The organism is Pseudomonas sp. FP603, assembly GCF_030687415.1.
Lineage (GTDB): Bacteria > Pseudomonadota > Gammaproteobacteria > Pseudomonadales > Pseudomonadaceae > Aquipseudomonas > Aquipseudomonas wuhanensis.
In genome coordinates, this window is sequence record NZ_CP117431.1 from 6,681,660 (window position 1) to 6,797,002 (window position 115,343).

The 115,343-nt window shown below is 59.0% G+C and carries 91 protein-coding genes, 2 tRNA genes, 4 rRNA genes and 6 pseudogenes (2 of these 103 cut by a window edge); 50 read left to right on the forward strand and 53 right to left on the reverse strand.

Annotated elements, in window-relative coordinates; all coding sequences use genetic code 11:
* From PSH65_RS30810 to PSH65_RS30840, 7 genes are all read right to left on the reverse strand, one after another.
* On the reverse strand, nucleotides 1-78 hold the beginning of the coding sequence (locus PSH65_RS30810; protein WP_305424263.1) for an HlyD family secretion protein. The gene continues 810 nt to the left of window position 1, outside the view; the window shows 78 of its 888 coding nt (coding positions 1-78); its start codon is at nucleotides 76-78; its stop codon lies beyond the left edge, outside the window.
* The gene (locus PSH65_RS30815; protein WP_018929385.1) at nucleotides 75-284 is read right to left on the reverse strand and encodes a DUF1656 domain-containing protein; all 210 of its coding nucleotides are present in this window, start codon (nucleotides 282-284) and stop codon (nucleotides 75-77) included. Before PSH65_RS30815 ends, PSH65_RS30810 begins: the two co-directional genes overlap by 4 nt.
* Nucleotides 281-2,353, reverse strand: a complete 2,073-nt coding sequence (locus PSH65_RS30820) for an FUSC family protein (RefSeq protein ID WP_305424264.1) — start codon at nucleotides 2,351-2,353, stop codon at nucleotides 281-283. The genes PSH65_RS30815 and PSH65_RS30820 overlap by 4 nt, the downstream gene beginning before the upstream one ends.
* Nucleotides 2,350-2,778, reverse strand: a complete 429-nt coding sequence (locus PSH65_RS30825) for a MarR family winged helix-turn-helix transcriptional regulator (RefSeq protein ID WP_305427073.1) — start codon at nucleotides 2,776-2,778, stop codon at nucleotides 2,350-2,352. The genes PSH65_RS30820 and PSH65_RS30825 overlap by 4 nt, the downstream gene beginning before the upstream one ends.
* A 127-nt stretch (nucleotides 2,779-2,905) precedes the next feature.
* The gene (locus PSH65_RS30830; RefSeq protein ID WP_305424265.1) at nucleotides 2,906-3,151 is read right to left on the reverse strand and encodes a type II toxin-antitoxin system Phd/YefM family antitoxin; all 246 of its coding nucleotides are present in this window, start codon (nucleotides 3,149-3,151) and stop codon (nucleotides 2,906-2,908) included.
* 90 nt (nucleotides 3,152-3,241) lie between these two features.
* Nucleotides 3,242-3,487: a DUF2789 domain-containing protein gene (locus PSH65_RS30835; protein WP_008068578.1), complete on the reverse strand. Its 246-nt coding sequence runs from the start codon at nucleotides 3,485-3,487 to the stop codon at nucleotides 3,242-3,244.
* A gap of 106 nt (nucleotides 3,488-3,593) precedes the next feature.
* Nucleotides 3,594-4,061: an aminoacyl-tRNA deacylase gene (locus tag PSH65_RS30840; RefSeq protein WP_305424266.1), complete on the reverse strand. Its 468-nt coding sequence runs from the start codon at nucleotides 4,059-4,061 to the stop codon at nucleotides 3,594-3,596.
* 212 nt (nucleotides 4,062-4,273) lie between these two features.
* On the opposite strand from PSH65_RS30840, the gene PSH65_RS30845 reads away from it, so the two are divergent.
* Together PSH65_RS30845 and PSH65_RS30850 are read left to right on the forward strand one after the other, a co-directional pair.
* Nucleotides 4,274-4,801: an NfeD family protein gene (locus PSH65_RS30845; protein ID WP_305424267.1), complete on the forward strand. Its 528-nt coding sequence runs from the start codon at nucleotides 4,274-4,276 to the stop codon at nucleotides 4,799-4,801.
* Between the two features lie 22 nt (nucleotides 4,802-4,823).
* The gene (locus tag PSH65_RS30850; RefSeq protein ID WP_305424268.1) at nucleotides 4,824-5,582 is read left to right on the forward strand and encodes a slipin family protein; all 759 of its coding nucleotides are present in this window, start codon (nucleotides 4,824-4,826) and stop codon (nucleotides 5,580-5,582) included.
* 56 nt (nucleotides 5,583-5,638) lie between these two features.
* Here PSH65_RS30850 and PSH65_RS30855 read toward each other — a convergent pair.
* The 15 genes and pseudogenes from PSH65_RS30855 to PSH65_RS30925 all read right to left on the reverse strand — a co-directional run.
* Nucleotides 5,639-6,151 (reverse strand): annotated as a pseudogene (locus PSH65_RS30855) (sulfotransferase family protein); the annotation flags it as partial.
* 17 nt (nucleotides 6,152-6,168) lie between these two features.
* A pseudogene (locus PSH65_RS30860) lies at nucleotides 6,169-6,669 on the reverse strand (biotin/lipoyl-binding protein); the annotation flags it as partial.
* On the reverse strand, nucleotides 6,618-7,397 hold the full coding sequence (locus tag PSH65_RS30865) for an efflux RND transporter periplasmic adaptor subunit (RefSeq protein WP_305424269.1): 780 nt from the start codon (nucleotides 7,395-7,397) through the stop codon (nucleotides 6,618-6,620). The gene PSH65_RS30865 and the pseudogene PSH65_RS30860, both read right to left, overlap by 52 nt.
* Before the next feature lie 138 nt (nucleotides 7,398-7,535).
* Complete coding sequence (locus PSH65_RS30870; protein WP_305427074.1) at nucleotides 7,536-8,960, reverse strand: efflux transporter outer membrane subunit; 1,425 nt, start codon at nucleotides 8,958-8,960, stop codon at nucleotides 7,536-7,538.
* A 141-nt stretch (nucleotides 8,961-9,101) separates the two neighbouring features.
* Nucleotides 9,102-10,166, reverse strand: a complete 1,065-nt coding sequence (locus tag PSH65_RS30875; RefSeq protein WP_305424270.1) for an HlyD family secretion protein — start codon at nucleotides 10,164-10,166, stop codon at nucleotides 9,102-9,104.
* A gap of 26 nt (nucleotides 10,167-10,192) precedes the next feature.
* Nucleotides 10,193-11,731: an MFS transporter gene (locus tag PSH65_RS30880; protein ID WP_305424271.1), complete on the reverse strand. Its 1,539-nt coding sequence runs from the start codon at nucleotides 11,729-11,731 to the stop codon at nucleotides 10,193-10,195.
* A 236-nt stretch (nucleotides 11,732-11,967) separates the two neighbouring features.
* Nucleotides 11,968-12,888 carry a LysR family transcriptional regulator gene (locus PSH65_RS30885; protein WP_305424272.1) on the reverse strand — a complete coding sequence of 307 codons (921 nt, stop codon included), beginning with the start codon at nucleotides 12,886-12,888 and terminating at the stop codon, nucleotides 11,968-11,970.
* A 199-nt stretch (nucleotides 12,889-13,087) separates the two neighbouring features.
* Entirely contained in the window at nucleotides 13,088-14,389 is a 1,302-nt protein-coding gene (locus tag PSH65_RS30890; protein WP_305424273.1) for a transposase, read from the reverse strand.
* Between the two features lie 89 nt (nucleotides 14,390-14,478).
* Nucleotides 14,479-15,345: an ABC transporter permease gene (locus PSH65_RS30895; protein ID WP_007906397.1), complete on the reverse strand. Its 867-nt coding sequence runs from the start codon at nucleotides 15,343-15,345 to the stop codon at nucleotides 14,479-14,481.
* A gap of 19 nt (nucleotides 15,346-15,364) precedes the next feature.
* Nucleotides 15,365-16,225, reverse strand: a complete 861-nt coding sequence (locus PSH65_RS30900) for an ABC transporter ATP-binding protein (protein ID WP_305424274.1) — start codon at nucleotides 16,223-16,225, stop codon at nucleotides 15,365-15,367.
* 5 nt (nucleotides 16,226-16,230) lie between these two features.
* A complete protein-coding gene (locus PSH65_RS30905) occupies nucleotides 16,231-17,256 on the reverse strand; it encodes an ABC transporter substrate-binding protein (RefSeq protein WP_305424275.1) in 1,026 nt (341 codons plus the stop codon).
* 15 nt (nucleotides 17,257-17,271) lie between these two features.
* Nucleotides 17,272-18,183 (reverse strand): TauD/TfdA family dioxygenase, encoded by a 912-nt coding sequence (locus PSH65_RS30910; RefSeq protein ID WP_305424276.1) that lies wholly within the window; start codon nucleotides 18,181-18,183, stop codon nucleotides 17,272-17,274.
* 311 nt (nucleotides 18,184-18,494) lie between these two features.
* The gene (locus PSH65_RS30915; RefSeq protein WP_305424277.1) at nucleotides 18,495-19,862 is read right to left on the reverse strand and encodes an HlyD family type I secretion periplasmic adaptor subunit; all 1,368 of its coding nucleotides are present in this window, start codon (nucleotides 19,860-19,862) and stop codon (nucleotides 18,495-18,497) included.
* Nucleotides 19,852-22,008 carry a type I secretion system permease/ATPase gene (locus tag PSH65_RS30920; protein ID WP_305424278.1) on the reverse strand — a complete coding sequence of 719 codons (2,157 nt, stop codon included), beginning with the start codon at nucleotides 22,006-22,008 and terminating at the stop codon, nucleotides 19,852-19,854. Before PSH65_RS30920 ends, PSH65_RS30915 begins: the two co-directional genes overlap by 11 nt.
* A 39-nt stretch (nucleotides 22,009-22,047) precedes the next feature.
* Nucleotides 22,048-23,400 carry a TolC family outer membrane protein gene (locus PSH65_RS30925; RefSeq protein WP_305424279.1) on the reverse strand — a complete coding sequence of 451 codons (1,353 nt, stop codon included), beginning with the start codon at nucleotides 23,398-23,400 and terminating at the stop codon, nucleotides 22,048-22,050.
* Between the two features lie 358 nt (nucleotides 23,401-23,758).
* Here PSH65_RS30925 and PSH65_RS30930 point away from each other — a divergent pair.
* Nucleotides 23,759-36,693: pseudogene (locus tag PSH65_RS30930) on the forward strand (retention module-containing protein).
* A 147-nt stretch (nucleotides 36,694-36,840) separates the two neighbouring features.
* Entirely contained in the window at nucleotides 36,841-37,179 is a 339-nt protein-coding gene (locus tag PSH65_RS30935; protein WP_305424280.1) for a tryptophan synthase subunit beta, read from the forward strand.
* A gap of 381 nt (nucleotides 37,180-37,560) precedes the next feature.
* Here PSH65_RS30935 and PSH65_RS30940 read toward each other — a convergent pair whose 3' ends face one another.
* From PSH65_RS30940 to lapG, 3 genes are all read right to left on the reverse strand, one after another.
* Complete coding sequence (locus tag PSH65_RS30940) at nucleotides 37,561-37,836, reverse strand: DUF6124 family protein (RefSeq protein ID WP_305424281.1); 276 nt, start codon at nucleotides 37,834-37,836, stop codon at nucleotides 37,561-37,563.
* A 458-nt stretch (nucleotides 37,837-38,294) separates the two neighbouring features.
* A complete protein-coding gene (gene lapD / locus PSH65_RS30945) occupies nucleotides 38,295-40,241 on the reverse strand; it encodes a cyclic di-GMP receptor LapD (protein WP_305424282.1) in 1,947 nt (648 codons plus the stop codon).
* Nucleotides 40,242-40,255: 14 nt separating this feature from the next.
* Nucleotides 40,256-40,948: a cysteine protease LapG gene (lapG, locus tag PSH65_RS30950; RefSeq protein WP_305424283.1), complete on the reverse strand. Its 693-nt coding sequence runs from the start codon at nucleotides 40,946-40,948 to the stop codon at nucleotides 40,256-40,258.
* Between the two features lie 198 nt (nucleotides 40,949-41,146).
* Between lapG and PSH65_RS30955 the strand changes: the two genes are divergently transcribed.
* The 5 genes from PSH65_RS30955 (at nucleotide 41,147) to PSH65_RS30975 (ending at nucleotide 48,240) form a co-directional block, all read left to right on the forward strand.
* A complete protein-coding gene (locus tag PSH65_RS30955; RefSeq protein ID WP_305424284.1) occupies nucleotides 41,147-41,857 on the forward strand; it encodes a GntR family transcriptional regulator in 711 nt (236 codons plus the stop codon).
* Nucleotides 41,858-42,610: 753 nt separating this feature from the next.
* A complete protein-coding gene (locus PSH65_RS30960) occupies nucleotides 42,611-43,387 on the forward strand; it encodes a DUF3050 domain-containing protein (RefSeq protein ID WP_305424285.1) in 777 nt (258 codons plus the stop codon).
* Entirely contained in the window at nucleotides 43,384-44,313 is a 930-nt protein-coding gene (locus tag PSH65_RS30965) for a diiron oxygenase (protein WP_305424286.1), read from the forward strand. Before PSH65_RS30960 ends, PSH65_RS30965 begins: the two co-directional genes overlap by 4 nt.
* Nucleotides 44,314-44,326: 13 nt before the next feature.
* Nucleotides 44,327-47,743 (forward strand): non-ribosomal peptide synthetase, encoded by a 3,417-nt coding sequence (locus PSH65_RS30970; protein WP_305424287.1) that lies wholly within the window; start codon nucleotides 44,327-44,329, stop codon nucleotides 47,741-47,743.
* A 29-nt stretch (nucleotides 47,744-47,772) separates the two neighbouring features.
* A complete protein-coding gene (locus PSH65_RS30975; protein ID WP_305424288.1) occupies nucleotides 47,773-48,240 on the forward strand; it encodes an SRPBCC family protein in 468 nt (155 codons plus the stop codon).
* Between the two features lie 135 nt (nucleotides 48,241-48,375).
* Here the strand turns inward: PSH65_RS30975 and PSH65_RS30980 are convergent, their stop codons facing one another.
* Nucleotides 48,376-50,256, reverse strand: a complete 1,881-nt coding sequence (locus tag PSH65_RS30980; RefSeq protein ID WP_305424289.1) for a methyl-accepting chemotaxis protein — start codon at nucleotides 50,254-50,256, stop codon at nucleotides 48,376-48,378.
* 292 nt (nucleotides 50,257-50,548) lie between these two features.
* On the opposite strand from PSH65_RS30980, the gene PSH65_RS30985 reads away from it, so the two are divergent.
* The 4 genes from PSH65_RS30985 to PSH65_RS31000 all read left to right on the forward strand — a co-directional run bounded on the left by PSH65_RS30985 (nucleotide 50,549) and on the right by PSH65_RS31000 (nucleotide 55,920).
* Entirely contained in the window at nucleotides 50,549-51,049 is a 501-nt protein-coding gene (locus PSH65_RS30985) for a sigma-70 family RNA polymerase sigma factor (RefSeq protein WP_305424290.1), read from the forward strand.
* A complete protein-coding gene (locus PSH65_RS30990; protein WP_305424291.1) occupies nucleotides 51,049-52,062 on the forward strand; it encodes a FecR domain-containing protein in 1,014 nt (337 codons plus the stop codon). The genes PSH65_RS30985 and PSH65_RS30990 overlap by 1 nt, the downstream gene beginning before the upstream one ends.
* Nucleotides 52,063-52,150: 88 nt before the next feature.
* Nucleotides 52,151-54,652: a TonB-dependent siderophore receptor gene (locus PSH65_RS30995; RefSeq protein WP_305424292.1), complete on the forward strand. Its 2,502-nt coding sequence runs from the start codon at nucleotides 52,151-52,153 to the stop codon at nucleotides 54,650-54,652.
* 71 nt (nucleotides 54,653-54,723) lie between these two features.
* Entirely contained in the window at nucleotides 54,724-55,920 is a 1,197-nt protein-coding gene (locus tag PSH65_RS31000; protein WP_305427075.1) for a PepSY domain-containing protein, read from the forward strand.
* 65 nt (nucleotides 55,921-55,985) lie between these two features.
* On the opposite strand, the gene rrf (PSH65_RS31005) is transcribed toward PSH65_RS31000, so the two are convergent.
* The 9 genes from rrf (PSH65_RS31005) to PSH65_RS31045 form a co-directional block, all read right to left on the reverse strand.
* Nucleotides 55,986-56,101 (reverse strand): 5S ribosomal RNA (gene rrf, locus PSH65_RS31005).
* 107 nt (nucleotides 56,102-56,208) lie between these two features.
* Nucleotides 56,209-56,324 (reverse strand): 5S ribosomal RNA (rrf, locus tag PSH65_RS31010).
* Between the two features lie 156 nt (nucleotides 56,325-56,480).
* Nucleotides 56,481-59,362, reverse strand: a 23S ribosomal RNA gene (locus tag PSH65_RS31015).
* A 235-nt stretch (nucleotides 59,363-59,597) separates the two neighbouring features.
* A tRNA-Ala gene (locus PSH65_RS31020) sits at nucleotides 59,598-59,673 on the reverse strand.
* Nucleotides 59,674-59,703: 30 nt separating this feature from the next.
* Nucleotides 59,704-59,780, reverse strand: a tRNA-Ile gene (locus tag PSH65_RS31025).
* Between the two features lie 82 nt (nucleotides 59,781-59,862).
* Nucleotides 59,863-61,401, reverse strand: a 16S ribosomal RNA gene (locus PSH65_RS31030).
* Together the 16S, 23S and 5S rRNA genes with 2 tRNA genes alongside form the textbook arrangement of a ribosomal RNA operon.
* Before the next feature lie 303 nt (nucleotides 61,402-61,704).
* The gene (locus PSH65_RS31035; RefSeq protein ID WP_305424293.1) at nucleotides 61,705-62,040 is read right to left on the reverse strand and encodes a hypothetical protein; all 336 of its coding nucleotides are present in this window, start codon (nucleotides 62,038-62,040) and stop codon (nucleotides 61,705-61,707) included.
* A 13-nt stretch (nucleotides 62,041-62,053) separates the two neighbouring features.
* Complete coding sequence (locus tag PSH65_RS31040) at nucleotides 62,054-63,274, reverse strand: CaiB/BaiF CoA-transferase family protein (protein WP_305424294.1); 1,221 nt, start codon at nucleotides 63,272-63,274, stop codon at nucleotides 62,054-62,056.
* 13 nt (nucleotides 63,275-63,287) lie between these two features.
* Nucleotides 63,288-64,469, reverse strand: coding sequence for an acyl-CoA dehydrogenase (locus PSH65_RS31045; protein ID WP_007897013.1), 1,182 nt, complete (start codon nucleotides 64,467-64,469; stop codon nucleotides 63,288-63,290).
* A gap of 157 nt (nucleotides 64,470-64,626) precedes the next feature.
* Here PSH65_RS31045 and PSH65_RS31050 point away from each other — a divergent pair.
* The 11 genes and pseudogenes from PSH65_RS31050 (at nucleotide 64,627) to PSH65_RS31100 (ending at nucleotide 74,838) form a co-directional block, all read left to right on the forward strand.
* A pseudogene (locus PSH65_RS31050) lies at nucleotides 64,627-65,528 on the forward strand (LysR family transcriptional regulator).
* A gap of 434 nt (nucleotides 65,529-65,962) precedes the next feature.
* Nucleotides 65,963-67,084: a Re/Si-specific NAD(P)(+) transhydrogenase subunit alpha gene (locus PSH65_RS31055; protein WP_205888896.1), complete on the forward strand. Its 1,122-nt coding sequence runs from the start codon at nucleotides 65,963-65,965 to the stop codon at nucleotides 67,082-67,084.
* A 15-nt stretch (nucleotides 67,085-67,099) separates the two neighbouring features.
* On the forward strand, nucleotides 67,100-67,423 hold the full coding sequence (locus tag PSH65_RS31060; RefSeq protein ID WP_003187010.1) for an NAD(P) transhydrogenase subunit alpha: 324 nt from the start codon (nucleotides 67,100-67,102) through the stop codon (nucleotides 67,421-67,423).
* Nucleotides 67,423-68,859 carry an NAD(P)(+) transhydrogenase (Re/Si-specific) subunit beta gene (locus PSH65_RS31065; RefSeq protein WP_305424295.1) on the forward strand — a complete coding sequence of 479 codons (1,437 nt, stop codon included), beginning with the start codon at nucleotides 67,423-67,425 and terminating at the stop codon, nucleotides 68,857-68,859. The genes PSH65_RS31060 and PSH65_RS31065 overlap by 1 nt, the downstream gene beginning before the upstream one ends.
* 188 nt (nucleotides 68,860-69,047) lie before the next feature.
* Complete coding sequence (locus tag PSH65_RS31070) at nucleotides 69,048-70,541, forward strand: acetyl-CoA hydrolase/transferase family protein (RefSeq protein WP_305424296.1); 1,494 nt, start codon at nucleotides 69,048-69,050, stop codon at nucleotides 70,539-70,541.
* A gap of 382 nt (nucleotides 70,542-70,923) precedes the next feature.
* Nucleotides 70,924-71,076 carry a DUF1127 domain-containing protein gene (locus tag PSH65_RS31075; RefSeq protein WP_370694728.1) on the forward strand — a complete coding sequence of 51 codons (153 nt, stop codon included), beginning with the start codon at nucleotides 70,924-70,926 and terminating at the stop codon, nucleotides 71,074-71,076.
* A 260-nt stretch (nucleotides 71,077-71,336) separates the two neighbouring features.
* Nucleotides 71,337-71,546: a DUF1127 domain-containing protein gene (locus tag PSH65_RS31080; protein WP_305424297.1), complete on the forward strand. Its 210-nt coding sequence runs from the start codon at nucleotides 71,337-71,339 to the stop codon at nucleotides 71,544-71,546.
* 138 nt (nucleotides 71,547-71,684) lie between these two features.
* Nucleotides 71,685-72,002 carry a DUF2388 domain-containing protein gene (locus PSH65_RS31085; protein WP_305424298.1) on the forward strand — a complete coding sequence of 106 codons (318 nt, stop codon included), beginning with the start codon at nucleotides 71,685-71,687 and terminating at the stop codon, nucleotides 72,000-72,002.
* 210 nt (nucleotides 72,003-72,212) lie between these two features.
* The gene (locus tag PSH65_RS31090) at nucleotides 72,213-72,530 is read left to right on the forward strand and encodes a DUF2388 domain-containing protein (protein WP_305424299.1); all 318 of its coding nucleotides are present in this window, start codon (nucleotides 72,213-72,215) and stop codon (nucleotides 72,528-72,530) included.
* Between the two features lie 29 nt (nucleotides 72,531-72,559).
* Complete coding sequence (locus PSH65_RS31095) at nucleotides 72,560-72,880, forward strand: DUF2388 domain-containing protein (RefSeq protein WP_305424300.1); 321 nt, start codon at nucleotides 72,560-72,562, stop codon at nucleotides 72,878-72,880.
* The gene (locus PSH65_RS31100) at nucleotides 72,877-74,838 is read left to right on the forward strand and encodes a DUF4105 domain-containing protein (RefSeq protein WP_305424301.1); all 1,962 of its coding nucleotides are present in this window, start codon (nucleotides 72,877-72,879) and stop codon (nucleotides 74,836-74,838) included. Before PSH65_RS31095 ends, PSH65_RS31100 begins: the two co-directional genes overlap by 4 nt.
* 97 nt (nucleotides 74,839-74,935) lie before the next feature.
* On the opposite strand, the gene trpA is transcribed toward PSH65_RS31100, so the two are convergent.
* The gene (gene trpA / locus PSH65_RS31105; protein WP_305424302.1) at nucleotides 74,936-75,748 is read right to left on the reverse strand and encodes a tryptophan synthase subunit alpha; all 813 of its coding nucleotides are present in this window, start codon (nucleotides 75,746-75,748) and stop codon (nucleotides 74,936-74,938) included.
* Entirely contained in the window at nucleotides 75,748-76,968 is a 1,221-nt protein-coding gene (gene trpB / locus PSH65_RS31110; RefSeq protein ID WP_305424303.1) for a tryptophan synthase subunit beta, read from the reverse strand. Before trpB ends, trpA begins: the two co-directional genes overlap by 1 nt.
* Nucleotides 76,969-77,080: 112 nt before the next feature.
* Here trpB and PSH65_RS31115 point away from each other — a divergent pair, with 112 nt between their 5' ends.
* Nucleotides 77,081-77,974, forward strand: coding sequence for a LysR family transcriptional regulator (locus PSH65_RS31115; protein ID WP_305424304.1), 894 nt, complete (start codon nucleotides 77,081-77,083; stop codon nucleotides 77,972-77,974).
* Here PSH65_RS31115 and PSH65_RS31120 read toward each other — a convergent pair.
* Entirely contained in the window at nucleotides 77,971-78,297 is a 327-nt protein-coding gene (locus PSH65_RS31120) for a YqjD family protein (protein WP_305424305.1), read from the reverse strand. The genes PSH65_RS31115 and PSH65_RS31120 overlap by 4 nt on opposite strands.
* Before the next feature lie 157 nt (nucleotides 78,298-78,454).
* On the opposite strand from PSH65_RS31120, the pseudogene PSH65_RS31125 reads away from it, so the two are divergent.
* Both PSH65_RS31125 and PSH65_RS31130 read left to right on the forward strand, forming a co-directional pair.
* Nucleotides 78,455-78,671, forward strand: a pseudogene (locus PSH65_RS31125) (dodecin).
* A gap of 130 nt (nucleotides 78,672-78,801) precedes the next feature.
* Nucleotides 78,802-79,026, forward strand: coding sequence for a DUF1161 domain-containing protein (locus PSH65_RS31130; protein WP_305424306.1), 225 nt, complete (start codon nucleotides 78,802-78,804; stop codon nucleotides 79,024-79,026).
* 64 nt (nucleotides 79,027-79,090) lie between these two features.
* Here PSH65_RS31130 and PSH65_RS31135 read toward each other — a convergent pair whose 3' ends face one another.
* The gene (locus PSH65_RS31135; protein ID WP_305424307.1) at nucleotides 79,091-80,092 is read right to left on the reverse strand and encodes an LLM class flavin-dependent oxidoreductase; all 1,002 of its coding nucleotides are present in this window, start codon (nucleotides 80,090-80,092) and stop codon (nucleotides 79,091-79,093) included.
* A 238-nt stretch (nucleotides 80,093-80,330) separates the two neighbouring features.
* Between PSH65_RS31135 and PSH65_RS31140 the strand changes: the two genes are divergently transcribed.
* Both PSH65_RS31140 and PSH65_RS31145 read left to right on the forward strand, forming a co-directional pair.
* Complete coding sequence (locus PSH65_RS31140; protein ID WP_007902777.1) at nucleotides 80,331-80,762, forward strand: OsmC family protein; 432 nt, start codon at nucleotides 80,331-80,333, stop codon at nucleotides 80,760-80,762.
* Between the two features lie 172 nt (nucleotides 80,763-80,934).
* On the forward strand, nucleotides 80,935-81,168 hold the full coding sequence (locus PSH65_RS31145; protein ID WP_007902778.1) for a DUF1161 domain-containing protein: 234 nt from the start codon (nucleotides 80,935-80,937) through the stop codon (nucleotides 81,166-81,168).
* A gap of 6 nt (nucleotides 81,169-81,174) precedes the next feature.
* Here PSH65_RS31145 and PSH65_RS31150 read toward each other — a convergent pair whose 3' ends face one another.
* Together PSH65_RS31150 and PSH65_RS31155 are read right to left on the reverse strand one after the other, a co-directional pair.
* Nucleotides 81,175-81,594 (reverse strand): hypothetical protein, encoded by a 420-nt coding sequence (locus PSH65_RS31150; protein WP_123720043.1) that lies wholly within the window; start codon nucleotides 81,592-81,594, stop codon nucleotides 81,175-81,177.
* 40 nt (nucleotides 81,595-81,634) lie between these two features.
* Nucleotides 81,635-82,051: a hypothetical protein gene (locus PSH65_RS31155; protein ID WP_305424308.1), complete on the reverse strand. Its 417-nt coding sequence runs from the start codon at nucleotides 82,049-82,051 to the stop codon at nucleotides 81,635-81,637.
* Nucleotides 82,052-82,109: 58 nt separating this feature from the next.
* On the opposite strand from PSH65_RS31155, the gene PSH65_RS31160 reads away from it, so the two are divergent.
* Nucleotides 82,110-83,201 carry an aminopeptidase gene (locus PSH65_RS31160; RefSeq protein WP_305424309.1) on the forward strand — a complete coding sequence of 364 codons (1,092 nt, stop codon included), beginning with the start codon at nucleotides 82,110-82,112 and terminating at the stop codon, nucleotides 83,199-83,201.
* 110 nt (nucleotides 83,202-83,311) lie between these two features.
* Here the strand turns inward: PSH65_RS31160 and PSH65_RS31165 are convergent, their stop codons facing one another.
* Together PSH65_RS31165 and PSH65_RS31170 are read right to left on the reverse strand one after the other, a co-directional pair.
* Complete coding sequence (locus PSH65_RS31165; RefSeq protein ID WP_305424310.1) at nucleotides 83,312-83,962, reverse strand: HAD family hydrolase; 651 nt, start codon at nucleotides 83,960-83,962, stop codon at nucleotides 83,312-83,314.
* A 47-nt stretch (nucleotides 83,963-84,009) separates the two neighbouring features.
* Nucleotides 84,010-84,555: a gamma carbonic anhydrase family protein gene (locus PSH65_RS31170; protein WP_007940736.1), complete on the reverse strand. Its 546-nt coding sequence runs from the start codon at nucleotides 84,553-84,555 to the stop codon at nucleotides 84,010-84,012.
* Between the two features lie 62 nt (nucleotides 84,556-84,617).
* Between PSH65_RS31170 and prlC the strand changes: the two genes are divergently transcribed.
* From prlC to PSH65_RS31185, 3 genes are all read left to right on the forward strand, one after another.
* Complete coding sequence (prlC, locus tag PSH65_RS31175; RefSeq protein WP_305424311.1) at nucleotides 84,618-86,708, forward strand: oligopeptidase A; 2,091 nt, start codon at nucleotides 84,618-84,620, stop codon at nucleotides 86,706-86,708.
* Nucleotides 86,705-86,992: a YheV family putative zinc ribbon protein gene (locus PSH65_RS31180; RefSeq protein WP_305424312.1), complete on the forward strand. Its 288-nt coding sequence runs from the start codon at nucleotides 86,705-86,707 to the stop codon at nucleotides 86,990-86,992. The genes prlC and PSH65_RS31180 overlap by 4 nt, the downstream gene beginning before the upstream one ends.
* 113 nt (nucleotides 86,993-87,105) lie before the next feature.
* Nucleotides 87,106-89,139, forward strand: coding sequence for a M3 family metallopeptidase (locus PSH65_RS31185; protein WP_305424313.1), 2,034 nt, complete (start codon nucleotides 87,106-87,108; stop codon nucleotides 89,137-89,139).
* Nucleotides 89,140-89,147: 8 nt separating this feature from the next.
* On the opposite strand, the gene PSH65_RS31190 is transcribed toward PSH65_RS31185, so the two are convergent.
* Both PSH65_RS31190 and PSH65_RS31195 read right to left on the reverse strand, forming a co-directional pair.
* Entirely contained in the window at nucleotides 89,148-89,795 is a 648-nt protein-coding gene (locus PSH65_RS31190; RefSeq protein WP_305424314.1) for a tyrosine-protein phosphatase, read from the reverse strand.
* Between the two features lie 248 nt (nucleotides 89,796-90,043).
* A complete protein-coding gene (locus tag PSH65_RS31195) occupies nucleotides 90,044-90,346 on the reverse strand; it encodes a hypothetical protein (RefSeq protein WP_305424315.1) in 303 nt (100 codons plus the stop codon).
* A 248-nt stretch (nucleotides 90,347-90,594) separates the two neighbouring features.
* On the opposite strand from PSH65_RS31195, the gene PSH65_RS31200 reads away from it, so the two are divergent.
* The 3 genes from PSH65_RS31200 (at nucleotide 90,595) to PSH65_RS31210 (ending at nucleotide 94,237) form a co-directional block, all read left to right on the forward strand.
* Nucleotides 90,595-91,653, forward strand: a complete 1,059-nt coding sequence (locus PSH65_RS31200; RefSeq protein WP_305424316.1) for a PA0069 family radical SAM protein — start codon at nucleotides 90,595-90,597, stop codon at nucleotides 91,651-91,653.
* A 244-nt stretch (nucleotides 91,654-91,897) separates the two neighbouring features.
* Entirely contained in the window at nucleotides 91,898-92,629 is a 732-nt protein-coding gene (locus tag PSH65_RS31205) for a carbonic anhydrase (RefSeq protein ID WP_305424317.1), read from the forward strand.
* 81 nt (nucleotides 92,630-92,710) lie between these two features.
* Nucleotides 92,711-94,237, forward strand: a complete 1,527-nt coding sequence (locus PSH65_RS31210) for a SulP family inorganic anion transporter (RefSeq protein WP_305424318.1) — start codon at nucleotides 92,711-92,713, stop codon at nucleotides 94,235-94,237.
* Nucleotides 94,238-94,348: 111 nt separating this feature from the next.
* Here the strand turns inward: PSH65_RS31210 and PSH65_RS31215 are convergent, their stop codons facing one another.
* Nucleotides 94,349-94,999, reverse strand: a complete 651-nt coding sequence (locus tag PSH65_RS31215) for a hypothetical protein (RefSeq protein WP_305424319.1) — start codon at nucleotides 94,997-94,999, stop codon at nucleotides 94,349-94,351.
* Between the two features lie 371 nt (nucleotides 95,000-95,370).
* On the opposite strand from PSH65_RS31215, the gene coxB reads away from it, so the two are divergent.
* The 4 genes from coxB to PSH65_RS31235 all read left to right on the forward strand — a co-directional run bounded on the left by coxB (nucleotide 95,371) and on the right by PSH65_RS31235 (nucleotide 99,817).
* Nucleotides 95,371-96,498 (forward strand): cytochrome c oxidase subunit II, encoded by a 1,128-nt coding sequence (gene coxB, locus PSH65_RS31220; protein ID WP_305424320.1) that lies wholly within the window; start codon nucleotides 95,371-95,373, stop codon nucleotides 96,496-96,498.
* Between the two features lie 82 nt (nucleotides 96,499-96,580).
* A complete protein-coding gene (gene ctaD, locus PSH65_RS31225) occupies nucleotides 96,581-98,173 on the forward strand; it encodes a cytochrome c oxidase subunit I (RefSeq protein WP_074872329.1) in 1,593 nt (530 codons plus the stop codon).
* A 165-nt stretch (nucleotides 98,174-98,338) separates the two neighbouring features.
* A complete protein-coding gene (locus tag PSH65_RS31230) occupies nucleotides 98,339-98,896 on the forward strand; it encodes a cytochrome c oxidase assembly protein (RefSeq protein WP_305424321.1) in 558 nt (185 codons plus the stop codon).
* A 33-nt stretch (nucleotides 98,897-98,929) separates the two neighbouring features.
* Nucleotides 98,930-99,817 carry a cytochrome c oxidase subunit 3 gene (locus PSH65_RS31235; protein ID WP_305424322.1) on the forward strand — a complete coding sequence of 296 codons (888 nt, stop codon included), beginning with the start codon at nucleotides 98,930-98,932 and terminating at the stop codon, nucleotides 99,815-99,817.
* Nucleotides 99,818-99,833: 16 nt separating this feature from the next.
* Here the strand turns inward: PSH65_RS31235 and PSH65_RS31240 are convergent, their stop codons facing one another.
* Nucleotides 99,834-100,037, reverse strand: coding sequence for a twin transmembrane helix small protein (locus PSH65_RS31240; protein ID WP_030129650.1), 204 nt, complete (start codon nucleotides 100,035-100,037; stop codon nucleotides 99,834-99,836).
* 70 nt (nucleotides 100,038-100,107) lie between these two features.
* Here PSH65_RS31240 and PSH65_RS31245 point away from each other — a divergent pair, with 70 nt between their 5' ends.
* Genes PSH65_RS31245 through PSH65_RS31265 form a run of 5 tightly spaced genes read left to right on the forward strand, consistent with a single transcriptional unit; the run spans nucleotide 100,108 to nucleotide 104,016 of the window.
* Nucleotides 100,108-100,848: an SURF1 family protein gene (locus tag PSH65_RS31245; RefSeq protein ID WP_305424323.1), complete on the forward strand. Its 741-nt coding sequence runs from the start codon at nucleotides 100,108-100,110 to the stop codon at nucleotides 100,846-100,848.
* The gene (locus tag PSH65_RS31250; RefSeq protein WP_305424324.1) at nucleotides 100,814-101,407 is read left to right on the forward strand and encodes a hypothetical protein; all 594 of its coding nucleotides are present in this window, start codon (nucleotides 100,814-100,816) and stop codon (nucleotides 101,405-101,407) included. Before PSH65_RS31245 ends, PSH65_RS31250 begins: the two co-directional genes overlap by 35 nt.
* Before the next feature lie 10 nt (nucleotides 101,408-101,417).
* The gene (locus PSH65_RS31255) at nucleotides 101,418-102,497 is read left to right on the forward strand and encodes a heme A synthase (protein WP_305424325.1); all 1,080 of its coding nucleotides are present in this window, start codon (nucleotides 101,418-101,420) and stop codon (nucleotides 102,495-102,497) included.
* Nucleotides 102,485-103,384, forward strand: coding sequence for a heme o synthase (gene cyoE, locus PSH65_RS31260; protein ID WP_305424326.1), 900 nt, complete (start codon nucleotides 102,485-102,487; stop codon nucleotides 103,382-103,384). The genes PSH65_RS31255 and cyoE overlap by 13 nt, the downstream gene beginning before the upstream one ends.
* Entirely contained in the window at nucleotides 103,381-104,016 is a 636-nt protein-coding gene (locus tag PSH65_RS31265) for an SCO family protein (RefSeq protein WP_305424327.1), read from the forward strand. Before cyoE ends, PSH65_RS31265 begins: the two co-directional genes overlap by 4 nt.
* A 134-nt stretch (nucleotides 104,017-104,150) precedes the next feature.
* On the opposite strand, the gene PSH65_RS31270 is transcribed toward PSH65_RS31265, so the two are convergent.
* The 5 genes from PSH65_RS31270 to PSH65_RS31290 all read right to left on the reverse strand — a co-directional run bounded on the left by PSH65_RS31270 (nucleotide 104,151) and on the right by PSH65_RS31290 (nucleotide 107,972).
* Nucleotides 104,151-104,687, reverse strand: coding sequence for a DUF3299 domain-containing protein (locus tag PSH65_RS31270; protein WP_038983567.1), 537 nt, complete (start codon nucleotides 104,685-104,687; stop codon nucleotides 104,151-104,153).
* A 96-nt stretch (nucleotides 104,688-104,783) separates the two neighbouring features.
* Nucleotides 104,784-105,032, reverse strand: coding sequence for a GlsB/YeaQ/YmgE family stress response membrane protein (locus tag PSH65_RS31275; protein ID WP_007896499.1), 249 nt, complete (start codon nucleotides 105,030-105,032; stop codon nucleotides 104,784-104,786).
* A gap of 107 nt (nucleotides 105,033-105,139) precedes the next feature.
* Entirely contained in the window at nucleotides 105,140-106,222 is a 1,083-nt protein-coding gene (locus PSH65_RS31280; RefSeq protein ID WP_305424328.1) for a 5-(carboxyamino)imidazole ribonucleotide synthase, read from the reverse strand.
* 11 nt (nucleotides 106,223-106,233) lie between these two features.
* Entirely contained in the window at nucleotides 106,234-106,725 is a 492-nt protein-coding gene (purE, locus tag PSH65_RS31285) for a 5-(carboxyamino)imidazole ribonucleotide mutase (RefSeq protein ID WP_305424329.1), read from the reverse strand.
* A gap of 329 nt (nucleotides 106,726-107,054) precedes the next feature.
* Nucleotides 107,055-107,972 (reverse strand): LysR substrate-binding domain-containing protein, encoded by a 918-nt coding sequence (locus PSH65_RS31290; RefSeq protein WP_305424330.1) that lies wholly within the window; start codon nucleotides 107,970-107,972, stop codon nucleotides 107,055-107,057.
* 180 nt (nucleotides 107,973-108,152) lie between these two features.
* Between PSH65_RS31290 and aspA the strand changes: the two genes are divergently transcribed.
* The 3 genes and pseudogenes from aspA (at nucleotide 108,153) to PSH65_RS31305 (ending at nucleotide 112,717) form a co-directional block, all read left to right on the forward strand.
* Complete coding sequence (gene aspA / locus PSH65_RS31295) at nucleotides 108,153-109,577, forward strand: aspartate ammonia-lyase (protein ID WP_007896503.1); 1,425 nt, start codon at nucleotides 108,153-108,155, stop codon at nucleotides 109,575-109,577.
* A gap of 488 nt (nucleotides 109,578-110,065) precedes the next feature.
* Nucleotides 110,066-111,517 carry a sodium:alanine symporter family protein gene (locus PSH65_RS31300; RefSeq protein WP_305424331.1) on the forward strand — a complete coding sequence of 484 codons (1,452 nt, stop codon included), beginning with the start codon at nucleotides 110,066-110,068 and terminating at the stop codon, nucleotides 111,515-111,517.
* Nucleotides 111,518-111,692: 175 nt separating this feature from the next.
* A pseudogene (locus PSH65_RS31305) lies at nucleotides 111,693-112,717 on the forward strand (asparaginase).
* Between the two features lie 84 nt (nucleotides 112,718-112,801).
* Here PSH65_RS31305 and PSH65_RS31310 read toward each other — a convergent pair.
* Complete coding sequence (locus PSH65_RS31310) at nucleotides 112,802-113,209, reverse strand: hypothetical protein (protein ID WP_305424332.1); 408 nt, start codon at nucleotides 113,207-113,209, stop codon at nucleotides 112,802-112,804.
* A gap of 346 nt (nucleotides 113,210-113,555) precedes the next feature.
* Between PSH65_RS31310 and PSH65_RS31315 the strand changes: the two genes are divergently transcribed.
* Entirely contained in the window at nucleotides 113,556-114,548 is a 993-nt protein-coding gene (locus PSH65_RS31315; protein WP_305424333.1) for an AraC family transcriptional regulator, read from the forward strand.
* A 240-nt stretch (nucleotides 114,549-114,788) separates the two neighbouring features.
* Nucleotides 114,789-115,343, forward strand: the 5' portion of a protein-coding gene (locus PSH65_RS31320) for a histone deacetylase family protein (RefSeq protein ID WP_305424334.1). It continues 477 nt past the right edge of the window; the window shows 555 of its 1,032 coding nt (coding positions 1-555); the start codon lies at nucleotides 114,789-114,791; its stop codon lies beyond the right edge, outside the window.

Here is a 115,343-nt window from a genome sequence, read left to right on the forward strand (position 1 = left end):
CCAGACCACGACAACGGCGAAGGTCACGATCAACAGCGTCAGGACCACGCGGCCGAGGGTCAAAAAAGGTTTTTTCATGTCATCAGGTATCGACTGAGTGAGTCCACGGCGCCGAGCAGCACAGCGTAGAGAGCCACGTTGAACAATGCCCGGTGCCAGACCAGACGGTAAAAGTGCAGGCGCGTCAGCACCCCGTGCACCAACAGGAACAACACGTAGGTAATGCCCATCAGCACCAGCAGCGTGGGCAGGAACACCCCGCTGATATCCAGATCACCGATCATAAAGGCGCTCCATCGATGCCATGGGGAAGCGGTTCTTCGAGTTCGCCCGTGCCGACAAACTCGACGCCCGGCAACAGCGCCAGACGCAGGCCGCTCAAGGCGTGCAGCAGGTGCAGACGGGTTTCGTCATCACTTTGGCCGCCGAGGGCGCGACGGGTGCGATCAAGGGTCATCAGCAACGGGCTTGGCGCCGGCAGACGTTCGTCAGCCTTGAGACAGGCCTTGAAGTACTGACCGACTTCGGCCACCACCTGCCGCAGCAACGTTTGCGGCGCACCAGACACTCGCGGCGAATAGGCGAGCAGGTCCAGCAGGTTCAGCGCCACGCGCACTTCCCGCAGCGCGATGCCGGTGTCCTGGCCGGTCATGGCCAGGCGTGGCAAATGCTGCATCAGGCGATCGAGCATCTGCACCCCCATGTGCCGGTGTTCGGCCAGCGTGGCCGGCTCGGTCAGGCCGACGATGTCGCGCCAGCTGAAACGGGTCAGGCGCTTGGCCGCCAGTTCCGCGCCGAATGGCCGGGCGATCAGGGTCCAGACGAACGCGAACAGCAAGCCCATGGGTCCGGCCAGATTGGAGTTGGCGAAGCTGAGGAAGTCCGCGTCGTAGGCACCCTGAATGCTGATGAAAGACGACGTGTTGACGATGGTCAGCAGCATGCCCAGATAGAAACGCGGCTGCACCGTCAGGGTGCCAACGCAAATGAACGGGATGGCGAAGGCCAGCACCAGCATCGGGAAGTCATGCAGGTTCGGCAGGATCAGAAACAGATAAAGGCTGGCGAACAGCACCGACATCGCGGTCCAGAAAAAGAACCGGTAGATCTGCGGCGCCGGGTCGTCCATCGAAGCAAAAAAACTGCACGCCACCGCCGCCAGGATCACCGCGCTACCGCCGTCGGTCCAGCCGAGCAGAATCCACAGCACCGAGGCGACGATGATGGCGGTGACCGTGGATGCGGCCGAATAGAGCATCAAGCCACGGTCGAGAAACGGCGACAGCCGACCAAGGCGCCAGTGCCGATACACCGCGCGCCAACTGTCCTGGCTCTCGCACTGGATGGCGTGTTGCAGGCTGCGGCAGTCTTGCCACACATCGATCCATTCGCCGAGGCGATACAGCGCGTTGGAAAACAGCAACTGCTTGCGATCGTCCAGCGACTCGGCACTCGGTTGCAGCACTTCGAGCTGGTTTTTCAGGGCCTGCCAACGGTCGAGGTCCGCGTCTTTGTGGTCGAGCCATTCGGCGGTCGCGGTCAGCAGTGGCGCGAACTTATCCACAAGCTCCGGCGTGCGCCGCTCGAGGGCATAGAGCGCATCGTCGAGGGCGTCGATCACCGGCAGCAGATGGATCATTCGCCCGCGCAGTTCCTTGGTATTACGCACTGTCTGCGGGCGCGCTCCTTCATGAGGCAGCTGACCGATCATCAATTCCAGACTGTTGAAGTTCGCCACCATCGATGAACGCAGGGCGCTGACTTCGTCCGGCTGCACGTTGCGGCTGAGAAAGCGCAGGCTGTAGGTCGAGGCATCGGCGAACCATTTATTCACCGAATCGTTGAACACCGGCGCCAGTCGCCGTGGCCAGAACATGGCGCCGACCACCGCCGCAACAGCGATGCCGAGGAAGATTTCTTCGGTGCGCGCTTCGGCTACGTCCCATACCGCCAGCGGGTTATCCACCACCGGCAGGGCGATCAGCGGCAAGGTGTAACCGGCAAGCATCAAGGCGTAGCTGTTGGCAGTGCGCAGGTGCAGGGACAGGAACAGTAAAATCCCGGTCCACAGCGCGATGACCACCACCAGCACATAGGGGCTCTGCACAAACATCGGCACGAAAAAAACCGCCGCCGCCGCACCGAGCAAAGTACCAACGGCGCGGTACAACGCCTTGGAGCTGGTAGGGCCGACGAACGGGCTGGAAACGATGTACACCGTGGCCATCGCCCAGTACGGGCGGGGCATTTGCATGAGCATGGCGATGTACAGCGCAATCATCGATGCCGCGAACGTGCGTACACCGTAGAACCAGTCGCGCACCGGGGGCACGCCGGTGAAAAATCCGCTCACGGGTGGGCCACCGCTGGATGGTTGGCCGCTTCGAAAGCTTTCAGTACCCGCAGCGCCGCTTCCAGATCACTCGGGGCGATCCCTTCAAGTACTTCATGACGCAAACGCACCAACTCGATTTCGACTGCCTGCACCAGCTCGCGACCGGTCTCGGTCAGACTCAGGCATTTGGCGCGGCGGTCATGGGCGTCTTCGGTACGGCAAACGTAACCGGCATGGCACAGCTGATCCAGCAAACGCACCAGAGAAGGACTCTCCATCCCCGCCGCCTGCGCGACCGTCACCTGCCGCACACCCTCGCCCAAACGCCCGATCATCAACAACGGCACGGCGCAGGCTTCGGAGATTCCATAGTTGACCAGCGTGGTCTGGCAGATCTTCCGCCAATGCCGGGCGGCCACCACCATGGAGCTGCTGATGTTCATCTGGAGAGCGGCGAGGTTCTTTGGCACGAGGGGATGCACACACTGTTAGTTTGCTAACTATCAATATGGCATTGGAGGGGAAAGCTGGTCAAGTTTTGAAACAATTCTCATGCTGGCAAATGAGTTTTCACAGATCCTCAAGACTGATTGGTTCGCCAGTTTCCTGATTGCGAGCGCGGATGAGAGGTGCAAGGGCGAAATCATCCAGACGGTCCAGCATCGCTTCATAGAGATCTGCCGAAACCAGATACGTCCTGATTCGATTGTTATCCACCACCGCAACTGGCCCGGCTTGTGTATCCCGCAAGACAGCACCGATGTTTTTAGCAAACGCGGAGATGCTGATGATTCTTTCGGCCAAAACATACTGCATGAGTCAGTCTCATCTTGGGATTTGTCGCCATGGAAGCTACTTCAAGCAAGTTAATAAGACCCAGAAGAAACCTGTGACGAGGTTTTTCATTTACACCCCCCGCCCCTTCCTCAGCAGCACATCCAGCTGATCCACCACCTCCGCCCAATCCGCGTCATCCAGAATTTCCTCACGCAGCAGCTCTGCCTGGCTCTCGCTCCAGAAGAACGCGTCCGCCAGGTGCAGTTCGGGTTTGAGCGGTGAATGGGTGGCGATGAATTTATCGATGCTTTCGGCGTCATCAGGCAGGCCGAGTTGTTTGAAGAGAGATGGGAGGCTGTGGGTAGGGGATTCCATGTCGGGCTCCTTTGTTTGATTGGGCAACAGCGGCGCGGCCATTCGCGGGCAAGCCTCGCTCCTACAGGAACGAGGCTTGCCCGCGATGACGGTGGTTATGTCGATGCTATGCCGACTGACTCAACTCGCAGACCTCGGCATGCGGCACCATTTTCAAGTATTCCGGTACGCTCATGTGTACCAGGTTGTTGTGGTTGCCGGCTTCGAGGTAGATGTCTTGCTGCCGGGTCAGCAGTGGGTCGATGACCATGTCCATTCCATAGGACTCGCCCAGTGCAGGCACGGCGCCGCGTTCGCAATCGTCGAACAGGCGCGGCAGATTGCTTTCACGAGTGACTTGCCATTCGCTGCTGCCACGTACTTTGCTCAGGTCCAGATGACGACTGGCGGGCAGCACGGCCATCAGGTAATGCCCGTGGCGATCGTCGAGGATCACCGATTTGGCCACCCGTTCAGCGGGAATGCCCGCGAGCCGCGCCGTTTCAAGGCTGCTGGCCGAGTGCGGATGGGAAACGATGTCATATTCGCAGTGCGCCTTTTCCAGGCTGTTCTGCACGGTTCTTGCCATACGCATGATGCACCTCGGTGTCCGCCACAACGCAAGGCGGGCGATGGTTGGAATTTTCTCTCCATTAAAAGTCTAGGCCCGCTGGTGGAATCTGGAGGGAAATCCGCCCGTCGGGCGCGGTCGACAGCTGGTCAAAATTCATACAGCCACAGGCTCAACTAGACTTGTACACAGAGCCATGACCGGCTCGCGGACGGATGACTCTCCCGGAGGGTCAAGTGAACATGCGTTGCTGTGCAATTGCGCTGCTGCTGGCCCTGAGCGGACCGGTTTTCGCGGCGGACACTCTCGTGGTGCTGGTTCCCGACCCCATCGGGCTCTGGCTGATCACATTCGGCATTGCGTTTCTGATCGCCGAGGCGGCCTTGCCCAATTACGGCGTGGTCGGTCTGGGCGGCCTTGTAATGTTCGTGATTGGGGCGGTGATTCTGACCAACACCGAAGTCCCCATTCCCTTGATGATCGGCCTGGGACTGATCAGCGCATTGCTGCTGACTTTCCTGCTGATCCGCGCCTTGAAAACCCGACCGCGCCGCAACGTCACCGGCGACGACGAATTACTCGGCAGCGTGACGCCAATAACGTCGTTGCAGGGCGGTAATGCATACATCGGCTGGGTGCATCTGCAAGGCGAGCAATGGCAGGTTTCAAGTGAAACACCGCTGCAACCGGGTCAACAGGTCCGGGTGGTGGCACGCAAGGGTCTATTGCTGGAAGTGGTCGCGGCTGACGCGGCGCCCGCATGAACAATGATGGCGGAGAATAGTCATGGGTCTGCAACTGGGTTTTGCCGCGCTCCTGTTATTGCTGATTGCACTGGCGGGGTCGACCTTCCGCATCCTGCGCGAATATGAGCGCGGCGTGGTGTTCCAGCTCGGACGCTTCTGGCAGGTCAAGGGGCCTGGGCTGATCTTGCTGATCCCGGCGGTTCAACAAATGGTTCGTGTCGACCTGCGGACCGTGGTGCTCGACATACCGCCACAAGACGTGATCACCCGCGACAACGTCTCGGTCAAGGTCAACGCGGTGCTGTATTTCCGCGTGCTCGATCCGCAAAGGGCGATCATTCAGGTCGAAGACTTTCTCATGGCCACCAGCCAACTGGCGCAGACCACATTGCGGGCGGTGCTCGGTAAACATGAACTCGACGAATTGCTGGCCGAACGGGAACGGTTGAACATCGACATCCAGCAAGTGCTCGATGCGCAGACCGATGCCTGGGGTATCAAAGTGGCCAACGTCGAGATCAAGCACGTGGACCTCAACGAATCGATGATCCGCGCCATTGCCAGACAGGCCGAGGCCGAACGGGAACGTCGGGCCAAGGTGATCCACGCCGAAGGCGAATTGCAGGCCTCGGAAAAACTCATGCAGGCTGCCGAAATGCTCGGCCGTCAACCCGGGGCCATGCAATTACGTTACATGCAGACGCTGAGTTCGATTGCCGGGGACAAGAGTTCGACCATCGTCTTCCCGCTGCCGATCGAGTTGCTCAAGGGGATGGCGGATTTGTCGTCGAAGCCTTGATGCACCGATGACCTGTGGCGAGGGAGCAAGCTCTCTCGCCACAAAAGCCATTTCAATCATATTTTGCGCAATTGCTCCACAGCCTTATAAGGCTCTAGCGCCCATTGTTGTATGTGTTCATTAAGCAGCACCGAGGCTTCACGATGCTTGCCATCGCTGTCATCGACAAATGCCTGCGACGGCTGCTTGGCATGTTGCCCCACCGCCGCAAACACTTGCCTGCGCTGCTCGATATCCAATGCAAAGAACGTTGCCAACCGCCCCGCCATGGCCTGCGGCAGTTCGCTGTAGTTCACCGCCAAGCCGCCAAACACCCGGCATTGCGCCAACCCCGATGCCAGCAACCGCCCCAATCGTCGGGCGATGTAATCCTCACCGCTGCTGAACGGAAGTTCGTCATCCAGCACGCTGGCGCCAATCAACCCCGGCACCATATGCATACCTGGGCGACGCAGATGCGAGACGGCAATTTCCAGTGGATCGCAATAAAGAAACAACCACGGTGTTTCGGGGAAGCACTCGCGCAACAATGGCAGTTCACCAATGTTCCAGGCGTCGAGTTTAATCACCGGAAACCCAGGTGCCGATCGGCGAAGGAGCGTTGGGAATTGGCCTTGAGCTCCGCTTCGGCAACGCCCAGGGCACGCTCGGCCACATCGGCCTGAGCCTTGAGCGTGGTGCTTTCGAAGCGCAGCAGCAGGTCGCCGGTTTTCACCGTCTGGTTGGGTTTGACCAGAAACTCGGCGATCACCCCGTCCAGCGGCGCCGCGACCACACGACCGCCCAACGGGACGACTTCGGCCGGTGCCAGCACCGATTGGCGCACCGGGATCAGCAACCCGAGCAACAACACGGCAACCAGCGCCACCTGACGCTTGCGCGTCCAGCGCAATCGCCAGGGTTTGCGCGGTTGCAGCGCCAGCCAGGCGTGACTGTAAGTGTCACCCAGTTGCGACAGCAACACTTGTTCAGAAGGGTTCCACGGCACATCCCGCGCCAGCCACAGACCGCCGAACACCTCGCCCTGATGATCGATCAGCGGCAGCCAGAACACCTGAGCGGCTGACAGACTTTGCCAATCGGGTTGGCGTTGGGCAGCGCCGCTACCAGCAGCAAGGTCTGGCTGCCTTCGTCGATCCGCGCACCGAGGCGTTTGACCGTGGCATCCAGCGGCTGACCGGTTTCATCGGGGACAAAACTGAAGGTCTGGCCGGGCTTGAGCTTGCCCATCCAGCGTGACGGCACCAACAGGTGAATTTCCAGGGTGCGGTTGTCGACAACGTCCAGCAAAGGCGTGCCAGCGGCGACGCTTTCGTAGCGCTTGACCTTGCGCTCGACGACCTGACCATCGAACGGCGCCACCACGCTGCAACGCTTGACCTGAACTTGATAAACCTGAGATTGCGCCTGAGTTTCGCTGACCTTGGCCTCGGCCCGCGCCACTTCAAAGCGCCCCACCGAATTCAACGCCGCCAGTTGTTTGTTGTGCGCCAGCTCTTCACCAGCACCACGGCTGGCGGCCTGAGCCGCGTTGAGCTGAGCCTGATAAGCCGAACAGTCAAACCGCGCCAGGGTATCGCCCTTCTTGAACGACTCGCCCTCACTGAACGGCAACTCGACAATCCGCCCGGACAACTCACTGGCGAGCACAGCCTGATCCCGGGCTCGCAACACACCACGGGCCTCACTGCTGGCTAACGCGTTACCGCCGACCGCGTTGCTTTCCAGCAACGGATCGTCTGGCGCAGGCGTTTGCGCCTGTACTACGCACGTTACAAAGGTCAATCCAATAACCCAAATACGAAAACGCCGCATAACCGTTACTCCCTGACGGATGAGCGGAGTCTAAGACAGCGGGGGTGAGCGTCAAGCGGATGGCCATCATTGGTTGAAAGAGCGTGCTCGCTGATCAGTATTAATTGCCTTACAAATCATCCAGAAGGCGCAACAGATCTAGCGCTGCGCCGTCTCTGCCACCGGATACACCGACTCCCATCCCCCACCCAACGCCTTGTACAACCCCACCATCGCCAACGACACCCCGGTCGAGCTCTCGACCCACTGCTGCTGGGTTGCCAGCAATTCACCTTGCACGGTGAGGACGTTGACGAAATCCACCACCCCTTCGACGTACTGCTGTTGCGCGGTGCGCAGGGCGATCTGGTTTTGGCGCACGGCTTCGGCGAGATGATCGCGGCGCAACTGGCTAGCGTTGTAGGCGGTGAGTTGATCGTCGATTTCATGCCAGGCCCGCAGCACGGTTTGCTGATAGGCCAGGGCCGCTTCCTGTTGCTGAGCTTCGCGCAAGTGCAGCATGCCGCGCAGGCGACCGCCGTCGAACAGCGGCAGGCTGAACTGCGGGCCGATGCCGAACGAGCGCGAGCCCCACGAGCCGAAATCGCTCAGTTGCATGGCTTGTGAGCCGATGTTGCCCGACAGGGTGATCCGCGGATAAAAGTCGCCCTTGGCCACGCCGATGCTGGCGGTCGCTGCATGCAGACGGGCTTCGGCCTGACGGATGTCGGGACGGCGCTCGGCCAATTGCGAGGGCAAGCCGATGGCGACCTGACGCGGGGTTTGCGGCACCGGGGCGTCTGTGGATAACTCGGCGGACAGCGCTTGTGGCGGTTCGCCCATCAACAGGCTAAGGGCGTTGATCAGTTGCGACTGAAGCTGCTCCAGCGCCGGCAAACGTGATTCGATGGCCTCGACTTGCGCAGCGGCTTCGGCAACGTCCAGATCCGTCGCCACACCGTCGGCCAGACGCAGTTGCGAGAGTTTCAAACTATGCCGGGCGACGTCGAGGTTTTGCTCGGTGACGGCCCGGGTGCTTTGCACGCCGCGTAGCTGAATGTAGTCCTGAGCGGTTTCGGCGAGCACCGACAGCAGCACGCCGCGACGATCGTTTTCCGCCACTTCCAGCGTGGCATCGGCGGCTTCGGTTTCACGGCGCACACGGCCCCAGAAATCCAGCTCCCAAGAGGCGGAAAAGCCTGCGTCCCACAGGTTGAACGCCGAGTCGCCGTTATTGCCCGACGGATCGTTCAGGCCTTCACCACTGTTGCGTTTGCGCCCGTAGCTGCCGGTGGCGGCGGTGTTGGGATAGCGGTCGGCGGTGATCACCTGGCGCGCGGCGCGGCTTTGCTGCAAGCGGCTGCTGGCGAGTTTCAGGTCGAGGTTGTCGGTCAGGGCGCGTTGGGTCAGGGCCGAGAGTTTTGGGTCGTGGAATATCTCCCACCAGCGTTCGTTCATGTCGGTAGTTACTGCTTCACTGGCGGCGGCTTTGGACGGTTTCGACCATTCGGCCACTTGTTGCGGCTGAGGTTTTTGGAAGTCCGGGCCGACGGTGCAGGCACTCAAAGAAAACAGGCTCAACACAAAAACCACTGAATGAATGCTGACCCTGTGGCGAGGGAGCTTGCTCCCGTTCGAGTGCGCAGCACTCGCAATTTTTGGGTCCGCTTCGCAGACCAACGGGAGCAAGCTCACTCGCCACAGGGATGTGCGATTAACAATGTTTCATCGCTGCGCAACCTCATGCTCGCTGGCGCTTGCCGTATCAATCCTCGCCTCCACCGACATCCCCACCCGCAACCGCTCGGCCAGTGGTTGCCCTGGCTCCAGAATGATTTTCACCGGAATCCGTTGCACAACCTTGGTGAAGTTGCCGGTGGCGTTGTCCGGTTTGACCGAGGCGAAGGTCACGCCCGTAGCCGGTGCGATGCTCTCGACGCGGCCGCGCAGGGCTTCGCCGCCGAGGCTGTCGACGTGCACTTGCACGCTCTGCCCCGGCTGTACGTCAGTCAGTTGGGTTTCCTGAAAATTGGCAACCACATACGCCCGCTCCAACGGCACCACGGCCAGAATCTTGCTGCCCGGCGTGACATAGGCGCCGACCCGCACCGCGCGCTCGCCGACCATGCCGTCCTGGGGCGCAACAATGCGCGTATACGACAGCTCATAGCTGGCCATTTCCAGCGCCGCTTGCGCTCGTTTCAGCCCACCTTCGGCCGCATCACGCTGGGCGGTCAGGATCTCAACCTGCTTGCGTTCCGCTGCCAGCACCGCCGTGGCATTGGCCAAGCGAGCGGAGGCCTGATCGATGCGCGTGCGCGCTTGCTGAGCATTCTGCACCGTGCCGGCGCCTACGCCGGCGAGATGGTTGTAGCGGTTCAATTCATGCTCGGCGAAGGCCATTTCAGCCTTCGCTGAAACCACCGTGGCCTGGGCCTGAGCGATCACCGATGTCTGACGCTCCAGGGTGGCCCGAGCGTTCTGCAACTGCGCCCTGGCCACCAGGGTTTCCGCGTCGGCGGCCTCAGCGGCAGCGCGTAGATCGCGGTCGTCGATCAACGCCAGTAGCTGCCCGGCCTTGACCAACTGGTTGTCTTCCACCAGCACGTCCTTGATGAACCCCGCCACGCGCGGCGCCACCCGTGTGAAGTCCGCCGAGACGAAAGCATCGTTTGTGCTCTGCTGTGTACGCTTACCGAACACGCCCGGCGCCAGCAGATAAATCAACACGCCGAGCGCCATCACTGCGGCAATGCCGACAGCGAGTTTTTGCTTTGATTGAGTCGTCATAAAAACCTTCTGTTTCAGTGAAGCATTCAAGTCGGCGCGCGCGGTGGATAGATCCGCGTCGGCAGCCAGAAAATCAGCAGGATCAGCGTCACGGCGACACCGGCCATGCACAGATAAAGATCGGAGGACGTCAGCACCAGGGCCTGTTGATGCAGTCGATGAGCCAGGCCCGCGCTGTCGCTGTCGACCAGAGGTGAATTACCGAGATTGTCCACCAGCATGGTCGAGTGGAAATGCAGCCTTGCGGTGGTCAGCGACTCGATCACACCGGTGGCAATCACCGCCGCCAGGCCTTTCACGGTATTGAACCAGGCCGAAGCGAACGGCCCTTCCATCGGAGTGATGCTGCCGGTAGAGAGCATCAACAGCGGTAGCACGGCCATGGGCTGACCGAAAATCTGCAGCCATTGCAGGACGTAGAAATCGTCGCGAATCCACGCCGACGTCAGCTGCGAACCACCGAGGCAAGACAGCGCCAGCATGCTCAGGCCGATCCCCAGCACCCAGCGGCAATCGACCCAACGCAGGTTGCACAGTGCCGCCACCAACGGCAGCGCGATCAACTGTGGCAGTGCCGCCAGCAGCATGATCGGCGCGGTCTGCACCGGGCGATAACCCTGGACCTGAGCCAGGTAACTGGAGGGAATGAGAACCACCGCGAGCAACACCACCAGTACGCCGGCCAGCGTCAACAGCGCGAACGACAGGTTACGGATACCGAGCATCTGTAACTTGAAGAACGGAATCGGCTGCGACCATTCATTGATCAAAAACAGCACCAGCAACAGCAGCCCGCCGCCGAGCAGTCCACAGATCAGACTCGACTCGAACCAGTCCAGCCGATTGCCTTGCAGGATGCCGATCACCAACATGCAGATCGCCGGAAAGCCCAGCAGCAAGCCACGCCAGTTGAACTGCTTGAAGCGTTCCAGCCGCAGCGGATCCTGGGGCAAACCGTAAGCCACCGCCGCCATGGCAATCAGGCACGGCACGACGATTTGCCAGAAGGTCCATTGCCAGCCGACGTACTCGGTCCACAACCCGGCCAGCGGCGTGCCGAGACCGGGGCCGAAGGTGGCCGTCAGGGCATAACCGGCCAGGCCATAGAGTTTCACGTTGGCCGGCAGAAACCGCAGGGCGACGGTCATCAGCATCGGCGGCAACGCGCCGCCGGCCAGGCCTTGCAAGGTGCGCATGACCAGCAAGCTTTCGTAATTCGGGGCGAACGGGCACAACACACCCAACAGGGTGAACGCGCTGATCGCGTACAGGGTGAAGCGCCGCAACGAAAACGTCACCGAACACCAAGGGGCAAACGCCATGGCGGCCACCGAGGTTGCGGTATAACTCGCGACCAGCCAGGTGCCTTCGTCGTAACCGATGGCCAACGCGCCGCGAATATCGGCCAGGGCGACCTTGGTCACCATCTCGTTCAGGCCTGACACCAACACCGCCAGCAACACGCCCACCAGACCGATGATGATTCGCGGGCCGAAGACCGGTGGCGCGACGGCGGCCGCTGGTTTGGCCGCGGCGAGAGGCGCCGTGACCGTGAGGGAAGTCATGTACTGCAAGCTCCGGAAGGGGAATACCGAAGCATTTTAGGGAGCGTGGAAGCTTACGAAAATTGACTTATTGGCAGCTTATAAGTGCGTTCTATGCAGCAATTAACTCCGGAAAACGACACAGATCCCTGTGGGAGCGGGCTTGCCCGCGAAGAGGCCATCACCTTCGACATAAATGCTGACTGACACACCGCTTTCGCGGGCAAGCCCGCTCCCACAGGGGCCGGTGATCAGCCTCAGATTGGCTGTGCAGCCAACCAGGTCTCATCACAACAGGCCTTGAGGGTTTCGCGCATCCAGCGATGCGCCGGGTCCTTGTCGAAACGCGGATGCCAGGCCTGGGTCAGCATCAGGGTCGGCAACGGAATCGGCAGGGTGAACGAGCGCAGTTTCAAGCCCAGGCGCCGCACGCTCAGCAATGCCTCCTTGGGCACCGGCAGGATCAGGTCGGAATCCGGCAAGGCGAACATCGCCGCATGGAAACTCGGCGCAATCACCGCCACCCGCCGCTCCAGCCCCAAGGCGTTGAGCGCCGTGTCGATCGGCCCGCGGGCAATCCCCCGGCGCGACATGCTGATATGGGAAAAACCGGCGTACCGTTCGGCGGTGATTTCTTCATCGAACAGTGGGTGATCTTCACGCACCAGCCCGACAAAGTGGGTGGAGAACAGGTTCTGCACCTTCACTTCCGGCATCAGCGGTCGATTGTTGCTGACGCTCAGATCGATGCGTCCTTCGCGCAAGGCTTCGTCGTCTCCATCGCCCTCGGGGACAAAGCGCAATTCGCAATGCGGGGCCTGGCGTTCCATCGTGTCGAATAGCTTGCCGCCGTAGACGCCAACAAAGAAATCATTGGCGCGAATGCTGAACCGTCGGCGCAAACTGCCCAGATCCACATCATCGGCGGAGCGGAATAACAACGCGGCCTGCTCCACCAGGTTCCGCACTTGCTCGCGCAACTCCAGCGCCTTGGGCGTCGGCACCAGACCACGACCGGCGCGCACCAGAATCGGATCGCCGATGGCCTCGCGAATCCGCGTCAGCGTCCGGCTCATCGCCGCCGGACTGAGGTTCATCCGCCGCGCAGCGCCCACCACACTGCCCTCATCGAGCAAGGCGTCGAGGGCGACCAACAGGTTCATGTCCGGGAGTTGCATGCTGAGCACTCGTGTCTGATCTGGATTGATTCAGACGCAATGCTAGCAAACATCCTCCTGACTGATGTATTGGCAGGTCTGGCGCCATCGCGGGCAAGCCCGCTCCCACAGGGTTCTGTGTCGAACACATAGTCCGCATCCACTGAAGATCACTGTGGGAGCGGGCTTGCCCGCGATGGGCATAGGTATCTACACATCTCTAAAGTCTTCGGCTGGCCACCCAGCCGATGGCCTCTTTAGCAAAACCCGCCAGTTCCTGGGGCGTGTATTGCTCCAATGTCTCGCACATGGCCAAAAGCATGTATAAACCGGCCAGCAGCGCGGAAGCCGTCACCGGCTGCGAGCGCTTCATCTGTCGACCAGACAGACGGACCAAAAAATCCCGTGTTTGCTCAGCAAACTCCCCCTCAGCCCGCATCAGACGCCAACTGACGGCACATGCCTGACTGGCGATCAACAGCCGTTTGAACACCGCTTCACCGCTCTCTTGCTGCCAGTTTTCCAGCTGATGCCCACCCCCTTTAAGCAGTTTGAAGTAGGACTCGATACGCCAGCGCCAGTAATACCAGAGCGCCAATCGTTCATCTGCGACCTCTTGCTCAAGGTTGCTCAGCAAATACCATTCGGCCAGCAGGTGACCATCGGCTCCCAGTATTCGGCTCACGACGAGCCGGGCCGGCAACGGCTCACCAGACTTGCGCAGCGTCTTGCGGTCGGCCCTGTCTTTGGTGAAAGGCTGGGCTTGGCGAGTCAGCACGACGGCGGTTTCTCCCACCCATTGAATGGCCGGTTTTCCTTTGTAGTCCACCTTGCGAGTTTTGCGGTAAGTCATCTCGCGAGCAATTTGACTCAGGGCCCTGGATTGACCTGCATGACTGGCCGTGGAACCGGCCTTGACTCGCACCAGCCATTGCCGACCCTCGGCCTGCCATTGCCTCAGGTGAGCGACCGAATCAGCCTCTCGATCCACGATATGGACAAGCGGCTTGGCAAAATTCTGCTGTTCCAGCCAAGTGATACGTTGTGTCAGTTCATGCAGATGCTTCTCAGGGACCAGCACTTCTTCGGCTCGCGTGCTGAGCACGCCGTCCTTGGTCGCCAGATTTTGAGCGGGAGTACAGATCGGTGCACCGTCACGGTCGGTGACCAGCAGGCTGCTTTGCAGCTCGTACCCGATATCGCCTCGGTGGGTCATTTGCAGGCGATCAGCCTTGCTGTGGTGGTGCATGTAATTGAGCCGAGACCAATCGTGCATGACCAGCGCGTAATCATCACAGTCATCCCGACAACCCTCGTGGGCTAACGCCAGCAGCGGTTTAACCAGGTCAACGGGCCGAACCCGGTCATTGCTCAAAAATCGCCAAAGGGCTTGCGTCTGTGCAAAAGCCTTGTCGCTTCGCGGCAAGGCTTTCATCCCGGCGGCCAGCGCCGGTAGTCCATTACTGTGTCCCATGACTAACTCGTCGTATCGTTTTGTCAGTCGGGCATCTAGCCCGGTCATTTGATATCCATGCCGTCCCTTTATAGACCAGGATCGGGAGATGTGTAGATACCTATGCCGCGATGGGGCCAGATCAGTCACCGCAAAACTCAGCGCTGCATCCCCCACCGCTTCACAGTAACCCGCTCCAACGTATCAAACACCAGATTCTCCACCAGCAACCCAATCAAGATCACCACCGCCAACCCGGCAAATACCTTATCGGTGTACAGCTCATTACGGTTCTGGAAGATGTACCAACCCAACCCACCCTTGCCACTGGTAGCGCCAAACACCAATTCAGCAGCGATCAGCGTACGCCAAGCGAAGGCCCAGCCGATTTTCAGCCCGGCGAGGATCGACGGCAGCGCGGCCGGGATCAGAATGAACAGCACGAAACGCATGCCCTTGAGGCCGTAATTGCGCCCGGCCATGCGCAAGGTTTCCGAAACGCCAAGAAACCCGGCATAGGTGTTCAAGGCCAACGCCCAGAGCACCGAATGCACCAGTACAAAAATCAGGCTGTTCTGCCCCAGGCCAAACCACAGCAGCGCCAGCGGCAACAGCGCAATGGCCGGCAATGGATTGAACATTGAGGTCAGCGTGCTCAGCAGATCACGACCGAACCGGGTCGATACCGCCAGCGTCGTCAGGACAAACGCCAGAACGATGCCGATCAGGTAACCCTTGAGCAACACAACCAGCGAAATCCACACCTTGCCCAGCAGTTCGCCGCTGAGCAGGCCATCCTGCAGCGCGCTGGCGGTTTGCAAAAAGCTTGGCAGCAGCAGGTCGTTGTTCTGATATCGAGCGACGGCCTCCCAAAGCACCGCGAGCAAAATCAGAATCAGGCTTTTGCGTAGCCAGCCCTGCTGCCAGAGACGCTGACCGAGCGGCAATTCACGCTCCAGCGGTACGCTGGTCAGCGGCTGCAAAACAGTTTCGTACTCTTTACGCGCAGATGATGAATGGCTCATCGGGCAATCCTCCAATGGCTCAATAAGCGATGCGAATGTCGGCGAAATCCAGCTCCCGCTCGGTTTCCGGCGACTGACCTTCATCAAACAGCAGCCGATGAATCCGCCGCGCCGATTCCTGGAACGCAACGCCACCCAAGCTGTGCAAGTCGTATTGATGGCTGTGGACTTCCGCCCGCACCCGACCCGGATGGGGCGACAGCAGCAGGATCCGGTTGCCCACCACCAACGCCTCTTCGATGGAGTGAGTGACGAACAGCAACGTGAAGCGCACCTCCTCCCAGAGCAGCAGCAATTCTTCCTGCATCTTGCGCCGGGTCAGCGCGTCGAGGGCAGCGAAGGGTTCGTCCATCAACAGGATTTTCGGTTGCATCGCCAGAGCGCGGGCGATGGCCACGCGAGCTTTCATGCCGCCAGACAAGGTATGTGGATAGGCATCGGCAAACGCCGCCAGGCCGACTTTGTCCAGATAGTGCAGCGCACGCTCTTCAGCTTCGCGGCGTTTGAGGGTTTTGGAAGCGAGCAGCGGAAACATCACGTTCTGTTTGACGGTTTTCCAGGGTGGCAGTTGGTCGAACTCCTGGAACACCACAATCCGGTCCGGCCCCGGCGCATCGACCCGCTGGCCTTGCAGGCGAATCTCGCCCTCACAGGGCTGAATGAACCCGGCAACGGCTTTGAGCAACGTCGACTTGCCGCAGCCAGAAGGACCGAGCAGCACAAAACGGTCCGCCGGATCGATCTCGAAACTGACTTGATGGGTCGCTCGAACCACACGCGCAGGCGTGCGGTATTCCAGGCTGACCTGGTCGACCGCCAGCAGCGCTTGCGCTGCCGCGACCGGATTGCTGGCCGCGTGGCCTTGCAAAAGGGCGTTCATGTCGGTCAGCTCCCTTGCAGCGGCTGGGCGTCCTGGAAGAAGTAGTCCTTCCACGAATCCGGTTTGTTTTTGATCGCACCGACGCGATAGAGGAACTCAGCCAGCGGGTAAGTATTTTTCGGCGTGATGCTGAATTCGAACTGCGGGTTGTCGATGATTTTCAGCAACGCCGCGCGGTCGATTTTGGCCTTGGTGACGCGGATATAGGTGTCGGCCGCCGCGCCTTTATCGTTCTGCGCAAACTCGGCCGCTTCGGTCAGCGCGGCGATGAAGGCTTTGTAGGTTTTCGGGTTCTCGTTGCGGAATTTTTCGGTGGCGAACAGCACGGTCGGCGAGTTCGGGCCAAGCAAGTCATAGGTGTTCAGCACCACATGCACGTTGGGGTTTTCCAGCGCCTGATCCTGGAACGGCGGGTTGGAGAAATGCCCGCTCAACTCGGTGCCGCCGGCGATCAGTGCCGCGGTGGCATCCGGGTGCGGAACGGCGATGGTGTACTTGTCGAGGCGATTGAATTCCTTGTCGCCCCATTGCTTGGCCGCCGCGTATTGCAGGAAGCGCGACTGCACCGAGACCCCGACCGCCGGCACCGCAATGCGGTCCTTTTCGGTGAAGTCGGCGATGGTTTTGACCTTCGGATTATTGCTCACCAGGTAGTAAGGGAAGTTGCCCAGGGAAGCGACGGCTTTGACGTTCTGCTTGCCGTGAGTGCGGTCCCAGATGGTCAGCAGCGGGCCGACGCCGGCACCGGCAATGTCGATGGAACCGGAGAGCAATGCATCGTTGACCGCCGAACCACCAGAGAGCTGAGTCCAGTCGACCTTGATGTCGATGCCTTCCTGCTTGCCGTACTTCTCGATCAGGTTCTGATCACGCACCACGTTGAGCAGCAGATAAACGATGCCGAACTGTTCGGCGATACGGATTTCACCTTCGGCATGGGCCACGGTCGGCGCCAACAGGCTGCCGGCGAGCAGGCTGAAACCCAGGCCGATAGCAGCGGCCAACGGTGCAAATGGAAGACGTTTGGACATGAGGGTTCTCCGAAATCAGAAAGGCGCGTCGCCCTGGATGGTGGTGCGATACAACTTGCGGCGCAGATGGCTGGGGCATCCGGCGGCAAGGTGAATCAGCGAACGGTTGTCCCAGAACACCAAGTCGTGGGCCTGCCACTGATGGCGGTAAATGTTTTGCGGCAGCACGCTGTGGGCATAGAGCTCGTCGAGCAATTGTTTGCTCTCGTCTTCCGGCAAACCGACGATGCGGGTGGTGAAACCCTCACTGACGAACAACGCTTTGCGGCCGTTTTCCGGGTGGGTGCGGACGATGGGATGGACGACTTCGGCAACCTGAGCGAGTTGCTCCGGCGTCAGGGTCGGGCGCCAGTTGCCCTCGAATTTGCTCTCGCTGTAGCGCGCCGTGTAGGAATGCGCGGCCGAGCGACCTTCGACAGCTTTGCGCAGCGCTTCGGGCAGGCTGTCCCACGCTTTGTGCATGTCAGCGAACAGGGTGTCGCCGCCTTCGGACGGCAGCTCCTGGGCATGCAGCATCGAGCCCAGGCTTGGCAGTTCCTTATAGGAGAGATCCGAATGCCAGAACTTGCCGGCGTCACCGAGGCCGATGGATTGGCCGTTTTCGATGATGTTGGAAACGATGAGGATTTCCGGATGCCCGGCCAGCAGGAACTGCTTGAGCACATGGATCTGCAACACGCCGAAACGGCGGCTGAAGGCGATCTGCTGTTCGGGGGTGATGCGCTGGTCGCGGAACACCACGACGTGATGATCCAGATGCGCACGATGGATTCGGGCGAAGTCCTGATCGTTGATCGGGCGGGACAGGTCCAGGCCGATGATTTCGGCACCGACGGCGCCGTTGAACGGGCGGATTTCGAAGGCTTGCGACGCGATGCTGGCGGCGCTGGTTGATGGATGTTTTGGAGAAAAAGAGACGGCTGACATAAAAATCACTCCCACGCACGGCACGCTCAAGGGCGCGCGTCGATCAGAAACTCACGGAGGTCCCGTGTTGGTTCGTGTCGTGCGGCGCGCCGATTGGTCGGCAGGTACGCAGGAGAATGACTTTATGGGTATAAGAATTGAAATTTAAATACCGTTAGCGAATAACGATATGGCTTTTATCTACCACCAATTGTTCCCACGCTCCTGCGTGGGAATACATCCCGTGACGCTCTGCGTCACAGTGGACGCGGAGCGTCCATGGCGGCATTCCCACGCAGAGCGTGGGAACGATCAATCAACCGCACCAAAAACTACCTCTCGTGCAACGCCTCGGCCCGAGCCCGGATAATCGGCTTGAGCAAATAACTGAGCACAGTTTTCTTGCCGGTAATGATGTCCACCGACGCCACCATCCCCGGAATAATCAGCAACGGTTTTTCATCCGTCCCCAGGTGACTGCGCTCGGTGCGCAGTTTGATGATGTAGTACGTAGTCTTCTTGTCTTCGTCGGTGATGGTGTCGGCACCGATCTGCTCCAGCTTGGCCTTCAGCCCACCGTAAATGGTGTAGTCGTAAGCCGTGAACTTCACCGTGGCGTCTTGCCCCGGGTGCAGGAAGGCGATGTCTTGCGGGCGAATCTTGGCTTCTACCAGCAAGGTGTCATCCAGTGGCACGATCTCCACCAGATCGCTGCCCGGCTGGATTACGCCGCCGATGGTGTTCACCAGCAACTTGTTGACGATGCCGCGCACGGGCGATGTCACCAACGTCCGGCTGACCCGGTCTTCCAGGGCCTTGCCAGTGGCTTGGGCCTTGTTCAGATCGGTGCGTGCTTCGTTGAGTTGAGTCAGGGCTTCGCTGCGGAACTTGCCGCGCGTCTCATCGATCTTGCGCTGCACTTCCTTGATCGCCGATTCGGCGCGAGGAATCGCCAGCGTGGTGGCGTCCAGTTGGCCGCGGGTTTCGACCTCGGCACGCTTGAGTCGCAAAACCTCCACCGGTGACACCGCGCCCTGAGCCACCAACGGCTCGGACATGTTGATTTCCTGACGCTGCAGCGACAACGCGCTGCGATACTGAGACTGTTTGGAGGTGAACTCGCGCAGCTCTTGCTGACGCTGGATCAATTGCTCCTGCAAGCCACCGATTTCATCGTGCAGTTGCTGGCGACGGCTGATGTACAGCGACTCTTCGCTGGCAGCCTGAGTGGGAACAGCCTTGAGCACATCGGCGGGGAAGTTCAGCGGACGGTCATCGACCTCGGCGCTCAAGCGTTCCACACGCAGCAGCATCGACAGCCGATCGGCTTCGGTTTCACCGACGTTGGAGGCAAACCGCGTGTCGTCCAGACGAATCAGCGGCGCGCCAGCCTCGACGATCTGCCCTTCGGTGACGAACAACTCGGAGACGATGCCGCCCTCGAGGTTCTGGATTTTCTGGATCTTCGACGACGGAATCGCCTTGCCGTCGCCCTTGGTGACTTCATCGATCACCGCGAAGTTGGCCCAGAGCATCAGGAACACGAAGAAGCCGATGATCGCCCAGATCGTCAACCGCACCACCCGCGGGGCGTCTTCGATCAGCGCTTTGTTGACCTCGGGAAGAGGCTGGCCTTGCAGCGACGCGGAGCCTTTGAAGTAGCGGCGGATGGAATCTTTGACCCCGGACTTAAGCAACACTGATCTGCCCCTTCTTCAACGCTTCCATCACCGCGGCTTTCGGGCCATCGGCGAGTATCTGCCCACGGTCGATCACCAACAGGCGATCCACCAGCGACAACAGCGAAGCCCGGTGCGTCACCAGCACCACGGTCTTGTTTTCAACCACCGCAGCGAGGCGTTGCTTGAGGCGTTCTTCGCCGGTGTTGTCCATGGCGCTGGTCGGTTCGTCCAGCAGCAGGATCGGTGGGTTGAGCAACAGCGCTCTGGCCAGGGCGACGTTCTGACGCTGACCGCCAGACAGGTTCTGCCCACGCTCACCGACTTGCAGCTCATAACCTTGCGGGTGCAGACGGGCGAATTCGTGGACGCCCGCCAGCTCCGCCGCTTGCAGCACCAGTTCGTCTTCGACATAGCGCGCGCCCGACACCAGGTTGTCGCGCAATGTACCGGCGAGCAACTGGATGTCCTGGGGCACGTAGCCGATGTTGTGGCGCAGTTCGCTGACGTCGATCTGACGGATATCCACACCATCGACCAGCAGTGCGCCGTCGTCCGGCTGATAGAGGCCCACCAGCAATTTGGCCAGGGAGCTTTTGCCCGAGCCGCTGCGACCGATGATGCCGATTTTTTCGCCGGGCTTGATGGTCAGGTTGATGCCCTTCAGCGCGGGGTTCTGCTGATCCGGGTAAGTGAAGCTCAGCTGACGGCATTCAATGGCGCCTTGCAGCACCTTGCGGCTCAGCGGACGCTCGTCGAAATTGCGTTCCTGCGGCAGCTCCATCATCTGATCGACCGAGGTCATGGTCACACGGGCTTGCTGGTAGCGGGTCAGCAGGCCGGACAGCGAGGCCAATGGGCTGAGGGCACGACCGCTGAGCATGTAGCACGCGATCAAACCGCCCATGCTCAGGTGGCCGTCGATGATCTGGTACACGCCGAAGACGATCATGATCACCCCAGCCAGCTGCTGGATCAGCAAGGTGATGTTCATCGCCAGACCGGACAGCATTTTCACCCGCAACTCGAGGCGACTGAGAGTGCCGATGGTTTGCTCCCACTGATACTGGCGTTCGCTTTCGGCGTTGTTGACCTTCACCGCATCGAGACCGGCGAGGGTTTCGATCAGGCTCGACTGGCGCTCGGCGCCCAGGGCCATGGTTCGCTCCATGGTCGCCACCAGCGGCTTCTGCAAGGCATAACCGATCAGTAGCGCAATCGGGAACGCCAGCACCGGAATCCACACCAGATGCCCACCCAGGATCGCGATGACCATAAAGATCAGCAGCGTAAACGGCAGGTCGATCAGGCTGGTGAGCGTCAGCGACGCGAGGAAATCCCGCAGGCTCTGAAATTCATGGATGTTCTGGGCGAAGCTGCCGACCCGCGCCGGGCGGTACTTCATGGCCATGCCGACGATGCGCTCGAACAGCGTCGCGGAGATGATCAGGTCGGTTTTCTTGCCGGCCAGGTCCAGGCACAGGCTGCGCAGGCTCTTGAGGATCAGGTCGAACAGGTAAGCGCCCGTGATGCCGATGGCCAGGACCCAAAGAGTTGACTCAGCCTGGTTCGGCACCACGCGGTCGTAGACATTCATCACGAACAGCGGCGCGGCCATGGCAATGATGTTGATCAGAAAACTGGCAGCGATGGCGTCGGCGTACAACCAGCGCGAACGCTTGAGGGTGTCGCGAAACCACGAACGCGCACGTGGGATCAGCGTGCCGTGGTTAACGTCGAATTTGTGTTGGGGTTGGGCGAAGAAGACTTTGCCGCTGTAATCGTCGGCGAGCAGTTCACGGCTGACGCAAACCTCACCACCATCGCTTTCGCTAAGCAGCAGACGGGCCTGGTCTTCACCGTGCCAGCCGAGCAGCACCGCGCTGCGACCGTCCTTGAGCAGCAACAGCGCCGGCATGGCAATCGCCGGAATCTGCTCCAGCTTGCGTTGCAACACCCGCCCCTGCAGCCCGGCGCGAGCGGCCGCGCGGGGCAGCAGTTCGACGCTCAGGCGTTGTTTGGGTAACGGCAGACCGGTGGTCAGCATCGCGGCGCTGGCCGGTTTCTGGTGCAAAGTGCAAAGGGCTAGCAGGCCGTCCAGTAACGGATCGTCATGCAGCGCGCGCGGATCATGAATGAGTTGAACTCGACTGACTTCTGATTCCACGCTCGACACTCTTGGCTAACGATTGAAATGGGGCAGGACTCAATTCATCCCGGGCAACTGAACCTTGGGCTTCACGTCGTTCTGCACAACGGATGCCAATGGTGCGACAACGCCCTGACTTTTGAGCAATTCGCCCATGGTCGCCTTGATTCGGTACTGAGTAAATAACTGAATGTTTTTGATCTCGGCCAGCCGACGGGAAGCGCTGAACAGCTCGTTTTCACTGTCGAGCAGGTCGAGCAAGGTGCGTTCGCCGAGGCTGAACTGCTTCTGATAAGCACTGCGCACACTGGCGCTGCGATCGACATATTGCTGGGCGATCGGCACTTGGGCGTTGGCGTTGTTCAGGGCGTTCCAGGCCAGGCCCAGTTCTTCGTTCAACACGCGCAGGGCGTTGTTGCGAATATCCAGCGCCTGGTTCGACAGGTAGGACTTGGATTCCAGATCAGCCTTGTTGCTGCCACCGGCGAACAAATTGAAGCGCATGCGCAGCATGGCCTGCCATTCATTGTTGTGACCGTTCTGACCGTCGAGATCATTGTCGGCGCTGCGACCCAGTTCGGCATCGAAGCGCGGGTAGAAGCTCGACTTGGCGGCTTCGTACTGCTTCTCGGCGGCAGCGATATCGGATTCGGCGGAACGCAGGATCGGGCTGTTTTCCAGCATCTGCGCCCGGGCTTCATTCAGATTGGCCGGCAACAGCGCCATGAAATCGGCAGGCCGCTCCAATTGATCGGGCATCTGGCCGACGGCGCTGAGGTAGTTGGTTTCGGCATCGGCCAGGTTGGTCTGTTCAGTGATCAGGTTATTGCGGGCCTGGGCCATGCGCGCGTCAGCCTGATCGAGGTCGGCGCCACTACCCACGCCGCGCTGGGTGCGCAATTTGATCTGGTCAAGAATCCGTTCGTGGTTCTTCAGATTGTCTTCGGCCAGGCGCACGAATTCGCGGCGGGTCAATACATCGAGATAGACCTGAGCGACGGTCAACCCGGTACGTTCCGACGTGCCCAACAAGGAATAAGCACGGGAATTAACGGTGGCTTGTTGACGCCCTACTTCGCTGGACGTCGCAAAACCGTCAAAAACCATCTGCGACAGACGTAAACTTGACTCACTGCGGTTCAGCGTTTCCCAGTGATTGTTGGTGCCAGCATTACGGGTGGTGACGCTGTCGGTGCCTTCGCGACCATAACCGCCGAGCAGATCGACCCTTGGCAGGTATCCCCCTTTAGCGGCCTTTAACTGATAATCCGCGGCCAATCGACTGTTAACCCCTGCCTGAATTTCCGGATGGACATCCAGCGCCTGCTGCATGGCCTGCGGGAGGCTTTGCGCCTGAACAAAGCTGGCGGCAAGGGCGAAGGGTAGAGCCTTGAACAGGTGCAAACGCATAGTAGGAATTTCCCGGGACTTCTTGTCTTGAATCACTGCAGAACCTGGCGCTGCATCGCATGATGGCAACCGGAATGACCGTATGTCGGAAAGTTCAAAAACGGAACTGGATCACACGCTGTAGGACAGGTCGCCGCTTAAATATCAATGTGACATTACTGGGACGATTGTTTAGGATGGCTCCCTTAAGGTCAATAGTTTGGCATAAAGTTAATTTCGAAAAAATATAGCCAAATTATTGACGAATTAAGCGTCAAACTTATGCAGCAAATATCTTGAAAGTACGTCCAGCCCCGATCGGCTATCACGCCTAGCGGTTCATGGAAGTCAACTGAACGTGACACCCGGAGAGTCTTCAATGAGCAGTGTTGTTGCCATCGTCAAAAGCATTGTTGGTCAGGTTTTCGCGGTGTCGCCAGAGGGCATCCGCCGCGTACTCGTTGAAGGCGACCGGTTGTTGGTCGGCGATCAGGTAGACACCGGCGCCGCCGGCGCCATTACGCTCGAACTGGCTGATGGCCGCACCCTGGACCTGGGCCGCGACACTCAGTGGAGCGGCAGCGACCCGGATTCCAGCACCGACCTTGCGCAAGCCACTGCACAAGCCGCGCCATCGGTTGACGAATTGCAGCAAGCCATCGCCGCCGGCGTACCCGACCACCGCTCTTGAAGCCACCGCGGCCGGCCCTACGGCTGCGAGCGGGGGCGGCTCTACCGGTGGTGGCCACAGCTTCGTGGCCCTGGAGGCAACCGCTGCCCGAGTCGACCCCGACTATCGGCTTCCCGACTGAAGGCCTCGCCACGGCCGCGTTGGCAACACAAGACACCACCGGCGGCCAGACTGCCGATACCAGCACCAATGCCCTGCGCGAATCGACCCTGAGCCTGAGCGCCACGCCGACCATCACCGAGGCCGGTGGCGTGCTGGTTTACACCGCGACCCTGACCCAGGCGCCGCTGACCGACCTGACCATTACCCTGTCCAACGGCTCGGTGATCGTGATTGCAGCCGGCCAAACCACCGGCACCGTCAACGTTCCGCTGGCACCGAACGACACGGTTTATAACGATCCGACCCAGATCAACGTAACCGTCACCGGCACCACGGGGGGCAGCGGTATCGTGGTCACCCCGCCGACGACTCCGGCCGTGACCCAGGTCACCGACACCGTCGACACCACCACCGTCACACTGTCAGCGGGCTCGACCGTCACGGAAGGTGGCCAGATCACCTACACCGCGACATTGACCAACCCGGCGCAGACGCCGGTCACCGTCACCTTGTCCAACGGTTCGACCATCACCATCGCCGCTGGCAACACCACCGGCAGCGTCAACGTTCCGACGCCGGCCAATGACGTCTACAACAACGGCAGTACCGTCAGCACCACGATTACCGGCGCGACTGGTGGCAACTTCGAAAACCTGGTGCCGAACCCGACTCCAGCCGTCACCACCATTACCGATTCCGCCGACACCACCACCGTCACGCTGACGGCGGGCTCGACCGTCACCGAAGGCGGTCAGATCACTTACACCGCAACCCTGACCAACCCGGCGCAGACGCCAGTCACCGTGACTCTGTCCAACGGTTCGATCATCACCATCGCCGCCGGCAACACCACCGGCAGCGTGAACGTTCCGACGCCGGCCAATGACGTCTACAACAACGGCGGCACCGTCAGCACCACGATCACTGGCGCTACCGGCGGCAACTTCGAGAACCTCGTACCGAGCACCACGCCGGCAGTCACCACCATCACCGACTCGATCGACAACACCGGCCTGAGCCTCAGCGCCACCGGCACCGTCGTCGAAGGCGGCCAGATCACCTACACCGCCACCCTGACCAACCCGGCCGGCACGCCGATGACCGTGACCTTGAGCAATGGCTCGGTCATTACCATCGAAGCGGGCAAGACCACCGGCAGCGTGACGGTCGATACCGCGGCCAACGACGTCTACAACAATGGCAGCACCGTCAGCACCACGATCACCGGCACCACCGGTGGCAATTTCGAGCAACTGACCCCGAGCACCGAGCCGGCGCTCACCACCATTACCGATTCGAAAGACGACACCGGCCTGAGCCTGTCGGCGTCCACCGAAGTGGCTGAAGGTGGTCAGATTCTGTACACCGCGACGTTGACCAATCCGGCCGGTACGCCGGTCACCGTGACCCTGAGCAACGGTGCGGTGATCACCATCGCCACCGGTGCAACCACCGGCAGCGTGAGCGTCGATGCGCCTGCCGATGATGTTTATAAAGATGCCGGCAAGGTTGAAGTCACCATCACTGACGCCTCCGGTGGCAACTTTGAGAACCTGGTGACGAACCCGGCGGCAGCGGTCACTGACGTGACTGACACCCTCGATACCAGCACCGTTTCGCTAACGGCTACCGCGGGCGTTGTCGAGGGCGGCACCGTGGTTTACACGGCTTCCGTTACCGCGCCAGTGACCGGTTCGCCGGTGGTCGTGACCCTGTCGAATGGCCAGACCATCACCATTCCGGTCGGGTCGAGCAGCGGTTCTGTCAACTTCGTTGCGCCAAATGATGCGTTGGCGGGTGGCAGCTCTCTGAGCGTCAAGATCGACGATGCCAAGGGTGGTAATTACGAGAAGCTGGAAGTTGACGGCAAATCAGCCGACACCTCGGTGACTGATGCCCAGGACACCACCAACCTGTCGCTGACCGCCAGCGGTGCCGTGGATGAAGGTGGCCAGATCACCTACACCGCAACCCTGACCAATGCGGCCGGCACCCCAGTCACCGTGACGCTGTCGAACGGCGCCGTGATCACCATCGAAGCGGGTAAAACCACCGGCTCCGTGACCGTCGATGCTCCGAAGGACGACGTCTATAAAGACGCAGGCACCGTTGAAGCGACGATCAAAGGCGCGACTGGCGGCAACTTCGAGAACCTGGTCGCCAGCGATACGCCTGCGGTGACCACCGTTAACGACACCATCGACACCAGCACTGTTTCGCTGACTGCCACATCGAGCGTCGCCGAAGGCGGCACCGTGGTTTACACCGCATCCGTGTCGGCGCCGGTCACCGGTTCGCCGGTGGTTGTCACCCTGTCCAACGGACAGACCATCACCATTCCGGTCGGCTCAAGCAGCGGCTCTGTCGACTTCGTTGCGCCAAATGATGCGTTGGCCGGTGGCAGCTCTCTGAGCGTCAAGATCGACGATGCCAAGGGTGGCAATTACGAGAAACTGGACGTCGACGGCAAGTCGGCGGATACCTCGGTGACCGACACCGCGGATACCACCACCCTCAGCCTGAGCGCAACTGACTCGGTCGCTGAAGGCGGCTCCATCGTTTACACCGCGACCTTGACCAACGCCGCTGGCACGCCAGTGACCGTCACCCTGAGCAACGGCGCGATCATCACCATTGCCGCCGGTACGACTACCGGTTCCGTGACCGTCGATGCGCCAAAAGACGACGTCTACAAAGATGCTGGCAAGGTTGAAGTCACCATCAAGGACGCCGCGGGCGGCAACTTCGAAAACCTGGCGACCAATCCGGCGGCTGCGGTCACCGATGTGACCGATACCCTCGATACCTCGACCGTGAATCTGACGGCGACGTCCACCGTCGCTGAAGGCGGGACCGTGGTTTACACCGCGTCCGTGACGTCGCCGGTCACCGGTTCTCCAGTGGTCGTCACTCTGTCCAACGGCCAGACCATCACCATTCCGGTCGGCTCAAGCAGCGGTTCTGTCGACTTCGTTGCGCCAAACGATGCCCTCGCTGGCGGCGGCTCTCTGAGCGTCAAGATCGACGATGCCAAAGGTGGTAACTACGAGAAGCTGGAAGTCGACGGCAAGTCAGCAGACACCTCGGTGACCGACACCGCTGACACCACCAACCTGTCGCTGACCGCGACCGGCACCGTGGATGAAGGCGGCCAGATCACCTACACCGCGACCCTGACCAATGCGGCTGGCACACCAGTCACCGTCACGCTCAGCAACGGCGCCGTCATCACCATCGAAGCGGGCAAAACCACCGGCTCCGTGACCATCGATGCACCGAAGGACGACGTCTATAAAGACACCAGTACCGTTGAAGCGACCATCAAAGACGCGACCGGCGGCAACTTTGAGAACCTGGTCGCCAGCGATACGCCTGCGGTGACCACCGTCAATGACACCATCGATACCAGCACCGTTTCGCTGACTGCCACCGCGAATGTCGCCGAAGGCGAAACCGTGGTCTACACCGCGACGATCAGCGCACCCGTCACCGGTGCGCCAGTGGTCGTCACCCTGTCCAACGGCCAGAGCATCACTATCCCGGTCGGCGAAACCACCGGCAGCGTGAACTTTGTCGCGCCAAACAGCCCCCTGGCGGGCGGCAGCTCCCTGAGCGTCAAGATTGACGGCGCAACGGGCGGTAATTACGAGAAGCTGGACGTCGACGGCAAATCAGCCGACACCTCGGTGACTGATACCGCGGATACCACCACCCTCAGCCTGAGCGCTACTGATTCGGTCGCCGAAGGTGGTTCCATCGTCTACACCGCGAGCTTGACCAACGCGGCCGGCACACCAGTGACCGTGACCTTGTCGAACGGTGCAGTGATCACCATCGCCGCTGGCGCGACCACGGGCAGCGTGACTGTCGACGCACCGAAGGACGACGTCTACAAAGACGCCGCCAAGGTTGAAGTCACCATCAAGGACGCCGCGGGCGGCAACTTCGAAAACCTGGCGACCAATCCGGCGGCAGCGGTTACCGACGTCACAGATACCATCGACACCTCGACCGTGAACCTCACCGCGACCAGCACTGTGGCTGAAGGCGGCACCGTGGTTTACACCGCGTCCGTATCGGCGCCGGTGACCGGTTCGCCGGTGGTTGTCACCCTGTCCAACGGCCAGACCATCACCATCCCGGTCGGTTCGAGCAGCGCCAGCGTCAACTTCACCGCGCCGAACGATGCCCTGGCTGGCGGCGGCTCCCTGAGCGTCAAGATCGACGATGCCAAGGGCGGTAACTACGAGAAGCTGGAAATCGACGGCAAGTCGGCAGACACCTCGGTGACTGATACTCCGGACACCACCACCCTCAGCCTCTCGGCGACTGATTCGGTCGCGGAAGGCGGTTCCATTGTTTACACCGCGACCCTGACCAACGCCGCTGGCACGCCAGTTACCGTGACCTTGTCGAACGGTGCGGTGATCACCATCGCGGCCGGTGCAACCACCGGTTCCGTGACCGTCGATGCACCAACGGACGACGTCTACAAAGACGCTGGCCAGATCGAAGTGACCATCAAGGACGCCGCGGGCGGCAATTTTGAGAACCTGGCCACCAATCCGGCGGCTGCGGTTACCGACGTGACCGATACCCTCGACACCTCGACCGTGAATCTGACCGCGACGTCCACCGTCGCCGAAGGCGGCACCGTGGTTTACACCGCGTCCGTCAGCGCGCCGGTCACCGGTTCGCCAGTGGTTGTCACTCTGTCCAACGGCCAGACCATCACCATCCCGGTCGGCTCAAGCAGCGGTTCTGTCAACTTCGTTGCGCCAAATGATGCACTGGCCGGTGGCGGCTCGCTGAGCGTCAAGATCGACGATGCCAAAGGTGGCAACTACGAGAAACTGGAAGTCGACAGCAAGTCGGCCGACACCTCGGTGACTGATACTGCGGACACTACAACTCTCAGCTTGAGCGCTACTGATTCGGTTGCTGAAGGCGGTTCCATTGTTTACACCGCGACCCTGACCAATGCGGCCGGGACTCCGGTCACCGTCACGTTGAGCAACGGCGCGACCATCACTATCGCGGCCGGTGCGACTACCGGCTCCGTGACTGTCGACGCACCGAAAGACGATGTCTACAAAGACGCCGGCAAGGTCGAAGCCACCATCAAGGACGCCGCAGGCGGCAACTTTGAAAACCTGGCCACCAGCCCAGCGGCTGCGGTCACCGATGTGACTGATACCATCGACACCTCGACGGTAAACCTCACTGCGACCAGCGCTGTGGCTGAAGGCGGGACCGTGGTTTACACCGCTTCGGTGTCTGCTCCGGTGACTGGTTCGCCAGTGATCGTCACCCTGTCCAATGGCCAGACCATCACCATCCCGGTTGGCTCGAGCAGCGCCAGCGTCAACTTCACCGCACCAAACGATGCCCTGACCGGTGGCACCTCCCTGAGCGTCAAGATCGACGATGCCAAGGGCGGTAACTACGAGAAACTGGAAGTCGACGGCAAGTCGGCGGATACCTCGGTGACCGACACCGCGGATACCACCACCCTCAGCCTGTCGGCGACCGACTCCGTCGCTGAAGGTGGCTCCATCGTTTACACCGCAACCCTGACTAACGCCGCCGGCACGCCGGTTACCGTAACCTTGTCGAACGGTGCAGTGATCACCATTGCTGCCGGTGCCACCAGCGGCTCCGTGACTGTCGACGCGCCTAAGGACGACGTCTACAAAGACGCCGGCAAGGTCGAAGTCACCATCAAGGACGCCGCAGGCGGCAACTTTGAAAACTTGGCCACCAGCCCAGCGGCTGCGGTCACCGATGTGACTGACACCCTCGACACCTCAACGGTGAACCTGACCGCGACGTCTACCGTCGCCGAAGGCGGCACCGTGGTTTACACCGCGTCCGTATCGGCGCCGGTCACCGGTTCGCCAGTGGTTGTGACCCTGTCGAATGGCCAGACCATCACCATCCCGGTCGGGTCGAGCAGCGCCAGCGTGAACTTCACCGCGCCGAACGATGCCCTGGCTGGCGGCGGCTCGCTGAGCGTCAAGATCGACGATGCGAAGGGCGGTAACTACGAGAAGCTGGAAGTTGACGGCAAGTCGGCGGATACCTCGGTGACTGATACCCAGGACACCACCAACCTGTCGCTGACCGCGACCGGCGCCGTGGATGAAGGCGGACAGATCACCTACACGGCAACCCTGACCAATGCGGCCGGCACACCAGTCACCGTGACGCTGTCGAACGGCGCCGTGATCACCATCGAAGCGGGTAAAACTACCGGCTCCGTGACCGTCGATGCTCCGAAGGATGATGTCTACAAGGACGCCGGCACTGTCGAAGCGACCATCAAAGACGCGACCGGCGGCAACTTCGAGAATCTGGTGGCTAGCGACACTCCGGCCGTCACCACCGTCAACGACACCATCGATACCAGCACCGTTTCGCTGACTGCCACTTCGAGCGTCGCCGAAGGCGGCACCGTGGTTTACACCGCGTCCGTGTCGGCGCCAGTCACCGGCTCGCCGGTGGTTGTCACCCTGTCCAACGGTCAGATCATCACCATTCCAGTCGGCTCGAGCAGTGGTTCTGTAAACTTCACCGCACCAAACGATGCACTGGCCGGCGGTGGCTCCCTGAGCGTCAAGATCGACGATGCCAAGGGCGGTAACTACGAGAAGCTGGAAGTCGACGGCAAATCGGTAGACACCTCGATCACCGATACTCCGGAAACCACCACCCTCAACCTGTCGGCGACCGACTCCGTCGCGGAAGGGGGGTCGATTGTTTACACCGCGACCCTGACCAATGCGGCCGGGACTCCGGTCACCGTCACGTTGAGCAACGGCGCTGTGATCACCATCGCCGCTGGCGCGACTACGGGCAGCGTGACTGTCGACGCACCGAAGGACGACGTCTACAAGGACGCCGGCCAAATCGAAGTGACCATCAAGGATGCTGCGGGCGGCAACTTTGAGAACCTGGCCACCAGCCCAGCGGCTGCGGTCACCGACGTGACCGATACCCTCGATACTTCGACCGTGAACCTCACTGCGAGCAGCACTGTGGCTGAAGGCGGCACCGTGGTTTACACCGCGTCCGTGACGTCGCCAGTCACCGGTTCGCCGGTGGTTGTCACCCTGTCCAACGGCCAGACCATCACCATCCCGGTCGGCTCGAGCAGCGGCTCTGTCAACTTCGTTGCGCCAAACGATGCACTAGCCGGTGGCGGCTCGCTGAGCGTCAAGATCGAAGATGCGAAGGGCGGTAACTACGAAAAACTGGAAATCGACGGCAAGTCGGCAGACACCTCGGTCACCGATACTGCGGACACCACAACCCTCAGCCTGAGCGCAACCGACTCGGTCGCTGAAGGCGGCTCCATCGTTTACACCGCCACCCTGACCAACGCCGCCGGTACACCAGTGACTGTCACGTTGAGCAACGGCGCGATCATCACCATCGCGGCCGGTGCGACTACCGGCTCCGTGACTGTCGACGCACCGAAAGACGACGTCTACAAAGACGCTGGCAAAGTCGAAGTGACCATCAAGGATGCTGCGGGCGGCAACTTTGAAAACCTTGCGACCAACCCGGCGGCTGCGATTACCGACGTCACCGATACCATCGACACCTCGACCGTGAACCTCACCGCGACCAGCACTGTGGCTGAAGGCGGCACCGTGGTTTACACCGCGTCCGTGACGTCGCCAGTCACCGGTTCGCCGGTGGTTGTGACCCTGTCCAACGGCCAGACCATTACCATCCCGGTCGGCTCGAGCAGCGCCAGCGTCAACTTCACTGCGCCGAACGATGCCCTGACCGGTGGCGGCTCGCTGAGCGTCAAGATCGACGATGCCAAAGGTGGCAATTACGAGAAGCTGGAAGTCGACGGCAAGTCGGCGGACACCTCGGTGACTGATACTGCGGACACCACAACCCTCAGTTTGAGCGCAACCGACTCCGTGGCTGAAGGCGGTTCCATCGTTTACACCGCGACCTTGACCAACGCCGCCGGCACCCCGGTCACTGTCACGTTGAGCAACGGCGCCATCATCACCATCGCGGCCGGTGCGACTACCGGCAGCGTGACCGTCGATGCACCAAAAGACGACGTCTACAAAGACGCCGGCAAGGTTGAAGTCACGATCAAGGACGCCGCAGGCGGCAACTTCGAAAACCTGGCGACCAACCCGGCGGCTGCGGTTACTGACGTCACAGATACCATCGACACCTCGACCGTGAACCTCACCGCGACCAGCGCTGTGGCCGAAGGCGGCACCGTGGTTTACACCGCGTCCGTGTCTGCGCCGGTCACCGGCGCACCACTCATTGTGACCCTGTCGAATGGCCAGACCATCACCATCCCGGTCGGCTCGAGCAGCGGTTCTGTCAACTTCACCGCACCAAACGATGCCCTGACCGGCGGCACCTCCCTGAGCGTCAAGATCGACGACGCCAAGGGCGGTAACTACGAGAAGCTGGAAGTCGACGGCAAGTCGGCCGACACCTCGGTGACTGATACCCAGGACACCACCAACCTGTCGCTGACCGCGACCGGCACCGTGGATGAAGGCGGCCAGATCACCTACACAGCGACCCTGACCAACGCGGCCGGCACACCAGTGACCGTGACGCTCAGCAACGGCGCCGTCATCACCATCGACGCGGGCAAAACTACCGGTTCCGTGACCGTCGATGCGCCAAAGGACGACGTCTACAAAGACGCCGGCACCGTCGAAGCAACCATCACTGGCTCGATCGGTGGCAACTTCGAAAACCTGGTCACCAGCAATACTGCTGCGGTCACGACCGTCACCGACACGATCGACAAAACCGAAGTCAGCATCAGCGGCAGCACCTCGGTCACCGAAGGCCAGACCGCCAGCTACACCGTCAGCCTGACTCACCCGGCACAGACCGAAGTGACTCTGAAAATCGTCTACAGCGGCACCGCCGCCGACGGTTCGGACTTTACCGGTGTGTACACCGTGAAAATCCCGGCGGGCGCCAGCAGTGCGAGCTTCAACGTCGCGACGCTGGACGACAAGCTCACCGAAGGCACCGAGAACTTCGTGGTCAAGATCGACTCGGCCACTGGCGGCAACTTCGAAAACCTCACGGTCAGCGCGTCCAACGGCAGCGTCAGCACCTCGATCATCGACAACGATGCAGCGCCGGTTCTCGACCTGGACGCCAACAATTCCAGTGGCGCCACCGGGGCCAACTACAACGTGACCTTCACCGAAGGCACCACCGGCCAAGGCGTATCGATCGGCGACACCGACCTGCGCATCACCGACCCGGACAGCACGATGCTGACCGGCGCGACCATCGTGCTGACCAACCGTCAGCCGGGCGACGCGCTGAACCTGGGCAACAGCGTCAATGGCATCAGCATCAATGCCAACAGCCAGGACGGCACCGTCACCCTGACCCTGTCGGGCAACGCGACGCTGGCCGACTACATGCAGCAGATCAAAAACATCAGTTTCACCAACAGCAGTGAGGACCCGAGCACAGTGCCGCGGATCATCACCGTGACGGTGACCGATGGCAGCAACTACTCCAACACCGCAACCACCACCGTCAACGTGGTGGCTGTGAATGACGCGCCAACCGCCGCGCCGGTTAACGTCACCGGTACCGAAGACACCCCGCTGATCCTCGGTTGGTCGACTTTTGGCGTCAGCGATGTCGACAGCGCAACTGCCAACCTGGGGGTGAAAATCACTCAGTTGCCGGGCGAAGGCAAGTTGCAGTACCTGGACGGCGCGACCTGGAAAGACGTGGCCACCAACCAGACCTTCAGCAAGGCCGACATCGACGCCGGCAAGTTGCGCTTCACGCCGGATGCCAACGAATCGGGTGTCGATGCCTACGGCGGCACCGGCGTGGGCAACAAACAGGCCGACTACGCGCAGATCAAGTTCCAGCCAACCGACGGTCAACTGCTGGGCAACACTGGCACGGTGAAAATTGACATCACGCCGGTTGCCGATGCGCCCTCCCTGAGCGTCGCGGACAACAGCGTCAAGTCGACTGGCCTGATCAAGGAAGTCTGGACCGGCCTGTCGGGCCTCGGCACCGATGGCAGCGGCGCGTCTTCCGGCACGCTGAAATCGATCATCGACGGCGCGGGCACCCCGAACTCCAGCAGCACTGTGACCAATGTGCAGTCCAACGGCAGTGTCACGGCCGGAACCGCTTCGAAAACCTCTGGCCTGATCTACCTCGAAGCCGGCAAGACGTACACCTTCAGCGGTACCGGTGACGACAGCCTGTTGGTGACCATCGGCGGTAAAAACGTGGCCGCAATCACTTGGGGTGCGGGCGGTAACCTGAATGGTTCGTTCATCCCGACCACCAGCGGTTACTACACCCTGGACATCTACCACCACAACCAGAGCGGCCCAGGCAGCTATGACGTCAACCTGTCGGTCAACGGCGGTGCGGCGGTCGACCTGAGCAGCGCCGGCGTGCCGCTGTACACCGGCGTGGCCGATCTGGCCGCTTCTGGCGTGACGGTTTCCGACCTGCACGGCACCAATGGCGAAGGCTACTACGACGGCTACAAACTCAACGAAGGCGCCGAAGGCACCAGCGTTCACCTGTCCGCGATCAAAACGGCACTGACCGACACCGACGGCTCTGAAAGCCTGAGCGTGAAGATCAGCGGCATACCGGCGGGCTCGGTCCTCACCGATGGCGCAGGCCACACCTTCATCGCCAGCGCCACCAATGGCGAAGCCAACGTCACCGGCTGGAACCTCGGCACGCTGACCGTTACTCCACCGCCGTACTACAACGGCCAGTTCACCCTGACCGTCACTTCGACCTCCACCGAAGCCCATGGCGGTTCGGCACCGAGCACCGCGCAGATCCCGGTCACGGTGTATCCGTCGGTCTATAACGCGGTGACCGCCACTGCCGCCGACGACACCATCACCGGCACCGATGGCAACGACATCATGGTCGCCGACATCGGCGGGCTGACCGTGGTGCCGGGCACCAACTACAACATCGCGTTCATGGTCGACAGCTCGGGCAGCATGAGCGCTTCTTCGATCAGCGCCGCCAAGGATTCGCTGACCGCGGTATTCAATACCCTCAAGCAAAGCATGGGCGGTAACTCCGGGACCGTGAATATTTTCCTGGTGGACTTCGATACCCAGGTCAACAAATCGGTGTCGGTGAACCTGAATGACCCGAACGCCCTGACCTTGCTCAAATCCGTTCTGGATTCGATGTCGTCCGGCGGCGGCACCAACTACGAGGACGTGTTCAAAACCACGGCCAACTGGTTCCAGAGTGCCGACGCCATTGCCAACACCGGCGCGAAGAACCTCACGTACTTCATCACCGACGGCAAGCCGACCTACTACCAGAGCGGCGAGCAGACCAACCCGACCTTGTACGGCGATGTGAAGCTCGATGACGTCATCGCCACCACCCATTACAAGTTGGGGCAGACCTATTCCGGCTACCTGGACAGCACTCATTACCTGACCATCGACAGCGCCGGCAACGTCACGCTGGAGACTCAGAATAAAAAAGGCAACTGGCACAGTTCAGACTTGGGCACCCTCCATGCCGAGGGTAACGGCACGTACGAACTGTCCTATCGCGATGGCACCGGCTATAGCACCGATTCCACCGCCATCGACAACTCCTCCAGCGGCTTCGCCTTGCTGAGCAACGTGTCGACGGTAGAAGCCATCGGCCTGAACAAGGACGTCACCCTCGGCGATCTCAAGCCGTACGACTCGGATCAGACGCCACAAACCAACATCGACCCGAAAGACCTGGCCAACTCGATCATCGGCCATACCGAAGCGACAATGCCGGGTGCCGACACGGTCAGCGGCGGTGACGGCAACGACCTCCTGTTCGGCGATCTGGTGAGCTTCAACGGCGTTGCCGGTGAGGGTTATCAGGCCATGCAGGCGTTCGTGGCCCAGCAGACCGGCGTCGACGCCAGCAAAGTCACCACCAGCAACGTGCATCAGTACATCACCGAGCATTACACCGAGTTCGACGTGTCTGGCGCCCACGACGGTAACGACACACTGCTGGGTGGCGCGGGCAACGACATTCTCTTCGGCCAGGGTGGCAACGACCTCCTCGACGGCGGCAAGGGCAATGACATCCTGCTCGGCGGCAGCGGCAACGACTCGTTGATCGGCGGTAAAGGCAACGACCTTCTGATTGGCGGTTCGGGCGCCGACACCTTCATCTGGAAGGCTGGCGATACCGGCAGCGACGTGATCAAGGACTTCAAGGCCAGCGAAGGCGACCGCATCGACCTGCGTGATCTGTTGCAGGGCGAAACCGGCAGCACCATCGATAACTTCCTGAAGATCACCACGGTGGATGGTGTGTCGTCCCTGCAAGTCAGCTCTGGCGGCAAGTTCAACGGTGCCGACGCTGCAGCGGCCACCCCGGACGTGACGATCAAATTGGAAGGTAATAATTGGTCCAGCGCCAGCATCAACTCGTTGATCGCCGGCAGTGACCCGACCATCAAAGTCGATCACAACAACAGCTGATCAGCAGACTGACGGCCGCCCAAACCGGGCGGCCGTCGCGTTTGCGTCCACCTCACGGGTGACGATTTCGTCGTCGCACCGCATACTCGCCTGCGTTGGCCTATGCTGCTGACAGCACGACGCTGGTCCATTTCCGAGGGATGCTCAATGTTTTACGTGCAACGCGATGCGCAAGGTCAGTTAGTGCGCGTGGAAGCCACGGCCTACGCCGAGGCCACGGAAACGCTGCCGGCCGACCATCATGAAATCCAGGCCTGGTTTGCCCACGAAGTGGTGGAAACCAGCCTCAAGCAACTCAAGCAGAGCGACCTGGAAATGATCCGGGTACTCGACGACTTGATTCAGGTGCTGACCCAAAAAGGCGTAATCCGCGTTACCGATCTGCCGCCGGCCGCGCAGGCCAAGCTGATGGACCGAAACCAGGCCCGTGAAGCGCTGGGAGGGTTGAGCCAATTGATCGATGATGATGAGACGGGGTTGATCTAAGCCCGACGCCGATCGTTCCCACGCTCTGCGTGGGAATGCCTCAAGGGACGCTCCGCGTTCCAGCCCCACCGCCGACGTTGCGCCTGACACCATTGTGACGCGGAGCGTCACGGGCTGCATTCCCACGCAGAGCGTGGGAACGATCATCTGTGCTACCTCACGCTAAACCTCGGCCCGAGGCTTCATCTGCGGCGAGTCAAGGTGATCCAGCGCCCGTTCCACCGCGGTGATCATTCCCACGCTCTGCGTGGGAATGTCTCAAGGGACGCTCCGCGTTCCAGCCCCACCGCCGACGGTTGCGCCTGGCACCATTGTGACGCGGAGCGTCACGGGCTGCATTCCCACGCAGAGCGTGGGAACGATCATCTGTGCTACCTCACGCTAAACCTCGGCCCGAGGCTTCATCTGCGGCGAGTCAAGGTGATCCAGCGCCCGCTCCACCAACAACCGCACACCATCGGCCAATCGGCTGAGCGCCAGGGCGATGGATCGCCGTGAGCCTTCCACATCGTCCGCAAGATCGGCGGCGATGGCGCTGATGGACAGCAGGTCTTCGGAGGCATTGGCCAGAAGGGCTTCGGTGTCGATGTCGGGGGAGACGGTGAAGAGGTGGCCTTTGCGGGGGCCGGGGGGCGGATTCGGCGTTACTTTGAACATAAGAAATCATCCTAAACAGTAAGTTGGAGCCGTCACCGTTCGCTTGCACGCGAAATAGGGTGGCGGCCGTGCGCAGGTGTGCAAGACCGGGACTGTTTAGGACACCCAGCAGATCCGAGGATCTCCTGCGCGCAGCCGCCATAAAGCAGTGAACATCGAAATGCTCATTGAGAGGAATGGCAGCACGCTACCTAAACAGTTTGGTCGGACTTGCACGTCCGTGTCACCGATTATTCAGTGACAAAGCCAGACTAGCCCTGAGTTTCGGCCGGAACAAGTTCACCAAAACCGCTACAACTTGAAGGAAATCTCTTAGGACTCTGCTATCGGAATAATCGGTGTCCGCACGGGCGCCATCGCGGGAAAGCCCGCTCCCACAGAGGGAGGAGGTGAACGCAGGATTGTGGTACCACACAAATCCTGTGGGAGCGGGCTTGCCCGCGATGACGGCATCAGCCTCACTGCCAAGGCTTAGGCTCACCAAACAACTGCCCCTGAACCCCATACAACCCCATCTCGCGAATCACCGCCAACTCCCCTTCGGTCTCAACCCGCTCGGCAATCAACGGCAAATCAATGCTATGCGCCGCCCGCTGAATTGCCTCGATGAACAGACGCTTGTCGCTCTCCTGATCGATCGCCCGGATGTAACTGCCGTCGATTTTCAGGTACGCCAACCCCAGCCGCGCCAGGTTGCCGATCATGCTGAAACGCCCACCAAAACGCTGCAGACTCAGCGAGAACCCAAGTTCGTGCAGACGCCGCGTCAGCTGTTCCAGCACCGCTTGCTCGGGCAATTGCTCTTCGCCGATTTCCAGGGTCAGTCGTTCCCCGAGATTCGAATGCTGACGCAGGATGTCGAACACTTTGTTCAACGCCTGCGGATCCGCCAGCGTTGCCGAAGACAGGTTCAGCGCCAGCGACTCTTCATGCTCGGCCATCTGCTCAAGCACCAGCTCCAGCATCAAACGGTCCAGCCGCGCGGTCCAGCCGAAACGCTCAAGCCATGGCAAAAAACGCCCGGCAGGAATGGTCTGGCCTTGCTCGTCGAGCAGGCGCGAAAGCACTTTGTAATGCAGCACCACCTGCGTGTCGTGGCTGGCCACCACCGGCTGGAAATACAGCTCGAAACGCTGCTGATCCAACGCCTCATCCAACAGGGTGTGCCAGGCATGGTGATCGTCGCCAACCCGCGCCGGCGCGCCTTGATCGAGGCAGGCCCAACTCGGTTCGCCCTGGCTTTCTGCCTGGGCCAGTGCCTGATCCGCCAACCCGATCACTGCTTGCGGCGAGTCGCCATGGGCAAACGGCGCCAGCCCGATCGAAGCCACCGACGCCACGTCCGTGGCGCCCGTTGCATGCAGGCTCGTCAGGGCACTTTCAAGGTTGCTTGCCAGTTGCAGCGCTTCTTCGCGCACCAGCCCCGGCGCCAGCACGGCGAATTCACCGCCACGAATGCGCGTGACGAGGTTCTGTGTTTCCGGGTACTTGGCACACTCCCGGGACAACTGCTCGCCCACCGTTTTCAACAATTGATCGGTGCGCTGACCACCCAGGCGCTGGTTCAAACCCGCCAGGTCCTTGACCCGCAACAACAGCAAATAGCCGGAGCTGGCTTGCTCGGAATTATTCACTCGCGCGTTCAATTGCATTTCGAAATAGCGCCGGTTGGCCAGGCCGGTCAGGTTGTCCTGATAGGATTCGGCCCGCAGTTTTTCACTGCGTTCGGCCTGTTCCTGGAACAGCGCCTTGAGCTTTTCGACCATCTGGTTCATGGCCTGCACCACCCGGCGCAGTTCCGGGGTGCGCGGCAGTTCCGGCAGGCTGAGGAATTCGCGGCGAGCAATGGCGTGGGATTGCTTGACCATGTAATCCAGCGGCTTGAGTTGCCGGCGCAGCAACAGCGCGCCCAGCACCGCGCTCACCGCGCCGCAGAGCAGCAACCAGCCAAGGCTGCCCAACGCGCTCTGCCACAACTTGGCCAACGCGAACATCGGATGGCTGACCACCTCGACCCGCGCGGCCTGCTCCCAGCCACGGCTGACAAGGGCGTCGCCACCGGCCGGTTCCAGGCCGATCAGTTTGACGAACCAGTCCGGCACGTTGGTGACCGCCGGGATGCCGCTGCGCTCGACAATCGTCTTGTCGTTGGTCAGATCGACCACGCGGATGCTCGCGTAATAACCGCTGTCGAAGATCGAACTGACCAGCAACTCGACCATCGCCGGGTCGTCGATGTTCGGCGTCAGGGACAGCGCCAACGCTGTCGCGGCGTCCTGGGCGTGGGAGCGCAACTGGTTGACGTACTGGGTACGCGAGCTTTCCAGACTGACCATGAAGCTGCCGGTGAAGGCGACCACCAGGAACAGACAGATAGCGATCAACAGCTGTTTGAACAAAGACATCTGAGCGCGTGCTCCTAGTTAGTCGTCTCGACCGGAAAACCTTCGGCCTGCATTTTCTTCAACACATCCTGCCAGCGGGACAGGCGTTTGGTGTCTCCGACCTTCTTGTTACCCTTGGCACCCGGCAACCACAACCCTTCGGCATTGAAAGAGTAGACCGGCAGCAAATCGGTTCGCTGGCTGGCGGGCTTGATCGCGTCGATCAGGCTGTCGAGCACCAAAGGCATGGCCTCGGGGCTCGAGTAGTAGGTCAGAACCATGTGCGCTCGGTTCAGGCGCAAAGCCTTGACGTAGGTGATGCGCAGCTTGTCACTGGAGACACCGAGATGGCGCAGGCTGAAATACTTGGCGATAGCGTAGTCTTCGCAGTCACCGGCGCCTTTCCACAAGGCTTCGATCGGCGTTTCCCAATAATCGACCTCGTGCCACAGGTCGAGGTCTTCTTCGTAGCGCATCTGCTTGTTGAAGAAGCGGTTGACCACGTTGAGCTGTTCCAGCTCGCCAATCTGCTTTTGCGTGGCCAGTAACTGCTGCCAGGCATCAATACGCGGCTGCCCTTCACCCAAAGGCCCGTACAATGCCTGCGCGCGGCGGCTGATCAGCGAAAAATCCCAGTCGGCATGCAGCCCGCCCAGCATGACGCCGGTCAGCAGCAGCGCGCAGCCTAGCCAGCGCAAAGTCCGAGGGATCGCGAAACGTGCCGCCAATGCGAGGCATCCAGAGTAGGCAGGTGGAAGTCGGTTGATGGTGCAGGTTAGCCCGGTAAAAGACAATGGCACGGTGAGATCACCGTCGGCACGCTAGACTTTAAGGTAATGCGATCCTTTGCCCGTTTGACAACCCGTCAGGCAGTCACTAGTGTCCATTTGGATCCAAGTATTTCAGCCAAACAGGGTGCGTTTGTCGTGACACAGAAGCCCAACCCTCTCAGCAGTATCAAGGTCAACGGGCCGATTCCCGCCCATCTGGCACGCTCGGTGATCGAAGAAACCCTGCGCGCGGCGATTCTCGACGGTCGCATTCCGTGCGGCATCGCCCTGCGTCAGCAAGACCTCGCCGACCTGTTCGGCGTCAGCCGCATGCCGGTGCGCGAAGCGTTGCGCCAGCTCGAAGCGCAATCGCTGCTCAACGTGATCGCCCACAAAGGCGCGGTGGTTGCACCGTTGGTCCAGGGCGATGCGGCAGAAACCTATGAACTGCGAATCCTGCTGGAGTCCGAAGCCCTGCGTCGGTCGATCCCCCTGCTTGAAGCCGCCGATTTCGAACAAGCGGCGCGCTATATCGACGAGTTGGAGACGGAACACGACTACACCGAGATAGGCCGGCTCAATCGCCTGTTCCACATGGCGCTTTATAAAAAGGCCCCCAACCAGCGGCTGCTGAGACTCGTCGAAGACGGGTTGAACGAAGAGGAGCGCTTCTTGCGCTTCAATCTGGAAGCCATGGGCCTGGGCAAACTGTCCCAGGAAGATCACCGGGCACTATTGCGGGCCGCCGAAGAGCGGGACGTCGAGCGCTCAGTGACGTTGCTCGAAAACCACCTCAACCGAGGTGTCGAAGTCATCACGCGCTACCTCGAAAGCTCTGAACCGCAGCGCAGGAAAACCACGAAGTAACCCGCGCCGACAATCCCGAGCGAGCCCTTTGAAGGGCTCGCTTTCGTTTGTCACGATTTCGAGCTGATCAGCACCTGGATCGCTCGATGAATAAATCTGTTTACAAATCCCCATTCGTTCACACCGCGCCGGTGTGCCGCGACTTCCTGCCCGCGCCCCAAAGCCCCTTCCTCCTTAAACCCCACAATTGCACCTATCAGATCATGCAGGGGTGATAGCGACTGCCGTGAATTACGCTCACTCTTGAGCTGCCAACGAATAATGACGGGCGACGCACCGCACCCGCGGAGCAGTCGACGCACCAAGAACCTACGGAAGGAGTCTTGCCACGGGAAAGGAAGAACCGGCGTCATTCCCAGCCAACTTCCACCCTCTCAGATCACATCAACGAACCCAGTAGAAAGTTGCTTTGAGTGAGGCATTCACTCTTTATTTGAATTTTGGCTTATATAAGCTGAAAGGAGCAACTACGCCAAAATAAAACTTAATCCAAAAGTCTTATTGGGGTTTGTCGCGCTCGATAAAGTTAAACTTTAAATTAATAAAAAAATGACTTGCCCGACACTTTATTCCTGTATTAGTTTTTCTCCGCCGCCCGTAAACACTGGGCACCAAGTACTACTTAGTGATTAAACACCTGAAAAGCATCAATTCAATTGAGGCCCCCGTTCGCCAATAAAAAACTTCAAGCAACCGTCACTTATTGATCAACACCACCCTCAACGGTATTCCAGATCACTTATAGGCTCGCTCATGAAACCGACTAAAGATCGTCTCAATCAGAAGAAAGCAGAACTTAGTGCGCACCCGATCTTCTCTGAAATACATTCGTTATCTGTCCTTCAACGCTTTATGGAAACCCATGTATTTGCGGTGTGGGATTTCATGTCGCTGACCAAGCGCCTGCAACAGGAACTGACCTGCGTTCAGCTGCCCTGGCTGCCGCCGCGAGATCCTCAGGCTGCGCGGTTGATCAATGAAATCGTGCTCGGTGAAGAGTCTGATGATCGTCCGGCCCAAGGTCATTACAGCCACTTCGAGTTGTATCTGGATGCGATGCGCGAAGTCGGTGCGAGCACGGTCGCCGTCGAACGCTTCGTGACGCTACAAAAAGAAGGCGTGAGCTACGACGTGGCACTGCAAAGCGTCGACGTCGACCCGGCGGCCGCGCAGTTCGTGCGCCACACCCTGCACACCGCGATGCATGCACCGGGACACAGTGTGGCGGCGGCGTTTCTGCATGGCCGCGAGAGTGTCATCCCGCAGATGTTCCAGCGGATTCTCGACGACTGGGGCATCGGCATCGAACAGGCGCCGACCTTCCGTTACTACCTGGAACGGCACATCGAAGTCGATTCCGAAGACCACGGCCCGGCCGCGGAAAAACTCCTTGCCCGTCTGGTCGATGGCGATCCGCAGCGCGAAGAAGATGTCTACGCCAGCGCCATTGCCGCCGTGGAAAGCCGCATCGCCCTGTGGGACGGTTTGCGCCTGAGCATGAGCGAACCGGTGGCGGAGGTGAACGCATGAACGCCGCCGACTACCAATCCTTCGCCGACGCCTGGGAGAGCCGCGCGACCATTCGCACCCGCCCCCGTCGCGTCCTGGAGAACGACGACAAACTGATCTATCCGTTGAGCCGTCAGCCGCTGGTACTGAGTGAAACCTTCCTGCGCGAATGCCCGGAACAACGGGACTTCGCCTTGGTGCTGACGCTCTACAAGTTCATCAACGACGTGGTGATTTTCGAAACCGAGATCGTCGACAAGACCGCCCGCAGCATCGCCAAAAACCGCTTCAGCGTGGCGTTCCCGTTCGCCTGTCGCTACGACGCGATGACCGTGGTGGTGGACGAGGATTACCACGCCCTGGTGGCCATGGATTTCATGCAGCAGACCATCGCCATGACCGGCATCGCGCCGATCGAACTGCCGGATGAAATCGAACTGAGCCGAGCGATTCCAGCCGCCGTGGCGCTCGCACCGGAGCACCTGCGCAGCGCCGTGGAGCTGATCTGCGTGGCCATCGCCGAGAACACAGTGACCGGCGATGTCGCGGCGTTCGCCAAGGACGATACGGTCAAGCAGTCGATCAAGGGCCTGATGGCCGACCACTTGCTCGACGAGGGTCGCCACTCCGGGTTCTGGGCGCGGTTGGTGCGCATCTATTGGCACACCGCAAGCGAAGACGATCGCCAGTGCATCGCGCAGATCCTCCCGGTGTTTATCAGCCATTACCTGACCAACGACATCCAGAAGTCCTTCGACTTCCGCTTGATCGACGCCTTGCAGATCAGCGACGCAGCACGCCGGGCACTCAAGAGCGAAGTGTCGGGGCTGGCCTTCCCGATCAATCGCCATCACCCGCTGGTCGCCAACATCGTGCGGTTTTTCCGCAGCAGTTCGCTGCTCGATTCACCGTGCGTGCAAAGCGCCCTGAGCGACTACCTGGTTTAACGAGGAGAACATCATGAGACGTCTCGATATTTTGCTCAGTGGGCAAAGCCAGGCCCTGACCGACCTGGCGCTGGAACTCGAACAACACGGTCATTCACTGGTGCGGCTGGCGAATCTGGAGGAGCCGCCGCTGGGCACGTTTGATCTGCTGATCGACGATGCGAGCCTGCCGTTTCAGGACTTCAGCGATGCACCGCGCCTGACGCTGCAGCTGGGTATCGGCGTGCCGGGCGCCTCGGGCCTGCCAGCATTGGACCTGCTGTGCACCTACAACTCGATGCAGCTAAGTCGCGTGCCAGTCGCCGAAGAACTGTCCGGTAACGGCCAGGCATTGCGCCTGCGAGCGGTGGCCGATCTGGTCGATCACGTGGCATTGCTGGTCAGCCGCTTCTCCCGGGATGCCGAGTATTTCCTGCAGGCCGAATCGACGGCATCCGCGCACTTTGAGCAGGTGGAAAATCTGCAGTTTCTAGAGCACCTTGCCTTCATCCATCAGCTCAACGCTACGGCTGAACCAAGGCTGCTACAAATGGGCCAGATCCCTATGATCGAGCGGCTTGAACAGCGCTTCATCCAGTCTGCCGAACGTCCGGCGCTGAACATCCCCGGCTCGGTTCTGAGCTATCGGCAATTGCACGCCCACAGCCGCGCGATCCAACAGCGTTTGCAACCGTTGCTCGATCAGCATCAGGGACCGTTGGTGGTCGGGATCTGCTTGCCAAAATGCAGCGCGTTGTATGCGGGGATTCTGGCGATCCTGGGCAGCGGCGCGGTGTACCTGCCGCTGGAGCCGAGTCATCCGCTGCAACGTCAGCAGTACATTCTGGAAAACGCCGGCGCGGTGTTGTTGCTGCATGACGGAGAACATCCGCTCAGCGAGACGATGCCGGGGCTGGACATCAGCCGCATCGACATCGGCGATGTGAATCTCGACCAACCCTTGATGCGTCAACGACCCGCTCTCGACGCGCCGTGCATGGCGCTTTATACCTCGGGCACCACGGGGCACCCCAAAGGCGTGTTGCTCAGCCAGGCCAACCTCGCGCACTTCACCGCGTGGTACACCGACTATGTGCAACTGACCGAACAGAGCCGGGTGTTGCAGTTTTCATCGTTGAGTTTCGACTCGTCGCTGATCGATATTTTCCCGACCCTGCTCCAGGGCGCCGAGCTGATCGTGCCCAACGAAGACCAACGTCGCGACCCGCTGCAACTGGTCGAGCTGATCCGTCACCAGCAGCTGAGCCACGCGTTTTTGCCGCCGGCGCTGTTGAGCATCCTGCCGCTGGATCAGTTGCAAGTCCTCGATCATGTGATGACCGGGGGCGATGTTTGCGAACCCTACGTGATCGAGCAACTGACTCGCCAAGGCAAGCTCTACAACCTCTACGGCCCGACAGAAGCCACGGTGCTGATCACCGCGCGGCAACTGCGCACCGGCGACAGCAACCGGACACTCGGCGCACCGATTGCCAACAGTCAGGTGCTGATCCTCGATGAGGACTTGCAACCGGTGACCGAGCAAACCGTCGGTGAGTTGTACATCGTCGGCCCGGGGGTGTGCCTGGGTTACCTGAACAACCCGCAACAGACTGCCGAACGCTATCTGAACCTGCGCCTGCCGAACGGCCAGAGCTTGCGCGCGTATCGCACCGGCGACATGGCCAAGTGGACCCGCGACGGTATCGAGCTGTGCGGGCGGCGGGACAATCAGGTGAAAATTCGCGGCTTTCGGGTCGAGCCGGAAGAGATTGAACGCTGTCTGCGCGACAGCCAGCTGTACCGTCAGGTGGCGGTGGTCATCGACCGTCACCGACGGATTCTGGCCTTTCTCGCGCAACCTCAGGAAGAACAACCCGGGGCTGCTCGCGAAGCCTTGAAAGCCCACGCGATGCAGTTTCTGCCGGACTACATGCAGCCGACCGCATGGACCGAACTGGCGAGCATGCCGTTCGCCAGCAACGGCAAGGTCGACCGCAAAGCGCTGCTGGAGCTGCCCGTCAACGTGACTGATAACAGCCAACGGCGATTGCCCACCAGCGCCGATGAAGCGTTGCTGCTGGAGATCTGGGCCGAGCTGCTGGAGCTGCCCGCCAGCGACATTTCCACCGACGAAAGTTTCTTCAACCTCGGCGGGCATTCGATCCTGCTGTCGCGCATGCTCCTGCGTTTGCGTGAGGAATTCGGCCGCAGCATCTCGATCAATCGCTTCATCGAATTGCCGACGATTGCGAAGCTGGCAACCTTGGTGCGCGGCTCCGGGACCGAGGAAGTGCTGAGTGAAAAAGCCCTGGCCGACGCCTTCCGCGAACTGGACATCGAGCCGCTGCCGATCAGCCGAATAGGCGATGTGCACAAGGTGATCGTCACCGGCGCCAACAGCTTTGTCGGTGTGCATATCGTCGAAGCGCTGCTGGCCTGGGGCGCCAGCGAAGTCGCGTGCCTGGTGCGCGATGGTGGCGGGCAATCGGCGGCGCAACGCTTTGCTCAAGCATTGCGGGAAAACCGTCTGGAGCACCTGGACCTGAGTCGGGTGCAAGTTTACGCGGCGGACATCACTCGCCCGCAACTGGGGCTCAACGAAGATGTTTATCAACGACTGGACCGAGAGTTCGGTGCGCTGGTGCACAACGCCGCCAACGTCAATCACGTCCTCGATTACGAGTCGTTGGCGCGGGATAACGTCGAGCCGATTTTCGAGTGCCTGCGTTTGTGCGAAGGGCGCAGCAAGAAGATCTTCAACTTCGTCTCGACGCTCTCTGCATCCAGCACGATTTCCGACGATGGCCGGGTGTTGGAATTGCCCGCCGCGCAGACACCACCGATCTACATCAAGAACGGCTACAACCTGTCCAAATGGGTCGGTGAGCGGATCCTCGAACGAGCGCGGGAGCGTGGGGTGCGGGTCAATCTTTATCGTCCCGGCAACATCAGTTTCAACAGCCTCACCGGCGTCTGCCAACCCCACAAGAATCGCCTGATGCTGATGCTCAAGGGCTCGATCCAGCTCGGTCAGGTGCCGGAGTTCGCGCTGAACTTCGACCTGATGCCGGTGGATTTTCTTGCCCGTTTCATCGCCTTCCACGCCAGCCGTTATCAGGCCGAAAAAGCGGTGTTCAACCTGCACAACCCCGAGCCCCTGAGCTGGGACACCTACGTGGCGTCTTTCCGTGAGGCTGGTCGAGAGTTCGCCATGGTCAGCGTCGCCGACTGGCAGCAGCAACTGGGCCGGGTCGACAGTGATAACGCGCTGTTTGGCGTGCTGGGTTTCTACCTCAACGGCTTCGAAGAAGACATCGGCGACATCTCGATGATCGGCCATGACAACGCCCAGGCCGGCATACGGCAGATGGGCGCGCACTACCCGGAAAAATCCCCGGCGCTGCTGCGACGCGGCTGCGACTACCTCAAAGAAATCAACTTCATCTGATTCACCTAACCAAGCACGGAGCAAAAACCATGAACACTCTGCAACCCGATACCCTGATCAAAAACCCTCAAGGCTGCCGCGTTGTGTCTTCGGTGGAAGTACCGGTCGATGCAACGCAAGTCTGGGCGGTGGTCGGCAACTTTTCCGGCTTCGACAAATTCATTCCGGCGCTGTCGCACATCGAGATGACGGGCGAAGGCGTATCGTCGCTGCGCAAGAAATTCTTCAAGGACGGCAACCTGGTGGTCGAGCAGCTCAACTCCCGGGACGACCAGGCGCTGAACATGACCTGGACGACGATCTACAACACCTTGGGCGTGGCCAATTTGTGGGCGGCGATGAGTGTTGAATCCATGGGGGCGAGCAAGTCGCGGGCGACCTGGACCATCATCGCCGAACCGGCCCAGGGCGGCGCCGAAGCCCTGCCGGGGTTCAAGGCTTTCGTTCAGGGGTTTGCCGATGATGCGATGGGGAATGTGTTGAAGCTGTTTGTGTAAGGCTTTGGTTCGGCGGTGACTGATCTACCGCTATCGCGGGCAAGCCCGCTCCCACATGGTTTGTGTCGTACACACATCACCTGTGGGAGCGGGCTTGCCCGCGATTGAACGATAACGCGGTTCAACTGCCCCTGATCAGATCTTGAAACTATCAACCAACTGCTTCAACCGATTGGCCTGCTGCGACAACGCATCGCAATCCTTCAATGTTTCATTGAGGTTGGCCACGCTCTGCTGGTTCAGCAGGTTGATCTGGTTAACATCTACGTTGAGGGTTTCCACCACGGCGGTCTGCTCTTCGGTCGCCGCGGCCACCGATTGGTTCATGCCGTCGATTTCGCCGATGCGCTGGGTCACGCTGACCAAACGTAGGCCAGCCTGGTTCGCCACTTCGACGCTTTGCTCGCTGGACACCTGACTGGCGTTCATCGTAGTCACCGCTTCGCGAGAACCGATCTGCAGCGAGCTGATCATTTTGTGGATCTCTTCCGCCGATTCCTGGGTGCGATGAGCCAGGTTACGCACCTCGTCCGCCACCACCGCAAAACCACGACCGGCCTCACCGGCGCGGGCCGCTTCGATGGCTGCGTTGAGCGCCAGCAAATTGGTCTGCTGGGAGATGCCTTTGATCACATCGAGAATGTGACCGATGTTGTCGGTGCTCGCGTTCAGGGTTTCAATCTGCGTGCAGGACAGGCTGATTTTTTGTGACAGCTCAGTCATGGCCAGGATGGTTTTTTCCACCACCTGACGGCCGTCATCAGCCTGCTCGCTCGCGCCGCTGGCGTGTTGCGAAGCATCGGCTGCGTTGCGGGCGATTTCCTGGGTGGCGGCGCCCAATTGGTTGATCGCCGCTGCGACGCTGTTGGTGCGGGCGCTTTGTTCGTCGGAGCCGACGATCGAAGCGTTGGAGGATGCCATCACCCGTTGCGACAGGTCATGAACCTGACGGGTCGCCGAGGACACTTCGCAAATCGACGCGTGAATCCGCTCCACGAACTGGTTGAAGGAGCCGCCCAACTCGCCGAATTCATCTTTGTTTTCTACCACCAGACGACGCGTCAGGTCGCCCTCGCCCTGAGCAATGTCCTGCATTGCGCGGCCCATCGTGGTCAGCGGACGCATCAACACGTTGATCAGCAGGCTCAGCAGCACCGCAATGGCGGTCACGGCGATGAACATCGCGATCAACGCCGAGGTGCGGAATTGGCTCAGTGGTGCGTAGGCCTTGGTCTTGTCAATCGACAGACCGATGTACCACTCGGCGTTCGGTAAACCACTCACCGGGGTGAACGAGAGAATGCGGTCCTGCTTATTCAGCTCTACTTCCTGGATGCCTCTTTCGATGCGGACACTGGAACCCGGATAGATGTCTTTCAGGTTCTTCATTACGTGATCCTTGTCCGGGCTGACGATCACCTGACCGTCGGCGCTGACGAGGAACGCGTGGCCGATGCCACCGAAGTCCACCGAGTTGATGATCTTCACCAGGGTTTCCAGACTCAGGTCGCCGCCGACCACGCCCAGCAGTTCGCCACTCTTTTTCACCGGCATGGCGATGGTCACCACCAACCCGCCGACCGCAGCCATGTAAGGCGGGGTCAGCATGGTCTTGTCGGCGACCACGGCTTGTTTGTACCAAGGGCGCTGACGCGGATCGTAGCCGTCCGGCATCTTCGCGTCAGGGCGCTGGGTAAACACACCATTGGCCTGCCCGACGTAGGTGAACTGGAAGTTCGAGGTGAGGGCGGGTTGATCGACCAGTCCCGGCAGATCGGCATTGGCGCCTTGATGAGCGACGTTCTGCGCGAGGTTTTCCAGGACCAGCACGCGGCCGCTCATCCAGTTCTGCACGCTGCTGCCGGTGAGGTCGCCGGCTTGTTCAATGGAGGACTCGAGGTTTTGCCGAATGGTGTTTCGCTGCAGATAGTCGTTGTACAAAGTGAACAACGCAAAAGCCAGCACCACGACGCCTGAAGCGGCCAACAGGATTTTATGGCTGAACTTGAGATTCATTTCATGGGACTTCTATGCAAAAAGTGGGGAGGCGTTCCGGGTTGCAACATTCCATGTAACCGCGCAGACGGCATTCTGGGGCCGCTCTACTTTGGTGCACGCATGTCTCACCAGTCTTGTCGGCACGAGTGGGAGAAATCTTAGGGATTTCGTCAGATACCCGCCGAACGGTGTGCTAGAGCGCCCGAGTAGCAGAGTTTTGCTGACGGTTGCTCGAACGGCAGTTGCAAATTTTCTGACCCTTAATGACAATGCGACTAATTATCATTTGTGACGTCGGGCTGTCGCGTTCATGTCCTCACCTGAGTTTGCAGTACAGGCGCTCTACAGCAGTCATCACGGATGGCTCAACACGTGGCTGCGCGCTCGATTGGGCAATGCGGCCGATGCAGCGGACCTGGCCCAGGACACGTTCGTTCGTCTGCTGCAAAGAACCGAACGCCTGGAGCTCAAGGCTCCTCGTGCTTTTCTGCGAACCATCGCCCGCGGCTTGGTGATCGACCACTGGCGCCGTGAGGAAATCGAGCGCGCGTACCTGGAAACCATCGCCCATTTGCCCGAGGCCGAAACCCCGAGCGCCGAGGCACGGGCATTGGTGCTCGAATTGCTGGAAAGCATCGCCCGCCTGCTTGAAGGCCTGAAGCCGAAAGTGCGTCAGGCGTTTCTGCTGGCACAGTGCGAAGGACTTACCCACAAGCAGATCGCCGAACACATGGGATTGTCCCTGCGTTCTGTGGAACGTTATGTGGCCGACGCGCTGTATCACTGTTACGTGCTGCGGTATGAAGCGTGATGCCTGTGGATAACTCAGCGCTGAATCGCCGCGGCGCGCCGCATCAGCAGGTGGTCAAACAAGCCATCCATTGGTTGCTGCGCCTGCGCAACAACGCGACCAATTCCAGACTGCGCCAGCAATGCGATGCCTGGCGGGCAGAACACCATGAACACGAACTGGCCTGGCAACGGGTGCAGTCCTTGCAAGCCGAGTTGAGCCGTAATTTGCGCGCGGTGCCCGGCGCTCAAGTCGCCTTCAATACTTTAGAAAACAGCGCACAGGGACTCGGACGGCGTCAGGCGTTGAAACTGTTGTCGGGCACATTGCTGATGGGTTCGGCGGCATGGCTGGGAAGGGACGTGATCGGCTGGCAACAGTGGACCGCCGACTTCGCCACCGCCACGGGCGAACGACGAGGTTTCCAATTGCCGGATGGCACACGCCTGGAGCTCAACACCGCCACCGCGGTGGATCTGGACTACACCGCGCCGCGGCGCCTGATCAAACTGACTCGCGGCGAGATCATCGTAACGTGCGGCGGGGCGAACGAGGGCTCTTCGTTTGATCAACCGTTGCGGGTGCAAAGCCGCAACGGCGTGTTCGAAGGCGTGGCTGCACGCTTCATCGTTCGTCAGGACACCGACTGCACGCGACTCAGCGTCACCAGCGGCATGGTCGCAATCCATTCGCCACTGGCTGCCGGAGGCCTGCCGATTCAAGTGCAGACCGGGCAGAGCTATCTGATCAATCGCAATCGAGCGCAGTTGGCACCGCCGCAGGACATGGATGCCGGCGCCTGGGTGGACGGCCTGATCGTCACCCGCAACATGCGCCTCGGGGACTTTATTCATGAAGTCGGACGTTACCGGCCCGGTTACCTGACCTGCGCAGCGGACATTGCCCACTTGCGGCTGTCAGGAGTTTTCCGTCTCGAAGACACCGACAAGCTGCTGGCCATCCTGCCGCACACCCTGCCGGTACAACTGCGCTATCGCACTCGCTGGTGGGTGACGCTGGAGCGACAGGCCTGAATTATTTTTGGCGGGTTTTCCGAACAAGTCCGGCTTAGTCAGTAAGCACTTCAACTCTGCCTTCAGCGACTTCCTACGGAAACCTACAATGACTGTGCGCGCCATCAGTAAGAACCCTCTCCATTTCGCTGCGGAATCAGGCGTCTTGCGCCACGCCATCCGCGCGACACTGTTCTCGACCGCATTGGGTGTCGGCCTGCTGCCGACACTGGGCGTCGCAGCACAGGGCAGCGAAGCGAGTAGCCACCGCTACAACATTGCCGCCGGCTCCTTGAGCGATGTGCTCAACCAATTCGCGCGTCAGGCGGGCATCACGCTGTCGACGACTCCGGCTCAAACCCAGGGCCTCCAGTCACCGGGATTACAGGGCGACTATTCGGCGGATCAAGCGTTGAGCCATTTGCTCAATGGCACAGGGCTTGTGGCCGTCAGTCAGGATGGCAGCAGCTATGTGCTGCGACCCGTCGCTGAAACCAAAGCCCTGGCACTTCCTGCCACCGACATCAAAGGCTTCGCCCTAGGTAACGCGCTGGGCAGCATGGAGGGCTACAACGCAACGCACAGCCAGATCGCGACCAAGACCAGCACCGCGCTGCTGGAAACCTCGCAAAGCGTGTCCGTGGTGACCCGAGAGCAAATGGACGACCAAGGCTCGCAAACCGTGTCCCAGGCGATGCGCTACACCCCCGGCGTGCTGACCAACCCTTACGGCGCAACCCACCGTTATGACTACGTAGCGATGCGCGGTTTCAACGACGGGTCGGTGGATAACATCTATCTCGACGGCCTCAAGTCCATGGGCGACAGCGGCACCTACAGCACCATGCAGGTGGACCCGTATTTCCTCGAGCGAGTCGATATTCTCAAAGGGCCATCGTCGGTGCTCTACGGTCGTAGTTCGCCGGGCGGGCTGGTGGCGTTGACCAGCAAGAAACCGTTGTATGAGCCCTATCATCAGGTTCAAGCCACGGTGGGCACTCAAGGCCAACGCGGCATGGGTTTCGACTTCAGCGGACCGGTGGATGACGACAAGCGTATTGCCTATCGTCTGATAGGGTTGGCGGATCAGTCCGACACGCAGTTCGACCACAACAAGGAAAAGCGCTTCGCCCTGGCACCGACGGTGAGCATCGACTTCACCGAAGATACCTCGCTGACGCTGCAAGCTTATCTGCAACACGATCCCGACGGCGGCTATCACGGCGGCGTCCCGGCCGACGGCACCATCCATCAGCGCAATGGCAATCGGATCTCTCCAAACTTCTTCGAAGGCGAGCCGGGCATTGATGGTTTCCAGCGTGATCAACAGTCCTTCGGTTATCAGTTCGAACATCGCTTCAACGACGTCTTTACCGCGCGGCAGAACTTCCGCTATCTCGATTCCAAGGTGAAGATCGATCAGGTTTACGCCTATGGCTGGACCACACCCACCAGTAACGAGTTGAACCGCTATTACACTGGCGGCGACGAAAAGCTCCACGCGTTCATCGTCGATAACATGCTGCAAGCCGAATTCTTCACCGGCGCAACCAAACATACGGTGCTGATGGGCGCGGACTACCAGCGACGCAAAACGGTGGTCGACTGGACCAGTGGCGGTCTTGCGCCGATCGATGCGTTCAATCCGGTGTACGGCAATTCGGCCATCGACTTCTACAGCCCGACCAGCTATCTGCGTCGCCTGGAACAGACCGGCGTCTACCTGCAAGACCTGATCGAGATGGATAAGTGGCGCTTCTCTTTGGGTCTGCGTCAGGACTGGGTTGAAACCTCCGATGAAAATCGGCTGGCTGAAGCGGGACGCCCTGTAGGCACGGAAATCAGTGACGAACGCACCAAACTGACGGGCCGAGCCGGGGCCTTGTACCTGTTCGATAACGGTGTTGCGCCGTACATCAGCTACTCCGAGTCGTTCAACCCGAATTCCTACGCGGACAGCGCCGGCAATCCCTTGGCACCGACCGATGGCACCCAGTGGGAAGTGGGGCTGAAATACCAGCCGCCGGGCACCGACAACTTGTTCACGGCGTCGCTGTTCCGCATCGATCAGGAAAACCTGGCGACCAAATTGCCGCAGGAAAACTTCTATCGCGCTGTCGGCGCCGTCCGCTCCCAGGGTCTTGAGCTGGAAGCGCACATGCAGCTGACCGATAACCTGAAAGTGCTCGGCAGCTACACCTTCACCGACATCGAGTATTCGAAGTCGATGATCAGTACGCTGAGCACCGACACCGACGTGATCGAAAACAAGGGCAACTCGCCGACTCAGGCACCACGCCATATGGCCTCGGTGTGGGCGGACTACAAGTTCGACAGCGCAGCGCTTGATGGCCTGCGTCTGGGCGGTGGCGTGCGTTATGTCGGCTACAGCTGGGCCGATGCGGAAAACACCCTGAAGGTGCCGTCCTACACGCTGTTCGATGCATCTGTCGGCTATGACCTGGGCAAGGTGGGTTTGAAGGGCGTGGACGTACGCCTGAATGCGAACAACCTGACCAACGAGTCTTACGTGGCCTCCTGTGCCAGCCTGAACTTCTGCTACCTGGGTGAAGAGCGCAACGTCGCCGCTACCGTGAGCTACCAGTTCTAATCACTCGTTATTACGACAAAGCCAGCACCTGAATCCAGAGGCTGGCTTTGTCGTCTCTGCAGGAAAATCCCATGCGTACATTCCTGGTTTTACTTCATCGCTATATTGGTTTGGCGACCGCGTTGTTTCTGTTGATGGCGGGGCTTACGGGCAGCATTCTGGCGTTCAATCATGAGCTGGATGAGTGGCTCAATCCGGGGTTTTATTCAGCGTCTGCCGAAGGTCAGCGTTTGCCACCTGGTGCCTTGGTCGACAAGCTGCAAGCGGAGCATCCGAGGCTGCAAGTCTGGTACATGGAGTACCCGTCAGAACCGGGTCATACCGCATTGCTGGCTGCGGTACCACGCAATGACCCTGCGACCGGAAAACCTTTTGCCGAACCCAATCAGGTGTTCTATCTGGACCCGGTCAATGGCGAGCAGAAAGGTCAGCGGTTCTGGGGAGAATGCTGTTTGCAGCGGGAGAACTTCATCCCCTTCATTCTTGAGTTTCACTACAACCTGGTCCTGCCGGATAACTGGGGTTTGTTGTTAATGGGACTGGTCGCAATCGCTTGGGTTGTCGATTGTTTCATTGCGCTTTGGCTGACGCTTCCACGCGGGAAACCGTTCTGGAAGAAGTGGTCGACGGCCTGGAAGATCAAGGGTGGGCATGCCTATCGGTTGAATTTCGATCTGCATCGGGCGGGGGGATTGTGGCTTTGGTTATTGCTGTTGCCGATCGCTGTCAGCAGTGTCGCCATGAACCTGCCGAGCCAGGTCTTCAAGCCTGCAGCTTCACTGTTTTCGCCGATTGAACCGAGCGTTTACGAGGCCCGCGGACGCATGCCTGCCGAGGAGCTGGGAGTTACGCGGCTGAGTTATCAACAGGCTTATGAACGTGCGTTGCAGGAAGGGCAAAGGCTGGGGCTGACAGCTGCGATCGGGGAGTTGTATTACAGCTTTGAGTACAACTTTTATGGGGCAGGGTTTGGGCAACATGATACCGAGGCCCATGGAAAGTCCTGGCTGTTCTTCCATGGCACGGACGGGCGTTTACTGGGGCAGGAAATCGCGGGGCAAGGCACCTTGGGGGAGCGCTTCTATCGGCTGCAATTACCGATACACGGAGGGCGAATCATTGGGCTTACCGGGCAAGTGATGATCGCGGTGTTAGGTGTTTTGATTGCAGTATTGTCAGGGACGGGTATTTATATCTGGTGGCGCAAGTTGCTGGCTCGAAGGAGTAGCAAGGCACGTAAGAGCGAGATGTGCCCCGTCCCGGATTGAGGTTTCTATAGCCCAGAAAGACAAAACCCCTGTCTGCATAAGCAGACAGGGGTTTCGGAATTCAATCTTGACGATGACCTACTCTCACATGGGGAAACCCCACACTACCATCGGCGATGCATCGTTTCACTGCTGAGTTCGGGATGGGATCAGGTGGTTCCAATGCTCTATGGTCGTCAAGAAATTCTGTGACCAGCCCGTTACAGCGGTAACGTGCCAGCAAAATCGGTGACTTCTACTAAAACAAAACCCCTACCTGCATACGCAGATAGGGGTTTTGGAATTTAATCTTGACGATGACCTACTCTCACATGGGGAAACCCCACACTACCATCGGCGATGCATCGTTTCACTGCTGAGTTCGGGATGGGATCAGGTGGTTCCAATGCTCTATGGTCGTCAAGAAATTCGGTAGCCAGCTCGTGTTCTCTTGCGAGGTCACGCTCCAGCGAATGGGTATGCGATAGTTTGTGTGTTTGTTTCTCGAACTTTCGGTTCGTTTCGTCTTCACACACCGCAATCTGGTGCCTCTTCAGGTCAGCAAATTGCTTGGGTGTTATATGGTCAAGCCTCACGGGCAATTAGTATTGGTTAGCTCAACGCCTCACAGCGCTTACACACCCAACCTATCAACGTCGTAGTCTTCGACGGCCCTTCAGGGGACTCAAGGTCCCAGTGAGATCTCATCTTGAGGCTAGTTTCCCGCTTAGATGCTTTCAGCGGTTATCTATTCCGAACATAGCTACCCGGCAATGCCACTGGCGTGACAACCGGAACACCAGAGGTTCGTCCACTCCGGTCCTCTCGTACTAGGAGCAGCCCCTCTCAAATCTCAAACGTCCACGGCAGATAGGGACCGAACTGTCTCACGACGTTCTAAACCCAGCTCGCGTACCACTTTAAATGGCGAACAGCCATACCCTTGGGACCGGCTTCAGCCCCAGGATGTGATGAGCCGACATCGAGGTGCCAAACACCGCCGTCGATATGAACTCTTGGGCGGTATCAGCCTGTTATCCCCGGAGTACCTTTTATCCGTTGAGCGATGGCCCTTCCATACAGAAACCGGATCACTAAGACCTACTTTCGTACCTGCTCGAGTGTCTGTCTCGCAGTCAAGCGCGCTTTTGCCTTTATACTCTACGACCGATTCCGACCGGTCTGAGCGCACCTTCGTACTCCTCCGTTACTCTTTAGGAGGAGACCGCCCCAGTCAAACTACCCACCATACACTGTCCTCGATCCGGATAACGGACCTGAGTTAGAACCTCAAAGTTGCCAGGGTGGTATTTCAAGGTTGGCTCCACGCGAACTGGCGTCCACGCTTCAAAGCCTCCCACCTATCCTACACAAGCAAATTCAAAGTCCAGTGCAAAGCTATAGTAAAGGTTCACGGGGTCTTTCCGTCTAGCCGCGGATACACTGCATCTTCACAGCGATTTCAATTTCACTGAGTCTCGGGTGGAGACAGCGCCGCCATCGTTACGCCATTCGTGCAGGTCGGAACTTACCCGACAAGGAATTTCGCTACCTTAGGACCGTTATAGTTACGGCCGCCGTTTACCGGGGCTTCGATCAAGAGCTTCGCGTTAGCTAACCCCATCAATTAACCTTCCGGCACCGGGCAGGCGTCACACCCTATACGTCCACTTTCGTGTTTGCAGAGTGCTGTGTTTTTAATAAACAGTCGCAGCGGCCTGGTATCTTCGACCGGCGTGGCTTACGCAGTAAATGCTTCACCCTCACCGGCGCACCTTCTCCCGAAGTTACGGTGCCATTTTGCCTAGTTCCTTCACCCGAGTTCTCTCAAGCGCCTTGGTATTCTCTACCCAACCACCTGTGTCGGTTTGGGGTACGGTTCCTGGTTACCTGAAGCTTAGAAGCTTTTCTTGGAAGCATGGCATCCCACTTCGTGTTCTAAAAAAACCTCGTCATCAGTCTCGGCCTTAGAATCCCGGATTTACCTAAGATTCCAGCCTACCACCTTAAACTTGGACAACCAACGCCAAGCTGGCCTAGCCTTCTCCGTCCCTCCATCGCAATAACCAGAAGTACAGGAATATTAACCTGTTTTCCATCGACTACGCTTTTCAGCCTCGCCTTAGGGACCGACTAACCCTGCGTCGATTAACGTTGCGCAGGAAACCTTGGTCTTTCGGCGTGGGTGTTTTTCACACCCATTGTCGTTACTCATGTCAGCATTCGCACTTCTGATACCTCCAGCAAGCTTCTCAACTCACCTTCACAGGCTTACAGAACGCTCCTCTACCGCATCACCTAAGTGATACCCGTAGCTTCGGTGTATGGTTTGAGCCCCGTTACATCTTCCGCGCAGGCCGACTCGACTAGTGAGCTATTACGCTTTCTTTAAAGGGTGGCTGCTTCTAAGCCAACCTCCTAGCTGTCTAAGCCTTCCCACATCGTTTCCCACTTAACCATAACTTTGGGACCTTAGCTGACGGTCTGGGTTGTTTCCCTTTTCACGACGGACGTTAGCACCCGCCGTGTGTCTCCCATGCTCGGCACTTGTAGGTATTCGGAGTTTGCATCGGTTTGGTAAGTCGGGATGACCCCCTAGCCGAAACAGTGCTCTACCCCCTACAGTGATACATGAGGCGCTACCTAAATAGCTTTCGAGGAGAACCAGCTATCTCCGAGCTTGATTAGCCTTTCACTCCGATCCACAGGTCATCCGCTAACTTTTCAACGGTAGTCGGTTCGGTCCTCCAGTTAGTGTTACCCAACCTTCAACCTGCCCATGGATAGATCGCCCGGTTTCGGGTCTATTCCCAGCGACTAGACGCCCTATTAAGACTCGCTTTCGCTACGCCTCCCCTATTCGGTTAAGCTCGCCACTGAAAATAAGTCGCTGACCCATTATACAAAAGGTACGCAGTCACCCAACAAGTGGGCTCCCACTGCTTGTACGCATACGGTTTCAGGATCTATTTCACTCCCCTCTCCGGGGTTCTTTTCGCCTTTCCCTCACGGTACTAGTTCACTATCGGTCAGTCAGTAGTATTTAGCCTTGGAGGATGGTCCCCCCATATTCAGACAAAGTTTCTCGTGCTCCGTCCTACTCGATTTCATGGCCAAGAGATTTTCGCGTACAGGGCTATCACCCACTATGGCCGCACTTTCCAGAGCGTTCCGCTAATCTCAAAGCCACTTAAGGGCTAGTCCCCGTTCGCTCGCCACTACTAAGGGAATCTCGGTTGATTTCTTTTCCTCAGGGTACTTAGATGTTTCAGTTCCCCTGGTTCGCTTCTTAAGCCTATGTATTCAGCTTAAGATACCTAACTTATGTTAGGTGGGTTCCCCCATTCAGACATCTCCGGATCAAAGTCTGTTTGCCGACTCCCCGAAGCTTTTCGCAGGCTACCACGTCTTTCATCGCCTCTGACTGCCAAGGCATCCACCGTATGCGCTTCTTCACTTGACCATATAACCCCAAGCAATCTGGTTATACTGTGAAGACGACATTCGCCGAAAATTCGCGATTAAACTCACAAATTTTACCTTAGCCTGATCACCACCAGTGAAAGTGGCCATCAGTCTATCTTTCTATCACATACCCAAATTTTTAAAGAACGATCTAATCAAAGACTAGAAATCAACATTCACCATCGTCACGATGGAATGCTCATTTCTAAGCTTTCAACAAACAGAAGCAGTAGTGGTGGAGCCAAACGGGATCGAACCGTTGACCTCCTGCGTGCAAGGCAGGCGCTCTCCCAGCTGAGCTATGGCCCCGTATTTCTACAGGCGTTTCCCACACAAAATTGGTGGGTCTGGGCAGATTCGAACTGCCGACCTCACCCTTATCAGGGGTGCGCTCTAACCAACTGAGCTACAGACCCAATTTCGGGCTGCTTCTTATCGTCTTCTTCAATGAATCAAGCAATTCGTGTGGGAACTTATGGAGCAGCTGATGTCGTCGATTAAGGAGGTGATCCAGCCGCAGGTTCCCCTACGGCTACCTTGTTACGACTTCACCCCAGTCATGAATCACACCGTGGTAACCGTCCTCCCGAAGGTTAGACTAGCTACTTCTGGTGCAACCCACTCCCATGGTGTGACGGGCGGTGTGTACAAGGCCCGGGAACGTATTCACCGCGACATTCTGATTCGCGATTACTAGCGATTCCGACTTCACGCAGTCGAGTTGCAGACTGCGATCCGGACTACGATCGGTTTTATGGGATTAGCTCCACCTCGCGGCTTGGCAACCCTCTGTACCGACCATTGTAGCACGTGTGTAGCCCAGGCCGTAAGGGCCATGATGACTTGACGTCATCCCCACCTTCCTCCGGTTTGTCACCGGCAGTCTCCTTAGAGTGCCCACCATTACGTGCTGGTAACTAAGGACAAGGGTTGCGCTCGTTACGGGACTTAACCCAACATCTCACGACACGAGCTGACGACAGCCATGCAGCACCTGTCTCAATGTTCCCGAAGGCACCAATCCATCTCTGGAAAGTTCATTGGATGTCAAGGCCTGGTAAGGTTCTTCGCGTTGCTTCGAATTAAACCACATGCTCCACCGCTTGTGCGGGCCCCCGTCAATTCATTTGAGTTTTAACCTTGCGGCCGTACTCCCCAGGCGGTCAACTTAATGCGTTAGCTGCGCCACTAAGAGCTCAAGGCTCCCAACGGCTAGTTGACATCGTTTACGGCGTGGACTACCAGGGTATCTAATCCTGTTTGCTCCCCACGCTTTCGCACCTCAGTGTCAGTATCAGTCCAGGTGGTCGCCTTCGCCACTGGTGTTCCTTCCTATATCTACGCATTTCACCGCTACACAGGAAATTCCACCACCCTCTACCATACTCTAGCTCGTCAGTTTTGAATGCAGTTCCCAGGTTGAGCCCGGGGATTTCACATCCAACTTAACGAACCACCTACGCGCGCTTTACGCCCAGTAATTCCGATTAACGCTTGCACCCTCTGTATTACCGCGGCTGCTGGCACAGAGTTAGCCGGTGCTTATTCTGTCGGTAACGTCAAAACAATTACGTATTAGGTAACTGCCCTTCCTCCCAACTTAAAGTGCTTTACAATCCGAAGACCTTCTTCACACACGCGGCATGGCTGGATCAGGCTTTCGCCCATTGTCCAATATTCCCCACTGCTGCCTCCCGTAGGAGTCTGGACCGTGTCTCAGTTCCAGTGTGACTGATCATCCTCTCAGACCAGTTACGGATCGTCGCCTTGGTGAGCCATTACCTCACCAACTAGCTAATCCGACCTAGGCTCATCTGATAGCGCAAGGCCCGAAGGTCCCCTGCTTTCTCCCGTAGGACGTATGCGGTATTAGCGTCCGTTTCCGAGCGTTATCCCCCACTACCAGGCAGATTCCTAGGCATTACTCACCCGTCCGCCGCTCGCCACCAGGTACAAGTACCCGTGCTGCCGCTCGACTTGCATGTGTTAGGCCTGCCGCCAGCGTTCAATCTGAGCCATGATCAAACTCTTCAGTTCAAACATCTTTGGGTTTTTAAGAAACCCTAAACTTGGCTCAGCAATCGTTGGTTACATCTTTGATTTCTCGCGGAGTAACTTGTGATGCTGATAATCTTGTTGACTATCAGTCTGACTCCACAAGCACCCACACGAATTGCTTGATTCAGTTGTTAAAGAGCGGTTGGTTAAGATCTTTCGTCTCAACCGAGGCGCGCATTCTACAGCAGCCTCTGTTGCTGTCAAGTGGTTATTTTCAGAAGTTTTCAAAGTTTCGCTTGGAAATCTTTAACAACTTCAACCACTTGCGCTTTCGATCTCTCGTTAGCGGGAGGCGAATTCTACAGCGTTACTCGCTGCTGTCAACACCTCTTTCTCTCCGCTTTCGACCGAGAAGATCGAACCGTCGATAAGGCGAAAACACACTGCCCTACCAACTCCTTCTGGCTTCGATGAACTGAAGCGCAACCACTGCCGAAAATCGCGTAACTCTTTGTTTACCAAGGAGTTTTCCGTTTCGACTGCGCCGGAAGTGGGGCGAATTATAGACTTCCAGAATCTGCCGTCAACCTCTAATTGCGCTTTTCTATCAATAACTTGCTGAAAGCCTGAAAACTGCACATTTCCTTCTATATAGGAGAGCAAAACCAGCCCTGCCATATAGAAGGAATCCTCAGAGCACTCCAGACGCCTTGAACCCGGCAACGATGCCGGCATCCAGACCCAACACCCGCTGTAGAACCTCCAACGTGTGCTCACCCAACAAAGGAGGCGCACTACGGTACTCCACCGGAGTCTCGGACAGACGTATCGGGCTCGCAACCTGCGGCACAATTCCGGCCAAAGCATGAGGCAGCTCAATGGCTAACCCACGCGCCTGCACCTGGGGATCGGCAAACATCTGAGCCAGATCATTGATCGGTCCGCACGGCACACCTGCCTGCTCCAGCTGCGCCACCCATTCGGCAGTAGTCTTGAACACGGTCGCCTGGCGGATCAACGGAATCAATACTGCCCGGTTAGCCACCCGCAATTTGTTGGTCGCAAAACGCGGATCATCCGCCCACTGCGGCTGACCAGCCACCTGCGCAAACTTGCGGAATTGCCCATCGTTACCCACGGTAAGGATGAAGTCGCCATCGGCCGTAGGAAAGTCCTGATACGGCACGATATTGGGGTGAGCATTGCCCAGGCGTTTAGGCGCATTGCCTGTAGTCAGATAGTTCATCGCCTGATTGGCCAGACAAGCCACCTGAACATCCAGCAATGCCATATCTATATGCTGACCGCCACCGCCCTGATCCCGATGAGCCAAGGCCGCCAGGATCGCTACCGTTGAATAGAGACCGGTCAAAATATCTGTCAGCGCCACACCGACTTTCACCGGCCCCGCCCCCTCATCTCCTTCGGGACGGCCAGTCAAACTCATCAGACCACCCAAGCCCTGGATCATGAAGTCATAGCCCGCACGCTTGGCATACGGACCGGTCTGGCCGAATCCGGTGATAGAGCAATAGATCAGCTTCGGATTAATCGCCTTGAGCGACTCATAGTCCAGCCCATAAGCCGCCAGGCCACCGACCTTGAAATTTTCTATGAGGATGTCCGACTTCGCCGCGAGCTCACGCACGAGCTGTTGCCCCTCTGGCCGCGTGAAGTCGATGGTTACTGATTGCTTGTTGCGATTGGCGGACAAGTAATAGGCCGCCTCGCTGGTATTCTCGCCATAGGCGTCCTTAAGGAACGGAGGCCCCCAGGCGCGCGTGTCATCGCCATTGCCCGGGCGCTCGACCTTGATAACTTCGGCGCCAAGGTCCGCCAGGATCTGCCCGGCCCAAGGCCCGGCAAGCACCCGCGATAAATCCAGTACTCGTAGATGCGAAAGCGCGCCCATGGCCGTTCTCCTATTAATAGAACGCCTGGATGCCAGTCTGAGCGCGACCGAGGATCAGTGCGTGGACGTCATGCGTACCTTCATAGGTATTCACCACTTCCAGGTTGACCAGGTGCCGAGCGACACCGAACTCATCGGAGATGCCGTTGCCACCCAGCATGTCGCGCGCCATGCGAGCGATATCGAGGGATTTGCCACAGGAGTTGCGCTTCATCATCGAAGTAATCTCGACGGCAGCCGTGCCTTCATCCTTCATACGACCCAGACGCAGGCAGCCTTGCAGCGCCATGGTGATTTCGGTCTGCATGTCAGCCAGCTTCTTCTGGATCAACTGTGTGGCCGCCAATGGACGACCAAACTGCTTACGATCCAGGGTGTACTGACGAGCGGTGTGCCAGCAGAACTCGGCAGCCCCCAGTGCGCCCCAGGAAATGCCATAACGCGCCGAGTTAAGGCAGGTAAAAGGACCTTTCAAGCCCCGGACATCCGGGAAGATGTTCTCTTCAGGGACAAACACGTTGTCCATGACGATCTCGCCGGTGATAGATGCACGCAGGCCAACCTTGCCGTGAATCGCCGGAGCGCTCAGGCCTTTCCAGCCCTTCTCCAGAACAAAACCACGAATGTCGCCTGCGTCGTCCTTGCCCCAAACCACGAACACATCGGCGATCGGGCTGTTGGTGATCCACATTTTGCTGCCGGTGAGGCTGTAGCCGCCTTCCACTTTGCGTGCACGAGTAATCATCGCGCCCGGGTCGGAACCGTGGTCAGGCTCGGTCAGACCGAAGCAACCGATCCATTCACCCGATGCCAGCTTCGGCAGGTATTTCTGCTTCTGTGCTTCGGTACCGAATTCGTTGATCGGCACCATGACCAGCGAGGACTGCACGCTCATCATCGAGCGATAGCCGGAGTCGACACGCTCGACCTCACGGGCAATCAGACCGTAGCTGACGTAGTTCAGGCCGCTGCCACCGTATTGCTCAGGAATGGTCGCACCCAACAGACCCACCTCACCCATCTCGCGAAAGATCGCCGGGTCGGTCTTCTCATGACGGAAAGCCTCGAGAACGCGCGGCGCGAGCTTCTGCTGAGCGAATTGCTGAGCCGTATCGCGAATCATGCGCTCTTCTTCAGTGAGCTGTTGATCCAGCAGCAGGGGATCGATCCAGTTGAAGCTAGCTTTACCGCCCATGAGTGAGTCCTCTCGAATCGGGTCAAATAACGTGGAGTGATCCTAGGCCGGGTTCGGCTTCACGACAAACGAGGATTTTGCATACTGTTGTGCTAATTTCTCACTCCGTAACGTCGCAAAATAGCCTATATGCGATGTATTAGTGAGGTTGACGTACATGCGCCGGAAGATTCCCAGTACAACCGCTCTGATCAGTTTTGAAGCTGCAGCGCGCCACGAGAGCTTTACCAAGGCAGCCCAGGAACTTTCCCTCACGCAGGGAGCGATTTGCCGACAGATCGCCAGCCTAGAGGAGTTCCTCAACGTCGAACTATTCCGACGCTCCCGGCGCGGAGTGAAGTTGACGGAGGCCGGGCTTTCCTACAGCCGCCGAGTGGCCACCCAACTTGATGCGGTTGAACGCGACACTTTGTCAGTGATGGGCCAGCAAGGCACCAACATGATCGAGCTGGCGGTGGTGCCAACCTTCGGCACTCAATGGCTGCTGCCTCGACTCAAGGATTTTCAGCACAAACACCCGGAAGTGACGGTCAACCTCACCAATCGCACGCGCCCCTTCCTGTTTGCCGACACCGACTTCGATGCCGCGATCTATTTCGGCGACGCCGACTGGTCGGGTACTGAATCCCACAGGCTAATGGGCGAAAATCCGATGCCGGTGTGCAGCCCCACCTTACTGGGAAAAAAAACCAATCTGACCCCCAGTGAAATCGCCGAACTACCTCTGCTGCAACAGACCACACGCCCTTACGCCTGGCGCCAGTGGTTCAACTCTCAAAACCTGAATATCCCGCGAGACATGACAGGGCCGCGTTACGAGCTATTTCTCCATGCTTGGCTCAAGCTGCGATGCACGACATGGGGATCGCGCTGATTCCACCGTTCCTGATTCAGCGCGAATTAGCAGAGAAGCGTCTGGTGATTGCCAACGCTCAGGCACTATCTAGCATTAAGGCCTATTACCTGATGATTCCTGATCGAAAGGTCGAATCAGCTTCTTTAAAGGCATTTCGCGATTGGCTAGTGAATCAGGCTCACAGCTACAACCTAGAAGGATAAAGGCCCGCACCTATTAGTTGACCACGTAGTCAGATAAACAAAAGCACTACAGATATAAGTATTTGTCGCATATTGGAAGACTGTACTGAGGAGTAGCACAAACGTCCTACACAGGCCTGAATACGTGGCCTTGAGCCTCTACTGCCAGGCAATGACGCCTCATTCACCGTGCCGATGTATAAATTCTTGAATTTTGGACAGAATCCTCACAAGCCACGGCCTGCAAGGGATTGCTCCGATAAGTGCGACATTCGGTCACGGGGTGACTTGTAGTTAATTTTCCGTCACCCGTCATAATCCCTTGAAGGGCACAAAGTTCGCCTGCAAAATGCCGCGCCCCGCCCTGATTTGGCGGGATCGTGCTGATCGGCCGCCCCAGCCGCACCATCCGAAGTGCCTGGGTTTACTCAATAAGATCACGCAGGAGATTTGACGTGCACATTGGTGTTCCTCTCGAAACCCAGACGGGTGAAACACGGGTTGCTGCAACCCCGGAAACCATCAAGAAGCTGATCGGCCAGGGTCATAAGGTCACTGTACAAAGCGGCGCCGGCATTAACGCCAGCGTTGTGGACAGTGCTTATGAAGCGGCAGGCGCAACCATTGGCAGCGCCAATGATGCGTTTGGTGCCGAGCTGATTCTCAAGGTGGTCGCCCCCAGCGACAGCGAACTGACGCTGATCAAGAGCGGCACCGTCGTCGTGGGCATGCTCAACCCGTTTAGCAATGAAACCATCGCCAAACTGGCCGAATGCGGCATTACCGCGTTTGCACTGGAAGCTGCGCCACGCACCTCCCGCGCCCAGAGCCTGGATGTGCTGTCCTCCCAAGCGAACATCGCCGGTTATAAATCCGTGCTATTGGCCGCTCACTACTACCCACGATTCATGCCGATGCTGATGACTGCCGCTGGTACAGTGAAAGCGGCGCGCGTGCTGATTCTCGGCGCTGGCGTCGCCGGTTTGCAGGCGATCGCTACCGCCAAGCGTCTGGGCGCTGTGATCGAAGCCTCCGACGTGCGTCCTGCGGTGAAGGAACAGATCGAATCTCTGGGTGCGAAATTCGTCGATGTGCCGTACGAAACCGATGAAGAGCGCGAATGCGCCGTCGGTGTCGGCGGTTACGCGCGTCCCATGCCGGCCAGCTGGATGCAGCGTCAGGCCCTCGCCGTGCACGAACGCGCCAAGCAGGCTGACATCGTCATTACTACTGCGCTGATCCCGGGCCGCAAGGCGCCGACACTGTTGAGCGCCGAAACCGTGGCGCAGATGAAGCCTGGCTCGGTGGTCATCGACCTCGCGGCAGCGCAGGGCGGCAACTGCCCGCTGACCGTGGCCGATCAGGTGGTCGTCGAGAATGGCGTGACCATTTGCGGCCCGACCAATCTGGCCGGTGCAGTCGCGGCCGATGCTTCGGCGCTGTATGCGCGCAACCTGCTGGACTTCCTGAAGCTGGTCTTCAACAAAGAAGGCCAGTTTGAAGTGAACCTCGAAGACGACATCGTCGCCGCGTGCCTGATGTGCCGCGACGGCCAAGTCATCCGCAAAAACGCCTAAGCAGGGATTCAGACGATGGAAGAGCTTATCTCCCCCGGTATCTACAACCTGATCATCTTCGTGCTGGCGATTTATGTCGGTTATCACGTGGTGTGGAACGTTACACCTGCACTGCATACGCCGTTGATGGCGGTAACCAACGCCATTTCGGCGATTGTGATCGTCGGCGCCATGCTGGCGGCAGCTTTGACCGTGACCCCACTGGGTAAGACCATGGGCACCCTGGCGGTGGCTCTGGCGGCCGTGAACGTGTTCGGTGGTTTCCTCGTGACTCGCAGAATGCTTGAGATGTTCAAGAAAAAAGCCCCGAAAGCCGTAAAAGAAGAGGCGCCCAAGTAATGAGCATGAATCTGGTAACGACGCTGTACCTGATCGCGTCGATCTGCTTCATCCAGGCCCTCAAAGGCCTGTCGCACCCGACCACGTCGCGGCGCGGCAATGTGTACGGAATGCTTGGCATGGCCCTGGCGATCATCACCACGGTCGGCCTTATTTATAAGCTAGGGGCAGAGCTGGCGACTGCCGGCATCGGTTACGTCATCGTAGGTCTGTTGGTCGGCGGCACTGCCGGCTCGATCATGGCCAAGCGCGTTGAAATGACCAAAATGCCGGAACTGGTCGCCTTCATGCACAGCATGATCGGTATGGCCGCCGTGTTCATCGCCATCGCCGCCGTAGTCGAGCCGCAGTCGCTGGGCATCGTTAAACAGTTGGGGGATTCGATTCCGGCGGGCAACCGTCTGGAGCTGTTCCTCGGCGCGGCCATCGGTGCAATCACCTTCTCCGGTTCGGTGATCGCGTTCGGCAAGCTCTCGGGCAAGTACAAGTTCCGCTTGTTCCAAGGCGCACCGGTACAGTTCAGCGGTCAGCACAAGCTGAACCTGCTGCTGGGTCTGGCGACGCTGGCGCTGGGTGTCACCTTCATGTTGACCGGCAATCTCAGCGCGTTTGCTCTGATGCTTGTCCTGGCCTTCGTGATGGGCGTGCTGATCATCATCCCGATCGGCGGTGCCGACATGCCTGTCGTGGTGTCGATGCTCAACAGTTACTCCGGCTGGGCAGCAGCGGGTATCGGCTTCTCGCTGAACAACTCGATGCTGATCATTGCCGGCTCGCTGGTCGGCTCGTCCGGTGCCATCCTCTCGTACATCATGTGCAAGGCAATGAACCGTTCGTTCTTCAACGTACTGCTCGGCGGTTTCGGCAACACAGCAGATGCCGCTGGCCCGGCAGGCTCGAAAGAAGCCCGCCCGGTGAAATCCGGTTCGGCTGACGACGCCACCTTCCTGCTGACCAACGCCGACACTGTGATCATCGTTCCGGGCTATGGCCTGGCAGTGGCTCGCGCGCAGCACGCCTTGAAAGAACTGACCGAGAAACTGAGCCATCGCGGAGTGACCGTGAAGTATGCGATTCACCCGGTTGCCGGCCGGATGCCTGGCCACATGAACGTATTGTTGGCCGAGGCCGAAGTGCCTTACGACCAGGTGTTCGAGATGGAAGACATCAACTCCGAGTTCGGCCAGGCCGACGTGGTGCTGGTGCTCGGCGCCAACGACGTGGTGAACCCGGCGGCCAAGAACGACCCGAAATCGCCGATTGCCGGCATGCCGATTCTCGAAGCGTTCAAGGCCAAGACCATCATCGTCAACAAGCGCTCGATGGCCAGCGGCTATGCCGGCCTGGACAACGAGCTGTTCTACCTGGACAAGACCATGATGGTTTTCGGCGATGCCAAGAAAGTCATCGAAGACATGGTTAAAGCCGTCGAGTAAAAACCTTCGGTAACCTGGACGCCCCGACTCGTCGGGGCGTTTTTGTTTGTGGCTGTTACCGATCCTGTAACGGTGTTTTGTCCGAAAGGCCCAGAATAGACACCTCGAATGCGACCTTGGTAGCGGGACGCAGGCTCATCAAATTCACTAGACTGCGCACCTTGCTTCCGTTGCCCGAGATAACAATCATGTACCGTGACCGTATTCGCTTGCCTTCATTGTTGGACAAGGTAATGAGCGCCGCCGACGCTGCCGCTCTGATTCAGGACGGCATGACCGTCGGCATGAGCGGCTTTACCCGAGCCGGCGAAGCCAAGGCTGTGCCTCATGCCCTGGCCGAGCGCGCCAAGGTCACACCGCTGAAAATCACCCTGATGACCGGTGCTAGCCTGGGCAACGACCTCGACAAGCAACTGACTGAAGCCGGCGTACTGTCGCGACGCATGCCGTTCCAGGTCGACAGCACCCTGCGCAAGGCGATCAATGCCGGCGAAGTCATGTTCATCGACCAGCACCTGTCGGAAACCGTAGAGCTACTGCGTAACCAACAACTCAAGCTACCGGACATCGCGGTGATCGAAGCCGTGGCAATCACCGAGCAGGGCCATATCGTGCCGACCACCTCGGTAGGCAACTCCGCCAGCTTTGCGATTTTCGCCAAACACGTGATCGTCGAGATCAATCTGGCGCACAACCCGAATCTCGAAGGCTTGCACGACATCTATATCCCTACCTACCGGCCGACCCGCACACCTATTCCACTGGTGAAGGTCGATGACCGTATCGGCAGCACTGCCATCCCGATACCGCCGGAAAAAATCGTCGCGATCGTGATCACTAATCAATCCGACTCGCCGTCCACTGTCTTGCCGCCGGACAGTGACACACAGGCCATCGCTGACCATCTGATCGATTTCTTCAAACAGGAAGTGGCTGCCGGTCGCATGACTAACAAGCTCGGCCCGCTGCAAGCCGGTATCGGCACCATCGCCAATTCGGTGATGTGCGGCTTGATCGACTCACCGTTCGAAGACCTGACCATGTACTCCGAAGTGTTGCAGGATTCGACTTTCGATCTGATCGACGCTGGCAAGCTGAGCTTTGCTTCCGGCAGTTCGATCACCCTGTCGAGCCGGCGCAATGCCGATGTATTCGGGAATCTGGAGCGCTATAAGGACAAGCTGGTGTTGCGCCCCCAGGAAATCTCGAACCATCCCGAAGTGGTGCGGCGCCTGGGCATCATTGGCATCAACACTGCGCTGGAGTTCGACCTGTACGGCAACGTCAACTCCACCCACGTCTGCGGCACGCGCATGATGAATGGCATCGGCGGCTCCGGCGATTTCGCGCGCAATGCGCACCTGGCGATCTTTGTCACCAAGTCGATCGCCAAGGGCGGCGCAATTTCCAGCGTGGTCCCCATGGCCAGCCACGTCGACCACACAGAACATGACGTCGACATTCTCGTGACCGAGATAGGCCTGGCCGACCTGCGTGGCTTGGCACCGCGTGAGCGCGCCCGCGTCATCATCGACAACTGCGTTCACCCGGACTATCGCCCAGCCTTGAATGACTACTTCACTGCCGCTTGCGCAGTCGGCGGGCATACCCCGCACATCCTGCGTGATGCCCTGAGTTGGCACATGAACCTGGAAGAAACCGGGCGCATGCTGGCGGTGTAATTGATACAGATTGCAGCTGACGCAAACACAGTTTCGTCAGCTCGCGGTGACAACACTCCATTACGAAAAAAACTGTACTGCTGTACCGGTCTTTTCCTACAGCATTTGCCTACCTTTTGCGTGAAAATGGCGAAAAGCGCACTAAATTAGTGCTGACAGGTACAGTTGCCTCAATTTCGACCAGTACACTGCCTTTTAACAGTTAACTGGTCTCTCACAATACAGGTGAACTGTATCTACAGAGACTGGCCAAACGAGAGGATCATTGGCATCAGTTAAACCACTACCTAATCCCGCCATAAGCGGAAGGATGTCAACCATGGAACGTACACTCAGTTCCGAACTGTTCTTCGAAGATACTGCTGCAAAAACCCAGGCTTCCATGCCTCTGCGCGTTATCGCCAACCTGATGCTGTGGCAGCGCCGCATCTCCAGCCGCCATCAACTGGCTCGTCTGGATTCGCGTCTGCTGGCTGACGCCGGGATTAGCGAAGCACAACGCTACGAAGAGCTGAGCAAGCCGTTCTGGCGCTAAGTTAGCGTCGCTGGCTCTGATCCTCCGGATCCACCGCCAGCAACCCGAATTGAACAAACAAAACCCGTCGTGGGAAACCACGACGGGTTTTGTCGTTTGGGAGCTTGCACATTGGGCCGTACAGAAGAGATATCCGCCAACAGGTACAGTTTATAAATTATACAAATTGAACCAGTACAATTTCATCGGAGTGTGTCTGTGCCGTAGGCATAAACGGAGTCACCATTGAATCCCGACCACTTGGCAAAAGGACCGCGCCGATGAATAACTTACAAAATGTTTCCATCGTCACACCGCAAGCGAAGCCCCGCTTGGTCAAGCTGCGAGGGTTACTGAGAGCGTTTACCGACAGCCTGGAAAGGGCTCGCACCCGACGGTTATTGGGCCAACTCAATGATCAACAGCTCTCGGATCTGGGCATCAGCCATGCCGACCGCCTGAACGAAGTGGACAAACCGTTCTGGCGCTAGCTTTTCCCCCTTAACAGACGGGGGCTATTCTAACTGAGGTGCACAGGCCTAATATCCAGATAGAACGTGGCGAACGCTTTACGACAGGCATCTGATCCTGAGCCACCTCTCAATCGGTCTATCCAAAGGAGCTACCCCATGTCCCGTCTACGTCTGCTCAGCGCTGCTGCCCTGCTTGCCGTTGCTGCCAATTCCCATGCCACCAGCTTTATCGTGACCACCGATTCCATCGTTGGTGGACTGAAGGCTTCTTCCGACGCAACGTCGGATATCTCGTCTTCCTTTCGCGACGACAAAATCGTCCGTGCTGCTCGTGACGATGCCGCCAGCTTCGTCGCCAGTGAAGGCGCCATTCGTGGTGTGAGACTGGAAAGCGCGCTCGATCATATCCGCCAACAGACTCCACAACTGAACGCGACCGACGCACAGCTGGCCCAGGCCATCCTGACGATCTAAGCGACAGCTCTGACCGGGACCACGCCCTAATAAGCGCAATCCATGTGGGGCGGGCTTGCTCGCGAAGGCGTCAGCACATCCAACATTGATGTCGCCTGACACACCGCTTTCGCGAGCAAGCCCGCTCCCACAGGTGTCCCAATGTTTCGGCGCTGGCTCTAGCCCGGGCATTGCGCTAGCCTTGGGATTCGCTTTCAGCTATCGAGCCTCATGCGCTTTCTTTCCAGTCTGTCGATCACTGCGGTTTTTCTTGCGGCTTGCTGGTCGGGTTCGGCCTATGCCTTCGACGCTTTCAACCTCTCTACGCAAGGCACCGTGGCCAGTGGTTATGCCTCCAGCATGGTAACCTCCGTGCCCTTCGACCATAAACTGCTGATCGCCGCCCGGGATGACGCTGCCGCGTTCATTGCCAGTGACGGCCGACTGCGCGGGTCGCAACTGGAGGCCGCCTTGATTTACCTGCGTCGGACCCAGCCAAAACTTCATGCCAGCGACCTTGAACTGGCGCAAGCAATTCTCGTCCAATAGTTATCCCTTAGTTCCTCCGGAGTCGTTCCATGCGTAGCCCGCTGATTGCTGCCACCCTTGGCCTGCTGTTGTTGGCCGACGTGGCCCAGGCGCACACCCTGGTAGCCACCAGTAACATCATCATTCGTGCCTCCGAGCGCACGCTTGATTTCACATCCGATACCACCACGTCCATCCGCGATTCGAAGATTGTCCGTGAAGCCCACGACGATGCAGCCAGTTTCGTCGCCAGCAACGGTGAAATCCGTGGTGCGCACCTGGAAGCGGCCTTCGACACCTTGCGCACCCGCGTACCGGAAGCCCGAGACGCCAGTGATCAGGTTCTCGCCGAAGCCATCCTCGCACTGTGAAGTCATTAGGCGCCTGGCTGCTGGCCGGGATTGTGTTGCTGCTCGGCAATACAGCTCAGGCCGGCCTGCAACTACGACTCAAGACCGACGGTCTGAGCCCCGCGCAACAGCAGGCCAGTCAGGCGCTGCTCGATGAAGCCATGCAGGCATTACCGCCGCGCTTCATCGAGCAACTGGACCGGCGCATTGATGTCGGCTGGACCGATGATATGCCAAGCGACGCTTACGGCCAGGCGTCGCTTGTGTCCGAGCTGGATCTGAATCGCAATCTGCTCACCAGCCTCACCAACGGCAGCGCCGCGACCCAAAAAACGTATCGTCCCCACGGTACCGTGCGCCGGGAGATGCTCGCCACGGTGTTGCACGAACTCACCCACATTTATGACCGTGCGCGCCTGTGGCCAGCCGCCGAGCGCACGCTGATCCAGCGTTGCACGCAACGTCACAGCAGCTCCGGGCTGATCGGCATCCCGGACCAATGCCGTGGGCAGACGGAGCGACGCTGGACCCTCAGCGATGACCCTCGTTTGCTGGATTTGGCCGGCTGGCCGCAATACGTCGGTCGGCGCGGCGAACGCGAACAGCACAACCGGCAGATTGCCCGCAGCCCGGACATCTACGAGACGAGCAGCCCGAAGGAGTTCGTCGCGGTCAACATGGAGTACTTCCTCCTCGACCCAAGCTATGCCTGCCGTCGTCCTGCGCTGTATCGCTACTACAAAGAACATTTCGGCTGGGCGCCCGCCGCCAAAGACACATGCGCCCAATCATTCGCCTTCCTCAATGCGGGTAACGACTTCGCCAAGCAGCCCCTGGGCCAGGTCGATCCGGAGCGGGTTTACGCTGTTGACTATCTACTGGCAGAAGCCAACCAGAACTGGGTCAGCCGCTGGGGCCACAGCATGCTGCGACTGGTGATCTGTGCACCGGGTCGGCCGCGCGGGCCGGATTGCCGACTGGATCTGGATCAACATCTGGTGTTGTCCTACCGCGCCTTCGTCGGTGACCTACAGCTGTCGAGCTGGGATGGGCTGGTGGGTAAATACCCGTCACGCCTGTTTGTCTTGCCGCTGGCCCAAGTGATCGACGAGTACACCAAGACCGAACTGCGCAGTCTGGCCTCGGTGCCGCTGAACCTGTCGCAGAGCGAGATCGAAGACGTGGTGGAACACGCCGCGGAGATGCACTGGAGTTACGACGGCAACTATTTTTTCCTGTCCAATAACTGCGCAGTAGAAGGCCTGAAATTACTGCGCAGCAGCACCAACAATGCGCAACTGGTCGGCCTCGACAGCATCATGCCCAACGGTTTGCTGGAAGTGCTCAAGGGCCGCGGATTGGCGGACACCAGCGTGCTGGACAATCCACGCGAAGCATTACGTCTGGGCTATCGCTTCGACTCCTTCCGCGAGCGTTATCAAGCGATGTTCGAAGTGCTGAAAAAGCATTTGCCGATCAAGCAGGACAAGGTCGAGGACTGGCTGTCCTTGAAAGCTGATGAGCGCCGCAAATGGATTGACCAGGCTGATTTGCGCACCAGCGCGGCGTTACTGCTGCTGGAGCAGGCCAGTTTCCGTCAGCAGATGGTGCTGGCCCAGGACGAAGTGAAGCAACGTTATCTGGGCGCTCGGGAATTGAAGAATGGCGGCATGGATAAAGCCAATGCGACCTTGCAGGAGATTCTCGCCAACAGCGGCTTCCTCAGCCGCCCGGCCGAACTGCTCGGGACCGGTGGTTATGGTTTGCCGCAACCAAACGAGTGGACGCGCCTGGAGTCGGAAAGCAGCCTGCGCCAGAAGCAGCTGCAAGTGTTGACCGGGGATCTCGACAAGGAAGTGAGAGCGTTGCTCGAACCGAGTCGAGCCGCCGAGATGGCCGCCAACGAAGCCAACCTGAAGCAGGTTGGCGAACATTTGCGCAAGCTGCACAAGGCTGCAGGTGGGTTGGAATTGCCCTGAAAGCAAAAGGGCTTCAGAACGTAGTCCTGAAGCCCTCGGTCTTGCTGTTTAGCCTGTGCCGCGAGGCCCTAAATTCTCTGTATCAGGAACTTTGCCTTCAGCTGACCCGCGCTTTACGTACGCCGTCAGACAAGGCTGCGCACAGGCTGAGTACACCCTCCACAGCCTGATCCGGGGTTGAGGCATTGGCGATATGATCGATCAGCGCCGACCCCACCACCACACCGTCGGCCAGACGCGCGATGGACGCCGCTTGCTCCGGTGTACGAATACCAAAACCGATACTGATCGGCAGATCGGTATGGCGACGCAGGCGGGTGACGGCTTCTTCGACATGTTCCAGAGTCGCCGCGCCCGCACCGGTCACACCCGCCACCGACACGTAGTAAACAAAGCCGGAACTGCCGTTCAATACAGTCGGCAAGCGCACGTCGTCAGTCGTCGGAGTGGTCAGACGGATGAAGTCCAGGCCCGCCGCCTGTGCCGGGTCGCACAGCTCGGCATTATGCTCGGGCGGCATGTCGACCACGATCAAGCCATCGACACCGGCCTCTTTGGCTTCAGCGATGAAACGTGGCACGCCGTACATGTGAATCGGGTTGAAGTAACCCATCAGCACCAGCGGAGTCTCGTTATTGCCTTCGCGGAACTCGCGAACCATTTGCAGGGTTTTCGCCAGGTTCTGTTTGGCGCCCAAGGCACGAATGTTGGCCAGTTGAATCGCCGGGCCATCGGCCATTGGATCGGTGAAAGGCATGCCCAACTCGATCACGTCGGCACCCGCTCCCGGCAAGCCCTTGAGGATCGCCAGCGCCGTGTCGTAGCTCGGGTCGCCAGCGGTCACGAAGGTTACCAGGGCGGCGCGGTTCTGTTCCTTGAGTTCGGCAAAACGCGTTTGCAGGCGGCTCATCAGTGTTTCTCCTGCGTCGATTGTTCCATGTGGTGCATCACGGTCTGCATGTCTTTGTCGCCACGGCCGGACAGGTTGACCACCATCAAATGATCTTTCGGCAGTGTCGGTGCACGTTTGAACACTTCGGCCAGGGCATGGGCGCTTTCCAGTGCAGGAATAATCCCTTCCAGGCGACAGCATTTGTGGAACGCGTCGAGGGCTTCATCGTCAGTCACCGAGGTGTACTGGACGCGGCCGATGTCATGCAACCAGGCATGTTCCGGGCCGATGCCCGGATAATCGAGGCCGGCGGAAATCGAATGCGCGTCGATGATCTGGCCGTCGTCGTCCTGCAGCAGGAAAGTACGGTTGCCGTGCAGAACGCCCGGTACGCCGCCGTTCAGGCTGGCCGCATGCTTGCCGGTTTCGATGCCATAACCGGCCGCTTCGACGCCGATGATCTCGACACTCTTGTCATCGAGGAACGGGTGAAACAGGCCCATGGCATTGGAACCACCGCCGATGCACGCCACCAGGCTGTCCGGCAGACGGCCTTCCTGGGCTTGCAACTGCTCGCGGGTTTCCTTGCCGATCACAGCCTGGAAGTCGCGAACCATGGCGGGATACGGGTGTGGGCCGGCCACGGTGCCGATCAGGTAGAAGGTGCTGTCGACGTTGGTCACCCAGTCACGCAGGGCTTCGTTCATCGCATCTTTGAGGGTGCCGGTACCGGCAACCACCGGGATCACTTCGGCGCCCAGCAGCTTCATGCGAAACACGTTGGCTTGCTGACGTTCGATGTCGGTGGTGCCCATGTAGATCACGCAGTCGAGGCCGAAACGCGCAGCCACGGTGGCGGTCGCCACACCGTGCATGCCGGCACCGGTCTCGGCGATGATGCGTTTCTTGCCCATGCGCCGCGCCAGCAGGATCTGGCCGATGCAGTTGTTGATCTTGTGCGCGCCGGTGTGGTTCAGCTCTTCGCGCTTGAGGTAAATCTTCGCGCCGCCACAGAACTCAGTCAGACGCTCGGCGAAATACAGTGGGCTTGGACGTCCGACGTAATCACGCTGGAAGTAGGCCAATTCTTCTTTGAACGCCGGATCTTCCTTGGCCGCTTCGTATTCGCGGGCCAGATCGAGGATCAACGGCATCAGGGTTTCGGCGACGTAGCGGCCGCCGAACGCGCCAAACAGGCCGTTGGCGTCGGGGCCGTTGCGCAGATTAGTCTGGGTCATGGGTCGCTCCAGTTGTATTCGAGAGGTGACGATGGGGTTCACTCTACCCCTGACGTTGCGCACTGAAAACCGATAAGATCGCCACAACCTGTCAGGAAAACTCACAGTTCCCATGAGCCACGACCTTCCTCCGCTAAACGCCCTTCGCGCCTTCGAAGCCACTGCCCGCCTGAACAGCGTCAGCCAGGCCGCCGAACAGCTACACGTCACTCATGGTGCAGTCAGCCGGCAACTCAAGGTGCTGGAAGAACACCTCGGCGTGAGTCTGTTCATCAAGGATGGACGCGGCCTGAAACTCACAGATGCCGGTGTCCGATTGCGCGATGTCAGCGGTGAAGCCTTCGAGCGATTGCGCAGCGTTTGCGCCGAATTGACCCAAAGCACCGCCGATGCGCCGTTCGTGCTCGGCTGCTCGGGTAGCCTGCTGGCGCGCTGGTTCATTCCGCGTTTGGGGCGACTCAATGCGGACCTGCCGGATCTGCGCTTGCACCTGTCGGCTGGCGAAGGCGATCTCGACCCTCGGCGGCCCGGCCTGGATGCCTTGCTGGTGTTTGCCGAGCCGCCATGGCCGGCGGACATGCAAGTTTATGAACTGGCCAGCGAGCGCATCGGCCCGGTCATGAGCCCACGATTCCTCGGCTACGAAAGGCTGCAGAACGCACCGGCAAACGCACTGCTGACCGAACCCTTGCTGCACACCACCTCACGTCCGCAAGCCTGGCCGAGTTGGGCACAGCAAAGCGGCCTCGACGCCAAGGCGCTGAAGTACGGTCAGGGGTTCGAGCATTTGTATTATTTGCTGGAGGCGGCAGTGGCCGGACTAGGTGTGGCCATCGCGCCTGAGCCGCTGGTGGCCGAGGACTTGAAGGCCGGTCGCCTGGTTGCGCCATGGGGTTTCTGTGAAACCCCGGCGCAACTGGCGTTATGGCTACCCAAGCGCGCCGCGGACGGGCGCGCTCGGCAATTGGCGCAATGGCTCAAAAACGAACTGCGCCAGGCACCTTAATTACCGCGTTTGCACAGCAGGTAGGCTGCCAGAAGACCCAGCGCACCAACGGCGACGCCGGCGGTAGTCCAAGGGTGTTCCTGGGCGTAGTCACGTGTCGCGATCCCGGTTTCACGGGTCTTGACCTTGACCTCTTCATAGGCATCGGCGAGCAGGTGGCGTGAATGTTTCAGCGCATTCTCGGCGTTGCTTTTCAGTGTTTTAAGGGTTTTGCGCGACTCGTCCGAGGCGTCGTCCTTCAGGCTTTCCAACGATTTCAGCAGACTCTCGATCTCGGCTTCCATGCTTTGCAATGAGGCTTTGCGTAACGAAGTATTGGCCATGGTGGCTCTCCTGCATTGTTGATGAGGGGCGTGTGTTTCTTGGGACTTCAAGGGTTCGAGAAAGTGCAGTAAATCTGAACTTCCCCCCGGATGGGTCGACAGAAGAAAATAAGAAAAATCACTGCTAGGCTGTATTTCACACCTCAAGGAGAACGCCATGACTGACCATCACACTTACAAGAAAGTCGAACTGGTCGGCTCGTCCACCAGCAGCATTGAAGACGCCATCAACAACGCCCTGGCCGAAGCCAACAAAAGCCTCAAGTACATGGAATGGTTTGAAGTGACCGAAACCCGTTGGGCACATCAAGGACGGTAAGGCGGCACACTTTCAGGTGACGCTCAAAGTCGGGTTCCGAATTGCCAGCAGCTGAGTTTGAGCCAGTCTTCTGAACTTGCGCGCCGGCCGAATGCCATAGGAAACGGCAAAGCGCTACATGGTGAGCGCATCCGGTCGACGGCTGGATGCCCTCCCCCTATTGATCCGACCAAGGAGTGCAACCCATGAAGAAGTTTATTCTGGCGGCAGGTTTGTTGAGCCTTGCGGGAACAACCTTTGCCCAAGGCAAGTCGTGCGACGAGTTGAAAGCTGAAATCTCAGCGAAACTGGATGCCAAGGGCATCGCCAATTACACACTGGAGATCGTGGATAAGGGGACTGCCGCTGACGGAAAAGTCGTCGGCACCTGTGAAAAGGGCTCCAAGCAAATCGTCTACAAACAGGGCTGACCGCTCTCGAAAATGAAAAAGCCGACGCAATGGCGTCGGCTTTTTTGTGGGTACTGTGCAAGCATCAGCCCTTCATGACTTGCGCCAGCAGTTCATAGGAGTGCAAGCGATCGGCATGTTCGTACAGGTCACAGGTGAAAATCAGCTCATCCGCCTGGGTCTGCTCGATCAGCACTTCGAGCTTGGCGCGGATTTTCTGCGGGCTGCCGACCATGGCAAGGCCAAGGAAATCACCGACCGCTTCTTTCTCATGGGGCAGCCACAGGCCGTCCATGGTCTTCACTGGCGGGCGTTGCACCAGGCTCTGGCCACGCATCAACGCGAGAATGCGCTGGTAGACCGAAGTGGCCAGGTAATCAGCCTGCTCGTCAGTGTCCGCGGCCACCAGTGGCACGCCGAGCATCACGTAAGGCTTATCCAAAACCGCTGAAGGCTTGAAGTGGTTGCGGTAAACGCGAATCGCCTCATGCATGAAGCGCGGGGCGAAATGTGAAGCGAAGGCGTAGGGCAAACCGCGCTCACCGGCCAGCTGAGCACTGAACAAGCTTGAACCCAACAACCAGATCGGAACGTTGGTGCCGGTACCCGGCATGGCAATGATCCGCTGGTCCGGCGTGCGCGGGCCGAGGTAGCGCATCAGTTCTGTCACGTCTTTCGGGAAGTCGTCGGCGCTGCCAGAACGCTCACGACGCAAGGCGCGGGCGGTCATCTGATCGGAGCCAGGGGCGCGCCCCAGGCCCAGGTCGATCCGTCCCGGATACAGGCTTTCAAGGGTACCAAACTGCTCGGCGATCACCAGCGGCGCGTGGTTGGGCAGCATCACGCCACCCGAACCGACACGAATGGTCGAAGTGCCACCGGCCAAGTAGCCCAGCAGGACCGAGGTCGCCGAACTGGCAATTCCGTCCATGTTGTGATGTTCGGCGACCCAAAAGCGGTTATAGCCGAATTTTTCGACGTGCTGCGCCAGGTCCAGGGAATTGTGCAGGGACTGGGCTGCACTGCCGTTCTCCCGCACGGGCACCAGATCGAGGGTCGAGAACTTGATATCGGATAGTCGTTTCATAAACCTGCTTCTCCAATCGGTAAGCAGGTTTTTTCACGAACGAAAACCTGCCGAGTCTATAAGCGTGTTCTATGCAATGAGGGCATATACCCGAGTTTCAATAGGAGAGACAAAATTCCTACGCGATAAGAGGACTGATCAGATGAGGTGAACTTTGCCGGACGGTCTATCCTCAGAACCCTGGTAACCGAAAACCACGAAGGCGCGACGTTTCGCGCCGGATCTTGAGGAGGCAGACATGGCTATCACGAAGAAAGCATCGGCTCATTGGGAAGGTGATCTGAAAACCGGTATCGGCTCGATTTCCACGGAAACCGGCGTTCTCAGAGACGCGCCCTACGGCTTCAAGGCCCGTTTCGAAGGCGGTAAAGGCACCAATCCGGAAGAGCTGATCGGCGCGGCTCACGCGGGCTGTTTTTCCATGGCGTTTTCAATGATTCTCGGCGAGGCCAACCTTAAGGCCGACAGTATCGACACCAATGCCGAAGTTACCCTGGACCAGGTAGACGGTGGCTTTGCGATCACAGCGGTAAAACTGATTCTCAAGGCGAAAATCCCCGGGGCGACCCAGGCGCAATTTGAGGAACTGAGCAACAAAGCCAAAGAAGGCTGCCCGGTGTCCAAAGTGCTGAATGCGAAAATCAGCCTGGATGCGACGTTGGTCAGCTGATAACGGGTTGATACGCTAGCGGGCAAAAAATCGCAGCCTTCGCGGGCTCCCTTGCGCAGGTTGCGGTCTTTTTTTTGCCCTCAAACATAACCTGACTGACAAAACTGTGGTCGAATAAATGACAGCAGCTTCAGCGCATCACCATGCGCGCTGCCTCAAGGGAGCTTCAACCATGAAACGTTTTGCCTTGGCGGTTATCTGTTGCACGCTGGCCACATCGGCCCTCGCGGCACCGAAATCCTGTGAAGAACTCAAGGCCGAGATCGAAGCCAAGATCCAGGCCAACAACGTCTCGTCATACACCCTGGAAATTGTCACCAATGACGAAGTGCACGATCAGAACATGGTGGTCGGCACGTGCGAAAACGGCACCAAAAAAATCATCTACCAAAAAAATGACCGTTGATTCGACTCACATGACGCAGTTGGTCAGTCGATCTTCAGCCACAATCTCCCGCTTGGCGTTATAGAGCCGGGCGCTGGGGGTGAACGCTATAGAGCGCGCTTCCAGCAGGTAACGCTGGCCGGCCTCGAAGTGGTCGTAGTTGATGGTCAGGTAGCACAGCCGCTCCAGCGGAGCATTCATCAAGCCCGAGCCGCCACCAAACACTTCAAAATCGAAACGTACTCTCAGCTCATGGCTTCCCGGGGTGACCTGGAAGTAACGCCCGTCGCTCAGCCGCTGGTTGTCCAGCCGTTCGGCCATCAGCAGTTTCCCGCCGGGGCTCGGCGTAGCGAAGTCGACCCAGGCCATCTGCGGATCGACCGCCGGCAACGGACTCGTGCAACCGACAAAGGCGCCTGCAGCAAGCAACAGCAACAACCTGCGCATGATGAATTTCTCAAGGACTGATAATTCAGCATAGCGTCGATCAGGTACGTTGGCAGCCTGCCGGTGTGCCCTGGCCTATCACTTTTCGCTGTTGATCGTAGAGCTTCGCCCACGGCCGAAAGCCGATATTCCCTGCTTGCAGCTGATACCGCTGACCGGCGTTGAAGTCCTTGAATTTCACATTCAACTGGCAGTCGCGCCACAGCGGCTCGGCGTTGGGGCCAATGTTGGTCGGCTGGACTGCGAACAAGTAGCGAACCGTCAGCTCATGGCTGCCGGGCTGCACTTCGAAGTAGCGCTTGTCAATGGAAGCCTTGTCATCGACTTCCACCGCTTGCAGCGCGGTGTCTTCCTGCCGTGTATCCAGATCGATCCATGCCTGTGAAGGATCAGGGGTGGGCAGTCCAGCACAACCGGCCAGCATCAGCAGGCCTCCCGTCAGCATCAACTTGCGCATAGCGGAGCTCCAATAGGCGGGATAGTCTTGCGGGCAGACTTTCCAGGGATGATTCATTTTGATCAGGCCGCGTCCAAGCCTTGGGTTACTTGATCGCGTTTTACGCATTTTGTTTCCGGGGATGTTTCTTTTGTTATTTAACGGCTGCACCAGCATCAGCTATTACGGCCAATTGGCCAGTGGTCAGCTGCACTTGCTGCGGGCACGGGAGCCGGTTTCCAGTGTGATTGCCGATCCCGGCCGCGATCAGCAATTGCGCGCGCATCTGGCCCAATCACAAAAGGCCCGTACATTCGCCAGCCAACGCCTGCACCTGCCGGACAACCAGAGCTACCGCCTGTACGCCGACATCGGCCGGCCATTTGTAGTCTGGAACGTCTTTGCCACCCCGGAGTTTTCGCTGAAGCCGCAGAACCATTGCTTCCCCATCGCTGGCTGCGTCGCCTATCGCGGGTATTACAGCCAGAGCGCTGCCCGCGGTGAGGCTGCGTTGCAACGATTGCAAGGTATGGACGTATCGATTGGCGGCGTCGAGGCCTATTCGACGCTCGGTTGGTTCAACGATCCGATCATGAGCTCGATGATGGGTTGGGGCGACGAACGGTTGGCTACGCTGATTTTCCACGAACTCGCCCATCAACGTTTTTATGTGAAAGACGACACTGAGTTCAACGAATCCTTTGCCACCTTCGTCGAGCAGGAAGGCACTCGCCAATGGCGCACATTCCGCGGCATGCCACCGGATAACGGAGCGTTGGTGCAGCAACGCGACCAGTTCATCCAATTGGTTCTGGACACCCGCAAGAGACTGGAACAGCTTTACGCCCTGCCGCTGGCTGCCGAGCAAATGCGCGAGCGGAAAGCGGCGGAGTTCGAACAATTGCGCCGTGAATACCGGACGTTGCGCGACAGCCAATGGGCTGGGAACAAACGCTACGATGCCTGGATCAACACCCCGATGAACAATGCTCGACTGTTGCCGTTTGGTTTGTATGACCAGTGGGTGCCGGCATTTGCAGCGTTGTTCAAACAGGTCGATGGGGATTGGGTAAGGTTTTATGCGGCGGTGGAGAGGCTGGGCGCATTGCCGGTTGGGGAGCGTAAGGCGGCGTTGAAGGTGTTGGCGGGATCAAAGAGCCCCGGTGGCTGAACGGGCCTCTTCGCGGGCAAGCTCGCTCCCACATTAGGTCGGTGTAAGCCAATGTCCTTTGGCCAGACACAAATCCCTGTGGGAGCGGGCTTGCCCGCGAAGGGTTTTGATCAGCGCTGCAAAAATGCCTGATGCAACTCATCCAGCGTCTCGAAATGATACGCCGGAGCTTCGGCGCTCAACTCTTCCCGGCTGCCAAACCCATAACCCACCGCCGCGGCGTCCAGTCCATTGCTGCGAGCGCCGATCAGATCGTGTTTACGGTCGCCAATCATCAGGGTATTGGCCGGGTCCAGGCCTTCTTCGCTCATCAAGTGCGCAATCAGCTCGACCTTGTTGGTCCGCGTGCCATCCAGCTCGCTGCCGTAAATCACTTTGAAATGCTTGGCGAAGTCAAAGTGACGGGCGATTTCCCGGGCGAAAACCCACGGCTTGGAAGTCGCGATGTACAGCTGTCGCCCTTGCCCACCAAGGGTTTCCAGCAGCGGCATGACGCCGTCGAACACGCGGTTTTCATACAGACCGGTGACCTTGAAGCGCTCGCGATAGAAGTTCACCGCTTCCCAGGCCTTGGGCTCGTCGAAGTCATAGAACTGCATGAAAGCCTGCAACAACGGCGGGCCGATGAAGTGCTCGAGCCTGGTCAGGTCCGGTTCATCGATCCCCAGTTTACTCAGGGCGAACTGGATGGAACGGGTGATGCCTTCGCGCGGGTCAGTCAGCGTGCCATCAAGGTCGAACAGTACGGTTTGGTAATGCATGAAAATTCCTGGGCAATAGCGAGACGCTTACCGTATTCAAAGAAGGCTTAGAGCTGGTCGTAGCCTTCGGCCAGATGCAGATCCTTGAGCTTCACGTAATTCGCCGCGCTGTAGGTGAAAAAGGCTTTTTCCTTGTCCGTCAGCGGCCGGATCTGTTTCACCGGGCTCCCGACATAAAGGAAACCGCTTTCCAGGCGCTTGCCCGGTGGCACCAGGCTGCCAGCACCGATGATCACATCGTCCTCGACCACCGCACCGTCCATGACGATGCTGCCCATGCCGATCAGAATCCGGTTGCCCACGGCGCAACCATGAAGCATGACTTTATGCGCGATGGTCACATCGTCGCCGATCAGTAACGGAAAGCCATCGGGGTTGAATGGCCCTGCATGGGTGATGTGCAACACGCAGCCGTCCTGCACGCTGGTGCGCGCACCGATCCGGATGCGATGCATGTCGCCGCGGATCACCGTCAGCGGCCAGACGGAGCTGTCTTCGCCGATTTCGACGTCGCCGATCACCACTGCCGAGCCGTCGACAAAAGCGCCTTTGCCCAGCAGCGGCGTGTAATTCTGATACTTGCGAAGGGTCACGATAGGGTTTCTCTCTGTTGCCGATAGCTGCGGTGAGCGTCGATTGTAATTAAGATGGGCGCATGTTTCTTCCCGCATGTTTTCCAGCCAAGGTGCCAACCGTGAGCGTGAACAACCCTCTTCTGCAGTCCTACGACCTGCCGCCGTTCTCGGCGATCCGTGCCGAACACGTGCAACCGGCCATTGAAAAGATCCTGGCTGACAACCGCGCCGCCATTGTCGAAATCCTCAAGACCCAGGCCAAACAACCGACCTGGGCCGGCTTGGTGCTGGCGATGGACGAACTCAACGATCGTCTGGGCGCCGCCTGGAGCCCGGTCAGCCACCTCAATGCCGTGTGCAACAGCGCCGAGTTGCGCGAAGCCTACGAGGCTTGCCTGCCAGCCTTGAGCGCCTACGCCACCGAACTGGGCCAGAACCGTGAACTGTTTCAGGCCTATGAAGCGCTGACCAACAGCCCTGAGGCCGCCGGTTTCGATGTGGCGCAGAAAACCATCCTGGAACACGCCCTGCGTGACTTCCGTCTGTCGGGTATCGACCTGCCTGAAGCCGAACAAAAACGTTATGCCGACGTGCAGAGCAAACTGTCGGAGCTGGGCAGCCGCTTCTCCAACCAGTTGCTCGACGCCACCCAGGCCTGGACCAAGCACATCACTGACGAAGCGGCCCTCGCCGGCCTGACCGATTCGGCCAAGGCGCAGATGGCCGCCGCCGCGCAAGCCAAAGACCTGGACGGCTGGCTGATCACCCTGGAGTTCCCGAGTTACTACGCGGTAATGACCTATGCCCAAGACCGCGCCCTGCGCGAAGAAGTCTACGCCGCCTATTGCACCCGTGCGTCGGATCAGGGCCCGAATGCCGGTCAGAACGATAACGGCCCGGTCATGGAAGAAATCCTCGACCTGCGTCAGGAACTGGCAAAACTGTTGGGCTTCACCAGCTTCTCAGAGCTGAGCCTGGCGACCAAAATGGCCGAGTCCAGCGATCAGGTACTCAGCTTCCTGCGCGATCTGGCCAAGCGCAGCAAGCCGTTCGCCGTCCGGGATCTGGAGCAACTCAAGGCCTACGCCGCCGAACAGGGTTGCCCGGACCTGCAAAGCTGGGACAGCGGTTTCTACGGTGAAAAACTTCGCGAACAGCGTTATAGCGTCGCCCAGGAAACCCTTCGCGCTTACTTCCCGATCGACAAGGTTTTGGGTGGCCTGTTCAGCATCGTCCAGCGCCTGTACGGCATCGAGATCGCCGAGCTGAAAGGCTTCGATACCTGGCATCCGGACGTCCGCCTGTTCGAAATCAAGGAAAACGGCCAGCACGTCGGTCGCTTCTACTTCGACCTGTATGCCCGCGCCAACAAGCGCGGCGGTGCCTGGATGGACGGCGCCCGCGATCATCGCCGTACGATCAGTGGCGTGCTGCAAAGTCCGGTGGCGAATCTGGTGTGCAACTTCACCCCGGCCGACAGTGGTAAGCCGGCCCTGCTGACCCACGACGAAGTGACCACCCTGTTCCACGAATTCGGTCATGGCCTGCATCACCTGCTGACCCGCGTCGAGCATGCCGGCGTGTCCGGCATCAATGGCGTGGCTTGGGATGCGGTCGAGCTGCCAAGCCAGTTCATGGAAAACTGGTGCTGGGAGCCGGAAGGTCTGGCACTGATTTCCGGTCACTACGAAACCGGCGAACCGCTACCTCAGGATCTGCTGGAGAAAATGCTCGCGGCGAAGAACTTCCAGTCCGGCCTGATGATGGTCCGCCAGCTGGAGTTCTCGCTGTTCGACTTCGAATTGCATGCCACCCACGGTGACGGTCGTAGCGTGCTGCAAGTGCTCGAAGGCGTGCGCGACGAGGTCTCGGTCATGCGTCCGCCGGCCTACAACCGTTTCCCCAACAGCTTCGCTCACATCTTTGCCGGCGGTTATGCGGCGGGTTACTACAGCTATAAGTGGGCTGAAGTATTGTCGGCCGATGCCTTCTCGAAATTCGAAGAAGAGGGTGTGCTCAATGCCGAGACCGGTCGTGCATTCCGTGAAGCAATCCTGGCGCGAGGCGGCTCCCAAGAGCCAATGGTGCTGTTCGTCGACTTCCGTGGCCGTGCGCCATCGATTGACGCACTCTTGCGCCATAGCGGCCTGAGTGAGGATGCGGCAGCATGAGTGAGGGACCTGTGATTACCAAGAAACGCTTTATCGCCGGGGCGGTCTGTCCGGCTTGCAGCGAGCCGGATAAGTTGATGATGTGGAGCGAAGACTCAGTTCCGCATCGCGAGTGCGTGGCCTGCGGTTATTCCGACACGCTGAATGAACAAGGTCTGTCGGTGCCCAAGGAATTGGGCACGCGGGTCAATACCTCGGCACTCAAGGTGCCGGACGCCAAGGTTCAGGCTGTGCAGTTTTTCCCGAACCCGAAGTTGAAGAAAAAGCCTGACGAACAGCACTGACTGAACACCACCTTCCACTTCCAATGGAGTGGAAGGTGGTATCTATCTACCACCTTTGTCCTGCGCTTCCTTTTTAGGCTGACCACATTCAGCCTCCATACAAGGAAGACGCCATGCCCGATATCAATCCACTCCTGCAGCGCTGGGACCTGCCGCCCTATTCGGCCGTTCGCGCCGAGCATCTGGTGCCGGCCATCGAAAAAATCATCAGCGACAACCGTCAGGCCATTTCCGACATCATTGCCAGTCAATCGGCACTTCCGACCTGGGACGACCTGATGCTGGCGGTCGATGAAACCGATGCACGCCTGGACGAAGCCATGGGCATCATCGAAACCCTCTCCATTGTGAAACACGATGGCGACGCCTGGGAAATCGCCAGCGGTACATGTCACGATGCAGTCGCGCAGTACAAAACCGAAAGGTTGAGCAATCAGGCGCTGTTCCAGGCTTATCAGCGTCTTGCGCAAAGTCCGGCCGCCGCGAACTACGATGAGTCTCGCAAAGCGGTGCTGAAAAAGATTCTGCGCAGGTTCCGTTACTCGGGAATCGATCTGCCCCTTGATCAACAGCAGCAACTTACTCGCCTGAATCGTGACATCGCCGCGCTCGAACGCCTGTTTTTAACGCACCTGGAAGATGCCAGCGCAGCCTGGAGCAAGCGCATCAACGACGTCGCCCAACTCAGGGGGCTACCTCTGGCGACCAAAGATCGTCTGGCACTCAATGCACGGCAGGCAGGGCATGAGGGCTGGCTGATAACCCTGGATCAGGACACCTACAACCAAGTCATGGCCTATGCCGAAGATCGCCCCCTGCGTGAAGAGTACTTCGTTGCCTTCAGCACTCGATCCTCCGATCAGGGCCCGCACGCCGGGCAATTCGATAATGGTCCGGTATTGGAATTGTTATTGGCTCAGCGTCATCGCAAAGCCCTGCTGCTAGGGTATGAGAACTTTGCCCAACTGAGCCTGGCGAACCGGATGGCGGAATCAACCGAACAGGTCAGCGATTTCCTGCGTCGACAAGTGGCGCTGAAAACACCGAGTTTCGAAGAGGATGCGCAAGCGCTCAAGGCTTTCGCGGTGGGCCAGGGCATCGCTGAGGTACAGCCTTGGGATCATGAGTTTCTCGCCGAAAAGCTGCGCCAGCAATCCCTCGATACTCCCCTGGAAAGCCTGCGCGATTATTTCCCGCTGGATGGAATCCTGCGCCGAATCTGCCTGTTCAGCGAGCGCATGTTCGGGGTCCGGATCGTTGAGCAGACAGCGTTCAGTCGCTGGCATGACAACGTTCGTCTGTTTGAAGTCAGCGAGCATGAGCAAGTGATCGGGTACATTTACCTTGACCCGTTCCATCGCAAGGAGGCCCCTGACTTTCCGTGGACCGCAACACCACGCAACCGGCGAATGGACGCCGAAGGTCGATTGACCCTGCCAATTGCCGTTATTCATACCAACTTCACTGAAGTTTTGGCTGATCAGCCTTGTTTGCTGACTCATCTGGATCTGCGGGTGCTTTTCCATGAATTTGGTCACTGCCTGCACCATATTCTGACTCGTTCACCGCATTACACCCTCTCAGGCATCTCCCAGCTGGGTCGCGACACGTCGGAGTTTGCCGGACAATTGTTCGAACGCTGGTGCTTTTCACGAACGTTTCTACTGTGGCTGGCGGCCCACTATCAGACGGGGGAAGGCTTGACCGCAGACCAAATCGATAAGGCACTGATATCGATTCAAACCCATAGCAGCTGGCAGACAGCCCGTTTGCTGATGGCTGGCTTGTTTGATTTCCAATTGCACCGCTCCCAAGGTGATGGTCGTAGCGTTCGACAAGTATTCGAAGACGTACAGCAGGAAATCCCTCATCTGAAACTGTCCTCCTACAGCCGACTCGCAAACAGTTTCGATTATATGGTGACCGGTTACGGTGCGTCGGTTTACGCCTACACCTGGTCAGATACGCTCGCTACCGAAGCCTTCAAACGTTTTGAGCGGGATTGGATTTTCAACGTTCGAACAGGTAAAGCTTTTCGTGAAGCTGTTTTTTCACCTGGGGATTCGCGCTCTCTATTGTCATCTCTAGAAACGTTTCTGGAGCGGCCGCTTGCCGAGGATCTTTTCCCGGCAGCCATAGGTAGCTGAGGTAACGGTTATTCAATGTGGGCCGACTTGAGCCAATTCTTCATCGAGCAACTGGCGAATGGGCTCGTGCTGCAATCACCATTGGCCAGCGCCATACGAAGTTTGTCGACATCGGCCTGCATCATGTAACGCACACCGTCCTTGAAATGCGTGCTGTCACCAAAGCCGCCTTGGGTCATTTCATTCAAGGCCTCCTCCTTGCTCCAACCCTGCACGACCACTCGGTACATCGCAGCCATCAGGCCGGTGCGATCAGAACCGTGTTTGCAGTGCATAAGCACAGGACCTTTGGCCTCGGCGGTCTGAATTGTGCGAAGGACTTTGAGCACATCACTGTCATCCACATGATTGGTGCGGTAGGGCAGTTGTATCTGGGTGATTCCGGTCGCGGGCAACCAGGTTGAGTCCGGGTCAGGCAGGAAATTGATGACGGTCGCGACGTTGAGTCTTTCCAGTAACGGCACTACTCCGCTGTCCGGCAATGAACTGCGATAGAGGGTCGGGGACATCTGATAGAGGTTGTACTGAACCTCCACCGGCTGAGCCCAGTCTGCGGGACGGGGTAAAGAAGTATCGTCAGCGCAGGCCAGCGTCAGGTTGAAAAGTGTGGCCAACGATAAAAAGAGCGTCGCAGGTAAAAAGCGCAGTAGGGGCATGCTCAGGCGACCGTGATTGAAGGGGTGGATGGATAGCACCCAGCTTCGACCCAGAGCGGTCAAAGGTCTGTGAGACGCCCGTCAAAGAATCGTGAATCGAACTATCCCGATAACCAGCCACCCTGCACAAACAAGCATCCAAAACAACAAATCAAGATTAAAATAAAAAGCCCTGTGTAGATTTTATTCACACAGGGCTTACTTATTGGCTTATATGAATAACAGCGCAAAGTTATCCGTACCAGGTATCAAGGACTGACGATACTGACGTATGCCTTGGCGAGTGCCAATAACTTGGCCTTGTCATCGGCGTCAACATCACCATCCCCATCGATATCTTTGGAATTGCGTATATCGAAGGATTTACCGCCATCGTACGAAGCTGCAACGATGATAGTGGAGTCGAGTAGCGTTTCTTTTGGCACCGCATTTACATCGTCCCAGCCTGAGTCTTTCAGAGCAAACTGCATGGAGACCAACACCTCATCCGGATCGACCGGAGTTGGACCAAGTTTTTGTAGAAAAATACCACGTTGATTAAAAGACGACATTGTTTAATCCCTTAATGAATATCCATTTATATGATGTGTACAGCGGCTGAAATAATACCGACACCTTTGATGTTAAAGCCACACTGGATATGTATCTCTTAGTTGCCGACATAATCAAATTACTATCAGGTTTTATATAACCTGTTAATGAGGGTGGCCTCTCCCGAAAATTGAAAGGCGCCGAATGGCACTATCCGACTTTATGCCACAGGGGTACTGTATGCCCATACAGCAATCAGGGCCTCCCCATGAATACGCCATTGCCCCCCCGCGGCCGCGGCACCGCTACCAACCCGCACAACCGTTTCGCGCCAAGCCGTTCGGTGGCCGAGGATGACGGCTGGTATCAGGAAGCGCCGATCACCCAAGGCACCGAGGTGCGCATTGAGACGGCAAAAACCATCATCACCCGCAACAACTCGCCGGACCTGCCCTTCGATCGTTCGATCAACCCCTATCGCGGCTGCGAGCATGGCTGCATCTATTGCTACGCACGGCCCAGCCACGCCTATTGGGACCTGTCACCGGGGCTGGATTTCGAAACCAAACTGATCGCCAAGACCAACGCCGCCGATGTGCTGGAAGAACAACTGTCCAAGCGCGGCTATCAATGCGCGCCGATCAACCTGGGCTCCAACACCGACCCTTATCAGCCGATCGAACGTGAACACAGAATCACCCGCAAGACTCTCGAAGTGCTGCTGCGTTACCGCCATCCGGTGACCATCATCACCAAGGGCTCGCTGATTCTTCGCGATCTGGACCTGCTGGCCGAACTCGCCGAGCAAAGGCTGGTGGCGGTGATGATCAGCCTGACCACGCTGGATGATGAACTCAAGCGCATCCTCGAACCGCGCGCCGCGGCACCCAAGGCGCGGCTGCGCGCGATCCGGGTGATGCGCGAAGCCGGGATTCCAGTGGGCGTTTTGTGCTCACCGATGATTCCCATGATCAACGACAGCGAACTCGAAAGCCTGCTGACCGAGGCCCACGCGGCCGGTGCACACAGCGCGGCCTACATGATGTTGCGCCTGCCGTTGGAAGTGGCGCCGCTGTTCGAAGAGTGGCTGGCCGTCCACTATCCTCAGCGTGCAGCTCATGTGTTGAGCCTGATCCGCCAAAGCCGTGGTGGTGAGCTCTACGACAGCCGGTTCGGTGCCAGAATGCGCGGTGAAGGGCCGTTTGCCGACCTGTTGGCGCAACGCTTCGCCAAAACCATCAAGCGTCTGGGGCTCAATAATCGGGAAGGTTTCAATCTGGATTGCGAAGCCTTTTGTCCGCCGGGGCGCCAAATGTCGTTGATTTAAAGACAATTGGCCCTATGGTTGAGTAGTGAAAACGATACGTCGCGTTTAGGCTGGTCACGTTTTCTGTGACCTGGAACACTCGTTCTAGAGCGTTTTATTCAGTTTGAGTTAAGTTTCAACGGCTACCTTGTTCATCGAGTGACTGACGGGTCTGGCTCTTCGACCTGGATGTTTTTTAAACAGCCACTGGCTTCACACCGGACAAAACGGGAAAATTCCCTGACTCCGCCAAAGAGGATGAATCATGAGTGACAAGGATAAACAGCCGTTGGCTGCGTCGGCTCCAGCCCAACCCGAGGCGGAAACCGCCGATGCAGCGCTGCAGCATATCGTTGACGGCTTTTTGCATTTTCATCACGAGATCTTTCCGCAGCAGGAAGAACTCTTCAAAAAACTCGCCACGGCCCAGCGGCCTCGGGCGATGTTCATCGCGTGTGCCGACTCACGCATCGTTCCCGAACTGATTACCCAAAGCGCCCCCGGCGACTTGTTCGTGACCCGCAACGTCGGCAACGTCGTGCCGCCCTATGGGCAAATGAACGGCGGTGTTTCCACGGCCATCGAATACGCGGTACTGGCTCTCGGCGTGCAGCACATCATTATCTGCGGGCACTCTGACTGTGGCGCCATGCGCGCAGTGCTCAACCCGCAGAGCCTGGAAAAGATGCCGACGGTAAAGGCCTGGCTGCGTCATGCAGAAGTGGCGAAAACCATGGTTCAAGACAACTGTCACTGCACTAACGAAAACGAGAGCATGCATATCCTCACCGAGGAGAATGTAATCGCTCAGTTGCAGCACTTGCGCACACACCCGTCGGTGGCCTCGCGCATGGCCAATGGTCAGCTGTTTATCCATGGTTGGGTCTACAACATCGAAACCAGCGAAATCAAAGCTTACGACGCGGATCAGGGTTGTTTCCTGCCGCTCGATGGCAGCCATCCGATTCCGGTGGCGACGCCCAAAGCGCGCTTCTAAATCCTCCGTATGGTTTAGTCGTGGCTGCTGATCCAGCAGCCTGGCTTTGCCATGCCTGAAGAAAACTTCGGGAGAGTCACCATGCGTGCTACTCAATTAAAAGCTGTTCTGCCACGGGAGCTGCTGGCTTCGGTGGTTGTGTTTCTTGTCGCCCTGCCCTTGTGCATGGGCATCGCCATCGCCTCGGGGCTGCCACCGGCCAAAGGTCTGATCACCGGCATCATCGGTGGTCTGGTGGTCGGCTGGCTTGCCGGATCGCCGCTGCAAGTCAGCGGCCCGGCAGCGGGTCTGGCGGTATTGGTGTTCGAACTGGTGCGCCAGCATGGTATCGCCATGCTCGGGCCGATCCTGCTGCTGGCGGGTTTTCTGCAATTGGTGGCCGGGCGCCTGAAACTGGGTTGCTGGTTTCGGGTCACCGCGCCAGCGGTGGTGTACGGCATGCTCGCCGGGATTGGGGTGCTGATCGTGCTGTCACAGGTGCATGTGATGCTTGATGCCGTGCCCAAGCCGTCTGGGCTGGATAATCTGGCAGCCTTCCCCGCTGCCGTGATTCAGGCTTTGCCGTCGTTTGGCTGGCAAGCAGGTTTGCTTGGGCTGTCGACCATTGCCGTGATGTGGCTGTGGGAAAAACTGCGCCCGCATTCCCTGCGTTTCGTTCCTGGAGCATTGCTTGGGGTCGGCTTGGCAACGGTCGCCAGCCTGGTGCTCGCATTGCAGGTCAAACGAGTGGAAGTCCCGGCCAACCTGGCGGAAGCCATCGATTGGCTGCGCCCGGCGGACCTGCTCAACCTGGCAGACCCGACTCTGCTGATCGCCGCTTTCGCCGTGGCCTTTATCGCCAGCGCCGAAACCCTGCTCTCGGCCGCCGCAGTGGACCGCATGCACAGCGGCCAGCGCTCGGACTTCGACCGCGAATTATCGGCGCAAGGTGTGGGTAACATGCTGTGTGGTCTGCTCGGTGCGCTGCCGATGACCGGGGTCATCGTGCGCAGTTCGGCCAACGTCCAGGCCGGCGCCACCACCCGACTGTCAACGGTGTTTCATGGTCTGTGGTTGCTGGCTTTCGTGCTGCTGCTGTCGAGCGTGCTGCAAAGCATTCCGGTGGCGAGTCTGGCAGGGGTTCTGGTTTACACCGGTTTCAAACTGGTAGACCTCAAGGCCTTTCGCGGTCTGGGCCGTTATGGCCGGATGCCGATGTTCACCTATGCGGCGACCGCACTGGCAATCATCTTCACCGACCTGCTGACCGGCGTGCTGATCGGCTTTGGCCTGACACTGGCCAAACTGGCCTGGAAGGCTTCGCGCCTGAAAATCAGCCTGATCGATCTTCCGGCGGACGGTGAAATGGAGCTGCGACTGGTGGGAGCGGCGACTTTCCTCAAGGTACCGGCGCTGACCAAAGTACTGGGGAGTATTCCGGCAGGTGCAACGGTGCATGTACCGCTCAATAACCTGAGCTACATCGATCACTCGTGTCTGGAGTTGCTGGAGGAATGGGGCCGGGCCAATGCGGCGAAGGGCTCGAAGCTGTTAATCGAAGCACGGGGGTTGAAGCGCAGGCTTGAAGGACGGTTGCGTACCACGACTGGAGTAGGCTCAGCCGCTTAAACCACTTGTAGGAGCGAGGCTTGCCCGCGAAGGCGGCGTGTCAGTCGACATCAATGTTGAATGTCAGGCAGCCTTCGCGGGCAAGCCTCGCCCTACAGGGGTTGCTTGGATTTACGCGGCTGGTTGATCCAGCTCCAACTCCACGCCCAATTGGCGCGACAGGCACGGCCAGCGCTTCCACGCGGCGCCGGTGTCCGGGCTGTTGAGTTTCTCGCGGTAGGCCTCTACGGACTCCAGCGCGAAACTTTCATCGTTAAGCATCTCGTCCACAGCGTGATGCACCGCCTCATCCAGTTGGTTGGCAAATTCCTCGCCAATCAATTGGTGGGCAATCAGGTTGGCAACAGTCATGTCCAAGGGGATCAGTGGCTGGCCAAAATGCTTGATGTACAGGTCGTTGACCTCTTCGACCAATCGATGCGCCAGATAAGCTTCGTCCAGCAGGCCGTCCAGACCAACATGACCGGCCATGATCGCCGGCGGCTGGAGGAAGAACTGCTCGGCGATTTTCAACACCGGCTTGATCTGTGATTCGATGCCCGCTTCCCTGGCGACTTCATTGGCTGCATCCAGCAGGTCCGGCACTTGTTCTATATACGCGGCCACAAAACGCGTCATCACGCCATTGGCATCGACATCCGGCAATTGGATGGCGGAGTGAAGGTGCGGCAGTTGGGTTTCCAGCTGACGAGTCAACAGGCCGGTCTGGGCCTCATGTTGTTGGGCTTTTTGGATCTGCTCGCGCAATGCGGCGGTGTTCATGAAAACTCCAGGAAACAAAGGCAATGAAATAGGGAAGACATAACTTAGCTGGCTTACGAAAAAGGCTAAGACGCATTTGTCATAATTATTTCATCCTTGAGACGCCTACGTTATATCGATTTGCCACCACTCGTCTGCATCCTTCTCCATTCGTGACCTGGAACGCAAGTCCAACCTGTTTCGGTTGATTTACGCCATCGCGTTGCGTGGTGGCAGTCGCTGTCTATACTCGGTTCTGAATGGAGTTAGCTGATGACGCCCGACTGCATATGCAGCAAGGCTCGGCGATTCAAGTTCGTAGTCTGAAAAAGCCGCTCCCTTGCCGCAGGTGAAAGCCGGCGGGATAAAAAGAACTATAAGGGGAACCCGCAATGATGCGACATCCACAAGTCTGGATGGGCCTCCTGTTGTGGTCGATTTTCAGTCAGGCGCAAGCGGCCTGGACTGTGAATATGGCGCCTGGAGCGACTGAAATCAGTCACGCAGTATTCGATCTGCACATGACCATTTTCTGGATCTGTGTAGTGATCGGCATCATCGTCTTCGGCGCCATGTTCTGGTCGATGATGGTCCACCGCCGCTCTACCGGGCAGGTGGCCGCAAAATTTCATGAAAGCACCACTGTCGAAATTCTCTGGACCATCGTGCCCCTGCTTATTCTGGTGGCCATGGCGGTCCCTGCAACCGCCACCCTGATCCAGATGTACGACAACACTGAGCCGGATATCGATATCCAGGTCACCGGCTATCAGTGGAAGTGGCATTACAAATACCTGGGTCAGGACGTCGAATTTTTCAGCAACCTGACCACCCCCGCCGATCAGATCCACAACAAGGAAACCAAGGGCGAGCATTACCTCTTGGAGGTCGACAAGCCGTTGGTGCTGCCGATCGGTGCCAAGGTGCGCTTTCTGGTGACCTCCGCCGACGTCATCCACTCCTGGTGGGTGCCGGCCTTCGCGGTCAAGCGCGATGCGATTCCGGGCTTCGTCAATGAGTCCTGGACCCGTGTCGAAAAGCCCGGTATCTACCGTGGCCAGTGCGCCGAGTTGTGCGGCAAGGACCACGGCTTCATGCCGATTGTGGTCGAGGTCAAGGAAAAGGCCGACTACGAAGCCTGGCTGGGCGAGCGCAAGGCGGAAGCCGCGCAGCTCAAAGAGCTGACCAGCAAGGAATGGACCCTCGACGAGCTCAAGGAGCGCGGCGACAAGGTCTATCACACCACCTGCGTGGCCTGTCACCAGGCCGAAGGCCAGGGCCTGCCGCCGATGTTCCCGGCACTCAAGGGCTCGAAAATCGCCACCGGGCCGATCAAGGATCACCTGAACATCGTCTTCCACGGCAAGCCCGGCACCTCCATGGCGGCGTTCGGCAAGCAGCTCTCGGAAGTCGATATCGCAGCGGTCGTGACCTACGAACGTAACGCCTGGGGCAACAACAAAGGCGACATGGTCACCCCTAAAGAAGTGCTGGAGCTGAAACAGGCGGAAAGCAAATGACCTGGTTAATTGCGCACGTAAGGAACCGCTCGGGGCATGACGCCCCGGCCCGCCCAGCCCATCCGTTTGCAGGAGACAGGACATGACTGCTGTCGTCGATGACCATGTTCATACCGGCACCGCCCACGCCCACGGCCCCGCCAAAGGCCTGATGCGTTGGGTGCTGACCACCAACCACAAGGATATCGGCACGCTGTACCTGTGGTTTGCGTTCTCCATGTTCCTGTTGGGCGGCTCGTTCGCCATGGTGATTCGTGCCGAGCTGTTCCAGCCGGGACTGCAAATCGTCCAGCCGGAATTCTTCAACCAGATGACCACCATGCACGGCCTGGTGATGGTGTTCGGTGCAGTGATGCCGGCCTTCGTCGGCCTCGCCAACTGGATGATCCCGTTGATGATCGGCGCGCCGGACATGGCCTTGCCGCGGATGAACAACTTCAGCTTCTGGCTGCTGCCAGCGGCGTTCATCCTGCTGGTATCGACCCTGTTCACCCCCGGTGGCGGGCCGAACTTCGGCTGGACCTTCTATGCACCGCTGTCGACGACCTACGCGCCGGAAAGCGTGACGTTCTTCATCTTCGCCATCCACTTGATGGGGATCAGTTCGATCATGGGGGCGATCAACGTGATCGCGACCATCCTCAACCTGCGCGCCCCCGGCATGACGTTGATGAAAATGCCACTGTTCGTCTGGACCTGGCTGATCACCGCGTTCCTGCTGATCGCGGTGATGCCAGTGCTGGCCGGTTGCGTGACCATGATGCTGATGGACATCCACTTCGGCACCAGTTTCTTCAGTGCCGCCGGTGGCGGAGACCCGGTGTTGTTCCAGCATGTGTTCTGGTTCTTCGGTCACCCCGAGGTGTACATCATGATCCTGCCGGCGTTCGGTGCCGTCAGCTCGATCATTCCGGCCTTTTCGCGCAAGCCATTGTTCGGCTACACCTCGATGGTCTACGCCACGGCGAGTATTGCGTTCCTGTCGTTCATCGTCTGGGCGCACCACATGTTCGTGGTCGGCATTCCGCTGGTGGGCGAGTTGTTCTTCATGTACGCCACGCTGCTGATCGCGGTGCCCACCGGAGTCAAGGTGTTCAACTGGGCCAGCACCATGTGGCAAGGCTCGCTGACCTTCGAGACGCCGATGCTGTTCGCCGTGGCATTCGTCATCCTGTTCTCCATCGGCGGGTTCTCCGGGTTGATGCTGGCCATCGCCCCGGCGGACTTCCAGTACCAGGACACCTACTTCGTGGTCGCGCACTTCCACTACGTGCTGGTGCCGGGGGCGATTTTCGGGATCTTCGCCTCGGCCTACTACTGGCTGCCGAAATGGACCGGCCACATGTACGACGAAACCCTCGGCAAGCTGCATTTCTGGCTGTCATTCATCGGCATGAACCTGGCGTTCTTCCCGATGCACTTCGTGGGCCTGGCGGGCATGCCGCGGCGGATTCCGGACTACAACCTGCAATTCGCCGACTTCAACATGGTGTCGTCGATTGGCGCGTTCATGTTTGGTGCCACGCAGATCTTCTTCCTGTTCATCGTGATCAAGACCATTCGTGGCGGCGAGCCGGCACCGGCCAAGCCGTGGGATGGCGCCGAAGGCCTGGAATGGAGCATTCCGTCGCCAGCGCCGTATCACACCTTCACCACGCCGCCGGAAGTGAAATGAACAGCCTTGCCTCTGTGGGGGCGAGCTTTTGTGGCGAGGGAGCTTGCTCCCGCTCGGCTGCGAAGCAGACGCAAAACTTTTGGGGCCGCTTCGCGACCCAGCGGGAGCAAGCTCCCTCGCCACAAAGGCCTGCTCCTACCGGGTCATGCGTAAAGGTTAGAAATCATGGCTGATTCGATTTCGATGAAGAAACTGGTCACCCGCCTGTTGCTGGTGGTGGTGGCGATGTTTGTTTTCGGCTTTGCCCTGGTGCCGATCTACGACGTGATGTGCCAGGCGTTCGGCATCAACGGCAAAACCTCCGGGCAGTATGAAGGCGAGCAAACGGTCGACGCTTCGCGGCAGGTTCGCGTGCAGTTTCTGTCGACCAACGCGGCCAACATGACCTGGGATTTCTATCCCAAGAGTGATGAGCTGACCGCTCACCCGGGGGCGGTGAACGAGATGATTTTTATCGCCCACAACCCGACCGATCGCCCGATGAGCGCCCAGGCGGTTCCGAGTATCGCGCCCAGCGCAGCCGCGGCGTACTTCCACAAGACCGAATGCTTCTGCTTTACCCAGCAAGTGCTGCAGCCCGGTCAACGAATCGAGATGCCGGTACGGTTCATTGTTGACCGCGACATGCCCAAGGATGTGAAGCACCTGACGCTGTCCTACACGCTGTTCGATATCACCGCACGTCATCCGCCCGTGGCTGTTGCAGCAAGCACCGGCGGCTAGGCGTTAAAGCGTGCCCGATAAGGAGAACAATAAATGGCAACTCACGAACATTATTACGTTCCAGCCCAGAGCAAATGGCCGATTATCGCCACGGTCGGCATGTTCGTCACGGTGTTCGGCCTGGGCACCTGGTTCAATGACCTGAAGGCTGCGCGGCCGGAATCTCATGGCCCGCTGATCTTTTTCGTCGGCAGCCTGCTGCTGGCCTACATGCTGTTCGGCTGGTTCGGTACGGTGATCAAGGAAAGTCGCCAAGGGTTGTACAGCGCACAGATGGACCGCTCGTTCCGCTGGGGCATGAGCTGGTTCATTTTCTCCGAGGTGATGTTCTTCATCGCCTTTTTCGGCGCGCTGTTTTATGTGCGCAACATTGCCGGCCCGGCACTGGGCGGTGAAGGCACCAAAGGCCTCGCTCACATGCTGTGGCCAACGTTTGAATTCACCTGGCCGCTGCTGAACAACCCGGACCCGAAACTCTTTCCTCCCCCCAAGGAAGTCATCAGCCCCTGGGGCCTGCCGCTGCTCAATACCGTGTTGCTGGTGAGTTCCAGTGTCACCGTGACCATTGCTCACCACGCCTTGAAAAAAGGCCATCGCGGCGCACTGAAAATCTGGCTGGCACTGACCGTGTTGCTCGGTTGCGCGTTCCTCGGTTTCCAGGCCGAAGAATACCTGCACGCCTACAACGAGCTGGGCCTGACTCTGGGCTCCGGCATCTACGGTGCAACGTTCTTCATGCTCACCGGTTTCCACGGCGCCCACGTGACCATGGGCACCATCATTCTGTTCGTGATGCTGATGCGGGTCATGCGCGGGCACTTCGATGCCGACCATCAATTCGGCTTCGAGGCGGCGAGCTGGTACTGGCACTTCGTGGACGTGGTGTGGATCGGTCTGTTCGTTTTCGTCTACGTGCTCTGAGCCTTGGTTCGCATGACTACCAAGGCACGTGAGACACCAACTGGCCGCTGAAAAAACCCCAGGCGATCAAGCCGACAGTGGTGGCGGCCAGCGCAACACGAACACTCAAGGCGATGACCAGGCGATTCGAGTGGCTGTCGTCCTTGACCAGAAAAAACAGGCCGCTGAACAGGCTGACAACCGTGGCAATCAGCATCAGGACGATGGCTGCTTTGAGCATGGTGACACTCCGGGGGACAGGCGATGCATTTGAGTATAGCTATCGCGATTACCGACTTTCTGGCGACGCCATGAAACGCTTCCGGCCGGGCCTCGTGCCGACTCTGGTGGTCGCGGTGCTGCTACCCTTGCTGGTGTCACTCGGGTTCTGGCAGTTGAGCCGGGGCGCGGAGAAAAGCGCACTGCTGCAAAGCTATGCCGAACGCCGGGCGGCCGAACCGATGGCCAGTACCGAACTGCAACACACCGAAGATCCGGCCTTCCGCCGGGTTCGCCTGCACGGCCAGTTCGATGCCGAACACAGCCTGCTACTGGACAACCGTCAGCGCGACGGCAAGGTCGGGGTCGAACTGCTGCAACCGTTTCAGGACCGGGCGACCGGGCTCTGGTTGCTGGTCAATCGCGGCTGGTTGCCGTGGCCGGATCGGCGTACACCGCCGTCATTCACCACACCGACTCAGGCATTGAGCCTCGACGCCTGGGTCTATGTCTCCCCCGGCGCAACGTTCCAGTTGCACGCCGACCCAGACGCCACGACCTGGCCACAACTGGTCACCGCCATTGAACCGGCCAGGCTCTGGGCGGCGCTTGACCGTGACGGTTTCGCCTACGAATTACGCGCGCAAAGCGGTCCCGCGACCTACCAGGCCGATTGGCCGGTAGTGGCCATGGGGCCGGAAAAACACGTGGCTTATGCCGTGCAGTGGTTCGCCCTGTCGATAGCCCTGCTCGGCCTTTACCTCTATCTCGGCTGGCACAACGCAAAGGAGAAAAATAATGGGAACGGCCATGAATCCACCCGACATGTCTGAGGCGAAAACGCCGGTAAATCGGCGGCGCGGGCGCTTGCAGTTGTTGCTGATCCTGTTGGGAGTGATCGGTCCGATGATCCTCGCCACCGGCATGTACAAATTGCAGTTCTGGGTACCGGAAGGCCGTAGTTATCACGGCGAACTGATCGGCAACGGCCAGACCCGCGCCGACATCGGCGTACCGGCGCAAGAAGACCGCTGGCAGTTGCTGGTGACGGCGCCCAAGGACTGTTCGGTGGACTGCCAGCAGCTGGTTTATCTGGCGCGCCAGATCCAGATCGGCCTTGGTCGCGATGCCTCCCGCGCCAGCCATGCGCTGGCCATCGCGCAGCCGCTGAACAGCGATTACGAGACTAAACTTCAACGAGAGTACCCGCAGCTGCAACGTTATTCACTGGACCCGCCGACCTACATCAAAGGCGCTCAGAGCAATGACACCCCGCACCTGTGGATCATCGACCCTCACGGCAACCTGGTGCTGCGCTACGACCCGACGGTGAAGGGCAAGGACCTGCTCAACGACCTGCGCCATTTGCTGAAACTGTCGAACATCGGATAAGGGCATCGTCATGGCCAAACCTGGATTTCGCCTCGCGCTGTTTGCCACCTTGCTGGCACTGATTGTGGTGTTGCTCGGCGCCTACACGCGCCTGACCCATGCGGGTCTCGGCTGTCCGGATTGGCCAGGCTGCTACAGCTTTATCAGCGTGCCGAACAGCGAAGCCCAACTGGCCCATGCCGAACTGCACTTTCCCGACGCGCCGGTAGAAGCCAACAAAGGCTGGAACGAGATGCTTCATCGCTACTTCGCCGGCACCCTGGGGCTGCTGATCGTGGTTCTGGCGGGCCGCGCCTGGACCCATCGTCATCACCCGGGGCAGCCCGTGAAATTACCGTTGTTTGTGCTGGCGGTGGTGTTCGCCCAAGCGGCGTTCGGCATGTGGACGGTGACGCTCAAGCTCTGGCCGCAAGTGGTCACCGGGCATTTGCTCGGCGGCTTTGCGACCTTGAGCCTATTGTTTCTGCTGACCTTGCGCCTGTCCGGCGTGTTGCCAGCGCTGACGGTGCCTCGACGTTTGCAGCACTGGGCGACCGCCGGGTTGTTGCTGGTGATCCTGCAAATTGCCCTTGGTGGCTGGGTCAGTTCCAATTACGCAGCGGTGGCCTGCATCGACTTTCCGACCTGCCACGGACAATGGCTGCCACCGACTGATTTCGCCAACGGCTTTCACCTGACCCAACACATCGGCCCCAATTACCTGGGCGGGCAACTGGACAGCGATGCCCGCACCGCGATTCACCTGACTCATCGCATCGGCGCGTTACTGGTCACCCTCGTTCTGCTCGGTCTGGCCTGGCAACTGAAGGTCGTCGGCATGACGCGCCTGGCCGCCATGGTGCTGATCGTCCTTGCCGCACAAATCACCCTGGGCATCAGCAATGTGGTGTTCCACTTACCGCTGCCGGTGGCCGTCGCCCACAACGCCGGCGGTGCAGCGCTGTTGCTGACGATGGTGCTGGTCAATTATCACGCGCGAACCAGTCTGGTTCGGGTCAAGCATCAGCCCCCAGTGCGCTGGCGTCTCAGCCTGCGCAAACACTCGGCCGGGCCCATAACAATAAAAGGAGAAATGCCATGGCGACCCTGATCGGCGAACGTCACAGTCAGGCAATCTGGCGGGATTACCTGGAGCTGACCAAGCCGAAAGTGGTGGTGCTGATGCTCATCACCTCGCTGGTCGGCATGTTCCTCGCGACCCGCGCCGGGGTGCCGTGGACGGTGCTGGTGTTCGGCAATCTGGGGATTGCCTTGTGTGCCGGCGGTGCGGCTGCGGTCAACCATGTGGTGGACCGACGCATCGACGCGGTCATGGCCCGGACCCACAAGCGGCCCTTGGCCGAAGGTCGGGTATCTCCGGCCGCTGCGCTGACCTTCGCCCTGGTGCTGGCGCTGCTCGGCCAGGCGTTGCTGCTGACCTTCACCAACCCGTTGACGGCGTGGCTGACCCTCGCGTCTTTGCTCGGTTATGCCGTGGTCTACACCGGTTTCCTGAAACGTGCGACGCCGCAGAACATCGTTATCGGCGGCCTCGCCGGTGCTGCCCCGCCGCTGCTCGGCTGGACCGCCGCCACCGGTCATGTCAGTGCCGAACCGTTGCTGCTGGTGCTGATCATCTTCGCCTGGACACCGCCGCACTTCTGGGCACTGGCGATTCATCGCAAAGAGGAATACGCCAAGGCTGACATTCCGATGCTGCCGGTGACCCATGGCGAGCACTACACCAAAGTCCATATCCTGCTTTATACCTTTGCGCTACTGGCCGTCAGCCTGATGCCCTTCGTAATCCACATGAGCGGCGTGCTCTACCTGATTTGTGCCCTCGCCTTGGGCGCGAGGTTTCTGCAATGGGCCGTGGTGCTGTACCGTGGCACTCGGCCGCACGCGGCGATCAACACGTTCAAGTACTCTATTTACTACTTGTTCCTGCTGTTTATCGCGCTGCTCGTAGACCACTACTTACTGTTGAACCTATGACTCGAACCCAGAAAACCGTCTTCATTCTCGTCGCCTTGATCGCGCTGATCCTGGGCCTGACCATCAATAAAGTACTGACCGGAAAAAACCAGGGCGACCCGACGGCACTGATCGATGCGGGGATCATCCTGTTGCCCCAAAGCCGTAACCTGCCGGACGTGAAGATGACCGATCAGGACGGTAAACCAGTGGCGGTCAACGAGCTGAAAGGCAAGTGGAGTGTGTTGTTCTTCGGCTACACCTTCTGCCCGGACATCTGCCCGACCACCCTCGCCCAGCTACGGCAGATCAAGAGCGAACTGCCGGCGGATGCTGTGGACAAGTTGCAGGTCGTTTTAGTCAGCGTCGACCCGAACCGCGACACGCCCAAGCAACTCAAGCAGTACCTGGGCTACTTCGATCCGCAGTTCATCGGGCTGACTGCGTCCTCGGTCGAAGACCTTCAGAAACTGGCCAATGCGGTGAGCATTCCGTTTATTCCGGCGGACACCAGCAAGCCTAATTACACCGTCGACCACAGCGGCAACCTCGCGGTGATCGGCCCGGATGGGACTCAGCGCGGGTTCATTCGTGCACCGTTGAACAACCAGAAACTGGTGGCGCAGTTGCCGGTGATGCTCAAGCGCGAATAACCAACACAATACCCTGTGGCGGGCTTGCTCGCGAAAGCGGAGTGTCAGGCAACATTAATGTCGACTGATACGCTGCCTTCGCGAGCAAGACAGTTGCTCCCACATTTTGATCTGTGCCCAGGCTGACTGGCGCTTTACAAATCCGACTCTTTAACCACCCGCACCTGCGCCGCATCCAATGCATACGCCGCGTCCGCCAGGTCGTTGTTGACCTTCTCGATCTTCAGCGTGCCAGTCACCCACAGCGGCGTGTAGATGTCATTCAGTTTCAGGCCTTTGGGATAACGCACCAGCACCAATTGGTTAGGCGGTGGTGGCGGCACGTGGATGCAAGCGCCCGGGTACGGCACGAGGAAGAACAGCGTGCTATGGCCCTTGGCATCGGACTCCAGCGGTACCGGATAACCGCCGATGCGGATGTGCTTGTCATTCATCGATGGCACGGTTTTGGTCGAGTACATCACCGCCGGCAAGCCCTTGCTCTGCTTCATGCCACCCTTTTGAGTAAAGGTGCCGTTGGCTTCCGGGGAGTTGTGATCGATTTCGGGCATGGCCTCGAGGGCTTTCTGGTCCGACTTGGGCATCAGTTCGAGCCAGTCGGTTTCCGGCAGTTCGCCGGCATGGGCCAAACCACTGCCCAGGAAGAGAAGAGTCAACAGAAGACGGCGCATGAAAGTGCTCGACAAAGGAAAGGACAATGTGACGATGCAACGCCGAGCATTCTAGCCCTCTCCGGCGATGGCGCAGAGAGGGCTTTGTCACTTCAATCAGGTCCTTTTTTTGATCAGGCCGTAGATCACCAGCAATACCACCGCGCCCACCAGCGCACCGATGAAACCTGCGCCTTCGCCAGCGCGGTAGATGCCCAGGGCCTGGCCGCCGTAAGTAGCCGCCAGCGAACCGCCGATACCGAGCAGGATGGTCATGATCCACCCCATGCTGTCATCGCCCGGTTTCAGAAACCGAGCCAGCAGGCCGACGATCAAGCCGATAAAGATGGTTCCGATAATTCCCATGGCATTTCCCTCTGATTGATTTGGATATGCCGAAAGCCTAGACAGACTTTGGCATCCTGCCATCAGAGAACGGCGGACACTGAAGGTTCCGCCGCCGCCACATGAAACTATTCGGCAATCAGCGCTTCGACCTTGAGGATCTGCGCAGCCAACGTCTCACGGTCTGCACAGCGCAGATTGGCGTGCCCGACCTTGCGGCCGACCTTGAAAGCCTTGCCGTAGTGATGCAAATGGCAGTCGTCGATCGCGATCACTTTTTCTATCGGCGGCACGACACCGATGAAGTTGAGCATCGCGCTCTCGCCGACCTTGGCCGTCGAACCCAGCGGTAAACCGGCGACGGCACGCAGATGGTTTTCGAACTGGCTGCACTCGGCGCCTTCGGTGGTCCAGTGCCCGGAGTTGTGCACGCGCGGGGCGATTTCGTTGGCCTTGAGGCCGCCGTCGACTTCAAAGAACTCGAACGCCATCACGCCGACGTACTCCAGCTGCTTCAGTACTCGGCTGGAGTAATCTTCAGCCAACGCTTGCAGCGGGTGATCGGTGCTGGCCACGGACAGCTTGAGAATGCCGCTGTCGTGGGTGTTGTGAACCAGTGGATAGAACTTGGTTTCGCCATCGCGAGCACGCACGGCAATCAGCGAGACTTCGCCAGTGAACGGCACGAAACCTTCCAGCAGGCAGGCGACGCTGCCCAGCTCGGCGAAGGTGCCGACCACGTCTTCAGGCTTGCGCAGGACCTTCTGGCCCTTGCCGTCGTAACCCAGGGTGCGGGTTTTCAGCACGGCCGGCAGGCCGATGGAAGCCACCGCAGCGTCCAGGTCGGCTTGCGACTGAATGTCAGCGAACGCGGGAGTCGGAATCCCCAGATCCTTGAACAGGCTCTTCTCGAACCAGCGATCACGAGCGATGCGCAGCGCTTCGGCGCTCGGATACACCGGGACGAATTGCGACAGGAATGCCACGGTTTCGGCCGGGACGCTTTCGAACTCGAAGGTCACCAGATCAACTTCATCGGCCAACTGACGCAGGTGATCCTGATCGCCGTAATCGGCCCGCAGATGTTCGCCCAATGCGGCTGCGCAAGCATCCGGCGCCGGGTCCAGGAAAGCGAAGTTCATGCCCAGCGGAGTGCCCGCCAGCGCCAACATGCGACCCAACTGGCCGCCACCGATTACACCGATTTTCATCGTCAACAACCTCAGGCGATGCGTGGGTCTGGATTGTCCAGGACGCTGTCTGTCTGCTCAGCGCGGAATTTCTTCAACACGGTATGAAATTGCGGATGCTTGGCGCCCAGGATGCTCGCCGAGAGCAGCGCTGCGTTGATCGCGCCGGCTTTGCCGATGGCCAGCGTGGCGACCGGAATGCCTGCTGGCATCTGCACGATAGACAGCAGCGAATCGACGCCCGAGAGCATCGACGACTGCACCGGCACACCCAGCACTGGCAGGTGGGTCTTGGCCGCACACATGCCTGGCAGGTGAGCCGCGCCACCGGCACCGGCGATGATCACCTCGATGCCACGGGCCTCAGCATCTTCGGCGTACTGGAACAGCAGGTCCGGGGTGCGGTGGGCAGAGACCACTTTCACCTCATAAGGGATGCCGAGCTTTTCCAGCATATCGGCGGTGTGGCTAAGGGTGGACCAATCGGACTTGGAGCCCATGATCACGCCAACCAGTGCGCTCATCGTCGTGCCTCTTCTCTCTGGGCGCCCGCAGGCGCGTCAAAAAACAACAAGCCACGCAGAATGCGTGGCTTGATTGTACGAAAAATGGCCGGACGAACCGGCCGAAGGCCGCGCAGTATACCTCAATGAAGCAGATAAACAGCCCCCGATACGACCATCTGTCATACGGCGCAAAGTGGCGGTTTTATTGACTTCAAGGTCAATCAAATCCACCACACATCCTTGTGGGAGCTGGCTTGCCCGCGATGAGGTCGGCATAGCAAACATTGATGTTGCCTGACACTCCGCAATCGCGGGCAAGCCCGCTCCCACAGAGTTCTTCGCCGTATTCAAGAACCGGGGGTGCCTTGGGCTGCGCCGCCCTCAAGCTTGCGCCAAAGCAACCGCACATTGGCCTTTCGCACCAGCGCGCAGCGATAAAGACGAATCTCCAGCGGCACATGCCATTGCGGGCCGCCGCAGACCACCAACTCACCGCGAGCCAGTTCGGCGCGCACGCTCAACTGCGGCACCCAGGCGATGCCCAGACCTTCCAGCGCCATGCTTTTCAGGCTATCGGCCATGGCGGTTTCATAAATGGTGGTGAATCGCAGGGCGCGCTGGCGCAACAGCATGTTTACCGAGCGTCCAAGAAACGCTCCGGCGCTATAGGCCAACAGCGGCACGCTGCTTTCTCCCTCCAGGTCGAACAACGGTTTGCCATCGGCATCGGCGGCGCAGACCGGGAGCATTTCGGTATCCCCCAGATGCAGCGACGGGAAAATCTCCGGGTCCATCTGCATGGCCGCATCCGGGTCGTAAAACGCCAGCATCAGATCACAGCCGCCTTCGCGCAATGCATGCACGGCATCACCAACGTTGGTCGCCACCAGTCGCGTGGCAATATTCAGCCCTTCGTTGCGCAATTGCGCGATCCAGCGCGGGAAGAAACCCAGCGCCAGGGAGTGCGCGGCTGCAACCTGCATCACCTCGCCCTGCCCGCCTTCCAGGTGATGAAGGTGGCGCAGCACTTCACCGAGCTGTTCGACCACGGTTCGCGCGGTGACGAGAAACAGCTGCCCCGCCGCCGTCAACTCGACCGGAGTGCGAGAGCGATTGACCAGAGTCAGCCCCAGCGCGGCTTCGAGGCTGCGGATCCGCCGGCTGAATGCCGGCTGAGTCACAAAGCGTCGTTCAGCCGCCTGGGAGAAGCTGCGGGTGGCGGCCAGAGCACTAAAGTCCTCGAGCCATTTGCTTTCCAGATTCATCACGCCCTCCCGGACACGCACCAATTTAGGTCACACGCTCGCCGCACACGCGGCGTCACACGAGCATTATGCCGAATGTGCATAGGCTAGTGTTTAACAGCATTGGCCCAAAATTCTTCACACGCCTAGCATTTGCGGTGTTCCGGCACAGACCGGGTCCCTATCGAGATGATTTCTATCATGTCCTCCGCTGCATCTTTCCGCACAGAAAAAGACCTGCTTGGCGTACTCGAAGTACCTGCTCAAGCGTATTACGGCATCCAGACCCTGCGAGCGGTGAACAACTTCCGTCTCTCCGGCGTTCCGATTTCGCATTACCCGAAGCTGGTTGTCGGCCTGGCAATGGTCAAACAGGCCGCCGCTGACGCCAACCGCGAGTTGGGTCATCTGAGCGAAGCCAAGCACGCGGCTATCAGCGAAGCCTGTGCCCGATTGATCCGCGGCGATTTCCACGAAGAGTTCGTGGTGGACATGATTCAAGGCGGCGCTGGCACTTCGACCAACATGAATGCCAACGAAGTCATCGCCAACATCGCGCTGGAGGCCATGGGCCACAGCAAGGGCGAATACCAGTACCTGCATCCGAACAACGACGTGAACATGGCGCAGTCGACCAACGACGCCTACCCGACCGCGATCCGTCTGGGTCTTCTGTTGGGTCATGACGCGCTGCTGGCCAGCCTCGACAGCCTGATCCAGTCGTTCGCCGCCAAAGGTGAAGAATTCAGCCACGTTCTGAAGATGGGTCGTACCCAACTGCAAGACGCCGTGCCGATGACCCTGGGCCAGGAATTCCGCGCCTTCGCCACCACCCTGAGCGAAGATCTGGCGCGTCTGAAGACCCTGGCACCTGAGCTGCTGACCGAAGTGAACCTGGGCGGCACCGCTATCGGTACCGGCATCAACGCCGACCCGCGTTACCAGGCCCTGGCCGTTCAGCGTCTGGCCACTATCAGCGGTCAACCGCTGGTGCCAGCCGCCGACCTGATCGAAGCCACCTCCGACATGGGTGCCTTCGTGCTGTTCTCCGGCATGCTCAAGCGCACCGCGGTCAAGCTGTCGAAGATCTGCAATGACCTGCGTCTGTTGTCCAGCGGCCCACGCACCGGCATCAACGAAATCAACCTGCCAGCGCGTCAGCCAGGCAGCTCGATCATGCCAGGCAAGGTCAACCCGGTTATCCCGGAAGCCGTGAACCAGGTTGCGTTCCAGATCATCGGCAACGACCTGGCCCTGACCATCGCGGCCGAAGGCGGCCAGCTGCAACTGAACGTGATGGAGCCGCTGATCGCCTTCAAGATTTTCGACTCGATCCGCCTGCTGCAGCGCGCCATGGACATGCTGCGCGAGCACTGCATCGTCGGCATCACCGCCAACGAAGAGCGCTGCCGTGAGCTGGTCGAACACTCGATCGGCCTGGTCACCGCGCTGAACCCGTACATCGGCTATGAAAACGCCACCCGTATTGCCCGTGTCGCTCTTGAAAGCGGCCGCGGCGTGCTGGAACTGGTGCGCGAAGAAGGCTTGCTCGACGAAGAAATGCTCGCCGACATTCTGCGCCCGGAAAACATGATTGCTCCGCGTCTGGTGCCTCTGAAGGCTTAACCGAACGCCGGCTCTTTTGAAGAGCACGCTCACCAGGTCGAGGGACTAGACACCTCTCACCTTTTGAGGGCTTGGGGATTTGTTCCCTCAAGCCCTTTTTTTTAACCCTTTTGCGGATTTTCCGAACATGTTTAATGTTTTCAGTGCCGCCAAGATCGCAGCCTTCGGCAGCTCCTACCGGGTTTGATGTACCTGTAGAAGCTTTCGAAGGCTGCGATTTTTTGATCTTGCAGCTACCCTCGTTTCGTCGCTTGCACCACAACTGTGCAGACGGACGGCACGCTCCTATGTATAGTGCCGGCCCTCTTCGCGTGAGCGGTCGTCGGTAACGAGGCCCAAACCCATGCGAAACCCCGAACTAATAACAACCCGCGAAATGGAACAGGGACGAACCTTCGACCCACCTGTTGTGCCACGCACAATCCGGTGTAACGCGATGTGTCGACCACCCAGTATTCGCACACACAAAAAATAGCGAGGAATAATCCATGCTCGAAGTCATCAACGACTTCCTCTCAGGGAAAGTACTGATCGTGCTCATTGTCGGGCTCGGTAGCTACTTCACGATCCGCTCGCGTTTCGTTCAGTTCCGCCATTTCTTTCACATGTTCGCGGTGTTCCGTGACAGCCTCAAAAGCAGCGCTGGCCAACTCAGTTCCTTCCAGGCCCTGATGCTCAGCCTTGCCGGCCGCGTCGGTGCGGGCAACATCGCTGGTGTCGGCATCGCCGTAACCCTGGGTGGCCCCGGCGCCGTGTTCTGGATGTGGGTGACCGCGCTGGTCGGCATGTCCAGCAGCTTCTTCGAATGCTCCCTCGGCCAGCTCTACAAGCGCTGCGACTCCGAAGGCCAGTTCCGTGGCGGCCCGTCGTTCTACATTCAGCACGGCCTGCAGAAACGCTGGTTGGGGATGATCATGGCGTTCCTGCTGCTGATCACCTTCGGCTTCGCCTTCAACGGTCTGCAAGCCCATGCCGTGACCCACTCGCTGAACAACGCGTTCGGCTTCGACACCACGTACACCGGGCTGGCCCTGGCGGTGTTGCTGGGTCTGGTGTTCATCGGCGGTATCAAGCGGATCGCCAAGGTCGCTGACCTGTTGGTACCGGTGAAAACCCTGGTGTACATCGGCGTGACCATCTACGTGATCGTGCTGCAGTTCGACCACGTTCCGGGCATGTTGATGACCATCGTCAAAAGCGCCTTCGGTCTGGACCCGGCGTTCGGCGGCCTGATCGGCAGTGCCATTGTCATGGGCGTGAAGCGCGGCGTGTTCGCCAACGAAGCAGGCCTGGGCAGTGCGCCGAACGTGGCCGCTGTGGCTTCGGTCGAGCACCCGGTCTCGCAAGGCGTGGTTCAAGCGTTCAGCGTGTTCCTCGACACCTTCGTGATCTGCACCTGCACCGCGTTGCTGATCCTGCTGTCGGGCTTCTACACCCCGGGCTTCGAAGGCGACGGTATTGCCCTGACCCAGAACTCCCTGGCCGCTGTGGTCGGTGACTGGGGCCGGATGTTCATCTCCGTGGCCCTGGCGTTGTTCGTGTTCACCTCGATCCTCTACAACTACTATCTGGGCGAAAACAACCTGCGCTTCATGGTCGGTGAAAACCGCAAGGCGCTGATTGGCTATCGCGCACTGGTACTGGTGTTGATCTTCTGGGGTGCCATCGAAAACCTCGGCACCGTGTTCGCATTCGCCGACATCACCATGACCATGCTGGCGTTTGTGAACCTGATCGCGCTGTTCCTGCTGTTCAAGGTCGGCATGCGCATCCTGCGTGACTACGATGACCAGCGTGCTGCCGGTATCAAGACCCCGGTGTTCGATTCGAGCAAGTTCCCGGATCTGGACCTGGACCTGAAAGCCTGGCCGGCCAATCCGCCAGCCGCCGCTGGCAAGACCGAAGCCGAGCCGCAAGGCGTACCTGCAGCGCAACGCTGATCGGTAAAAAACCGGGCGCATCCCCTGCGCCCGGCGTGACACAGCGTGCGACCGGCGTCATGCTCGGTCGTATGTTGTGGCAGCTTTTTTGATGCTGCCGTTTTGGTTCGAGCTTAAGACCACATCGCTGCCATCGCGAGCAGGCTCGCTCCCACATCGTTTTCGGAGAACCTCCATGAATTCCTCGACTTTTCCTGCTGCCCAGCACGTCATGGTGCTCTACACCGGCGGCACCATCGGCATGCAAGCCAGTGCCCACGGCCTGGCGCCGGCGTCCGGTTTCGAAGCGCGAATGCGCGAGTATCTGCACAGCCAACCTGAGCTGGTGGTGCCGCAGTGGCGCTTTCGCGAGATGTCGCCGCTGATCGACAGCGCCAACATGACGCCCGCCTACTGGCAGCAACTGCGTGAAGCAGTGGTCGACGCCGTTGATGTCCAGGGCTGCGACAGCGTGTTGATCCTGCATGGCACCGACACCCTGGCCTACAGCGCCGCGGCCATGAGCTTTCAGCTGCTCGGCCTGCATGCCCGCGTTGTGTTCACCGGCTCCATGTTGCCGGCCGGCGTGACCGACAGCGATGCCTGGGAAAACCTCAGCGGTGCGTTGGTTGCCCTTGGCCAAGGCCTGGCACCGGGCGTTCATCTGTACTTCCACGGTGAACTGCTCGACCCGACCCGTTGCGCCAAGGTTCGCAGTTTCGGTCGTCATCCGTTCAAGCGGCTGGAGCGTCAGGGTGGCGGCGTGAAAGCTTCATTGATTCCGTCACAACTGAACTACAACCAGCCGAAGCAACTGGCGAAGGTCGCGGCACTGCCGCTGTTTCCCGGTATCGGCGCTGAGCAACTGGATGGCCTGCTCAATAGCGGCATTCAGGGTCTGGTGCTGGAGTGTTATGGCAGCGGCACCGGGCCAAGCGACAACCCCGAGTTTCTCGCCAGCCTGGAACGGGCGCGAGACAACGGTGTGGTGGTGGTCGCGGTCACGCAATGTCATGAAGGTGGCGTGAAGCTCGACGTGTACGAGGCGGGCAGCCGCTTGCGTGACGCCGGTGTGTTGTCCGGTGGCGGCATGACTCGCGAGAGGCGGCGTTCGGCAAGTTGCATGGATTGCTGGGTGCAGGGCTTGAGACGGCTGAAGTTCGACGGTTGGTTGAGCTCGACCTGTGCGGAGAGCTAAACAACGACCTGACTCAAGACTGAACTAGCTTGCTGAGCATTACTTTGGCAAAAAATATAACCCTCCTTCTACTTCTTTGAGGGAGGGTTATAAGAGCACCAGCCCTATTACACTTTACCCACACTGAAAATGCCGCCTATCAGCTCTTCAACCGGCGCCCCAGTAAATTTAGCGCTCAAACTTCCGAAATACAGATTACCAACATCATCGCGGCTTACTTTTAGATTACCCTCATACCAAGAGAAAGATTGGCCTTGCTTCCAATATATTATGGATCCGTCCGAAGGACCCACTTCTTCTCCAAGATGATCTTTACTAACATTAACAGAAACACCATCCGTAAATTGCCCTCCAGTACCGGTGCCAAAGAATGCAGTCACAAAGAGCCCCGAATCACCAACCCTAAAAGCAGGGAAAGTGGTTTCCTCTCCATCTTTTTCGACCTTAAGCTCTCCTTTAGCTTCTTTGGCATCCTTTAAACATTTTACCCAATCTTCCTGATTTGAAATATTCATAAGTCGATCCCTTATCATTCAACAAAGTTACTACACGGCCGTATCAGACCGTAATTTACGCTAGCAAACAAATTCACACAGTCAATAAAAAATCGCAAAATTCTATAGTTAATTCACAACTTACAAACAAAGCGATGAATGGTACAGCTTCTCTCGAAAACCTATTACTTCTGACAGTAGCTCTATACTTTATTTCGTATTAACCTGTTCAGACACCAGTCTCTGCATCAGACTCACCAATAGATTTTTTAATCAGAGTAATCATTAATTTTAGGGAAAATTTTCAAATCACGTATTGGCGGCATATAACTTGCTATTTATCCCAGCCCCCAAGCTGGAACCGCTCATGCTCCACTCCCACCTCACCACCCTCAATGCCGTCTCCCTGGTGCTCAACACCTTCAAGGCTGAAGGCCTGTCCAGCGAGGCGTTACTGGCCGGCAGCGGCATCAGCGCGGCGGATCTGAGCCGGGCGGACACACGCATCACCACCAACCAGGAGATGCTGGTTTGCGCCAACGCCGTTGCGCTGCGCCGCGATATCGGCCTGGAATTGGGCCGGCGGATGCACGTTTCTTCCTACGGCATGCTCGGGTATGCCTTACTCACCAGCGCCACTTTAGGTGACGCCTTGCGGTTGGCGCTGCACTATCCGGCGCTCTTGGGAACACTCTTCGAGTTGAGCCTGGAGGAAGAGGACGAGCGCATCTGGCTCACCGCCGGCGACTATCGGGAAAATCCGGCGCTGGCGCCGTTCAATGTCGAGTTTTGCCTGGTCTCGATGAAAGTCACCTGCGAAGACTTGCTTGGCCACCCTTTGCCTCTGCTCGGCGCCCGCTTCGAACACCCGGCGCCGGACTATCAGACGCGCTACGCCGAGCGTTTCGACTGTCCCTTGCAGTTCGATGCTGTGTCCAATGCCTTTGCTTTCGACAAACGCTGGCTTGAACAACCGCTGCCTCTGGCCGACGCCATCACCCATCAGGCCATGACCGAGCGCTGTCGCAAACAAAACACCGAGTTCACCGGGCGTCAGGCCTGGCTCGGGCGTATCCGCCAACTACTCGCTGCGCAACTGAGCGCGGCACCGGGCCTGGACGGGCTGGCCGAACAGCTGAACTGCTCAGCGCGCACTCTGAGGCGACATCTGAAGGATCTGGGCTGCAGCTATCAGGAACTGCTCGATGAATTGCGCTTCGAGCAGGCCAAGCGAATGCTCTGCGAAGATCAATTGCCGATCTATCGGATTGCCGAGGCGTTGGGGTTCAGCGAGACCGCGAGTTTCCGACATGCGTTTGTGCGCTGGAGCGGCGTGGCGCCGAGCCAGTTTCGCCCCTGACAACCCAAACCCTGAGCGAGGCTTGCCCGCGAAGGCGTCTTCAAGAACGCCAAAAGCTTCGCGGGCAAGCCTCGCTCAGGGGTCGGATGCATCATTCGAGGGCACCGGCGTACCATTAAGGGGCGAATTTCGGTCAAATTTTTTGGCCATATCGATCCTCTTTTGGCCTTTCCTGCCGTTCTCCCAAACGCCGCCCGCCGCAAGACTGTGTGCAACCGAATCAGCCTGCGGAGAACAAGAATGCTGACGATCTACTCGGACGATCACCACTTGCATCACGGCCGTTGTGAACTGATGGACGGGCAATTGATGCCCTGCTTCGAAATGCCCTCGCGGGCCGACCATGTGCTGGCACGCGTACAGTACCGCCGTCTGGGCCCGGTCGAGGCGCCGCAGGACTTCGGTCTCGGGCCGATAGAGCGCATCCACAGCCGCGACTACCTCGACTTCTTCAAAGGCGCCTGGGCGCGCTGGACCGAATTCAATACCGACGGCGACTTGTTGCCTTACACCTGGCCCGCTCGCACGTTGCGCCGGATCATGCCCACCAGCCTGCACGGCCAGCTCGGCTATTACAGCTTCGATGGCGGCGCACCGATCACCGCCGGCACCTGGCAAGCGGCATATAGCGCGGCGCAAGTTGCGTTGACCGCTCAAGCGGTGATCCAGCGCGGCGCCCGCAGTGCCTTCGCCCTGTGCCGTCCACCGGGACACCATGCCGCCAGCGATTTGATGGGCGGTTATTGCTACCTCAACAACGCCGCCATCGCCGCTCAGGCATTCCTCGATCAAGGC

What these genes read in the sequence shown, in the direction of transcription:
- PSH65_RS30815 (WP_018929385.1), bottom strand. Translation starts at nt 284, where the DNA reads ATGATCGGTGATCTGGATATCAGCGGGGTGTTCCTGCCCACGCTGCTG.
- PSH65_RS30825 (WP_305427073.1), bottom strand. Translation starts at nt 2,778, where the DNA reads ATGAACATCAGCAGCTCCATGGTGGTGGCCGCCCGGCATTGGCGGAAG.
- PSH65_RS30830 (WP_305424265.1), bottom strand. Translation starts at nt 3,151, where the DNA reads ATGCAGTATGTTTTGGCCGAAAGAATCATCAGCATCTCCGCGTTTGCT.
- PSH65_RS30835 (WP_008068578.1), bottom strand. Translation starts at nt 3,487, where the DNA reads ATGGAATCCCCTACCCACAGCCTCCCATCTCTCTTCAAACAACTCGGC.
- PSH65_RS30840 (WP_305424266.1), bottom strand. Translation starts at nt 4,061, where the DNA reads ATGCGTATGGCAAGAACCGTGCAGAACAGCCTGGAAAAGGCGCACTGC.
- PSH65_RS30850 (WP_305424268.1), top strand. Translation starts at nt 4,824, where the DNA reads ATGGGTCTGCAACTGGGTTTTGCCGCGCTCCTGTTATTGCTGATTGCA.
- PSH65_RS30865 (WP_305424269.1), bottom strand. Translation starts at nt 7,397, where the DNA reads ATGCGGCGTTTTCGTATTTGGGTTATTGGATTGACCTTTGTAACGTGC.
- PSH65_RS30875 (WP_305424270.1), bottom strand. Translation starts at nt 10,166, where the DNA reads ATGACGACTCAATCAAAGCAAAAACTCGCTGTCGGCATTGCCGCAGTG.
- PSH65_RS30880 (WP_305424271.1), bottom strand. Translation starts at nt 11,731, where the DNA reads ATGACTTCCCTCACGGTCACGGCGCCTCTCGCCGCGGCCAAACCAGCG.
- PSH65_RS30885 (WP_305424272.1), bottom strand. Translation starts at nt 12,888, where the DNA reads ATGCAACTCCCGGACATGAACCTGTTGGTCGCCCTCGACGCCTTGCTC.
- PSH65_RS30890 (WP_305424273.1), bottom strand. Translation starts at nt 14,389, where the DNA reads ATGACCGGGCTAGATGCCCGACTGACAAAACGATACGACGAGTTAGTC.
- PSH65_RS30895 (WP_007906397.1), bottom strand. Translation starts at nt 15,345, where the DNA reads ATGAGCCATTCATCATCTGCGCGTAAAGAGTACGAAACTGTTTTGCAG.
- PSH65_RS30900 (WP_305424274.1), bottom strand. Translation starts at nt 16,225, where the DNA reads ATGAACGCCCTTTTGCAAGGCCACGCGGCCAGCAATCCGGTCGCGGCA.
- PSH65_RS30905 (WP_305424275.1), bottom strand. Translation starts at nt 17,256, where the DNA reads ATGTCCAAACGTCTTCCATTTGCACCGTTGGCCGCTGCTATCGGCCTG.
- PSH65_RS30910 (WP_305424276.1), bottom strand. Translation starts at nt 18,183, where the DNA reads ATGTCAGCCGTCTCTTTTTCTCCAAAACATCCATCAACCAGCGCCGCC.
- PSH65_RS30925 (WP_305424279.1), bottom strand. Translation starts at nt 23,400, where the DNA reads ATGCGTTTGCACCTGTTCAAGGCTCTACCCTTCGCCCTTGCCGCCAGC.
- PSH65_RS30935 (WP_305424280.1), top strand. Translation starts at nt 36,841, where the DNA reads ATGTTTTACGTGCAACGCGATGCGCAAGGTCAGTTAGTGCGCGTGGAA.
- PSH65_RS30940 (WP_305424281.1), bottom strand. Translation starts at nt 37,836, where the DNA reads ATGTTCAAAGTAACGCCGAATCCGCCCCCCGGCCCCCGCAAAGGCCAC.
- lapD (WP_305424282.1), bottom strand. Translation starts at nt 40,241, where the DNA reads ATGTCTTTGTTCAAACAGCTGTTGATCGCTATCTGTCTGTTCCTGGTG.
- PSH65_RS30960 (WP_305424285.1), top strand. Translation starts at nt 42,611, where the DNA reads ATGAAACCGACTAAAGATCGTCTCAATCAGAAGAAAGCAGAACTTAGT.
- PSH65_RS30965 (WP_305424286.1), top strand. Translation starts at nt 43,384, where the DNA reads ATGAACGCCGCCGACTACCAATCCTTCGCCGACGCCTGGGAGAGCCGC.
- PSH65_RS30970 (WP_305424287.1), top strand. Translation starts at nt 44,327, where the DNA reads ATGAGACGTCTCGATATTTTGCTCAGTGGGCAAAGCCAGGCCCTGACC.
- PSH65_RS30975 (WP_305424288.1), top strand. Translation starts at nt 47,773, where the DNA reads ATGAACACTCTGCAACCCGATACCCTGATCAAAAACCCTCAAGGCTGC.
- PSH65_RS30980 (WP_305424289.1), bottom strand. Translation starts at nt 50,256, where the DNA reads ATGAATCTCAAGTTCAGCCATAAAATCCTGTTGGCCGCTTCAGGCGTC.
- PSH65_RS30985 (WP_305424290.1), top strand. Translation starts at nt 50,549, where the DNA reads ATGTCCTCACCTGAGTTTGCAGTACAGGCGCTCTACAGCAGTCATCAC.
- PSH65_RS30990 (WP_305424291.1), top strand. Translation starts at nt 51,049, where the DNA reads ATGCCTGTGGATAACTCAGCGCTGAATCGCCGCGGCGCGCCGCATCAG.
- PSH65_RS30995 (WP_305424292.1), top strand. Translation starts at nt 52,151, where the DNA reads ATGACTGTGCGCGCCATCAGTAAGAACCCTCTCCATTTCGCTGCGGAA.
- PSH65_RS31000 (WP_305427075.1), top strand. Translation starts at nt 54,724, where the DNA reads ATGCGTACATTCCTGGTTTTACTTCATCGCTATATTGGTTTGGCGACC.
- PSH65_RS31035 (WP_305424293.1), bottom strand. Translation starts at nt 62,040, where the DNA reads ATGGCAGGGCTGGTTTTGCTCTCCTATATAGAAGGAAATGTGCAGTTT.
- PSH65_RS31040 (WP_305424294.1), bottom strand. Translation starts at nt 63,274, where the DNA reads ATGGGCGCGCTTTCGCATCTACGAGTACTGGATTTATCGCGGGTGCTT.
- PSH65_RS31045 (WP_007897013.1), bottom strand. Translation starts at nt 64,469, where the DNA reads ATGGGCGGTAAAGCTAGCTTCAACTGGATCGATCCCCTGCTGCTGGAT.
- PSH65_RS31060 (WP_003187010.1), top strand. Translation starts at nt 67,100, where the DNA reads ATGGAAGAGCTTATCTCCCCCGGTATCTACAACCTGATCATCTTCGTG.
- PSH65_RS31065 (WP_305424295.1), top strand. Translation starts at nt 67,423, where the DNA reads ATGAGCATGAATCTGGTAACGACGCTGTACCTGATCGCGTCGATCTGC.
- PSH65_RS31070 (WP_305424296.1), top strand. Translation starts at nt 69,048, where the DNA reads ATGTACCGTGACCGTATTCGCTTGCCTTCATTGTTGGACAAGGTAATG.
- PSH65_RS31075 (WP_370694728.1), top strand. Translation starts at nt 70,924, where the DNA reads ATGCCTCTGCGCGTTATCGCCAACCTGATGCTGTGGCAGCGCCGCATC.
- PSH65_RS31080 (WP_305424297.1), top strand. Translation starts at nt 71,337, where the DNA reads ATGAATAACTTACAAAATGTTTCCATCGTCACACCGCAAGCGAAGCCC.
- PSH65_RS31085 (WP_305424298.1), top strand. Translation starts at nt 71,685, where the DNA reads ATGTCCCGTCTACGTCTGCTCAGCGCTGCTGCCCTGCTTGCCGTTGCT.
- PSH65_RS31090 (WP_305424299.1), top strand. Translation starts at nt 72,213, where the DNA reads ATGCGCTTTCTTTCCAGTCTGTCGATCACTGCGGTTTTTCTTGCGGCT.
- PSH65_RS31095 (WP_305424300.1), top strand. Translation starts at nt 72,560, where the DNA reads ATGCGTAGCCCGCTGATTGCTGCCACCCTTGGCCTGCTGTTGTTGGCC.
- trpA (WP_305424302.1), bottom strand. Translation starts at nt 75,748, where the DNA reads ATGAGCCGCCTGCAAACGCGTTTTGCCGAACTCAAGGAACAGAACCGC.
- trpB (WP_305424303.1), bottom strand. Translation starts at nt 76,968, where the DNA reads ATGACCCAGACTAATCTGCGCAACGGCCCCGACGCCAACGGCCTGTTT.
- PSH65_RS31115 (WP_305424304.1), top strand. Translation starts at nt 77,081, where the DNA reads ATGAGCCACGACCTTCCTCCGCTAAACGCCCTTCGCGCCTTCGAAGCC.
- PSH65_RS31120 (WP_305424305.1), bottom strand. Translation starts at nt 78,297, where the DNA reads ATGGCCAATACTTCGTTACGCAAAGCCTCATTGCAAAGCATGGAAGCC.
- PSH65_RS31130 (WP_305424306.1), top strand. Translation starts at nt 78,802, where the DNA reads ATGAAGAAGTTTATTCTGGCGGCAGGTTTGTTGAGCCTTGCGGGAACA.
- PSH65_RS31135 (WP_305424307.1), bottom strand. Translation starts at nt 80,092, where the DNA reads ATGAAACGACTATCCGATATCAAGTTCTCGACCCTCGATCTGGTGCCC.
- PSH65_RS31140 (WP_007902777.1), top strand. Translation starts at nt 80,331, where the DNA reads ATGGCTATCACGAAGAAAGCATCGGCTCATTGGGAAGGTGATCTGAAA.
- PSH65_RS31145 (WP_007902778.1), top strand. Translation starts at nt 80,935, where the DNA reads ATGAAACGTTTTGCCTTGGCGGTTATCTGTTGCACGCTGGCCACATCG.
- PSH65_RS31150 (WP_123720043.1), bottom strand. Translation starts at nt 81,594, where the DNA reads ATGCGCAGGTTGTTGCTGTTGCTTGCTGCAGGCGCCTTTGTCGGTTGC.
- PSH65_RS31155 (WP_305424308.1), bottom strand. Translation starts at nt 82,051, where the DNA reads ATGCGCAAGTTGATGCTGACGGGAGGCCTGCTGATGCTGGCCGGTTGT.
- PSH65_RS31165 (WP_305424310.1), bottom strand. Translation starts at nt 83,962, where the DNA reads ATGCATTACCAAACCGTACTGTTCGACCTTGATGGCACGCTGACTGAC.
- prlC (WP_305424311.1), top strand. Translation starts at nt 84,618, where the DNA reads ATGTTTCTTCCCGCATGTTTTCCAGCCAAGGTGCCAACCGTGAGCGTG.
- PSH65_RS31180 (WP_305424312.1), top strand. Translation starts at nt 86,705, where the DNA reads ATGAGTGAGGGACCTGTGATTACCAAGAAACGCTTTATCGCCGGGGCG.
- PSH65_RS31185 (WP_305424313.1), top strand. Translation starts at nt 87,106, where the DNA reads ATGCCCGATATCAATCCACTCCTGCAGCGCTGGGACCTGCCGCCCTAT.
- PSH65_RS31190 (WP_305424314.1), bottom strand. Translation starts at nt 89,795, where the DNA reads ATGCCCCTACTGCGCTTTTTACCTGCGACGCTCTTTTTATCGTTGGCC.
- PSH65_RS31195 (WP_305424315.1), bottom strand. Translation starts at nt 90,346, where the DNA reads ATGTCGTCTTTTAATCAACGTGGTATTTTTCTACAAAAACTTGGTCCA.
- PSH65_RS31200 (WP_305424316.1), top strand. Translation starts at nt 90,595, where the DNA reads ATGAATACGCCATTGCCCCCCCGCGGCCGCGGCACCGCTACCAACCCG.
- PSH65_RS31205 (WP_305424317.1), top strand. Translation starts at nt 91,898, where the DNA reads ATGAGTGACAAGGATAAACAGCCGTTGGCTGCGTCGGCTCCAGCCCAA.
- PSH65_RS31210 (WP_305424318.1), top strand. Translation starts at nt 92,711, where the DNA reads ATGCGTGCTACTCAATTAAAAGCTGTTCTGCCACGGGAGCTGCTGGCT.
- PSH65_RS31215 (WP_305424319.1), bottom strand. Translation starts at nt 94,999, where the DNA reads ATGAACACCGCCGCATTGCGCGAGCAGATCCAAAAAGCCCAACAACAT.
- coxB (WP_305424320.1), top strand. Translation starts at nt 95,371, where the DNA reads ATGATGCGACATCCACAAGTCTGGATGGGCCTCCTGTTGTGGTCGATT.
- ctaD (WP_074872329.1), top strand. Translation starts at nt 96,581, where the DNA reads ATGACTGCTGTCGTCGATGACCATGTTCATACCGGCACCGCCCACGCC.
- PSH65_RS31230 (WP_305424321.1), top strand. Translation starts at nt 98,339, where the DNA reads ATGGCTGATTCGATTTCGATGAAGAAACTGGTCACCCGCCTGTTGCTG.
- PSH65_RS31235 (WP_305424322.1), top strand. Translation starts at nt 98,930, where the DNA reads ATGGCAACTCACGAACATTATTACGTTCCAGCCCAGAGCAAATGGCCG.
- PSH65_RS31240 (WP_030129650.1), bottom strand. Translation starts at nt 100,037, where the DNA reads ATGCTCAAAGCAGCCATCGTCCTGATGCTGATTGCCACGGTTGTCAGC.
- PSH65_RS31245 (WP_305424323.1), top strand. Translation starts at nt 100,108, where the DNA reads ATGAAACGCTTCCGGCCGGGCCTCGTGCCGACTCTGGTGGTCGCGGTG.
- PSH65_RS31250 (WP_305424324.1), top strand. Translation starts at nt 100,814, where the DNA reads ATGGGAACGGCCATGAATCCACCCGACATGTCTGAGGCGAAAACGCCG.
- PSH65_RS31255 (WP_305424325.1), top strand. Translation starts at nt 101,418, where the DNA reads ATGGCCAAACCTGGATTTCGCCTCGCGCTGTTTGCCACCTTGCTGGCA.
- cyoE (WP_305424326.1), top strand. Translation starts at nt 102,485, where the DNA reads ATGGCGACCCTGATCGGCGAACGTCACAGTCAGGCAATCTGGCGGGAT.
- PSH65_RS31265 (WP_305424327.1), top strand. Translation starts at nt 103,381, where the DNA reads ATGACTCGAACCCAGAAAACCGTCTTCATTCTCGTCGCCTTGATCGCG.
- PSH65_RS31270 (WP_038983567.1), bottom strand. Translation starts at nt 104,687, where the DNA reads ATGCGCCGTCTTCTGTTGACTCTTCTCTTCCTGGGCAGTGGTTTGGCC.
- PSH65_RS31275 (WP_007896499.1), bottom strand. Translation starts at nt 105,032, where the DNA reads ATGGGAATTATCGGAACCATCTTTATCGGCTTGATCGTCGGCCTGCTG.
- PSH65_RS31280 (WP_305424328.1), bottom strand. Translation starts at nt 106,222, where the DNA reads ATGAAAATCGGTGTAATCGGTGGCGGCCAGTTGGGTCGCATGTTGGCG.
- purE (WP_305424329.1), bottom strand. Translation starts at nt 106,725, where the DNA reads ATGAGCGCACTGGTTGGCGTGATCATGGGCTCCAAGTCCGATTGGTCC.
- PSH65_RS31290 (WP_305424330.1), bottom strand. Translation starts at nt 107,972, where the DNA reads ATGAATCTGGAAAGCAAATGGCTCGAGGACTTTAGTGCTCTGGCCGCC.
- aspA (WP_007896503.1), top strand. Translation starts at nt 108,153, where the DNA reads ATGTCCTCCGCTGCATCTTTCCGCACAGAAAAAGACCTGCTTGGCGTA.
- PSH65_RS31300 (WP_305424331.1), top strand. Translation starts at nt 110,066, where the DNA reads ATGCTCGAAGTCATCAACGACTTCCTCTCAGGGAAAGTACTGATCGTG.
- PSH65_RS31310 (WP_305424332.1), bottom strand. Translation starts at nt 113,209, where the DNA reads ATGAATATTTCAAATCAGGAAGATTGGGTAAAATGTTTAAAGGATGCC.
- PSH65_RS31315 (WP_305424333.1), top strand. Translation starts at nt 113,556, where the DNA reads ATGCTCCACTCCCACCTCACCACCCTCAATGCCGTCTCCCTGGTGCTC.